The 108,877-nt window shown below is 71.6% G+C and carries 96 protein-coding genes (1 of these 96 cut by a window edge); 45 read left to right on the top strand and 51 right to left on the bottom strand.

The features are described from left to right. The 3 genes from C4V41_RS49415 to C4V41_RS49405 form a co-directional block, all read left to right on the top strand. The coding region (locus tag C4V41_RS49415; RefSeq protein ID WP_146104086.1) for an ABC transporter permease subunit at window positions 1-205 on the top strand (205 nt) is incomplete at its 5' end. Beyond that, window positions 202-1,227: an ABC transporter ATP-binding protein gene (locus C4V41_RS49410; RefSeq protein ID WP_103963011.1), complete on the top strand. Its 1,026-nt coding sequence runs from the start codon at window positions 202-204 to the stop codon at window positions 1,225-1,227. The genes C4V41_RS49415 and C4V41_RS49410, both read left to right, overlap by 4 nt. Beyond that, window positions 1,224-2,243: an ABC transporter ATP-binding protein gene (locus tag C4V41_RS49405; protein WP_146104085.1), complete on the top strand. Its 1,020-nt coding sequence runs from the start codon at window positions 1,224-1,226 to the stop codon at window positions 2,241-2,243. Before C4V41_RS49410 ends, C4V41_RS49405 begins: the two co-directional genes overlap by 4 nt. A gap of 170 nt (window positions 2,244-2,413) precedes the next feature. Here the strand turns inward: C4V41_RS49405 and C4V41_RS49400 are convergent, their stop codons facing one another. From C4V41_RS49400 to C4V41_RS49390, 3 genes are all read right to left on the bottom strand, one after another. Further along, on the bottom strand, window positions 2,414-3,097 hold the full coding sequence (locus C4V41_RS49400; RefSeq protein ID WP_103963009.1) for a response regulator: 684 nt from the start codon (window positions 3,095-3,097) through the stop codon (window positions 2,414-2,416). Next, on the bottom strand, window positions 3,094-4,269 hold the full coding sequence (locus tag C4V41_RS49395; protein ID WP_103963008.1) for a sensor histidine kinase: 1,176 nt from the start codon (window positions 4,267-4,269) through the stop codon (window positions 3,094-3,096). Before C4V41_RS49395 ends, C4V41_RS49400 begins: the two co-directional genes overlap by 4 nt. A 70-nt stretch (window positions 4,270-4,339) precedes the next feature. After that, window positions 4,340-5,254, bottom strand: a complete 915-nt coding sequence (locus C4V41_RS49390) for a RecB family exonuclease (RefSeq protein WP_103963007.1) — start codon at window positions 5,252-5,254, stop codon at window positions 4,340-4,342. Between the two features lie 115 nt (window positions 5,255-5,369). Between C4V41_RS49390 and C4V41_RS49385 the strand changes: the two genes are divergently transcribed. After that, the gene (locus tag C4V41_RS49385; RefSeq protein ID WP_103963006.1) at window positions 5,370-6,506 is read left to right on the top strand and encodes a site-2 protease family protein; all 1,137 of its coding nucleotides are present in this window, start codon (window positions 5,370-5,372) and stop codon (window positions 6,504-6,506) included. Window positions 6,507-6,849: 343 nt separating this feature from the next. Next, entirely contained in the window at window positions 6,850-8,406 is a 1,557-nt protein-coding gene (locus tag C4V41_RS49380) for an FHA domain-containing protein (RefSeq protein WP_103963005.1), read from the top strand. 120 nt (window positions 8,407-8,526) lie between these two features. Here C4V41_RS49380 and C4V41_RS49375 read toward each other — a convergent pair whose 3' ends face one another. The 3 genes from C4V41_RS49375 to C4V41_RS49365 all read right to left on the bottom strand — a co-directional run bounded on the left by C4V41_RS49375 (window position 8,527) and on the right by C4V41_RS49365 (window position 11,802). Continuing rightward, a complete protein-coding gene (locus tag C4V41_RS49375) occupies window positions 8,527-9,441 on the bottom strand; it encodes an SDR family oxidoreductase (protein WP_103963004.1) in 915 nt (304 codons plus the stop codon). A 471-nt stretch (window positions 9,442-9,912) separates the two neighbouring features. Further along, window positions 9,913-10,383: a hypothetical protein gene (locus C4V41_RS49370; protein WP_146104084.1), complete on the bottom strand. Its 471-nt coding sequence runs from the start codon at window positions 10,381-10,383 to the stop codon at window positions 9,913-9,915. 327 nt (window positions 10,384-10,710) lie between these two features. Then, entirely contained in the window at window positions 10,711-11,802 is a 1,092-nt protein-coding gene (locus C4V41_RS49365) for a GNAT family N-acetyltransferase (protein ID WP_235030869.1), read from the bottom strand. Window positions 11,803-11,857: 55 nt separating this feature from the next. Between C4V41_RS49365 and C4V41_RS49360 the strand changes: the two genes are divergently transcribed. From C4V41_RS49360 to dop, 6 genes are all read left to right on the top strand, one after another. Then, window positions 11,858-12,709 (top strand): tRNA (adenine-N1)-methyltransferase, encoded by an 852-nt coding sequence (locus C4V41_RS49360; RefSeq protein ID WP_103963002.1) that lies wholly within the window; start codon window positions 11,858-11,860, stop codon window positions 12,707-12,709. A gap of 204 nt (window positions 12,710-12,913) precedes the next feature. Beyond that, window positions 12,914-14,677, top strand: a complete 1,764-nt coding sequence (gene arc, locus C4V41_RS49355; RefSeq protein WP_103963001.1) for a proteasome ATPase — start codon at window positions 12,914-12,916, stop codon at window positions 14,675-14,677. A gap of 126 nt (window positions 14,678-14,803) precedes the next feature. Next, window positions 14,804-17,110 carry a carbamoyltransferase HypF gene (hypF, locus tag C4V41_RS49350; protein WP_103963000.1) on the top strand — a complete coding sequence of 769 codons (2,307 nt, stop codon included), beginning with the start codon at window positions 14,804-14,806 and terminating at the stop codon, window positions 17,108-17,110. A gap of 22 nt (window positions 17,111-17,132) precedes the next feature. Then, the gene (locus tag C4V41_RS49345) at window positions 17,133-18,152 is read left to right on the top strand and encodes a pyridoxal-phosphate dependent enzyme (protein ID WP_103963025.1); all 1,020 of its coding nucleotides are present in this window, start codon (window positions 17,133-17,135) and stop codon (window positions 18,150-18,152) included. A 66-nt stretch (window positions 18,153-18,218) separates the two neighbouring features. Beyond that, a complete protein-coding gene (locus tag C4V41_RS49340; RefSeq protein WP_235030868.1) occupies window positions 18,219-19,316 on the top strand; it encodes an acyltransferase family protein in 1,098 nt (365 codons plus the stop codon). Window positions 19,317-19,402: 86 nt separating this feature from the next. Then, window positions 19,403-20,917: a depupylase/deamidase Dop gene (gene dop, locus C4V41_RS49335; protein WP_103962998.1), complete on the top strand. Its 1,515-nt coding sequence runs from the start codon at window positions 19,403-19,405 to the stop codon at window positions 20,915-20,917. A 3-nt stretch (window positions 20,918-20,920) separates the two neighbouring features. Here dop and C4V41_RS49330 read toward each other — a convergent pair whose 3' ends face one another. Continuing rightward, window positions 20,921-21,325, bottom strand: coding sequence for a hypothetical protein (locus tag C4V41_RS49330; protein ID WP_103962997.1), 405 nt, complete (start codon window positions 21,323-21,325; stop codon window positions 20,921-20,923). 147 nt (window positions 21,326-21,472) lie between these two features. Between C4V41_RS49330 and C4V41_RS49325 the strand changes: the two genes are divergently transcribed. Then, window positions 21,473-21,682 carry a ubiquitin-like protein Pup gene (locus C4V41_RS49325; RefSeq protein ID WP_103962996.1) on the top strand — a complete coding sequence of 70 codons (210 nt, stop codon included), beginning with the start codon at window positions 21,473-21,475 and terminating at the stop codon, window positions 21,680-21,682. A gap of 349 nt (window positions 21,683-22,031) precedes the next feature. Next, complete coding sequence (locus C4V41_RS49320) at window positions 22,032-22,373, top strand: endonuclease VII domain-containing protein (RefSeq protein WP_146104083.1); 342 nt, start codon at window positions 22,032-22,034, stop codon at window positions 22,371-22,373. Window positions 22,374-22,459: 86 nt separating this feature from the next. Here C4V41_RS49320 and C4V41_RS49315 read toward each other — a convergent pair whose 3' ends face one another. From C4V41_RS49315 to C4V41_RS49295, 5 genes are read right to left on the bottom strand one after another with little or no spacing between them, the layout of a single operon-like run. After that, a complete protein-coding gene (locus C4V41_RS49315) occupies window positions 22,460-23,494 on the bottom strand; it encodes a DNA polymerase IV (RefSeq protein WP_103962994.1) in 1,035 nt (344 codons plus the stop codon). A gap of 20 nt (window positions 23,495-23,514) precedes the next feature. After that, window positions 23,515-24,570, bottom strand: a complete 1,056-nt coding sequence (locus C4V41_RS49310; protein WP_103962993.1) for an ABC transporter ATP-binding protein — start codon at window positions 24,568-24,570, stop codon at window positions 23,515-23,517. Then, window positions 24,567-25,385, bottom strand: coding sequence for a carbohydrate ABC transporter permease (locus tag C4V41_RS49305; RefSeq protein WP_103962992.1), 819 nt, complete (start codon window positions 25,383-25,385; stop codon window positions 24,567-24,569). The genes C4V41_RS49310 and C4V41_RS49305 overlap by 4 nt, the downstream gene beginning before the upstream one ends. Continuing rightward, a complete protein-coding gene (locus tag C4V41_RS49300) occupies window positions 25,382-26,302 on the bottom strand; it encodes a carbohydrate ABC transporter permease (protein ID WP_103962991.1) in 921 nt (306 codons plus the stop codon). The genes C4V41_RS49305 and C4V41_RS49300 overlap by 4 nt, the downstream gene beginning before the upstream one ends. After that, window positions 26,277-27,644 (bottom strand): extracellular solute-binding protein, encoded by a 1,368-nt coding sequence (locus C4V41_RS49295; RefSeq protein WP_103962990.1) that lies wholly within the window; start codon window positions 27,642-27,644, stop codon window positions 26,277-26,279. Before C4V41_RS49295 ends, C4V41_RS49300 begins: the two co-directional genes overlap by 26 nt. 287 nt (window positions 27,645-27,931) lie before the next feature. Here C4V41_RS49295 and prcB point away from each other — a divergent pair, with 287 nt between their 5' ends. The 9 genes from prcB (at window position 27,932) to C4V41_RS49250 (ending at window position 35,461) form a co-directional block, all read left to right on the top strand. Then, entirely contained in the window at window positions 27,932-28,708 is a 777-nt protein-coding gene (gene prcB, locus C4V41_RS49290) for a proteasome subunit beta (protein WP_235030867.1), read from the top strand. A gap of 21 nt (window positions 28,709-28,729) precedes the next feature. Continuing rightward, window positions 28,730-29,554 (top strand): proteasome subunit alpha, encoded by an 825-nt coding sequence (prcA, locus tag C4V41_RS49285; protein ID WP_103963024.1) that lies wholly within the window; start codon window positions 28,730-28,732, stop codon window positions 29,552-29,554. A gap of 336 nt (window positions 29,555-29,890) precedes the next feature. Beyond that, window positions 29,891-30,415 carry a hypothetical protein gene (locus C4V41_RS49280; protein WP_235030866.1) on the top strand — a complete coding sequence of 175 codons (525 nt, stop codon included), beginning with the start codon at window positions 29,891-29,893 and terminating at the stop codon, window positions 30,413-30,415. A gap of 140 nt (window positions 30,416-30,555) precedes the next feature. Continuing rightward, on the top strand, window positions 30,556-31,914 hold the full coding sequence (gene pafA / locus C4V41_RS49275) for a Pup--protein ligase (RefSeq protein ID WP_103962987.1): 1,359 nt from the start codon (window positions 30,556-30,558) through the stop codon (window positions 31,912-31,914). A gap of 97 nt (window positions 31,915-32,011) precedes the next feature. Further along, window positions 32,012-32,956, top strand: coding sequence for an FKBP-type peptidyl-prolyl cis-trans isomerase (locus C4V41_RS49270; protein ID WP_200824768.1), 945 nt, complete (start codon window positions 32,012-32,014; stop codon window positions 32,954-32,956). A gap of 78 nt (window positions 32,957-33,034) precedes the next feature. Beyond that, window positions 33,035-33,928, top strand: a complete 894-nt coding sequence (locus C4V41_RS49265) for an FKBP-type peptidyl-prolyl cis-trans isomerase (RefSeq protein ID WP_103962986.1) — start codon at window positions 33,035-33,037, stop codon at window positions 33,926-33,928. Between the two features lie 20 nt (window positions 33,929-33,948). Continuing rightward, window positions 33,949-34,299, top strand: a complete 351-nt coding sequence (locus C4V41_RS49260; protein ID WP_103962985.1) for a hypothetical protein — start codon at window positions 33,949-33,951, stop codon at window positions 34,297-34,299. A gap of 9 nt (window positions 34,300-34,308) precedes the next feature. After that, on the top strand, window positions 34,309-34,965 hold the full coding sequence (locus C4V41_RS49255) for a helix-turn-helix transcriptional regulator (protein ID WP_103962984.1): 657 nt from the start codon (window positions 34,309-34,311) through the stop codon (window positions 34,963-34,965). 16 nt (window positions 34,966-34,981) lie between these two features. Further along, entirely contained in the window at window positions 34,982-35,461 is a 480-nt protein-coding gene (locus C4V41_RS49250) for a DUF3291 domain-containing protein (RefSeq protein WP_200824767.1), read from the top strand. On the opposite strand, the gene C4V41_RS49245 is transcribed toward C4V41_RS49250, so the two are convergent. After that, entirely contained in the window at window positions 35,407-36,474 is a 1,068-nt protein-coding gene (locus C4V41_RS49245) for a DUF3866 family protein (RefSeq protein WP_103962982.1), read from the bottom strand. The two genes, C4V41_RS49250 and C4V41_RS49245, sit on opposite strands and share 55 nt — an antisense overlap. Window positions 36,475-36,512: 38 nt before the next feature. Between C4V41_RS49245 and C4V41_RS64860 the strand changes: the two genes are divergently transcribed. The 7 genes from C4V41_RS64860 to C4V41_RS49215 all read left to right on the top strand — a co-directional run bounded on the left by C4V41_RS64860 (window position 36,513) and on the right by C4V41_RS49215 (window position 43,709). Next, entirely contained in the window at window positions 36,513-37,463 is a 951-nt protein-coding gene (locus C4V41_RS64860; protein WP_103962981.1) for a helix-turn-helix transcriptional regulator, read from the top strand. Window positions 37,464-37,535: 72 nt separating this feature from the next. Then, window positions 37,536-38,501: a helix-turn-helix transcriptional regulator gene (locus C4V41_RS64855; protein ID WP_103962980.1), complete on the top strand. Its 966-nt coding sequence runs from the start codon at window positions 37,536-37,538 to the stop codon at window positions 38,499-38,501. Continuing rightward, a complete protein-coding gene (locus C4V41_RS62435; protein WP_160150667.1) occupies window positions 38,498-38,653 on the top strand; it encodes a hypothetical protein in 156 nt (51 codons plus the stop codon). The genes C4V41_RS64855 and C4V41_RS62435 overlap by 4 nt, the downstream gene beginning before the upstream one ends. Window positions 38,654-38,723: 70 nt before the next feature. Beyond that, entirely contained in the window at window positions 38,724-39,050 is a 327-nt protein-coding gene (gene tatA / locus C4V41_RS49230) for a Sec-independent protein translocase subunit TatA (RefSeq protein ID WP_103962979.1), read from the top strand. 41 nt (window positions 39,051-39,091) lie between these two features. Then, window positions 39,092-39,991 (top strand): twin-arginine translocase subunit TatC, encoded by a 900-nt coding sequence (gene tatC / locus C4V41_RS49225; RefSeq protein ID WP_235030865.1) that lies wholly within the window; start codon window positions 39,092-39,094, stop codon window positions 39,989-39,991. 16 nt (window positions 39,992-40,007) lie between these two features. After that, window positions 40,008-40,904: a diacylglycerol/lipid kinase family protein gene (locus C4V41_RS49220; RefSeq protein ID WP_103962978.1), complete on the top strand. Its 897-nt coding sequence runs from the start codon at window positions 40,008-40,010 to the stop codon at window positions 40,902-40,904. Window positions 40,905-40,979: 75 nt separating this feature from the next. After that, window positions 40,980-43,709 carry a DEAD/DEAH box helicase gene (locus C4V41_RS49215; protein ID WP_103962977.1) on the top strand — a complete coding sequence of 910 codons (2,730 nt, stop codon included), beginning with the start codon at window positions 40,980-40,982 and terminating at the stop codon, window positions 43,707-43,709. Here C4V41_RS49215 and C4V41_RS49210 read toward each other — a convergent pair. Then, window positions 43,702-44,946: an erythromycin esterase family protein gene (locus C4V41_RS49210; protein WP_160150666.1), complete on the bottom strand. Its 1,245-nt coding sequence runs from the start codon at window positions 44,944-44,946 to the stop codon at window positions 43,702-43,704. The two genes, C4V41_RS49215 and C4V41_RS49210, sit on opposite strands and share 8 nt — an antisense overlap. A 501-nt stretch (window positions 44,947-45,447) precedes the next feature. On the opposite strand from C4V41_RS49210, the gene C4V41_RS49205 reads away from it, so the two are divergent. Further along, window positions 45,448-47,127: an ABC transporter ATP-binding protein gene (locus C4V41_RS49205; protein WP_235030864.1), complete on the top strand. Its 1,680-nt coding sequence runs from the start codon at window positions 45,448-45,450 to the stop codon at window positions 47,125-47,127. A gap of 464 nt (window positions 47,128-47,591) precedes the next feature. After that, window positions 47,592-48,155 carry a TetR/AcrR family transcriptional regulator gene (locus C4V41_RS49200; protein ID WP_103962974.1) on the top strand — a complete coding sequence of 188 codons (564 nt, stop codon included), beginning with the start codon at window positions 47,592-47,594 and terminating at the stop codon, window positions 48,153-48,155. A gap of 179 nt (window positions 48,156-48,334) precedes the next feature. Here C4V41_RS49200 and C4V41_RS49195 read toward each other — a convergent pair whose 3' ends face one another. The 3 genes from C4V41_RS49195 to C4V41_RS49185 form a co-directional block, all read right to left on the bottom strand. Further along, on the bottom strand, window positions 48,335-49,747 hold the full coding sequence (locus C4V41_RS49195) for an RNB domain-containing ribonuclease (RefSeq protein ID WP_103962973.1): 1,413 nt from the start codon (window positions 49,745-49,747) through the stop codon (window positions 48,335-48,337). A gap of 10 nt (window positions 49,748-49,757) precedes the next feature. Then, window positions 49,758-50,090, bottom strand: coding sequence for an STAS domain-containing protein (locus tag C4V41_RS49190; protein WP_160150665.1), 333 nt, complete (start codon window positions 50,088-50,090; stop codon window positions 49,758-49,760). 228 nt (window positions 50,091-50,318) lie between these two features. Then, on the bottom strand, window positions 50,319-50,903 hold the full coding sequence (locus C4V41_RS49185; RefSeq protein ID WP_103962971.1) for a TetR family transcriptional regulator: 585 nt from the start codon (window positions 50,901-50,903) through the stop codon (window positions 50,319-50,321). Between the two features lie 192 nt (window positions 50,904-51,095). On the opposite strand from C4V41_RS49185, the gene C4V41_RS49180 reads away from it, so the two are divergent. Next, complete coding sequence (locus C4V41_RS49180; RefSeq protein ID WP_146104081.1) at window positions 51,096-51,836, top strand: hypothetical protein; 741 nt, start codon at window positions 51,096-51,098, stop codon at window positions 51,834-51,836. 8 nt (window positions 51,837-51,844) lie between these two features. Here the strand turns inward: C4V41_RS49180 and C4V41_RS49175 are convergent, their stop codons facing one another. Then, window positions 51,845-52,741, bottom strand: a complete 897-nt coding sequence (locus tag C4V41_RS49175) for a siderophore-interacting protein (protein ID WP_103962969.1) — start codon at window positions 52,739-52,741, stop codon at window positions 51,845-51,847. Window positions 52,742-52,919: 178 nt separating this feature from the next. Between C4V41_RS49175 and C4V41_RS49170 the strand changes: the two genes are divergently transcribed. Next, entirely contained in the window at window positions 52,920-54,983 is a 2,064-nt protein-coding gene (locus C4V41_RS49170; protein WP_407670164.1) for an alpha-galactosidase, read from the top strand. Here the strand turns inward: C4V41_RS49170 and C4V41_RS49165 are convergent. From C4V41_RS49165 to C4V41_RS49145, 5 genes are all read right to left on the bottom strand, one after another. Then, window positions 54,980-55,594 (bottom strand): hypothetical protein, encoded by a 615-nt coding sequence (locus C4V41_RS49165; protein WP_103962967.1) that lies wholly within the window; start codon window positions 55,592-55,594, stop codon window positions 54,980-54,982. The genes C4V41_RS49170 and C4V41_RS49165 overlap by 4 nt on opposite strands. After that, entirely contained in the window at window positions 55,581-57,113 is a 1,533-nt protein-coding gene (locus C4V41_RS49160; protein ID WP_103962966.1) for a vWA domain-containing protein, read from the bottom strand. The genes C4V41_RS49165 and C4V41_RS49160 overlap by 14 nt, the downstream gene beginning before the upstream one ends. Continuing rightward, complete coding sequence (locus C4V41_RS49155) at window positions 57,110-58,240, bottom strand: toxic anion resistance protein (protein WP_103962965.1); 1,131 nt, start codon at window positions 58,238-58,240, stop codon at window positions 57,110-57,112. The genes C4V41_RS49160 and C4V41_RS49155 overlap by 4 nt, the downstream gene beginning before the upstream one ends. Window positions 58,241-58,256: 16 nt before the next feature. Beyond that, window positions 58,257-59,312 (bottom strand): hypothetical protein, encoded by a 1,056-nt coding sequence (locus tag C4V41_RS49150; RefSeq protein ID WP_103962964.1) that lies wholly within the window; start codon window positions 59,310-59,312, stop codon window positions 58,257-58,259. Between the two features lie 327 nt (window positions 59,313-59,639). Continuing rightward, entirely contained in the window at window positions 59,640-59,864 is a 225-nt protein-coding gene (locus tag C4V41_RS49145; protein ID WP_103962963.1) for a hypothetical protein, read from the bottom strand. A gap of 397 nt (window positions 59,865-60,261) precedes the next feature. Between C4V41_RS49145 and C4V41_RS49135 the strand changes: the two genes are divergently transcribed. Then, window positions 60,262-61,089, top strand: a complete 828-nt coding sequence (locus tag C4V41_RS49135; RefSeq protein ID WP_160150664.1) for an ACT domain-containing protein — start codon at window positions 60,262-60,264, stop codon at window positions 61,087-61,089. Here C4V41_RS49135 and C4V41_RS49130 read toward each other — a convergent pair. The 9 genes from C4V41_RS49130 to C4V41_RS49090 are packed head-to-tail and all read right to left on the bottom strand — an operon-like array spanning window position 61,046 to window position 71,720. Further along, the gene (locus tag C4V41_RS49130) at window positions 61,046-61,948 is read right to left on the bottom strand and encodes a dihydrodipicolinate synthase family protein (RefSeq protein WP_103962961.1); all 903 of its coding nucleotides are present in this window, start codon (window positions 61,946-61,948) and stop codon (window positions 61,046-61,048) included. The two genes, C4V41_RS49135 and C4V41_RS49130, sit on opposite strands and share 44 nt — an antisense overlap. Beyond that, entirely contained in the window at window positions 61,945-63,264 is a 1,320-nt protein-coding gene (locus tag C4V41_RS49125; RefSeq protein ID WP_103962960.1) for an aminopeptidase P family protein, read from the bottom strand. Before C4V41_RS49125 ends, C4V41_RS49130 begins: the two co-directional genes overlap by 4 nt. Then, window positions 63,257-64,531: an alpha/beta fold hydrolase gene (locus C4V41_RS49120; RefSeq protein WP_103962959.1), complete on the bottom strand. Its 1,275-nt coding sequence runs from the start codon at window positions 64,529-64,531 to the stop codon at window positions 63,257-63,259. The genes C4V41_RS49125 and C4V41_RS49120 overlap by 8 nt, the downstream gene beginning before the upstream one ends. Beyond that, window positions 64,528-65,340: an ATP-binding cassette domain-containing protein gene (locus tag C4V41_RS64850; RefSeq protein WP_103962958.1), complete on the bottom strand. Its 813-nt coding sequence runs from the start codon at window positions 65,338-65,340 to the stop codon at window positions 64,528-64,530. The genes C4V41_RS49120 and C4V41_RS64850 overlap by 4 nt, the downstream gene beginning before the upstream one ends. Then, entirely contained in the window at window positions 65,337-66,173 is an 837-nt protein-coding gene (locus C4V41_RS64845; protein ID WP_103962957.1) for an ABC transporter ATP-binding protein, read from the bottom strand. Before C4V41_RS64845 ends, C4V41_RS64850 begins: the two co-directional genes overlap by 4 nt. Continuing rightward, a complete protein-coding gene (locus C4V41_RS49105) occupies window positions 66,170-67,165 on the bottom strand; it encodes an ABC transporter permease (protein WP_103962956.1) in 996 nt (331 codons plus the stop codon). The genes C4V41_RS64845 and C4V41_RS49105 overlap by 4 nt, the downstream gene beginning before the upstream one ends. Beyond that, window positions 67,165-68,097 (bottom strand): ABC transporter permease, encoded by a 933-nt coding sequence (locus C4V41_RS49100; protein WP_103962955.1) that lies wholly within the window; start codon window positions 68,095-68,097, stop codon window positions 67,165-67,167. The genes C4V41_RS49105 and C4V41_RS49100 overlap by 1 nt, the downstream gene beginning before the upstream one ends. Then, window positions 68,098-69,795, bottom strand: a complete 1,698-nt coding sequence (locus C4V41_RS49095; RefSeq protein ID WP_103962954.1) for an ABC transporter substrate-binding protein — start codon at window positions 69,793-69,795, stop codon at window positions 68,098-68,100. Continuing rightward, entirely contained in the window at window positions 69,792-71,720 is a 1,929-nt protein-coding gene (locus C4V41_RS49090) for a glycoside hydrolase family 127 protein (RefSeq protein WP_103962953.1), read from the bottom strand. The genes C4V41_RS49095 and C4V41_RS49090 overlap by 4 nt, the downstream gene beginning before the upstream one ends. A 373-nt stretch (window positions 71,721-72,093) precedes the next feature. On the opposite strand from C4V41_RS49090, the gene C4V41_RS49085 reads away from it, so the two are divergent. After that, window positions 72,094-72,741, top strand: a complete 648-nt coding sequence (locus C4V41_RS49085; protein ID WP_103962952.1) for a DedA family protein — start codon at window positions 72,094-72,096, stop codon at window positions 72,739-72,741. On the opposite strand, the gene C4V41_RS49080 is transcribed toward C4V41_RS49085, so the two are convergent. After that, window positions 72,685-73,425, bottom strand: coding sequence for a GntR family transcriptional regulator (locus C4V41_RS49080; RefSeq protein ID WP_103962951.1), 741 nt, complete (start codon window positions 73,423-73,425; stop codon window positions 72,685-72,687). The two genes, C4V41_RS49085 and C4V41_RS49080, sit on opposite strands and share 57 nt — an antisense overlap. Before the next feature lie 96 nt (window positions 73,426-73,521). Here C4V41_RS49080 and C4V41_RS49075 point away from each other — a divergent pair, with 96 nt between their 5' ends. Next, window positions 73,522-74,295 (top strand): inositol monophosphatase family protein, encoded by a 774-nt coding sequence (locus C4V41_RS49075; RefSeq protein WP_103962950.1) that lies wholly within the window; start codon window positions 73,522-73,524, stop codon window positions 74,293-74,295. 39 nt (window positions 74,296-74,334) lie between these two features. On the opposite strand, the gene C4V41_RS49070 is transcribed toward C4V41_RS49075, so the two are convergent. Together C4V41_RS49070 and C4V41_RS49065 are read right to left on the bottom strand one after the other, a co-directional pair. Beyond that, complete coding sequence (locus C4V41_RS49070) at window positions 74,335-75,039, bottom strand: HAD family hydrolase (RefSeq protein ID WP_103962949.1); 705 nt, start codon at window positions 75,037-75,039, stop codon at window positions 74,335-74,337. Next, the gene (locus C4V41_RS49065) at window positions 75,036-75,761 is read right to left on the bottom strand and encodes a hypothetical protein (protein ID WP_146104079.1); all 726 of its coding nucleotides are present in this window, start codon (window positions 75,759-75,761) and stop codon (window positions 75,036-75,038) included. Before C4V41_RS49065 ends, C4V41_RS49070 begins: the two co-directional genes overlap by 4 nt. A gap of 134 nt (window positions 75,762-75,895) precedes the next feature. Between C4V41_RS49065 and C4V41_RS49060 the strand changes: the two genes are divergently transcribed. Beyond that, window positions 75,896-76,732 carry a helix-turn-helix domain-containing protein gene (locus tag C4V41_RS49060; RefSeq protein ID WP_103962947.1) on the top strand — a complete coding sequence of 279 codons (837 nt, stop codon included), beginning with the start codon at window positions 75,896-75,898 and terminating at the stop codon, window positions 76,730-76,732. Window positions 76,733-76,784: 52 nt separating this feature from the next. Here the strand turns inward: C4V41_RS49060 and C4V41_RS49055 are convergent, their stop codons facing one another. Then, complete coding sequence (locus C4V41_RS49055) at window positions 76,785-77,438, bottom strand: GntR family transcriptional regulator (protein ID WP_235030862.1); 654 nt, start codon at window positions 77,436-77,438, stop codon at window positions 76,785-76,787. A 68-nt stretch (window positions 77,439-77,506) separates the two neighbouring features. Between C4V41_RS49055 and C4V41_RS49050 the strand changes: the two genes are divergently transcribed. From C4V41_RS49050 to C4V41_RS49030, 5 genes are read left to right on the top strand one after another with little or no spacing between them, the layout of a single operon-like run. Further along, a complete protein-coding gene (locus C4V41_RS49050) occupies window positions 77,507-78,694 on the top strand; it encodes a CaiB/BaiF CoA transferase family protein (RefSeq protein WP_103963021.1) in 1,188 nt (395 codons plus the stop codon). After that, window positions 78,691-79,503: an HpcH/HpaI aldolase/citrate lyase family protein gene (locus C4V41_RS49045; protein ID WP_103962945.1), complete on the top strand. Its 813-nt coding sequence runs from the start codon at window positions 78,691-78,693 to the stop codon at window positions 79,501-79,503. Before C4V41_RS49050 ends, C4V41_RS49045 begins: the two co-directional genes overlap by 4 nt. A gap of 43 nt (window positions 79,504-79,546) precedes the next feature. Continuing rightward, on the top strand, window positions 79,547-80,884 hold the full coding sequence (locus tag C4V41_RS49040) for a TRAP transporter large permease subunit (protein ID WP_103962944.1): 1,338 nt from the start codon (window positions 79,547-79,549) through the stop codon (window positions 80,882-80,884). A 14-nt stretch (window positions 80,885-80,898) separates the two neighbouring features. Beyond that, on the top strand, window positions 80,899-81,126 hold the full coding sequence (locus C4V41_RS49035; protein WP_103962943.1) for a hypothetical protein: 228 nt from the start codon (window positions 80,899-80,901) through the stop codon (window positions 81,124-81,126). Window positions 81,127-81,184: 58 nt separating this feature from the next. Continuing rightward, entirely contained in the window at window positions 81,185-81,490 is a 306-nt protein-coding gene (locus C4V41_RS49030; RefSeq protein WP_103962942.1) for a hypothetical protein, read from the top strand. 10 nt (window positions 81,491-81,500) lie between these two features. Here C4V41_RS49030 and C4V41_RS49025 read toward each other — a convergent pair whose 3' ends face one another. Continuing rightward, complete coding sequence (locus C4V41_RS49025; RefSeq protein ID WP_103962941.1) at window positions 81,501-82,289, bottom strand: VOC family protein; 789 nt, start codon at window positions 82,287-82,289, stop codon at window positions 81,501-81,503. Between the two features lie 80 nt (window positions 82,290-82,369). After that, the gene (locus C4V41_RS49020) at window positions 82,370-83,008 is read right to left on the bottom strand and encodes a TetR/AcrR family transcriptional regulator (RefSeq protein ID WP_235030861.1); all 639 of its coding nucleotides are present in this window, start codon (window positions 83,006-83,008) and stop codon (window positions 82,370-82,372) included. 80 nt (window positions 83,009-83,088) lie between these two features. Between C4V41_RS49020 and C4V41_RS49015 the strand changes: the two genes are divergently transcribed. Next, a complete protein-coding gene (locus tag C4V41_RS49015) occupies window positions 83,089-83,649 on the top strand; it encodes a GNAT family N-acetyltransferase (protein WP_103962939.1) in 561 nt (186 codons plus the stop codon). Here C4V41_RS49015 and C4V41_RS49010 read toward each other — a convergent pair. After that, on the bottom strand, window positions 83,642-84,085 hold the full coding sequence (locus C4V41_RS49010) for a GNAT family N-acetyltransferase (protein WP_200824766.1): 444 nt from the start codon (window positions 84,083-84,085) through the stop codon (window positions 83,642-83,644). The genes C4V41_RS49015 and C4V41_RS49010 overlap by 8 nt on opposite strands. Window positions 84,086-84,144: 59 nt before the next feature. On the opposite strand from C4V41_RS49010, the gene C4V41_RS49005 reads away from it, so the two are divergent. Next, complete coding sequence (locus tag C4V41_RS49005; protein ID WP_103962937.1) at window positions 84,145-87,423, top strand: BTAD domain-containing putative transcriptional regulator; 3,279 nt, start codon at window positions 84,145-84,147, stop codon at window positions 87,421-87,423. Here C4V41_RS49005 and C4V41_RS49000 read toward each other — a convergent pair. After that, window positions 87,418-89,628 carry a S9 family peptidase gene (locus C4V41_RS49000; RefSeq protein ID WP_103962936.1) on the bottom strand — a complete coding sequence of 737 codons (2,211 nt, stop codon included), beginning with the start codon at window positions 89,626-89,628 and terminating at the stop codon, window positions 87,418-87,420. The genes C4V41_RS49005 and C4V41_RS49000 overlap by 6 nt on opposite strands. Before the next feature lie 171 nt (window positions 89,629-89,799). Between C4V41_RS49000 and C4V41_RS48995 the strand changes: the two genes are divergently transcribed. Then, complete coding sequence (locus C4V41_RS48995) at window positions 89,800-90,570, top strand: SDR family oxidoreductase (RefSeq protein WP_103962935.1); 771 nt, start codon at window positions 89,800-89,802, stop codon at window positions 90,568-90,570. On the opposite strand, the gene C4V41_RS48990 is transcribed toward C4V41_RS48995, so the two are convergent. The 11 genes in view from C4V41_RS48990 to C4V41_RS48940 are tightly spaced (at most 2 nt apart) and all read right to left on the bottom strand, a layout consistent with a single transcriptional unit that may run on beyond the window. After that, complete coding sequence (locus C4V41_RS48990; protein ID WP_103962934.1) at window positions 90,567-91,463, bottom strand: oxidoreductase; 897 nt, start codon at window positions 91,461-91,463, stop codon at window positions 90,567-90,569. The genes C4V41_RS48995 and C4V41_RS48990 overlap by 4 nt on opposite strands. After that, window positions 91,460-92,908, bottom strand: coding sequence for an MFS transporter (locus tag C4V41_RS48985; protein WP_160150663.1), 1,449 nt, complete (start codon window positions 92,906-92,908; stop codon window positions 91,460-91,462). The genes C4V41_RS48990 and C4V41_RS48985 overlap by 4 nt, the downstream gene beginning before the upstream one ends. 2 nt (window positions 92,909-92,910) lie before the next feature. Beyond that, the gene (locus tag C4V41_RS48980; protein ID WP_160150662.1) at window positions 92,911-93,708 is read right to left on the bottom strand and encodes a class I SAM-dependent methyltransferase; all 798 of its coding nucleotides are present in this window, start codon (window positions 93,706-93,708) and stop codon (window positions 92,911-92,913) included. Beyond that, the gene (locus C4V41_RS48975; protein WP_103962931.1) at window positions 93,705-94,352 is read right to left on the bottom strand and encodes an O-methyltransferase; all 648 of its coding nucleotides are present in this window, start codon (window positions 94,350-94,352) and stop codon (window positions 93,705-93,707) included. The genes C4V41_RS48980 and C4V41_RS48975 overlap by 4 nt, the downstream gene beginning before the upstream one ends. After that, a complete protein-coding gene (locus tag C4V41_RS48970; RefSeq protein ID WP_103962930.1) occupies window positions 94,321-99,522 on the bottom strand; it encodes a type I polyketide synthase in 5,202 nt (1,733 codons plus the stop codon). The genes C4V41_RS48975 and C4V41_RS48970 overlap by 32 nt, the downstream gene beginning before the upstream one ends. Then, window positions 99,513-101,171, bottom strand: coding sequence for a fatty acyl-AMP ligase (locus tag C4V41_RS48965; protein ID WP_146104078.1), 1,659 nt, complete (start codon window positions 101,169-101,171; stop codon window positions 99,513-99,515). The genes C4V41_RS48970 and C4V41_RS48965 overlap by 10 nt, the downstream gene beginning before the upstream one ends. Continuing rightward, entirely contained in the window at window positions 101,164-102,438 is a 1,275-nt protein-coding gene (locus C4V41_RS48960; protein ID WP_103962928.1) for an LLM class flavin-dependent oxidoreductase, read from the bottom strand. Before C4V41_RS48960 ends, C4V41_RS48965 begins: the two co-directional genes overlap by 8 nt. 1 nt (window position 102,439) lies before the next feature. Continuing rightward, window positions 102,440-105,742, bottom strand: a complete 3,303-nt coding sequence (locus C4V41_RS48955; RefSeq protein ID WP_160150661.1) for a non-ribosomal peptide synthetase — start codon at window positions 105,740-105,742, stop codon at window positions 102,440-102,442. Further along, entirely contained in the window at window positions 105,739-106,809 is a 1,071-nt protein-coding gene (gene gntD / locus C4V41_RS48950) for a guanitoxin biosynthesis L-enduracididine beta-hydroxylase GntD (protein WP_103962926.1), read from the bottom strand. Before gntD ends, C4V41_RS48955 begins: the two co-directional genes overlap by 4 nt. A 1-nt stretch (window position 106,810) precedes the next feature. Then, window positions 106,811-107,005: an MbtH family protein gene (locus C4V41_RS48945; protein WP_103962925.1), complete on the bottom strand. Its 195-nt coding sequence runs from the start codon at window positions 107,003-107,005 to the stop codon at window positions 106,811-106,813. Then, a protein-coding gene (locus C4V41_RS48940; protein ID WP_103962924.1) for a non-ribosomal peptide synthetase crosses the window boundary here: on the bottom strand, window positions 107,002-108,877 show its 3' portion. Its footprint extends 1,223 nt past the window's final position; only the last 1,876 of its 3,099 coding nucleotides appear in the window; the start codon falls outside the window, past its right edge; it ends in the stop codon at window positions 107,002-107,004. The genes C4V41_RS48945 and C4V41_RS48940 overlap by 4 nt, the downstream gene beginning before the upstream one ends.

Here is a 108,877-nt window from a genome sequence, read left to right as displayed (position 1 = left end):
CGGCCTGCTCATCGGTGGCGCCGTTCTCACCGAGACGACCTATACTCTGCCCGGGCTCGGCCAGTTCGCCATCCTGGCCATCAGGAACCAGGACCTGCCGCAGGTCATGGGCGTCGTGCTGGTCGCCGCCGCCTTCGTGGTGGTCGCGAGCCTGATCGTCGACCTCCTGTACGCCGTGGTCGACCCGAGGGTGAGGTTGTCGTGAGCTTCCTTGACGTCAAGGACCTGAAGATCCATTTCCCGACCGACGACGGCCTGGTCAAATCCGTGGACGGGCTGTCGTTCGGCGTCGAACGCGGCAAGACCCTCGGCATCGTGGGCGAGTCGGGCTCCGGCAAGAGCGTCACCAGCCTCGGCGTGCTCGGCCTGCACAAGGGCGGCCGGGCCAGGATCTCCGGCGAGATCTGGCTCGACGGTGAGGAGCTCAACGGCGCCTCCGCCGAGCACGTACGCAGGCTGCGCGGCAAGAAGATGGCGATGATCTTCCAGGATCCGCTGTCCTCGATGCACCCCTACTACACGGTCGGCCACCAGATCATCGAGGCGTACCGCATCCACCACGCCGTCTCCAAGCAGGTCGCCCGCAAGCACGCCATCGACATGCTCGGCCGCGTCGGCATCCCCGAGCCGGCCAGGCGCGTCGACAGCTACCCGCACGAGTTCTCCGGCGGCATGCGCCAGCGCGCCATGATCGCGATGGCGCTCTCGTGCGACCCCGAACTGCTCATCGCCGACGAGCCGACCACCGCGCTCGACGTGACCGTCCAGGCCCAGATCCTCGACCTCATGCGCGACCTGCAGCGCGAGTTCAACTCCGCGCTGATCATCATCACGCACGACCTGGGCGTGGTGGCCGAGTTGTCCGACGACATCCTCGTCATGTACGGCGGCAAATGCGTCGAGTACGGCTCCGCCGACGACGTCTTCTACCGGCCCGAGCACCCCTACACCTGGGGCCTGCTGGGCTCCATGCCCCGCCTCGACCGCGAGCGCACCGAACGGCTGATGCCGATCAAGGGCTCCCCGCCGTCCCTGATCAACGTGCCGCCGGGCTGTGCCTTCCACCCCCGCTGCCCGTACGCCGAGCGCACGGACGGCAAGGCGCAGACCGAGGTGCCGGCGCTCGCCGAGACCGAGGGCGGCCACCTGGTGCGCTGCCACATGGACCGGGCCGAGCGGCAGAGCCTGTGGGAGAACGAGATCAAGCCAGTCCTGGAGACTCAGTGACCGAGAACGAGCTGCTTCTTTCCGTGCAGAACCTGGAGAAGCACTTCCCCGTGACGAAGGGCCTGCTCAAAAGGCAGGTCGGCGCCGTCAAGGCGGTCGACGGGATCAGCTTCGACGTGTTCAAGGGCGAGACGCTCGGCCTGGTGGGGGAGTCGGGCTGCGGCAAGTCCACCACGGGACGGCTGGTCACCAGGCTGCTGGAGCCCACGGGCGGCAAGGTCGTGTTCGAGGGCCAGGACATCACCCACATGGGCCAGGGCAAACTCCGCCCGCTGCGCCGCGACATGCAGATGATCTTCCAGGACCCCTACTCGTCGCTGAACCCGCGGCACACGGTCGGCGCCATCGTCGGCGCCCCGTTCCGCATCCAGGGCGTGCAGACCGAGCACGGCGTCAAGAAGGCCGTCCAGGACATCCTGGAGCTCGTGGGCCTCAACCCCGAGCACTACAACCGCTACCCGCACGAGTTCTCCGGCGGGCAGCGGCAGCGCATCGGCATCGCCCGCACCCTCGCGCTCAAGCCCAAGCTGATCATCGCCGACGAGCCGGTCTCCGCGCTCGACGTCTCCATCCAGGCCCAGGTCGTCAACCTGCTGGAAGACCTGCAGAACGAACTGGACCTGACCTACGTCGTGATCGCCCACGACCTGTCGGTGGTGCGGCACATCAGTGACCGGGTCGCGGTCATGTACCTCGGCAAGATCGTCGAGGTCGCCGACCGCAAGAGTCTGTACAGCTCGCCGATGCACCCGTACACCAACGCGCTCCTGTCGGCCGTGCCCGTGCCCGACCCGAAGGTGCGCAGGGACCGCGAGCGCATCCGGCTGACCGGCGACGTGCCCAGCCCGCTCAACCCGCCGCCCGCCTGCCGCTTCCACACCCGCTGCTGGAAGGCGCAGGAGATCTGCAAGCAGGTCGAGCCGCCGCTGGAGGAGCTGGCCAGCGGCCACCAGGTCGCCTGCCACTTCCCGGAGAACGCCCCCGAGACCGCCACCACCAAGGCCAAGACGGGCTGACCGGAACACGCCCACCTGGGCCGGCTGATCGGAGAGGCCCGGCTGGGTCGGCCGATCGGCCATGCCCGGCCCGGCTGGGCGGCTCAGGCGGACAGGTCCGCCCTGCCAGGCATGGCCGGACATGCGTGCGGCCCGCCCGGGAACCCCCGGGCGGGCCGCAGCCATGTCGTTCAGGATAAGGCGCCCGGCGTGATCAGCCCCGTCTCGTAGGCCAGCACCACGGCCTGCACGCGGTCGCGCAGCCCCAGTTTGGTCAGCACGTTGCCCACGTGCGTCTTGACCGTCGTCTCGCTCACCACGAGCTTGGCCGCGATCTCCGCGTTGGACATGCCCTTGGCGATCAGCCGCAGCACCTCCAGCTCCCGCTCGGTCAGCCGGTCGAGCCGCGCCGGAGCGGCCTGCTCGTACGCCGACGGCAGCCGCGTCGCGAACCTGTCCAGCAGCCGCCGCGTCACGCTGGGCGCCACGATCGCGTCACCGGCCGCCACCACCCGGATCGCCTGCACCAGCTCGTCGGGTGGCACGTCCTTCAGCAGGAACCCCGACGCCCCCGACCGCAGCGCCTCCACGATGTACTCGTCGAGGTCGAACGTCGTCAGCACCAGCACCTTCGGCACATGAGCCGTCGGCGCCGCCTCCCGCACGATCCTGCGGGTCGCCTCGATGCCGTCGACCCCGGGCATCCGGATGTCCATCAGCACCACGTCGGGCAGCAGCGCCCTGGTCTGCTCCTGCGCCCCTTTGCCGTCGCCGGCCTGGCCCACCACCGTGATGTCGGGCTCGGCCTCGAGGATCAGGCGGAATCCGGTACGCAGCAGCGGCTGGTCGTCCACCAGCAGCACTCTGATCGTCATTGGCCGTCCTTCAACGGGAACCTGGCCCGCACTTCGAAGCCGCCCCCCGGTAGCGGACCGATGTTCAGGATTCCACCATAGAGTGCCACCCGCTCGCGAATGCCCACCAGGCCATGCCCGGTCCGTCTGGACTCCTCCGCCGCGCCCCGCCCGTCGTCCTCCACCCGTACGTCCAGCTCGCGCGAACCGTGCCGGACCGTCACCACCGCCTTCGCCCCCGCGCCCGCGTGCCGCAGGCTGTTCGTCAGCCCCTCCTGGACCAGCCGGTAGGCGGCCAGGTCGACCCCAGCGGGCAGCGGGCGTACCTCGCCCTCGACCAGCAGCCGCGTGGGCAGCCCCGCCTCCCGCATCTGCTCCACCAGGGCCGGCAGATCCGGCACCCCCGGCTGGGGCCCCAGCTCGGCGCGCGTGTCCGTGCGCAGCACGCCGACGATGCTGCGCATCTCCGTCATCGCCAGCCGGCCCGTGTGCTCGATCGCCGACAGCGCCTCGCGCGCCAGGTCGGGGTCGGAGGCCAGCACCCGCCGCGCCGCCGCGGCCTGCACCGTCATCACGCTCACGTGGTGCGCGACGACGTCGTGCAGCTCGCGGGCGATCCTGGAGCGCTCCTCGGCCCGCGCGGCCCGCGTGTCGGCGGCGTGCGCCCGCTCCATCCGGGCCGCCCGGTCCTTCAGCTCCTCCAGATATGCCCGGCGCAGCCGCAGGCTCCGCCCCGCCCCCCACACCGCCACCAGCACCACGGCCGTCACCACGTGCTCGTCCCAGCCGTCTCCCCGCAGCGGCCCCGCCAGCACGCCCAGCACATAGGCCGCCAGCGTGAACCCGAGCGCCCCCAGCGCCATCGCCAGCCCCCGGTGGAAGGCCACCGAGTAGAGCAGCACCAGCACGGCCAGGCTCGACATGCCCGTGCCGTAGCCGAACGAGCTGAGCAGCGTCTCCGGCACCAGGCCCGCGCACAGGGCCGTCAGCGGCCGGCTGCGGCGCACCGCGATCGGCGCGCAGACCAGCAGCACCAGCAGCGCGCCGAACGGGTCGGGCGCCCGCATGCCGTCCACCGGCAGCCCCTCGGCCTGCAGCCGGTCGGGCCCGTAGAGCACGAACAGCGCCATCGAGGCAGCGGCCACCATTCCGGCGAGAACCGTGTCGTGGAGCCTGGTCCGGTCGATGCGCACCGTTTCACTGTAGGACCAGGTGAGAGCCCGCAACCTCCTCCCTCGGGAGGATTAGAGGGTCTGCGCCTGGTCAGAGCTCATCGGTCGCCGAACGCCGGCCCGCCTGGCCTTGAGCGCCGTCCTGGCTCTGGGCGGCTTGGGCGTCGGCCCGGGTGCTGCGCACGGTGTCGCCCGGCTGCCGATCCGGCACCGGCGGCGGGGTGCCGCCGAACTCCGGGCACAGCGCCTGGTGATCGCACCAGTCGCACAGCCGCGTCCGGCGCGCCCGCCACTCACCCGTCTCCAGCGACCGCTCGATCGCCGCCCAGAGCGCCATCACCTTGCGCTCGGTGGCCAGCAGGTCGGCCTCGTCGGGCGCGTAGCGCAGCACTTCGCCCTTGCCGCCCAGATAGACGAGCTGCAGCAGCCGCGGCACCTGCCCGCGCAGCCGCCACAGCACCAGCGCGTAGAACTTCATCTGGAACAGCGCCTTGGCCTCGAAGTCGGGCCCCGGCGCGCTGCCCGTCTTGTAGTCGACCACCCGGACCTCGCCGGTCGGCGCCACGTCGAGCCGGTCGACGTAGCCGCGCAGCATCAGCCCGCCGTCGAGCACCGCCTCCACGTAGAGCTCGCGCTCGGCCGGCTCCAGCCGCGTCGGGTCCTCCAGCGTGAAGTAGCGCTCCAGCATGCCGCGCGCCTGCGTCAGCCACTCCGCCTGCTCCGCCTCGTCGGCGAACATCTCGCCGTATTGCGGGTCCTCGGCCAGCAGCCGCCCCCACTGCGGCTCCAGCAGCTCCAGCGCCGCCTGCACCGAGCGCCGCGGGGCGGGCAGGTCGTAGAGGCGCTCCAGGACCGCGTGCACCACCGTGCCGCGCACCGCCGCCTGCGACGGTTTCTCGGGCAACTGGTCGATCACCCGGAAGCGGTAGAGCAGGGGACATGTCATGAAGTCGCCCGCCCGGGAAGGGGAGAGAGCTCCTATGATCACCGGTTCGGTCAACGTCATGCACCGCACTCTAGGTCAAGACCCCGACAGAATAACTCCCGCGGAACGAGGATCACGTGATCCGGCGCGTAGCATCAAGGCAGCAACAGCACGTAATGGACGTTCAAGGAGTGCGGTGAGCGAGCAGAGCCCGCGGCAGGAGTTCTCCGGTCTTCGGATGGGGAAGCCGTTCGGCATTCCAGTTTACGTCTCGTGGACCTGGTTCATCGTGGCCGCGTTCATCACGCTGATGTTCGGGCCACGGGTGCGGCAGATGCTGCCCGAGCTCGACAGCACAGTGGCGTACGCGGTCGCGTTCGTCTTCGCGGTGCTGCTCTACGTCTCGGTGCTGCTGCACGAGCTGGCCCACAGCGTCCTGGCCAAGTGGTACGGCCTGCCGGTGCGCAGGATCACCCTCTACCTGCTCGGCGGCGTCTCCGAGATCGAGAAGGAGCCGCCCACGCCGGGCAAGGAGTTCATGGTCGCGGCCGCGGGGCCGGCGCTCTCCCTCGGGCTGGCCGGGCTCGGCCTGGCGCTCAACACGTACGTGATCAACGACGGCGGCATCCCCGAAGTGCTCATCTGGCAGCTGTGGGTGTCCAACCTCATCGTCGGCGTCTTCAACCTGCTGCCGGGGCTGCCGCTCGACGGCGGCAGGATGCTGCGCGCCGGCGTGTGGAAGGTGACCAGGAACCCCGGCTCCGGCACCATCGTGGCCGCCTGGGGCGGGCGGGTGCTGGCGGTGCTGCTCGTGGTGTTCCCGCTGGCCACCGCGCTGGCCGGCGGGCAGGAGTTCATGTTCACCGACCTGGTGTGGCCGCTGGTGCTGGCCTCGTTCATCTGGATGGGCGCCACCCAGTCGCTGCGCGTGGCCAAGATCCGGGCGAAGATCCCCCAGGTGAACGCGCGCGCCCTGGCCCGCAGGGCCATCCCGGTGAGCGCCGAGACGCCGCTGGCCGAGGCGCTGCGTCAGGCCGGCGAGGGCCGGGCGGGCGCCATGGTGGTGGTCGACCACGAGGGCAAGCCGGTCGCGATCGTCAACGAGTCCGCCGTCCAGGCCACCCCGGAGCACCGCCGCCCCTGGGTGAACGTCGCCTCTCTCGCCAAGACCCTCGAACCCACCATGGTCCTGGCGGCCGGCCTGACGGGCGAGCCGCTCATCGACGCGATGCGGGCGGCTCCGGGCAGCGAATACCTGCTCGTCGAGGACAACGGCGAGATCTACGGGGTGCTCGCCACGGCCGATGTGAACAGGGTTTTCAGTGGCGTCTGATTTGTCCCACTCGTTTAAGCCGCGGCCCCCGGATAGGGTCGTGTCCAGCAGTTTCGGGTGGGCCGGGCTTGATCCCGGCGATTTCTGCGATGCGACGACTGGCCGATAGTGTGCTGTTTGGCCAAACTTGCACGGGTTAAGGGGTTTTGTTGCGGTCCACCGGTTCACCGAATCGAGACGAGACGGCCGCGGCGCGGCCACTTCGTCTGGGTATGCGTATGGCTGGTGGCCAGCACGGCAGTGCGGGTGCCGTAATAACGCCGGCTTCCGGGGAGGAGAGTTGAGTGACCGAGCGCAGCGAGGGCACCGATGAGCGCAGCACGGTCGTCATGAGGGAGGACGCATGACCGCCCAAGGCTTCGGAGTGGTGCGTCCGCTTCCTGGAAACGGGCTGGTCGCCTACATGGGCGGGCTGCTGCTCGTGTGCGCCGCCGACGAGTCCGCCGCCGGCGACCTGCTCGACGCGCTGCGCGACACGGCCGCCTCCGGCGGCGACGGCAGGGCGCTGGCCCGCCGCGCCGCGCAGGTGCTGGCGGCCAACATGGCGGGCGACCCGGCCACGTGCGCGGTCGCGGGCCCCGTCGGCGGCGGCGTCGCCGTCCTGGTCAGCGGCTCGGCCGCGGCCACCATCGGCAGCCAGGGCGGCGAGACGCGGCTGGCCGGCAGCGACTCGCTCACCTGGGCCGACCGCCTCGTCACCGGCCCCGTCGAGCGCGTCGAGCTGAGCCTGCCCGGCGCCGGCAGCCCCCACCCCGCGGTCCGCTTCGAAGGCGGCGTGGTGCACGGCGGCGGCCTCATCGGCGACTTCTCCGACCAGCCCTCCGCCGCCCCGGCGCCGTCCAGGCCACTGCCCGGCGACCAGCCCGCCTCGGCGCCGGCGCCGTCGAGGCCGCTGACCAGCGAGATGCCCGCCACGGCCTTCCACATCGAGGCCGACCTGATCCAGCCGCCCGCGCCGGTGGAGCGCCCGCCCGTGGAGCGCCCGTCGGCGCCGCAGCCCGTGGAGCGCCCGCCCTACCCGCTGGCCGACCAGCCGCCGATCACCCCCGGCCCGCCCTCAGGCCCGCAGCCGGTGGAGCAGCCGTCCTACCACACCCCGTCGGACCAGCCGCCCTACCACACGCCTTCTGACCAGCCCCCCTACCTGCAGGAGCCCTCCTACCTCCAGGAGCAGCCCCCCTACCTGCCGCCGCAGGACCAGCCGCCACCCCTGCCGGAGCAGCAGCAGTTCCCGTCCTACGACGAGCCGCCGCCCTCGGCCAACGGCGCCGACCAGCAACTGCAGCAGCACATGGGCCCGCCCGACCACTACGACCAGCCCGCGCCCCCGCTGCTCGGCCCGCCCGACCATTACGACCACCCCGGCCCGCCCCAGCCCCCGCCGCAGCCTCAGCAGCAGCAGGACCAGCAGGCCGACCACGGCGACCGCCCGCTCGTCTACGGCGTCGACTGCAAGAACGACCACTTCAACGACCCCCGGGTGCCCTACTGCGCGGTCTGCGGCATCGCCCTGGTCCAGCGCACCCTCGTCCCCTACAAGGGCCCGCGCCCGTCACTGGGCGTCCTCGTCCTGGACGACGGGACGGCGCTGCCCCTGGAGAGCGACTACCTGCTGGGCCGCGACCCGGAGCGTGCCCCGGAGGTGGCCGGCGGCACCGCCAGGCCCGCCAAGGTCACCAGTCCCGACGGCTCGGTCTCCCGCCGCCACCTGCGGGTGGCCCTGGACGGCTGGGACGTCAACCTGGTCGACCTGGGCTCGGTCAACGGCACCCAGATCCAGCCGCCCGGCGACCCCAACTTCTACGACATCCCACCGAACGAGCCGGTGACGATCGCCCCGGGCACCACGGTCCGCGTCGGCGTCTCCCGCACCCTCCGCTTCGAGGCCCACCGGGGCTAGCCCCCGGCACGAACGCCCGCGTCCCGGGATGGGGACGCGGGCGTCGGCCTTTTCAGGCGTGGACGCGCCCTCGCACCGAACCGCGAATACCATCCGCCCCTGCTCGGTCGCTCTGGCCGGTCAGCCCGGGCGGGTCAGGAACTCTCGGGCGCCGCGCAGTCTGGTCCTGAGGCGTCGCCGTGTGGCCGTGCAGTCCAGGCGGACGTCGAGCGGGCCAGGGACGCCGAGGTCGGCGCGGCGGCCGGTGGGGAGGCGGGCTTCGTCGAGGCCGTCCCGGCGGGCGATGAGGACGCCAAGCTCGTGGCGGCTCACGGCGTCGGCCCCCGCCACGTGGTGAACCCCCGGGTGTTCGCCGATCGCGATCTCCAGCAGCGCCTCCGCCAGGTCGTCGACGTGCACGGGACAGCGTACGTCGTCCGTGAACAGCACCCCCGCACCGCGTCCCGTCGCCAGTGACCGCACCATGGCCTCGTGGCCCGATCTGCCGTGCCCGACGATCAGGGACGTTCTGACGATCGCGGCCCCCGGCAGGACGGCCCGTACGGCCGTCTCCGCCGCCGCCTTGGCCGCCCCGTACGGGCTGATGGGGTCGGGCGGGCACGTCTCGTCGTAGCGGACGTCCGCGCCCGAGAAGACGGCGTCGCTGGAGACGTGCACCAGACGCCCGCCCGCCCCGGCGACGGCCACGGCCACGTGCGCGCCGCCGTCCGCCGTGATCGCCCAATCGTTCTGACGGTACGCGGTGTTGATCGTCACGTCCGGCCGATGCGAGCCGAGCAGGGCGGTCACGTCGTCGCGCGACCGCACGTCCAAAGGCAGCCACGTCACCTCGGAACCGTGCGGATTCCCCCCAGGGCGGCGTTCCCCACGCTGGATCGGTTCGGCCGCCGGGTGTCCCTCGGGTGCTCCGGGCCCGGCGGGGGAGGGGCCGGGGTGGGTCAGGTAGGTGGCGGCCACCTGGTGGCCCGCCGCCGCGCAGACCCGTACGAGTTCGCCGCCCAGAAAGCCGCTCCCACCGATGATCAGCACCCTCACGGACGGTCACGTTACTCCGTCGGGGGCCGCCTCGTACGGCCGGGTCCTGCGCATATCGCACGAGATGAGGGCATATCGGGTGATGTTGCCCCACGAACGCCCGGCGGGCACGCAGGTGATCACTTATTTACGCGCCCAAGTCCCGCCAGGGGAGAAAGACGGACACAGGTACGGGGGCATGGAGTCGGATCAGTTGTCAAGATTTCGGAGGCGTGGGGCGGAGGCGAGCGGGGGCCGGGAAGGTCGGCAGGGGCGGGGGTTCGGAGCATGGGGAAGGCGCGGAGAAAGTTGTATTACGCCTACTCGCGAGATATCCGGAATTTGTGGCTTTACTCGGGAATTGGGGAAGGTTTTTCGGGAAGCGGAGGCCGGAAGAATAGGGGAGCGTGGGGGATATTTCGGGAAAAGGGATGCGGTAAGGGGGTGTCCTGTTCCCGGGGATTCGGTCTGTAGGGAAAGAGCCGGGGAAGGCTAGACCGGTCGGAAAGCCCGTACGCCCCGTAACAGGCGCACCGCCGCCTCCAGCCCGCTCGCCGCCTCCAGCGCCCGCCCCGCCGCCGTCGCGAACCGGCTCAGCAGATGCTCGTCACCCTCCCCGAACCCCCGCCCCGCCACCCACACGAACGTGTGGTCCCGCGCCGCCATCGGCACGGGAGTGGCCAGGAAACCCGGCTCGCCCACCGTGACGTCGCGCGCCAGCCGTACCGTCACCGAACTCGCCGCCAGTTCCTTCAGCACCCCCGACTCGGCCAGCCACGGCCGCACCCGCAGGGGATCCCCGGGCGGCGCGTGCACATGGACGGAGCACGCCTCCTGGCGGAGCGGATCCACCCGCACGAACCCCGCGTAGGCGGTGCCGGCGACGGCGGCCGCGGTATGCGCGAGCCGCTCGGCCAGCTCCACCGCCTGAAGGCAGGAGAACGAGGTGATGAGTTCACGCATGGCGGTATCGACACGGTTGTAAGGCATCGCGGTGATCCCTCAAGGCGGAGGGGCGAGATCGCGCGGCCCGATCGCGCGACACTCAAGTGCGGGTGCCCTGACTATCGCCCCCGACGCCGCCCTTGACTAGCCCTCAACAGGAAATCGGAATTGTGGGTCTTGGCGCCGGGAGCACGGCCGTCGCAGGTCCCCGCGCTCGTGCCGTGCCCGTGCCGCCGTACCTTCGTGTCCGCTCTGCCGTACATCCGTCACCGGGACGGCTAGGAGCGGGCGGCACGGCCAGGGCTGGGAGGGCCGTGCTGGGAGGGGCGTGCTGGGAGGGCCGTGCTAGGAGGGCCGCAGCCGCGCCCACACCACCTCGTCGGCCCGTGTGCCGTCCGGCCTCGGGAACAGCTCACGGTGCACGCCCTCCCGCCGGAACCCCGCCCGTTCCAGCACCGCCTGCGACGCCTTGTTCGCCACGTCGGTCCCCGCCACGATCCGGTGCAGGCCGGTGTGCGCGAACGCCCAGTCGGTCAGCAGGCCGACCGCCCGCGACATGTACCCCTTGCCACGGAACGCCGGCACCAGCGAATAGCCGATCATCGCCTGCCCCACCACCGGGACGACCTGCCTCAGCTGCAGATGCCCCGCGAACGCCCCCGACGCCGCGTCCCTGACCGCCAGCTCGATCCGCTGTCCCGAGGCCCACCAGTAGCCGGTGTAGCGGCAGCGCCGCTCGTCGTCGGCCAGTGTCGTGGTCTCCGCCATCGAGAACGCCGCCACGCTCGGCTCGGCCAGCATCCGGTTGAAGTGCTCCGCGTCCTCCAGAGCCAGCGGCACCAGCCGGACCACGCCGTCGGACAGCTCCCCGCCCTCGAAGAACGGCAGGTACGGCTCCACGGGCCCGGCGAGATCCCCCTTGAGCCGGCCGAACACCACGAAGTCGGCGAACCGCCCGTCACGCAGCCGCTTGGCCTCCCGCCTGCGCCCCTCCTCGTGAAAGCCCGCCTTGTACGCCACCCGCAGGCTCGCCACGTTCTCCACCTCGGCCTCCAGCTGGACCCGGCGCACCCCGTGGTCGAACAGCCAGTCGGTGATCGCCCGCGCCGCCGTCGAGGCCACGCCCCCGCCCCGTGCCCACGGCGCCACCAGGTAGCCCAGCTCGGCGACGTCCCAGTGGTCCGGCGGACGTACCGTGACCAGACCGGCGAACCGCCCCTCGCGGGTGATCGCGAACGTCGCCCCGCCGCTCTCCCACCGCTCGGCGGCACCCCGCACGTAGTCGAGCGCGTGCTCCAGCAGGAACGGCCGCGGCAGCAGCGGCATGAACCGCGCGCTCACCGGGTCGTCGCACATCCGCGCCAGCTCCCCGGCGTCCGCCTCGGCCAGAGGTCTCAGGATCAGAGCGCCGGTGGAGATCATGTCGCGCGGGAGCATCCCCCATAGATATCGCGCGTCCGGACGCGCCCGAAAGCCCTATAACCTTGCCGCCATGGGTTTCCGCAGGCATGGGCCTTTCCAGGTGGGCGATCAGGTGCAGCTCACCGACCCCAAGAACAAGCGCCACACGATCACGCTCAAAGAGGACGGCGTCTTCCACACCCACAAGGGCGCCATCCCGCACAGTGAGCTGATCGGGCAGCCGGAAGGCTCGGTCGTGCGTTCCTCCGGCAATACCCCGTATCTCGCCTTCCGTCACCTGCTGCAGGACTACACGCTCGCCATGCCGCGCGGCGCGGCCGTGATCTACCCCAAGGACGCCTCGATGATCGTCGGCATGGCCGACATCTTCCCCGGCGCCCGCGTGATCGAGGCCGGCGTCGGCTCCGGCGCGCTGACCTGCTTCCTGCTGCGCGCCGTCGGCCCCGAGGGCCACGTCACCTCCTACGAGCGCCGCCAGGAGTTCGCCGACGTGGCGAGCAAGAACGTCGAGAAGTTCTACGGCGGCCCGATGGACGACAACTGGCGCCTGGTCGTCGGCGACCTCGTGACCTCGATCGACGAGGTCGACGTCGACCGCGTCATCCTCGACATGCTGGCCCCCTGGGAGTGCGTCGACGCCGCCGCCAAGGCCCTCACGCCGGGCGGCGTGATCTGCTGTTACGTGGCCACGACCACGCAGATGTCGAAGACCGTGGAGGCCATTCGCGATCACGGGTGTTTCACCGAGCCGCATGCGTGGGAGACCCTGGTTCGCGACTGGCATGTCGAAGGGCTCGCGGTAAGACCCGATCATCGGATGATCGGCCACACCGGTTTCCTCGTCAGCGCCCGCCGCATGGCCGACGGCGTGACGCCGCCGCCGCGCCGCCGACGACCGAAGGGGACCACCGAGGAACTATGACAATTTGGCCACGAGGGTGCGTTCGTGCGTGACACGGGAACAGATCGCCGTGTTCATATGCTGGGAGTATTAAACGCACTATTGGGGATTATTCAACGAATACTGAATGTCACTCGACGAACACTGCCCGGCCAGGTTACGGAGGGGCCCGAGATAGGTAAGGTCCTTAGTAGTCGCCCTCGACTGGGAAGGAGGTGACGGGGCGTGGCAGCTCGCGATGATGCTGAGGCTCGAGCCGCGCAGCGCGAACGGGAGGTCGCTGATCTTTCAACACAGGTCTCCTTCCTCCAGGAGGAGATCACCGCGCTGAGGCGGAAGCTGGCCGAGTCACCCCGTCAGGCCAGGGTCCTCGAAGAGCGTCTCCATGAGGCACAGGCGAATCTCGCGGCCGTGACCGGCCAGAACGAGCGCCTGGTCGCCACACTCAAGGAGGCCCGGGACCAAATCGTCGCTCTCAAGGAGGAGGTCGACCGGCTGGCGCAGCCGCCATCCGGCTTCGGCACCTTCCTCGAGGCCAGAGAAGACGGCACGATCGAGGTGTTCACCGGCGGCCGCAAGCTGCGGGTGAACGTCAGCCCGGCCGTCGACGTCGACTCGCTGCGGCGTGGCCAGGAGGTCATGCTCAACGAGGCGCTCAACGTGGTCGAGGCACTCGGCTACGAAGAGGTCGGCGAGATCGTGATGCTCAAAGAACTGCTCGACGAGGGCAAGCGGGCCCTGGTCATCTCGCACGCCGACGAAGAGCGCGTCGTGCGACTGGCCGAGTCGCTGGTCGGCCAGCCCATCAGGGCCGGCGACTCGCTCCTGCTCGAACCTCGCTCCGGCTACGTCTACGAGCGCATACCCAAGTCCGAAGTCGAAGAACTCGTGCTCGAAGAGGTCCCCGACATCTCCTACGAGGAGATCGGCGGCCTCATGCGGCAGATCGAGCAGATCAGGGACGCCATCGAGCTGCCCTACCTGCACGCCGACCTGTTCCGCGAGCACAAGCTCCGTCCCCCGAAGGGCGTGCTGCTCTACGGCCCGCCCGGCTGCGGAAAGACGCTCATCGCCAAGGCCGTGGCCAACTCCCTGGCCAAGCAGGTCGCGGAGAAGACCGGCCAGTCCGGCAAGAGCTTCTTCCTCAACATCAAGGGCCCGGAGCTGCTCAACAAGTACGTCGGCGAGACCGAGCGGCACATCCGCCTGGTCTTCCAGCGGGCCCGCGAGAAGGCCTCAGAGGGCACCCCGGTGATCGTGTTCTTCGACGAGATGGACTCGATCTTCCGCACTCGAGGCTCCGGCGTGTCCTCCGACGTGGAGAACACCATCGTTCCTCAGCTGCTGTCGGAGATCGACGGCGTCGAGGGCCTGGAGAACGTCATCGTCATCGGCGCCTCCAACCGCGAGGACATGATCGACCCGGCGATCCTGCGGCCCGGCCGCCTGGACGTCAAGATCAAGATCGAGCGGCCGGACGCCGAGGCGGCCAAGGATATCTTCTCCAAGTACCTGGTCTCCGATCTCCCGCTGCACCCGGATGACCTGGCGGAGCACAGCGACTCCCGTGAGGGCACCATCCTGGGCATGATCCAGAGCGTCGTCGAGCGCATGTACACCGAGAGCGAAGAGAACCGCTTCCTCGAGGTGACCTACGCCAACGGCGACAAGGAAGTCCTCTACTTCAAGGACTTCAACTCCGGCGCGATGATCCAGAACATCGTCGACCGGGGCAAGAAGATGGCCATCAAGCAGTTCCTCGAAAGCGGCCAGAAGGGCCTGCGGGTGCAGCACCTGCTCACGGCCTGCGTGGACGAGTTCTCCGAGAACGAGGACCTGCCCAACACCACCAACCCCGACGACTGGGCCCGCATCTCCGGCAAGAAGGGCGAGCGGATCGTCTACATCCGCACGCTCGTCTCCGGCAAGCAGGGCACCGAGGCCGGCCGGTCCATCGACACGGTCGCCAACACCGGTCAATACCTGTAAACATCCCGGACGGGAGGGCCGCGCGGACGAACCCCGCGCGGCCCTCCCGCCTTTTCCCGCGCGGCGACACGTCCCGACACGGCCGATACGCATGCACGTCACCCCGATGAGGCGCACACTGGGCCTGTGACCACGCTCAAACGGGTCGACGTGCACGTCGAAGGCATCGTCCAGGGGGTGGGCTTCCGCCCCTTCGTCTACACGCTCGCCAACCGGCTGGGCCTGGCCGGGCACGTGCGCAACGACGTCAACGGCGTGCACATCCAGATCGAGGGCGCGCTCGACGGCGTCGAGGAGTTCCTGACCGCCCTCGAACGCGACGCCCCCGCCCTGTCCGAGATCGAGCGGGTCACCATCGTCAGCGCCGCGCCCGCCGGCCACAGCGGCTTCACCATCGCCGCCAGCGACCCCGCGGGGCCGCGCCGCGCCCTCGTCTCCGCCGACACCGCCACCTGCGACGACTGCCTGCGCGAGCTGTACGACCCGGCCGACCGCCGCCACCGCTACCCGTTCATCAACTGCACCAACTGCGGCCCCCGCTTCACCATCGTGCGCGGCGTCCCCTACGACCGGCTGCTCACCACCATGGCCGGCTACGGCATGTGCGCCGCCTGCGCCCGCGAATACGACGACCCCGGCGACCGCCGCTACCACGCCCAGGCCACCTGCTGCCCCGACTGCGGCCCCCGGCTGCGGTTGCGCGACGCGCGCGGCACCGAACTGTGCGGCGATCCCATCGCCTGCGCCGCCACCCTGCTGCGCGCCGGGCGCGTCCTGGCCGTCAAGGGCCTCGGTGGCTTCCACCTGGCCGTGGCCGCCTCCAACGAACGCGCCGCCGCCGCGCTGCGCGGGCGCAAGCACCGCGAGGAGAAGCCGTTCGCCGTCATGGTGGCCGACCTCGCGCAGGCCCGGCGGCTGTGCGAGGTCGACGAGCACGCCGCCGCCCTGCTCACCGGCCGCGCCCGGCCCATCGTGCTGCTGCCCCGCCTCGCGGAGAGCCCTGCCGCCGTCCCCGCTGCCGTCCCCGCTGCCGCCCCCGCCGTCGCCCCCGCCGTCGCGCCCTCCGTCGCGCCCGGCAACCGCAGCCTCGGGCTCATGCTGCCGTACACGCCGCTGCACCATCTCCTGCTGGCCGAGCTCGGCCAGCCCATGGTCCTGACCAGCGGCAACGTCTCCGACGAGCCCATCGCGTACGAGGACGCCGACGCCCTCACCCGGCTCAGCGGCGTCGCCGACGCCTTCCTCATCCACGACCGCGGCATCCACACGCGCACCGACGACTCCGTCGTGCGCACCATGGCCGGCCAGGCGACCCTCCTGCGCCGCGCCCGCGGCTACGCGCCCGAGCCGCTCGCCCTGCGCGCCCCCGCGCCCCGGCCCGTCCTCGCCTGCGGCGCCGAGCTCAAGAGCACCTTCTGCCTGGCCCACGGCCATCGCGCCTTCGTCTCCCAGCACATCGGCGACCTGGAGAACTACGAGACGCTGCGCTCGTTCGTCGAAGGCGTCGACCACTACTGCGGGCTGTTCGGCCTGAGCCCGGAGGTCGTCGCCCACGACCTGCACCCCGAATACCTGTCCACCAAGCACGCCCTCGAACTCCCCGGCGTCGAACTCGTCGGCGTCCAGCACCACCACGCCCACATCGCCTCCTGCCTCGCCGACAACGGCGACCCCGGGCCGGTGATCGGCGTCGCCTTCGACGGGCTCGGCCACGGCGCCGACGGCACCCTGTGGGGCGGCGAGTTCCTCCGCGCCGACCTCGTCTCCTTCGAACGGCTCGGCCACCTCGCCCAGATCCCCATGCCCGGCGGCACCGCCGCCATCCGGCAGCCCTGGCGCATGGCCGCCGCCTACCTGGGCGACGACCACCCCGGCCTCGAAGTCGTCAAACGCAACGCCGACCGCTGGGCCGACGTGCTCGGCCTCGCCGCCGGCGGCCTCGACTCGCCCCTCACCTCCAGCGCCGGCCGCCTCTTCGACGCCGTCTCCGCGCTCCTCGGCGTCCGCGACAAGATCACGTACGACGGGCAGGCCGCCATCGAGCTCGAACAGCACGCCGACCCCTCCGAGCCCGGCGCCTACCGCGCCACCATCACCACCCGGGGCCCGCTCGTCGTCGAGGGCGGCGACCTGGTCCGCGCCGCCGCCGACGACCTGGCCGCCGGCGTGGACGGCCGCCTGATCGCCGGGCGCTTCCACCACGGCGTCGCCGACGCCATCACCCGCTCCTGCGTCATCCTGCGGCAGTCCACCGGCCTGACCGCCGTCGCCCTGTCCGGCGGCGTCTTCCAGAACCTCCTGCTGCTCGAACGCACCGTCGGCCGGCTGCGGACGGCCGGGTTCCGGGTCCTCAGGCACCAGCGCGTGCCGCCCAACGACGGCGGCGTCAGCCTCGGCCAGGCCGCCGTCGCCGCCGCCCGCGACCGGTCCTGACCCCACGCCTAGCATGGCGATCATGGAGTACCTCAACCCCGCCCGCGCCCCGTACACCGCGCACGACCGCGCGCTCATCGGGATCGGGCACGCCCGCCGGGCCCGCGCCCACTTCGCCGGGCGCCCCGCCTACCGGCCCACGCCCGTCCACACCCTCCCCGGGCTCGGCGGGACACGGGCCGCGTACGTCAAGGATGAGAGCGGCCGGATGGGGCTGGGCAGCTTCAAGGCGCTCGGCGGCGCGTACGCCGTCCACCTGCTCGCCGGACGGGACGGCGGCGGCACCCCGTTCGTCTGCGCCAGCGCCGGCAACCACGGCCTGTCCGTCGCCTCAGGAGCCGCCGAAGCGGGCGTGGAATGCTTCGTCTACCTCAGTGACGGCGTACCCGAGGAGTTCGCGCAGCGGCTGCGCGCGCTCGGCGCCCGGGTGCGGCGCGACGGCGGCGACTACGACGCCAGCATGGCCGCCGCCCTGAGAGCCGCTCAGGAGCGCGGCTGGCGGCTCGTCGCCGACAGCTCATGGGAGGGCTACACCGACGTCCCGCTGGACGTCATGCGCGGCTACAGCGTCCTGTTCGACGAACTCACCGACACCCCCACGCACGTCTTCGTGCAGGCCGGTGTCGGGGGGCTGGCCGCGGCGGCCGCCGGATACGTACGCGACCGCTGGGGCGAACGGCCCAGGATCGTCGTCGTCGAACCGGAAGGCGCCCCCTGCCTCATCGAGAGCGCCCGCGCCGGCACCCCCGTCCGCGTCCAGGGCGCCCCCACCACACTCGGCCGGCTCGACTGCCGCGAACCCTCCCTCATCGCCCACCGCCTCCTGCACCGCCTCGCCGACCTCTACCTCACCATCACCGACGATCAGGCCGCCGCGGCCGCCGCCCTGCTCGCCGGCCGCGGCGTCGCCCTGTCCGGCTGCGGTGCCGCCGGAGCCGCCGGACTGCTCGCCCTCAGCCCCGCCGCCCGCACCGCCCTCGCCCTCGACGACACCTCTCGCGTGTTACTGGTGGGAACAGAGGGACCGGTGGAACCAAAGTGATCAGAGCTACGTCAAAGGGGCGTGCATCCACCCAACCGGCCGAAACACGCCCGGGGGGACGGCCGGTTGGCCGAACTCGACCTCCTGCGCTTCCTCGCGGCCTTGGCCGTCGTCGCCTTCCACTACCTGATCGCGTACGCGTCCGTCTGGGGTGACCGGCCCGCCGAGCTCTTCCCCGCCCTGGCGCCCATCGCGGGACTCGGCATCCTTGGCGTCGAACTGTTCTTCATCATCAGCGGATTCGTCATCCTCATGAGCGTCTGGGGGCGCGGCCTCGGCGCGTTCGCCCGCTCCCGGCTCGTCCGCCTCTACCCCGCGTACTGGCTCAGCCTCGCCGCCGTCGCCGCCCTCTACGGCCTCACCGGCGCCAAGGCGCTCGATCCAAAACTTTCACCAGGCGACTACCTGCTGAACGCCACCATGTTCCAGCGGCTGTTCAAGGTCACCGACGCCAGCGGCGTCTACTGGTCGCTCTGGGCCGAGCTGCGCTTCTACCTGCTCATGGCCATCCTGGTGATCGTCGGCGTCACGTACGGGCGCGTCCTCGTCTTCGCCGGCGTCTGGCTGGCCGCCGCCGGGGCCGTCAAACTCCTCGAACACCACGAGCTGCTCGACAGCGCGCTCGTCCACGAGACCGTCATGCCCGACTACGCCCCCTACTTCATCGCCGGCATGGCCCTCTATCTCATCCACAAACACGGGAGTTCCTGGCTGCCCTGGCTCTACGTCGCCGCCGCGTACGGCCTTTCCCTGCACTCCGCGCTCGGCCGCGTGCACCGTCGCATCGAGGGCGCCGGGTTCAAGAACATGCCCGTCACCGACCTCGGCGTGATCATCACCATCACGCTGATCTTCGCCCTCATGGCGCTCATGGCCCTCGGCGTGCTCCGGCTCAAATCCTCCAAAGTCCTCACCGCGCTCGGCGGCGTTACATACCCGCTTTACCTGTTCCATAGCGTCATCGCCGTGGCCCTCATCCCGGTGCTCACCGGGGACCTGCCCCCCTGGGCGGTCGCCACCGTGACCACATTGGCCGCCATCGCGGTGTCGTATCTCGTCTACTCCTTTGCCGAACGCCCCATCCAGCGGCTACTCAAGCCCCGCAGATCAACACAAACCCCATCAGCTCCCGCCGTACAGGTGGAAAAGGCGTCGGTGCCATAACTCTGTGGCCTCGGGGCACTGTGAAGGGCATAGGCTCGGGCATATAAACGGCGGATAGACAGACCCGGACGAACAGAGGGTGTTGCATGACGGTGCGTCGGGTGATGGGCATCGAGACCGAGTACGGCATCTCCGTACCAGGTCAGCCAGGCGCCAACGCGATGGTGACCTCCTCACAGGTGGTGAACGCCTACCTGGCCGCCTCGGCGGCCCGCGCGCGCAGAGCACGATGGGACTTCGAAGAGGAGAACCCCCTCCGCGACGCGCGAGGCTTCGACCTCGCCCGCGAGGTCGCCGACCCCAGCCAGCTCACCGACGAGGACCTTGGCCTGGCCAACGTCATTCTCACCAACGGAGCCAGGCTCTACGTCGACCACGCCCACCCCGAATACAGCTCGCCCGAATGCACCAACCCCCGGGCCGCCGTCATCTGGGACAAAGCCGGCGAAAGAGTGATGTACGACGCCGCCACCCGGGCGTCCGCCATCCCCTCCAACGCCCCCATCCAGCTCTACAAGAACAACACCGACGCCAAAGGCGCCTCCTACGGCTGCCACGAGAACTACCTCATGCGGCGCGCCACCCCCTTCGCCGACATCGTCCGCCACCTCACCCCCTTCTTCGTCTCCCGCCAGGTCGTCGTCGGCGCCGGCAAAGTCGGCATCGGCCAGGACTCCCGCGGCGAAGGCTTCCAGATCAGCCAGCGCGCCGACTTCTTCGAAGTCGAGGTGGGCCTCGAAACCACGCTCAAGCGGCCCATCATCAACACCCGCGACGAACCCCACGCCGACCCGGAGAAATACCGGCGCCTCCACGTCATCATCGGCGACGCCAACATGAGCGAGATCTCCACCTACCTCAAACTCGGCTCCACCGCCCTCGTCCTCGCCATGATCGAAGAGGGCTTCCTCACCCGCGACCTCGCCGTCGAAAACCCCGTACAAGCACTCAGGGCCGTCTCCCACGACCCCGCCTGCCGCTACGAGATCCCCATGCGCGACGGCCGCAAGCTCACCGCCGTCCAGCTCCAGATGGAATACCTCGAGCAGGCCCGCAAATACGTCGAAGAACGCGGCACCGCTCAAGACGAGATGAACAAGGACATCCTCGACCGCTGGGAATCCGTCCTCACCCGCCTCGCCGAAGACCCCATGCAGCTCTCCCGCGAACTCGACTGGGTCGCCAAACTCGAACTCCTCGAGGGCTACCGCACGCGCGACGGCCTCGCCTGGTCCCACCCCAGACTCCAGCTCGTCGACCTCCAATACTCCGACATCCGCCCCGACCGCGGCCTCTACAACCGCCTCGTCGCCCGCGGACGCATGCAACGCCTCGTCACCGAGGACGAAGTCCAGCGCGCCGTCGAAAACCCGCCCACCGACACCCGCGCCTACTTCCGCGGCCGATGCCTGCGCCAATACAGCGAAGCCGTCGCCGCCGCCTCCTGGGACTCCGTCATCTTCGACATCCCCGGCCGCGAGTCCCTCCAGCGCGTACCCACCCTCGAGCCACTCCGCGGCACCAAGGCCCACGTCGGCGAACTCTTCGACCGCTGCCGCACCGCCGCCGACCTCGTCGCCGCCCTCACCGGCGGCGAATGACCCCTAGAGCAGGCCGATCCCCAGCGTCAGCGTGCCCGCCGCCAGGCACACCCCGCCCGCCGGCACCAGCCAGATCAGCCTGCTCGGCTTCGTGTCGCCCGGGCGCACCACCGACAGGAAGAACCCCAGCGGCATCAGAATCGGCGCCGCCACCAGCAGCGTCCTCGTCAGGCCTTTGAGCGCCTCCGGCAGCGCCGCCTGATCCACGTACAGCATCGCCACCAGAGCGAACAGCACCAGCACGCCCGCGTGCGCGTGACCCGCGCGCCACAGGCCGCGGCGGACCGGATTGTCCAGGTAGCCGGGCACGTCCTTCATCAGGAACGACAGCAGCGACATGCCGCCGAAGGCGACCAGTGGGACTGTGATGAGGAGCACACCTGCCGTGCTCAGGGACGAAGGGGACATCCTGCACCTCCTGTAGGAGCGGAGGTTCATTATTGGATAGCAAAGCTATCTAGTCAAGCCGGCAAGATCGCTGGGCGTTCGGCGCGAAATGTCGCTCGGTTCGGGGAAGATATGGGCTAGAGGCAGTCCCCCAAGCGGAGGTAGGACATGGCAACCAAAGACACCGGCGGGCAGAAGCAGGCCGGTCGCCGCGAGAGCGAAGTCGAGGAGACCGAGGCCTCGGCGCAGCCGGACGTCCAGGAGCGGCAGGAGAAGCTCACGGACGACGTCGACGCGATTCTGGACGAAATCGACGAAGTTCTCGAAGAGAACGCAGAGGAATTTGTCAGGTCGTACGTCCAGAAGGGCGGACAATAGGGAATAAATCGGACATCGCTAGGAAGGGGAGGGTTGTGGAGGCGCCGGACGGGGTCGAGCGGTGTCCCGAATGCGGGGAGGAGAAAGAGGTCTCCGCGTTCGGGCGCAATAAGCGCCTGCCCGACGGGCCGGCGCGATATTGCAGAAGCCGCTTCCAGCGGCGTCACGTGGAGAGCTACCGCAAGCGTAAGGAGCGGCAGGGCAAGTCCGTGCGTGAGCGGGTTGAGGTGCCTGAGGGGCAGAAGCACCGTCCTCGGTGCTCGGAGATCAAGTGGTTGCCGACTTCGGTAAGAACAGGTCGCAGAAGGATGGCCTCACTGATTACTACAAGTCGTGTCACAACGAGGTCATGCGGGAAAACCGCGCCAAGAATCACGGCAGTACACGCAACTATCACCTGAAGCGCCGTTACGGCATCACCGAGGACGACTTCGAGCGCATGCTCGCCCGTCAGGGCGGGCTCTGCGCCATCTGCCAGGTCGTTCCCGGGGTGTTCGTCGATCACTGTCACGCCACCGGCCTGGTCCGGGGCGTGCTCTGTTTCAACTGCGACAACGGGCTCGGCCACTTCGGTGACAACACGGTGTCGCTGAAGTCGGAGGTGCTCTGGCCGGAGTTCGTGGTGCCGCCTCAGGGGCGTGTGGCGGGGCCGGTGGCGCCGACGCGGGCTTATCACCTGAGGTCGAGGTGACGGAGGCGGAACTGCTGGAGCCGGTCGCGGCGGAGGAGGGGCTTCGGGCGGAGTTCTATGCCGTGGTGGCGCGGGTGGGTTAGCGGTTATTTTTCCGGCATCGTGTATTCGATGGCGATGCCGATGAGGCGGACGGGGCGGTCGAGGGTGAATCGGCCGAGGATGGTGAGGGCCGTCCGGGTGATGGCGTCGGGGTCGGTGGTGGGGGCGGGGAGCTTGGTCTGGCGGGTGCGGGTCAGGAACGGGCTGTAGCGGACTTTGACGGTGACGCGGGTGATGTCGCGGCCGGCTTCGATGGCGTCGCGGGTGACGTGGTGGGCGAGGTCGGTGAGGTGGCGGGTGAGGTCGCCGGGGTCGGTGACGTCGTGGGGGAAGGTGGTCTCGCGGCTGTGGCCGCGGGCGATCCAGGGTGTGGTGACGACTTCGGCTTCGCCTTTGCCGAGGGCGAGGTAGCGGTACCAGGGGCCGTTGGTGGGGCCGAAGTGGCGGGCGAGGTCGGCGGGATCGGCGGCGGCCAGTTCGGCGACGGTGTGGTGGCCGAGTGCGGCGAGTTTCTTGGAGATCCTGGCGCCGATGCCCCACAGGGCGTCGGTGGGGCGGTGGTTCATCGTCTCGGCCCAGTTTTCGCTGGTGAGGCGGTGGACTCCGGCGGGTTTGGCGAAGGCTGAGGCGAGTTTGGCCTGGTGTTTGTTGTCGCCGATGCCGACGGAGCAGGTGAGGCCGGTGCGGGTGTGGACGGCGTGCTGGAGGTCGGCGGCGAGGGCTTCCGGGTCGTCGGTGGTGGTGCCGAGGAAGGCTTCGTCCCAGCCCCAGATTTCGACGAGTACGGGAAATTCGCGCAGGACGGCCATGACGCGTTCTGAGGCGGCTTCGTAGGCGGGCGGGTCGGTGGGCAGGAAGACGGCGTCGGGGCAGCGTCCGCGGGCGGTGCGGAGGGGCATGCCGGAGTGGACGCCGTGTTCGCGGGCCTCGTAGGTGGCGGTGGCGGCGACGGTGCGGGGCTGGTCGGGGTCTCCTGTGCCGCCGACGATGACGGGTTTGCCGCGGAGCTCGGGGTGGCGGAGGAGCTCGACGGCGGCGATGAACTGGTCGAGGTCGACGTGCAGGATCCAGTTCCGCATGTGTTCAGTATGGCCGGGGGTCAGAGGGTGGTGAGGAGGGTGCCGTCGCGATAGAGGAGGGCGCGGCGGGGGACGGCCCAGGCGGGGGTGCCGATGGGAGGTTCCGCGCCTTCGGGGACGACGAGCTGGATGTGGGTGGTGCCGGTGCCGGGTTCGAGGGTGACGAGGGTGTGGGTGCCGAGGTTCTCCAGGACGGAGATGGTGCCCGGGAAGGCGTCGGGGCGTGGGGTGAGGGACAGGTCCATGTATTCGGGGCGCACTCCGTAGGTGAGGGGGTCGCCCGGGGTGAGGCCGGCGGGGAGGGGGAGGGTGGCGCCGGCGACGTGGAGTGCGCCGTCGGCGGGGTGGGCGGGGAGGAGGTTCATGGGGGTGGAGCCGATGAACGAGGCGACGAACGTGGTGGCGGGGCGATGGAAGATGTCGGCGGGGGTGCCGACCTGGATCATGCGGCCCTGTGACATGACGGCGATGCGGTCGGCGAGGGCGAGGGCTTCGGCCTGGTCGTGGGTGACGAAGACGGTGGTGACGGCGAGTTCGCGCTGGAGGCGTTTGAGGAAGGTGCGGGCTTCGAGCCGGAGGCGGGCGTCGAGGTTGGAGAGGGGTTCGTCGAAGAGGAAGGCGGCGGGGTGGCAGGCGATGGCGCGGGCGAGCGCGACGCGTTGCTGCTGGCCGCCGGAGAGTTCGGCGGGGCGGCGGTGGAGGAGCGCGGTGAGGCTGAGGCGGGCGGCGACGTCGGCGGCTTTGGCGGTGCGTTCGGCGCGGGGGACCTTCTTGACGCGGAGGGGGTAGGCGATGTTGGTGGTGACGTCCATGTGGGGGAAGATCGCGTAGTCCTGGAAGACCATGGCGACGTCGCGGCGGCCCGGGGGGAGCGCGGTGACGTCGGTGGTGTTGATGTGGACGCGTCCGGTGGTGGGGGTTTCGAGGCCGGCGATGGTGCGCAGGAGGGTGGTCTTGCCGCAGCCCGAGGGGCCGAGGAGGGCGAAGAACTCGCCGTCGGCGATGGTGAGGTCGATGCCGTCGAGGGCGTGGACTCCGCCGGGGAAGACCTTGGTGAGGTCGTGCAGGGTGATCACCGTTTGATCCCTCCGTGGAAGCGGAAGCCGTAGCGGTGGGAGACGAACAGGTACATGGCGACGACGGGCAGTGAGTACAGCAGGGAGAAGGTGGAGATGAGGTCGAGCTTGGGGGCGCCGCCTTCGGTGTAGAGGGTGTAGAGGATGACGGAGCCGGGGGCCTTCTCTGGGTCGCGCAGGAGGATGAACTGGAAGAGGAAGCCGCCCCAGACGCTGGCCAGGGCCCAGACGGCGATGGTGGCCAGGCCGGGGCGGACGAGGGGGACGACGATGTGGCGCAGGATCTGCAGGGGTGAGGCGCCGAAGACGCGGGCGGATTCCTCGTACGTGGTGGGCGTCTCGTCCATGAAGTCCTTGAGGATGAAGATGGCGGCGGGCAGGAGGCCGCCGGAGACGACGAGGATGACGCCGAGGTGGGTGTCGATGAGGTCGAGCCGGGTGGCGAGTTCGAAGATGGGCACCATGGCGGCGGTGCCGGTGACGACGGACGACAGCAGCAGGAGCAGGTAGAGCAGGGCGTCGCGGCCGGGTACGCGGACGCGGGACAGGGCGTAGGCGGCCAGCGCGGCGAGGAGGACGACGATTGCGGCGGCGCCGCCGCCCTGGATGAGGCTGTTGCGGATGGAGCCGAGCGCGTAGGGGTTGTCGAGAATGGCGGCGAAGTTGCGCAGGGTGAAGTCGGGGATGGAGGTGGTGATGGCGGGGGTGTCGTCGAAGGGGGCGCTGGCGAGCCAGAGCATGGGCAGGGTGAAGAAGGCCAGGACGACGGCGATGAAGAGGGTGGCGGCGAGCCGGCCGAGGGTGTGGCGGATCATACGGGTGGTCCCGGGGCGGCGGCGTCCTGGCGGCGGCGGCCGCGGAGGAGGCGCAGGTAGGCCAGGGCGAAGATGAGGTTGATGAGCAGGATGAGGAAGGAGATGGCGGCTCCGGCGCCGAGCTGGCCGTCTCTGAGGGCGACGCGGTAGACGTACACGGGGAGGATCTCCGAGCGGCCTTCCGGGCCGCCGCCGGTGAGGACGAACGGGGTGAAGTCGTTGAACGTCCACAGGCTGATGAGCAGCAGGTTGGTCAGGATGTGGCGTCTGATGCGGGGCAGGACGACGTCGCGGAGCTGCTGGGGGACGCTCGCGCCGGCCAGGCGGGCGGTTTCGAGGTGGGAGGGCGGGACGTTCTCGAGGGCGGCGGAGTAGAGCATCATGGAGAACGCGGTGCCGCGCCACACGTTGAAGACGATGATCGACAGCAACGGGTGGTCGAGCAGCCAGGCGAAGCCGGGGGTGTTCAGGAGCGCGTTGAGGGTGCCGTCGTCGCGGTCGAGCAGGGCGAACCAGAGGAAGCCGACGACGGTGCTGGGCAGGATCCACGACAGCAGGACGACGCCTTCGACGGCGCGGCGGACGGGTCCGGTGCGGCCGCGCAGGATCCAGGCGAGGGCGAAGCCGAGGCCGGCCTGGCCGATGATGGCGGAGCCGCCGACGTACAGGACGGTGAGCCACATCGAGGTGAGGAAGCGGGGGTCGGTGAGGGCGCCGGTGTAGTTGCCGATTCCGACGATCTGGGGGTCGGCGGCGGCGAGGCCGGTGAGGCGGTAGTCGGTGAGGCCGAGGTAGATGGTCCACAGGGCGGGGAAGATGAGGAAGACGCCGATGAGGACGAGGGCGGGCAGGACGAACGCGACGGCTCCGCCTCTGCCGAGTCCGGCGGCGTCAGCCGCTGATGTTGGCCGCGCCACCGACCAGTCCCTCCAGCTTGGCCTGGTAGGCGGCGGCCGCCTCGTCGGGGCTGGTGCCGCTGACGATGGCGGCGGTGGCCTCCTGCAGCGCGGTGGACACCTGCGGATAGACGGCGAGGCCCGGCCGGTAGGCGGTGAGGGGGAGCACCTCGTCGGCGATGTACTTGAGCATGGGGTCGGCGGTGAGGACCTCGTCGTTGACGTCGGTGCGGGAGCTGATGCGGGCCTGGCCGGCGAGCTGTGACTTGGTGGCGGGCGCGGAGTGCATGAAGGCGAGCAGGTCCCAGGCGAGCCTGGGGTTCTTGGAGAACGGGTTCAGCACGCGTACGGCGCCGCCTGACATGCTGACGAAGTCCTGGCCGCGGATGCCGCCGCCGGGCTGCCTGGCGGGGATCTTGGCGTAGCCGACGGCCTGGTCGCGGTCTTTCATGGGGGCGACGCCGGCCTGGGGTTCGATGACGGAGCGCCAGAAGTAGTCGCTTTCCGCGAGGATGCCGATCTTGCCGGCGGCGAACTGGGCGAACGACTTGTCGCGGCCTTTGGCCTCCTGCTGGAGTTTGGGGTCGCCGAGGCCGCTGCCGCCGTAGATCTGCCGGTAGAGGCCGAGGGCGTCCTTCATGGCCTGGGAGGCGCCGGTCCATTTGCCGGCGGCGTAGATCTCGGATCCGGCGCCGGCGAGGAGGGGGAGGACGCCCTGCATGGTGGTGGCCTCGCCCATGGCGGTGCCGGCGTTGAGCTGGATGGGGGTGGGGACGCCGGCGGCCTTGAGCTTGGTGCCGGCGTCGATGATCTCCTGCCAGCTCGCCGGTTGCCAGGTTTCGGGGAGGCCGGCCTTGGCGAAGAGGGTCTTGTTGTAGAACAGGACGCGGCCGTCGGTGCCCTGGGGCAGGCCGTACTTCTTGCCGTCGAAGATGCCGAGGCCCTGGACGGCCTGGGGGATCTGGGCCCAGCCCTCCCATTGCTCGACGGTGGCGCCGCCGACCTCGTTGAGGGGTTTGAGGTAGCCGGCCTGGGCGAACTCGCCGACCCAGATGCCGTCGACGTCGATGACGTCGGCGCCGGTCCTGGCCTTGAGGTCGAGGGCGATCTTGGTCTTGTACTGCTCGTCGTCGACGCCGCTGGGCTGGAAGAGCACTTTGACGTTCTGGTGCGTCTTCTCGAACTCGGGGATCAACCACTGCTTGATCCATTGGGCGGATTCGGAGTTCTTGCCGCCTTCGATGGAGTTGGCGGCGATGGTGAGGGTGAGGCTGCCCCCGCCGGAGTCTGTCCCGGTACCGCACGCGGTGAGGGCGAGAACGGTGATGGCCCCGATCAGCGCAGGCCGGCTGGGGAGTCTCATGTCGGCCTCCTGTTCAGGATGTGCAGACGTAACGACGATCGCATGGGGGGTGGCGGCCGTAAAGAAACGATCTGAACACGGACCTGTCACGCCAATGCCGCCTTTCAGGATGCCTGGCGGGAGAGGGTTCGCCGTGAGCTGATCGTGGGAAGTGCAGACAGCAACCCAACATGAGTAGGGTCGCCCTAGGAACACTGACGTTTGGAGGGAGTCGCGTGGCATCGCACAGGGATCTGCCCGTCGGCTTGGTGAACCAGCTTTTCCGGAACTCCGGAAGGTCCTCGTTCATGGAGTTTGTCGGCTCATATGCGCCTGAGTTGCTGCCCCTGCGGGACGAGGTGCTGGCCACCCCGATCGGCGACCAGGTTCCGCACGCGACCACCATCGTGACCGCCACCTACAACGGTGGCGTGATCATGGCGGGCGATCGGCGGGCGACGTCGGGCAACATCATCTCGCAGCGGGACGTGGAGAAGGTGTTCCGCGCCGACGACTACTCCTGCATGGGCATCGCGGGCACGGCCAGCACGGGCATCGAGATGGCCCGGCTCTACCGGGTGGAGCTCGAGCACTACGAGAAGCTCGAGGGCCGCACGATGTCGGTGGCCGGCAAGGCCAACCGGCTGGCCACCATGATCAGGGGCAACCTGGCCATGGCGATGCAGGGGCTGGTGGTGGTGCCGCTGTTCGCCGCCTACGACCCGGACAAGGACGAGGGGCGCATCTTCAGCTACGACGTGGCGGGCGGCCCCTACGAGCGCGACCGGTTCGACGCCATCGGCTCCGGCTCGATCTTCGCGCGCGGGTCACTGAAGAAGCTCTACCGCGACGGGTCCTCGGCCGACGACATGGTGATGACGCTGATCCAGGCGCTCTACGACGCTGCCGACGACGACTCGGCGACCGGCGGGCCCGACGTGACCAGGAAGATCTGGCCGATCGTGTCGGTGATCGACGGCGACGGTTTCCGCCGCCTGAGCGACGACGAGGTCTCCGGCTACGTCAGCCAGATGCTGGAAACCCGCATGATCTCGCCCGACGGCCCCATCGCCCCGCTGCGCTAACGGAGGATCACCACTGTGTCCATGCCTTTTGGATATGCGTCCCCTGAGCAGATCATGCGGGACAAGGCCGACTACGCGCGCAAGGGCATCGCGCGGGGCCGTTCCGTCGTGGTGCTGCAGTACGTCGACGGCATCCTGTTCGTCGCCCCCAACCCGTCGCGGGCGCTGCACAAGATCAGCGAGATCTACGACCGCATCGGGTTCGCGGCCGTGGGGCGCTACAACGAGTTCGAGGAGCTGCGGCTCGGCGGCATCCGGTACGCCGACATCAACGGCTACACCTACGACCGCTCCGACGTGACCGGCCGCGGTCTGGCCAACCTCTACGCCTCCAACCTGGGCCGCATCTTCACCGAGTCGATCAAGTCGCTCGAGGTCGAGGTCGTCGTCGCGGAGGTGGGCGAGAGCTCCGACGGGGACGCGATCTACCGGCTGACCTTCGACGGGTCGGTCTTCGACGAGCACGGCTTCGCCGCCATGGGCGGGCAGGCCGAGGCGGTGTCGACGCGGCTGAAGGAGCGCTACCGGGAGTCGATGTCGCTGGCCGACGCGCTGGAGGTGGCACTGACGGCGCTGACCGAGCCGGGAGGGGAGCGGCCGCCGGTCGGGCAGCTCGAGGTGGCGGTGCTCGACCGCAACCGGGAGCACCGCAAGTTCCTGCGGCTGACCGGGGGGCGCCTGGAGCGCCTGCTCGCCCAGACCTCCACCCCGCCGGCCACCACGACCCCTGCCCCCGCGCCCGCCGAGAACGGCACTTCCACCGCCACCTCCTCCGACGACGCCCCCACCGGCCCGCCTCCCACGGGCCCTGAGGGCGACGTGGACGACGGGTCGTCGCCGCTGTAGGCCACGCACCGAAAACCCCGACGGGGGCCGCCACGGCGGCCCCCGTCGCCGTTCCGGGGTACGGGACCGCCTTGGATGGCGTGCCCGGTGCGGCACGATGGCGACCGCTGCCGGAGACGCGGCACGATCCGGGTACGGCGGTGCGGTGGCCGGGGGCGCGGGTGGCGCGCATGTGCCTGAGATGCGGTAGCGGTGATGCGGCGGTGCCGGTGCGGTGCGGCGGTGCAGTGCGGCGGTGCGGTGTGGTGGTGCGGTTGTCGGGGTGTGGGGTTTGGTGTGATCTGTTTCACTGTGGTCGGGATGAACCCCGCCGGGTGATCGAGGATCTCAGATTGCGTGAACACTCCCTTGCGTGGCCTTCTCGCGGCCGGTGCCGCCGCTGCCGTGATGCTCACTTCCGCCGTCGCCGCACAAGCGACGACCGCGTTCCCGGCGTACAAGGCGCCGAAGATCTTCGGCACCACCTTCCAGGCCGACCCGAAGCATGACTTCACCAAGCGCATCAGCCCTCGTCACGACGGCATCCTGCGCGGGTGGATCACCGACGTGCGCGGCGGTGTGGCCGAGTACGAGCCGATCAAGTGGAAGAAGGGCACCCAGACCGAGGGCTACTTCGTGGGGCCGGCCGAGGGCCAGGTCATGGCCTACTCCTCGCCCATCGCCTCCGGCGTGGTGTTCCTGTCGGCGTTCGGGTGCAAGCCGTCCATGGGCGACCTCACCGTCAGCACCAAGACGGGGCTCGGTGCCAAGCGCTGCTCCAGGGCGGTGCTGATCAAGCGGCACGGCGCCCAGGAGCGGCCCGCTCTCATCACCGTCCACAAGGGAAAGATCGTCCAGGTTCAGGAGATCTACACCCCCTGACGCGCGTCGCGCCACCCGCGCCCCGTGGGGGCGGGCGCGGGGGGATGAAGCAGGGCATACGGGCAGGCGTACGGGCCGGGGCGGGAAAACACCTGGGAAGATCTCTCCCGCTTCCCGATCCGTGGGCATAGTGTGAGGTGATGGATCGTCGCATCTTCGGGCTGGAGAACGAGTACGGCGTGACCTGCACGTTCAGGGGACAGCGCAGGCTGTCACCGGACGAGGTCGCGCGTTACCTGTTCCGGCGAGTCGTGTCCTGGGGCCGATCGAGCAACGTCTTCCTCCGCAATGGCGCCCGTCTCTATCTCGACGTGGGCAGCCATCCTGAATACGCAACACCCGAGTGTGACAACGTCATCGAGCTCGTCACCCACGACAAGGCGGGCGAGCGCATCCTCGAGGGCCTGCTGGTCGACGCCGAGAAGCGGCTGCGCGAAGAGGGCATCGCGGGTGACATCTACCTGTTCAAGAACAACACCGACTCGGCCGGCAACTCCTACGGCTGCCACGAGAACTACCTGGTCGGCCGGCACGGGGAGTTCGGCCGGCTGGCCGACGTGCTGATCCCGTTCCTGGTGACGCGGCAGATCGTGTGCGGGGCCGGCAAGGTGCTGCAGACGCCGCGCGGCGCCGTCTACTGCGTGTCGCAGCGGGCCGAGCACATCTGGGAGGGCGTCTCCAGCGCCACCACCCGGTCGCGGCCGATCATCAACACGCGCGACGAGCCGCACGCCGACGCCGAGCGGTTCCGCCGCCTGCACGTCATCGTGGGCGACTCCAACATGAGCGAGACCACCATGCTGCTCAAGGTCGGCGCCACCGACCTGGTGCTGCGCATGATCGAGTCGGGCACGGTGATGCGCGACCTGAGCCTGGAGAACCCGATCCGGGCCATCCGCGAGGTCTCGCACGACATGACGGGCCGGCGCAGGGTGCGGCTGGCCAACGGGCGCGAGGCGTCGAGCCTGGAGATCCAGCAGGAATACCTGTCCAAGGCCAAGGACTTCGTCGACCGGCGCGGCGGCGACGCCATCGCCCACCGGGTGCTGGAGCTGTGGGAGCGCACACTGCACGCGGTCGACACCGGCAACCTCGACCTCGTCTCGCGCGAGATCGACTGGGTGACGAAATACCAGCTCATCGAGCGCTACCGGAAGAAGTACGACCTGCCGCTGTCCTCGCCGCGAGTGGCCCAGCTCGACCTCGCCTACCACGACGTGCACCGCAAGCGCGGCCTGTTCTACCTGCTGCAGAAGCGCGGCTCGGTGGAGCGGGTGGCGTCCGACCTGAAGATCTTCGAGGCCAAGTCGGTGCCGCCGCAGACGACCCGGGCGCGGCTGCGCGGCGAGTTCATCCGCAAGGCGCAGGAGAAGCGCCGCGACTTCACCGTCGACTGGGTGCATCTCAAGCTGAACGACCAGGCCCAGCGCACGGTGCTGTGCAAGGACCCGTTCCGCAGTGTCGACGAGCGCGTGGACAAGCTCATCGCCGGCATGTGAGCCAGAGGTGGCGGCGAACGTGGCGCTTCGTTTACCTCGGCCCTACCGGTGAGTCGGGTAGGGTGACGCGAATCTGACGTCTTTCCGAGGGAATCCGATGCGCCGCGCTCTGGCCGTACTGGCCGCCGTGCCTTTGCTCTTGTTCGCCGCCGCGTGCGGTTCCGACGACGGGGCGAGCACCGGCGCCTCCGCCTCTGCCTCAGCGGGCGCGTCGGCCAAATTCAAGGTCACCGGGACCGTGGGTGCCAAGCCCACGGTGGCCTTCCCGTCCGGCACGCCCGCCACCAAGTCGTCCTACGAGGTGATCCAGCCGGGCGCCGGCACCGGTGTGAAGGCCGGCGACCGGGTGATCGTCAACCTCACGGTCTGGAACTGGGACGGCAAGGGCAACGCCGTCCAGGGTTCCTCCTACGACACCAAGGCCCCGGAGACGATCGCCGTCAACGAGCAGCTTCCGCAGGTGCTGCAGGAGGGCTTCACCAAGGTCAAGCACGGCGGCCGGCTGCTGGCCGTGCTGGCCAACGACTCCGTGGCCCCGCAGCAGACGACGCAGCCGGCCGAGCCGACCAAGGTGTTCGTGATCGACGTGGTCGGCACCCAGCCGCCGGCGCTGAAGGCGGCCACCGGCAAGGAGACCGGCGACAGCATCAAGGGCGTCAAGGTCGACAACCCCGGCGGGGAGAAGGCGCCGACGCTGACCACGAAGACGGACGAGAAGGCGCCCAAGGACCTCGTCGTCAAGACGGTGATCAAGGGCACCGGCGCCAAGGTGCAGGCCAACCAGACGCTCAGCGTGCACTACACGGGCAAGATCTGGGGCACCGACAAGCAGTTCGACTCGAGCTGGGAGCGGGGCCAGCCGGCCGAGTTCGCGCTCGGTCAGGTGATCCAGGGCTGGCAGAAGGGCCTGGCCGGGCTGCCGGTCGGCAGCCGGGTCGTGATGAGCATCCCGCCGGCCCTCGGCTACGGCGACCAGGCGCAGCAGGCCATCCCGGCCAAGAGCACGCTGGTGTTCGTGGTGGACATCCTGGGAGCGTACTGACGGCTGATCTGAAGGCGCGGTAGCATCGCGAGGCCCGGTGGCGCGACGCCGCCGGGCCGCTCCGCGCTGGGAGGACCGATGCGCCGCCGTGCCGCCGCGCCACTGCTGCTGTTGTTTCTGGCAGGCTGTACGAATACGGGTGCGGGCGAGCTGGACCTGCGGGTGGGCGGGCCGTTCGGCGGCCGGCCGACGATCGACTTCCCCGACGGCAAGCCGGTGGCCGGGCTGCAGGTGGACGAGCTGGCGGCCGGGAAGGGCGACCGGCTGGAGCGCGACGACGTGGCGATCGTCCAATACACCGCGCACGTGTGGGACGGGCGGGGCAACCGCCTGGTCGACTCCAGTTTCAACCGGGGCACACCGGCCGCGTTCCCGGTGGGAGAGCTGCTGCCGGGCCTGGAGCAGGCGCTGCGCGGCCGCCGGGTGGGCAGCAGGGTCATCGCGGCCATCCCGCCCGGCGACGGGTTCGGGCCGAATCCGCCGCGCGGGATCGGCGCCGGCGAGGAGCTGTTCTACGTGGTCGACATCCTGGGCGCCCACCACAAGGGCGCCGCGGTCCGCGCGGGCGGCGGATCGCTGGCGGGCGTGAAGGTCGGCGGCGGCGCGCGGCCGGTGCTGTCGGTGCCGCGGACGGCGCCGCCCGCCCGGTTCGCCTCCAAGGTGCTGGCCAGGGGCGAGGGGCGGCCGGCGAAGGCCGGGCAACTCGTGGTCACCCAGTACGCGGGCGCGGTGTGGAGCCACGGCCGCGTCTTCGACGCCACCTGGTCCACCGGCCGGCCGAAGGCGTTCAAGCTCGGCGACGGCAGCGTGATCAAGGGCTGGGACAGCGCGCTGGCGGGCGTGCCCGCCGGCAGCCGCGTCCTGATGATCGTCCCGCCCGCCTCCGGGTACGGCCCCTCCGGCCATCCCGCGTACGGCATCAAGGGCTCCGACACACTCGTCTTCGTCGTGGACCTGATCGCCACCTACTGACCTGCGGCAGGATGAGTCCCATGATGCGCACGTTCCTTGTCACCGCTTCCGCGTTAACGCTCCTGCTCGGCCTCGCGCCCGCCGCACAAGCCGCCAATCCGCCGTTCTGCAAGGGCGTCAAACCCTGCTTCCTCGGCGGCGACGTCGGGGTGACCTGGGTCAACGCCGCCGCCTCGTCGTCCGCGCAGGGCCGCAAGGTGGCCGCCAGGCTGCTGCGCAACGCCAAGGCCGTGCACCGGAAATACGGGGCGCCGGAGTGGATCGACATCAACGTGCTGAAGAAGGGCGCGTGCTGGCGCAAATACGGCGGCATCACCCGCAAGCCCTCCCGCGCCTGCCTGTACGAGCACGTGGAGCGCAAGCTTTCATAGACTCCCGCTGTGAGTAGCGACGACCTCGAGGCGCTGGCCCTGTTGCACGACCCCGTCCGCCGCAGCCTCTACGACGTCGTCGCCTCCCACGGCGGCGACGTGGGCCGCGGGGAGGCCGCCGAGGCGGCGGGCGTGTCCAGGACGCTGGCCGGGCACCACCTCGACAAACTGGTCGAGGCCGGGCTGCTGGAGAGCGGCTTCCGGCCCCAGGAGAAGAAGGGCCCGGGCAGCGGCCGGCCCGCCAAGATCTACCGCAGGGCCAGGGGCGAGCGGTCGGTCAGCCTGCCGCCGCGCGACTACGTCGCCCTCGCCTCGGTCCTGGCCGGCGTGGTGGACCTGCTCGGCGCCGAGGAGCAGGCCGAGGAGGCGGCGCGCGGCGCGGGCGCCCGGCTGGCGAGGAAGCATCCCGGCGAGCGGGCCGAGGACGTGCTGAGCGAGCGCGGCTACGAGCCCTACGAGGAGGACGGCGCGCTGCGGCTGCGCAACTGCCCCTTCCACGTGCTGGCCACGGAGCAGCCGCTGCTGGTGTGTTCCATGAACCTGGCCCTGTGCCAGGGGCTGCTGGAGGGGCTCGGCGACGATCCGGCCAGGGCGCGGCTGGATCCGCGGCCGGGGGAGTGCTGCGTCTCTCTAAAGCAAACAAACATTGACATAGAAGGCGAGTGATGGTGTGCTGAACCCCATGCACCTCGCCGAGCTCAACGTCGCCCACCTGCGCGCGCCCATCGACAGCCCCGAGATCGCCGAGTTCGTCGCCTTGCTGGGGCCCATCAACGCCGTCGCCGATGAGGCCCCCGGGTTCGTGTGGCGGCTGAAGGAGAGCGAGACCGACCCGACCGCCACCGTGATCCACGACTACGGCGACCACCTGCTGATCAACTTCTCCGTCTGGGAGTCGCTCGACGCGCTGTGGAACTACACCTACCGCAGTGACCACCTGGAGGTGCTGCGCCGGCGCAGGGAGTGGTTCCTGCGCCTCGCGGAGCCGTACATGGTGATGTGGTGGGTCCCCGAGGGACACATCCCGTCGCTGGCCGAGGGCATGCGGCGGCTGGAGCTCCTGCGGGCGGAAGGGCCGAGCCCGCGGGCGTTCACCTTCAAGGACAGCTACTCCAGCAGCGAGGCCGTCAGCCTGCCCGCCGCCGCCGAGGCCAGGAAATAGGCCAGGTCCTCCTCCAGCCCCCTGCCCATCGTGGACAGCCTGACCGGCGACTCCCGCAGCGCCTCGTGCAGGCCGTCCACCGGGACCGAGACCAGGCGGTGCCGTACGGCCAGCAGCTCGGCCTGGTCCCTGACCCGCTCCCCGAACTCGCCCGGCAGCTCCGGCACCGGCACGTCGGCCGGGGTCAGCGCGACCCGGCCATAGGCGGTCAGCGAGTGGTGCGAGACGCCGTAATGGCGCTCCCGCAGGTCGCCCTCGCTGACCCGCAGCGCCGCCACCGGCCGCCCCAGCAGGACGCCCGCCGCGTTGACCGCCTCGCCCGCCGAGACGCCTGAGAAGCCCCATTTGGTGCCCGTGCCCAGGTTGCCGGGCCCCTGGGTGACGATCGCCACGTCGGCCTCCAGCACGTGCCTGGCCGCCAGCAGGCCCGTGTGGGCGGTGACCGCCTCCAGGTCGCCGCCGAAGGACTGGCCGACCGTGACCACGCCCGCCAGCCAGCCGATCTCGCGCAGCCGGGCCGCCGCCATCGAGAACCAGGCGGGCAGCGCGCCGCCGTCCAGCATCACGTACGCGACCCGCAGACCAGGGCGATCGGCGTAGAGCCCGCACAGGATCGGCGGCAGCGCCGAGTGCAGATCGGCCACGATCACCGGCATCCCGTCGAGGGAGTCGGCCTCGCGCAGGCGCTCGTGATAAGGGGTATCCTGCTCGTCGGCACCCTGCACCGTGGCCTGCAGCGGTGTATACCGGGCCTTCACCAGGTGCCCCGGACCCGCCGGATCTTGCGGCAAACGGTTCGGGACGGCCACCACCATGGCGTAACCTCCCGTACCGAGACCCATTGCGAGCGCGGTCGTGTTGAGCAGCACCTCGTCACCGGGTTCCGGGCGTCCGACCAACGGCGGATAGGCCAGCGCCCGGCACTCCCCCTCGGGGACGGCGACGTCCAGTTCCACCGCTCCCGGCCACTCGCGCCGGATCCGTACGACCTCGCCCTTGCGCCATCTGATCACGGGGGCAGGGTAGCGTCGATGAAGGAGGAGTGAGGCAGATGTCGCGCCGGAAGACGGAACGGTTGCTCAATCTGGTGATCTGCCTGCTCGCCACGCGGCGCCCGCTGTCGGCGGAGCAGATCCGCCAGGCCGTGCCCGGATACGACCGTGATGGCGACGAGGCGTTCCAGCGGATGTTCGAGCGGGACAAGAACGAGCTGCGCGAGATCGGCATCCCCATCGACGTGGTCCGCGACCCGTGGGAGGACGAGCCGGGCTACCGGATCGAGCGGGAGTCGTACGAGCTGCCCGAGATCACCCTCGAACCCGACGAGGCCGCCGTGCTGGGCCTGGCCGCGCAGGTGTGGCAGCGCGCCAGCCTCGCCGAGGCCGCCTCCGGGGCGCTGCTGAAGCTGCGCGCCGGCGGCGTGGCCACCGACCAGCCCGTCGGCACCGGGGCGCTGGAGCTGCGCGTCGACACCCGCGACCCCGCCTTCCCCGCGCTGTGGGATGCCGTGCGCGACCGGCGCGTGGTGCGCTTCGACTACCGGGCCTCGGGCAGCGAGAACGTACGCGCCCGCACAGTGGAGCCGTGGGGCGTGGTGAGCCGGCGCGGCCGCTGGTACCTCGCGGCCTACGACCGCGACAGGAACGCGCCGCGGGCGTTCCGGCTCAGCCGCATCAGCGGGCAGGTCACCGCGGTGGGCCGGCCGGGCGCGGTCGAGGTGCCCGAGGGCCTCGACCTGCGGGCCATGGTGGGCTTCCCCGACGAGCCGCTGGAGGCCAGGGTCGCGGTCGTCCGCGTACGCCAGGGGGCGTGCGAGGGGCTGCGGCAACTGTCCAGCGCCGTGCGTACGGGCACCGACGGGTGGGACGAGGCCGAGCTGCCCTTCTCCGACCCCGAGCGGCTGGCCGGCTGGATGGCCAGCCTCGGCGCCGACGTCGAGGTCGTCGAGCCGCCGGACGCCCGCGAGGCCGTCATCCGCAGACTGAAGGGGGCCATGGCGTGAGGGAGCGAACCATCAGACGCGAACCATCAGACACGGCGGTGGTCCGCTCATGCGGCCGGCGAAGGAGGGCGCATGAGCGGGTCCGCTGACCGGTTGCCGCGGTTGCTGGCGCTGGTGCCGTACCTGATGTCCCATCCCGGGGCGCAGGTGGACGAGGTCGCGGCCGTGTTCGGGCTGAGCGAGAAGCAGCTCATCGACGACCTGCAGCTCGTGTGGATGTGCGGGCTGCCCGGCCACACCCCCGGCGACCTCATCGACGTCTCCTGGGACGGCGGCGAGATCATCATCGACAACGCCGACACCATCGGCAGGCCGCTGCGGCTCGGCATCGACGAGGCCAGCGCGCTGCTGGTCGCGCTGCGGATGCTGGCCGCCACCCCCGAGCTGGCCGAGGTGCCCGGCGACGCGCTGCCGCGCGTGATGGCCAAGCTGGAGCGGGCCGCGGGCGAGGGCGCCGCCACCGTCAGCAGCCAGGTCGCCGTCGACGTGGACGCCGCCCCCGACGCCCTGCCGCGCGTGCGCGAGGGCCTCACCAGGGGCCGCCGGCTGTCGCTGCGCTACTACGTGCCCGGCCGCGACGAGGTGACGCCGCGCGAGGTCGACCCCATGCGGCTCGTGGTCGTCGACGGCCGCGCCTACCTGGAGGGCTGGTGCTACCGGGCCGAGGCGATGCGGCTGTTCCGGCTCGACCGGGTGCTCGGCGTCGACGTGCTCGACGTGCCCGCCGACCCGCCCGCCGAGGCCGAGCCCATCGACGTCACCCGGGGCGTCTTCCGGCCCTCCCCGACCGACGAGCTGGTCGAGCTGGAGCTCAGCGCGGCCGGGCGGTGGGTGGCCGAGTACTACCCGTGCGAGCAGGTCACCGAGCTGGGCGAAGGGCGGCTGCGGGTGGCGCTGCGGGCCCGCGACGAGGACTGGATACTCAAGCTGGCGCTGCGCCTGGGCGACACCGGCCGGGTCGTCTCGCCGCCGGAGATGGCCGAGACCGTGCGGGGCGAGGCCGAGCGGGCCCTGGGCCTGTACGCTCATCGGTCATGATGTGGATCCTGGCGGCGGCCGGGTTGTGCCTGGCCGGGCTGGTCGTGCTCGGGGTCGCGGGGGCCCGCGTGGTCGTGGCGGCGCGTGGCCTGAACAGGGAAATCGCTCGTGTTCACCAGCAATTTAGGAGCAAAGCGGACCTGAGGGGATGAGGCAGCGGCCCTGGCAGCGTACGATCGTCACGAAGGACAGCAACTCGCTCAGCATGAAGAAGGACGTCACATGAACTTGGGAGCTCCGGAGATCATCCTGATCCTGGTGGCCTTGGTCCTCCTTTTCGGCGCCAAGAAGCTGCCGGACCTGGCCCGTGGCGTCGGTCGATCCCTGCGTATCTTCAAGGCCGAGACCAGCAAGATGAACCACGACGACGACGATGACAAGCCGACCGTCGTGCAGGCCCAGCCGGCCCCGCCCGCGCCGCCGCAGGAGATCCACGCCGCGCCGCCCGTGACGCCGGTGGCGGAGCCGTCCGCCGAGGAGCAGGCTCGCCGGCTGGAGGAGCAGGCCGCCAGGTTGCGCGCGGGCGCCCCGTCCGACAAGCGCGCCTGACGACCGACCGCCCCGTTTCCTCCTCATCCCCTGGACTGCTGATGGCGCTGCTGAGACGGTCGAGCCCGAAGGAACGGCCGGGCCACGACCCCGAGGGCCGGATGCCCCTCATGGAGCATCTGCGCGAGCTGCGCAATCGGCTGCTCTTCGCGATCGCCGCCGTGGCGGTGGGCCTGATCGTCGGGTGGATCGTCTCCGGGCCGGTATGGGACATCCTCAAGGAGCCCTACTGCTCGACCCCCCAGGCCAAGCAGCTCACCGGTGAGTGCAGCCTGACCTACAACGGCATCTTCTCGTCGTTCTTCATCACGCTGAAGGTCTCGCTGATGGTCGGCCTGGTGGTGTCCTCGCCCGCCTGGCTCTACCAGATCTGGGCGTTCGTCACCCCGGCCCTCTACCGCGCCGAGAAGCGCTATACGGTGGCCTTCCTGGCGCTGGCCATCCCGCTGTTCGCGCTGGGCGCGGCGCTGGCCTACTTCATCATGGACACCAGCCTGGCGTTCCTGCTGAGCTTCAACCTGGACGACACGGTCGCCACGATCTCGATCGAGGACTACCTCGACTACGTCCTGATCATGGTGGTGATCTTCGGGATCTCGTTCGAGCTGCCGCTGCTGATGGTGTTCCTCAACTTCATCGGGGTGCTGTCGCACGGGACCGTCGCCAAGCACCGCCGGATGGTCATCTTCCTGATGTTCGTGTTCGGCGCCGTGGTGACGCCGGGCGGCGACCCGATCGCGATGATGGCGCTGGCCGCGCCGATGATCGTGCTGTTCTCGGCCGCCGAGCTGGTCATGTATCTGCGGGAGAAGCGCAATCCGCAGAGCGAGTTCGACAACCTCGACGACGACGAGGCCTCGCCGCTGGCCGACGACTCCACGCCGCTCGACGACGATTCCCCCGCTCCGCGATCCGAAGAGGATTCCGGTTCCGCGCGATAGGCGATAGGTTCCGGGCGTGTCCCCACAACTCGCCCTGCTGGTCAACCCCGCCGCGCGCGGCGGGCGTACACTGCGCCTGCTCGAGCCCGTGGCGCGCCGGTTGCGTGCCGGCGGGGCCGAGCTCTCCGTGATCGTCGGCGACGACGCCGCCGACGCCCTCGAACGGGCCTGCACCGCCGTGGCCGAGCGCCCCGACGCGCTCGTCGCCTTCGGCGGCGACGGCCTGGTGCACCTGGCCGTTCAGGCCGTGGCCGGCACCGACGTGCCGCTCGGCATCATCCCGGCGGGAACCGGCAACGACATCGCCGCCGCGCTCGGCCTGCCCTGCAAGGACCCCGTCGCCGCGGCCCGTACGGTGCTGCGGATGAAGTCGCGCCTGGTCGACGCCGCGCAGATCCGTACGGGGGGTGCGGAGGAGCTGTTCGCGGGGGTGGTCTGCTGCGGGTTCGACTCGCGGGTCAACGAGCGGGCCAACCGGCGCACGTGGCCGCCCGGCATGGCCAAGTACGTGGTGGCGATGGTGGAGGAGCTGCGCTCGTTCCGGCCGATCCCGTTCCGGATCACGTTCGACGACGACGAGGTCGTCGAGCGGGAGGCGATGCTGGTGGCGGTGGCCAACACGCGCTCGTACGGGGCGGGGATGCGGGTGAGCCCGGACGCGCGGCCCGACGACGGGCTGCTGGACGTGGTGGTGCTCGACGCGGTGTCGAAGGCGGAGTTCCTGCGGGTGTTCCCGAGCGTCTACCGGGGCACCCACGTGGGGCACCGGGCGGTGTCGATACGGCGGGTGCGCAGCGTGCGGCTGGAGGCCGACGATTCGGTCGACACCGTGGCCTACGCCGATGGCGAACGAATCGGCGCGGTGCCGGCGTACTGCGAGGTGCGGCCTGAGGCGCTGCGCGTCATCGTTTGAAATCTACATTGTAAAGGCGCGGGGGCCGTAACCGGCGGGACGGACCGGAATGGCGATTTCGGTAGGCTGGACGGCATGACAACGCCAGCGGAACGCTACGCGGCCTTCCGTAAGGGGCTCGGGGACGACGGGGCCGCTCTCACATCGTTCCGAAGTCTCTACGACTTCGCGCTGGACGACTTCCAGCTTGACGCCTGCCGGGCGCTGGAGGCCGGTGACGGTGTCCTGGTGGCGGCCCCCACGGGTTCGGGCAAGACGGTGGTCGGCGAGTTCGCCGTCCATCTCGCCCTGGAGCAGGGTCGCAAGTGCTTCTACACCACCCCGATCAAGGCGCTGTCCAACCAGAAGTACAACGACCTGGTCAAGCGCTACGGCACCGCCAAGGTCGGCCTGCTGACGGGCGACAACAGCGTCAACGGCGAGGCGCCCATCGTGGTCATGACCACGGAGGTGCTGCGCAACATGCTCTACGCCGGCTCGGCCACGCTGGCCGGGCTGGGGTTCGCCGTGATGGACGAGGTCCACTACCTGGCCGACCGCTTCCGCGGCGCGGTGTGGGAAGAGGTCATCATCCACCTGCCGGAGTCGGTGCGGCTGGTGGCGCTGTCGGCGACGGTCAGCAACGCCGAGGAGTTCGGCGAGTGGCTAGGTGAGGTGCGCGGCGACACCACGGTGATCGTCGACGAGCACCGGCCGGTGCCGCTGTGGCAGCACATGATGATCGGCAACCGCGTCTACGACCTGTTCGTCAACGACGAGGGTGACTCGGCCGCGCGCATCAACCCCACGCTGATGCGGGTGACGCGCGACGCCGAGCGGCTGACCTCGGGGCGGGGCCGGCGCGGCTATGGCAGGCCGCAGCGCTCGCGGCCGCCGGACCGGGCGCAGGTGATCGAGAAGCTCGACTCCGAGGGCCTGCTGCCGGCGATCACGTTCATCTTCTCGCGCGCCGGTTGCCAGGCGGCGGTGCAGCAGTGCCTGTACGCGGGCATCCGGCTGACCACCGACCGCGAGCAGCACGAGATCAGGCAGCTCGTCGACGAGCGCACCGCGCACCTGCCCGACGAGGACCTGGCGGTGCTGGGTTACCTGGAGTGGCGTGACTGCCTGGAGCGGGGGCTGGCGGCCCACCACGCGGGCATGTTGCCGGCCTTCAAGGAGGTCGTGGAGGAGCTGTTCACGCGCGGCCTGGTCAAGGCCGTGTTCGCGACCGAGACGCTGGCGCTGGGCATCAACATGCCGGCGCGCAGCGTGGTGATCGAGAAGCTCGACAAGTGGAACGGTGAGACCCACGCGGATCTGACGCCGGGGGAATATACCCAGCTCACCGGGCGGGCGGGGCGGCGTGGCATCGACATCGAGGGTCACGCGGTGGTGTTGTGGCAGCCGGGCATGGATCCGCTGTCGGTGGCGGGGCTGGCGGGCACGCGTACCTATCCGCTGCGGTCCAGTTTTCAGCCCTCGTACAACATGGCGGTCAACCTGGTGGGCCAGTTCGGGCGCGAGCGCGCCAGGACGCTGCTGGAGGAGTCGTTCGCGCAGTTCCAGGCCGATCGGGCGGTCGTGGGGCTGGCCAAGCAGTTGCGCAAGCATGAGGAGGCCCTGGAGGGCTACCAGGAGGCCATGACGTGCCACCTGGGCGACTTTCCCGAATATGCGGCGTTGCGGCGCCGGCTGTCCGATCGGGAGGCGGAGCTGTCGCGTCAGCGTGGCGCCGCCCGCCGGGCCGCCGCGGTGCGGTCGCTGGAGGCGCTGCAGCCGGGTGACGTCATCCGGGTGCCGGGCGGGCGGCGGGCGGGGCTGGCGATCGTGCTCGACCCGGGGCGCAACCCCCGGGGGCACGGGCCGAGCCCGCTGGTGCTGACGATCGGCAAGCAGGTCAAGAAGCTCGACCCGGCCGACTTCCCCGTGCCGGTGGAGCCGCTGGAGAAGCTGCGCATCCCGAAGAACTTCAACGCGCGCGCCCCCAAGGAGCGCGCCAACCTCGTCTCGACCCTGCTGGCCAAGCTGGGCGACCGTGATCTCGGCAAGCCCACCAGGGCGCGCGATCACGCGATGGAGGACGAGGAGATCAACGAGCTGCGGCGGCGCATCCGCCAGCATCCCGCGCACGGGTGCGACGAGCGTGAGGATCACGCTCGCTGGGCCGAGCGTTACTACAAGCTGCAGCGTGAGACCGAGGGGCTGCGGCGCCGCGTGGAGGGGCGTTCGCACGTCATCTCGCGGACGTTCGACCGCATCTGCTCGGTGCTGGAGCAGCTCGGCTACCTCGACGGCGAGACCGTCACCGACGAGGGCCGCCGTCTGGGCCGTCTCTACACCGAGCTCGATCTGCTCACCGCCGAGAGCCTGCGCAAGGGGTTGTGGGAGGACCTCGACCCGGCCGAGCTGGCGGCGTGCGTGTCGGCGCTGGTGTTCGAGTCGCGGGCGGCCGACGACGCGCGGCGTCCCAAGATCCCGGCCGGGCGGGCGCAGGACGCGCTGTCGGCGATGATGCGGCTGTGGGGTGAGCTGGAGGGCATCGAGTCCGACCACGGGCTGTCCACGATCAGGGAGCCGGATCTGGGGTTCGCGTGGGCGGCGTTCCGGTGGACCAAGGGGCACAGCCTGGACGCGGTCCTCATGGAAGGGGTCAACGGCAACGAGCTGGCGGCCGGTGACTTCGTGCGGTGGATCAAGCAGCTCATGGACCTGCTGGGGCAGCTCGGCATGGCGGCGCCGAAGAACAGCAAGATCAAGCAGACGGCCGGCAAGGCGATGGACGCCATGCGGCGCGGGGTGGTGGCCTACTCGTCGCTCACCTGAGAGGTGTGGAGCAGGTGCTCGTGGCCACGTAGGCCAGGCCGTCGTACTCGTCGGCGAGGGTCGTGGGCATGAACGCCAGCTTGTAGGTGTATCTGCCCACGGCGGCGCCGTAGGCGCGCAGGTGGTTCTGGGCGGTCAGCCAGGCCGTGACGTCGCCTGGGTGCTCGTCGTCCGGGTGTCGCCGGAGGTCGACGAGGTGGTCGCCGGGGCAGGCGGCGGCCAGGCGGGTCTCTACGGCGTTCGGGGCGCCGGAGAAGGGCACGCGGTGCGTGACGGGCCGCTCGCCGGTACGCGGCCTTCTGAGGCGCGGCCACTTCAGGAGGGGGCGTAGTCGTTTTGCGCGGAATTCGCCCTGGCCGAACAGGAGACCGAGGGCGTAGTACGCGGGTCCGTGGCGGTGGCGCAGGTGCAGGCCCATGGCCGGGACCGCGCCGCCGCTGTGGTGGCCGGTCATGACGTGGCCGTTGTGCGCCCACACCGCCACCTTGGCCGCCGGATCGGCCAGCAGCAGGTCCACGTTGTCGGCGAGGAAGCGGTCCCGCAGCGTCGCCGCGTCCTGCGTGTCCTTGTGGGGGTTCAGGAGGGGGCGGGTGAGCAGGGCGGCGGCCTGGGTGAGGGTTCTGGCGTGGGCGCGGATGCCGGGGGAGGCGTCCGTCTCGGCGAGGTAGGTCTCCAGGTTGGCGGCGGCCTGTTCCACGTCCGGGTCCAGCGGGTGGCCGGAGCCCAGGCGGGTGGTGGTGAGTGCGGTCAGGGGGTCGAGGAGGGCGTCGGCCCTGGCCGGGGCGGTGGCGTGGAGGTGGGTGGCCAAGCGGCGCAGTGAGGCACCCGGAAGTTGCGGGTCGATGCCGGCGAAGCGGACCTTCCGGCCGGGTGGCGCCGTGGCGTTGTGGGCGCGCAGCCACTCGACGAGGCCGAGCATCTCGGCCGTGTCCCAGGTCCAGAAGCCCAGGTTGCGCAGGGCCTCGGCGGGGTCGCCGGTGCCGTGGGCGATGTGCTCGTTGACGGCCTCGGCGGCCGAAACGCTGGCCTCCATGGCGAGGACCGTGAAGCCCATCTCCGTGACGAGGAACTCCAGCAGCCGGTGCTTGAGCAGGAAGAACTCCCTGGTGCCGTGGGTGGCCTCGCCCATTCCCAGCACTCGTACGCCGTCCAGGACCGGGCGCAGCGGCGCGAGATCGCCGTTTTCCAGGGGGATCGCGCGGGAGGCCAGCCAGGCGGTCACGGCGGAGACGTCCATGCCCCGATGATCCCGGACGGCCGGAGGCCCGCGCATCGATCCAAAGTAGCGGCTGAGAGCCACTTCTCAGAAGCATCTTTGGTGTTTGCCTGACCACGGCTATTGCTTTTACTCGTTTACGGGGGATTTAACGACGTCGCGGCACCGCCTTTCGTGTCGGGATTCACCGGTCAAAACTTATTGAAATACACGAATAACTGGTGCTTTATCGCAATTCGGGTGCTAGCGTCCGATTTGTGCAGTTCAGCCAATCGGGGGAGGAAAGATGGCTAGCACCACGTTCGCACAAGTCGGTCACCAGCAGGGATGGGGCTGTCGCAGGCGTCGCCGCTGGCGTCGCTGGGGCGGCTGCTCTCGTCGCAGGTGGTGGGGGTGCTAGATAACCCCCCTGAGAGCCGGCGGCTTAGCCGCCGGCTCTCATTGAGCGCTTCCGGCCGTGAACTCGCGCCGGCGATTTCTCTTCGCCGGACCTTTCGCGAGTTCTGGCCGGACACTCGCGGATTGCGGCGGCTGTTCGTGGCCGGAGTGGTGTTCGCCATCCTGGCGGCGCTGTGCGAGGTCGCCGCGATCCGCCTGTTCGGGCACATCACCGACGAGGTGCTGACGACCAAGAACCTGGGGGCGTTCTGGACACCGGCGTTCGCCTGGCTCGGGCTCGCCGCGCTCGCCGGGGTGACGTCCTTCGCGGGAGCGTACGCCACCGCGCTGGGCGCCGAACGGTTCCTGCTGGCCCTGCGCGACCGCGTGTACGCCCACCTCCAGACGCTCGCGCCCGACTACTCCGAGAAGCGGCGGTTGGGTGACCTGATGGCCCGGCTGACCGACGACGTCGAGGCCATCGAGGAGCTCGTCGGCTCCGGGCTGGTCAAGGCGGTCACGACGGTCGCCAGTGCGGTGTTCTTCGCGACGGCGGCCTTCTTCGTCCGCTGGGAGCTCGCGCTCGTCACCCTGGCCCTGATTCCGCTGTTCCTGGTGGTCTCGAAGGTGTTCGCGGCCGGGTTCAGGACGGCGGCGGCGCGGGAGCGGGCCAGCAACGGGGCCATGAACAGCGTCCTGGAGGAGGGGCTGGCCAACCAGCCGCTCGTCCAGGCGTACAACGGACAAGGCGCCGAGTCGCGGCGCCTGCACCGGGAGGGCCGGGGCTGGTTGCGCGCCAACATGGCGCAGGCGTGGCTGTCCGGTCTGTACGGTCCCGCCGTCCAGCTCATCGAGACCGTCTGCCTGATCGTCGTCCTCGGCTTCGGCGCGTGGGAGATCGCGGCGGGCCGGCTGACGCTCGGCGGCCTGCTGTCCTTCGCGGCCTACCTGGCCCTGCTGTACCCGGCCGTTCAGGGGCTGGGCGAGCTGGCCATGACCGTCTCCGAGGCGGCCGCCGGGTCCGACCGGGTGATCGAGGTCCTGCGGGCCAATCCGGTCGCCACCGACGACGCGGGGGCCGTTGCGGCGGGTCGTAGCGCCGGGCGGGTCGCGTTCGAGAGGGTCGGCTTCGCCTATCCGGGGCGGGGGCGGCCGGTGCTGCGGGACCTGTCGCTCACCGCCGGGCCCGGCGAGGTCGTCGCCATCACCGGGGCCAGCGGCGTGGGCAAGTCCACGCTGGCCAAGCTGCTGCTGCGCTTCTACGACCCGGACGAGGGGCGCGTCCTGCTGGACGGCGCCGACCTGCGGGGGCTGACGCGGGAGTCGCTGCGCGACAACATCACCATCCTGCACCAGGAGACGCTGCTGTTCTCGGGGTCGGTACGCGACAACATCGCCTACGGCCGGCCCGGGGCCTCGCTCGACGAGGTGATCAGGGCGGCGGAGGCGGCGGGCGTGCACGACTTCGTCAAGCTGCTGCCCCAGGGGTACGACACGCCGGTGGGGCAGCGGGGGCGGCTCCTGTCCGGGGGGCAGCGGCAGCGGATCGGGATCGCCAGGGCCATCCTGCGGGACGCGCCGGTGCTGGTTCTCGACGAGCCCATGAACGGGCTGGACGAGGCCACGGCCGCGCAGGTGATGAAACCGCTGCGGCGGCTCATGGCCGGGCGGACGACGCTGCTGATCACGCATGATCTGCGGCACGTTCCGGAGGGGGCGCGGGTGGTGGAACTCGAACCGGTGCCCAGGGAGGAACGCATCCGCCTCAAGCGCGTCGGCCTCCCGGCTCGCGGCACCCGCTCGACCACGTCCCCTAACGGGTGAGCCGTCCGGGACCGGTCGATCGCCCGGCCGCGCCCCTGTCGACGGGCCCAGATGTCCGCCGGTCCCCGTGGGTCGGGCGGAGGTGCCTGGTCGGGCGTTGCCGGTCGGGCTGAGGCGCCTGCCCGGCTGTCGTGATCCAGGGTGGGGTGCCTGCTCGGTCGCGAAGCGGGCTGAGAGGGCTCGTTCGGGTGCCGGAGTTCGGGCGGAGGGGGAGGGTTGGTGTCCCGAGGGGGCTGGGGCCGATCGGGTGCTCGGTGGCGGGCTGAGGGCTGATGGGGGTGGCCGGAGGTGGGATGGCGGCTGATCGGTTGGCCGGAGGCGGGATCGGGGTGGTGGCGGTTGCGGGGGTGGGTGTGTGGGGTCTGGGGTTGTGGGGTTGGTGTCGGGTGTTGGGGTGTATGTCCTGACATTTCCTCGCTAGAATCGGAGAACTCTCTCCGCTTGTCCTGAGGCAGGTTCATGTCATGGGCGACGACCACAGCGCCGCCAGGCCGCTGCGCGCCGACGCCCGGCGCAACCGCGAGCGGGTCCTGCAGATCGCGCACGAGGCCCTGGCCGGTGACGGCCTGAGCATCTCCTTCGACGAGATCGCGCGCCGGGCCGGGTTCGGGGTTGGCACCGTCTACCGGCACTTCCCGACCGAGGCGGCGCTGGTCGAGGCGGTGCTGCTGGGGCGGATCGAGCGGTTCGTGGCCGACGGGCGAGCGCTGGCCACCGCCGAGGACGCGGGCAGGGCGTTCTTCGGGTGGTTCGCGCGGGTGGCCGAGCAGGCGGCGGTCAGTCAGGCGCTCTGCGACATGCTGGTCGGCGGCTCGGGGACGACGCTGGACGACGCGTTCGCGGCCGTGCTGGGGCGGCTGCTGGCCAGGGCGCAGCAGGCCGGGGCGGTACGCGGTGATCTGGGGGCGCAGGACGTACAGGATCTGCTGCGGGGGTGTCTGGTCGCCGAGCGGCGGGCACGGGCGCGCGGGTCGGCGGTCAGGATGGCCGACGTGGTCTGCGACGGCATGCGCGCCAGGGCGCACTGACCCCCACGGTCAGGATGGCCGACGTGGTGTGCGACGGCATGCGCGCCAGGACGCACTGACTCGCCGACCTGGCCGTCTCCGGCCTCCTCACCGTCGGCACGCTCGGCACCGCCGGCCTGCTCTGCCTGGCGCTGCACCTGACGGGCGTGGGCGCCGGTTGGAGCCCGCTCAAGAAGTGATCAGGTCGCCAGGCCGAAGCGGACCTCCCGGGTGGCCGGATCGGCCTGCGACAGCCGCACGGTGACCTGCTCGCCGAGGGGGAGCGTCCCGTCGCAGCGGGCGATCACGGCAGGGTCCAGCAGCTGCACCTGGCCGCCCCCGCGCCGTTCGTCGACGTCGATCACGACCGCCTCGAACGCCTGCCCGATCCTGTCGCGCAACAGGAACGCCTCCACCAGGTCCACGCACGCCCGCTCGACCGCATTCGTGCGGCGCCCGGAGGTGGACATGAGGTCGGGCAGGGCCGTCAGCGCCGCCCGCACGTCGGAGGGGACCGGCTCGCCAGCCGCGATCGCCAGGCACGCCTCCGTCGCGTAGCGGTCGACCAGGCGCCGCAGCGGAGCGGTGACGTGCGCGTAGGGTGCCGCCACCGCCGCGTGCTCGGCCAGCCGGGGCGGCGCGCCGTCGAAGGCGACGTAACCGGCCCCGCGCAGCAGCACCCTCGACTCGTGCAGGAACGCCGCCTGCTGCGCCTTCTTCGGATCCAGGTCGTGCACCACGTCGCCGTAGCCGGCGCCCTCGGGCCACGGCACGTCGAGCGCGCGGGCCACCCGGCGGACCTTGGCCAGGTCGTCGGGCTTCGGCGGGGGCAGCACGCGCAGGATGCCGATCTCCGCGTCGAGCATCATGGCGGCCGCGGCCATGCCGGTCAGCAGCGAGATCTGCGCGTTCCACGCCTCGGCGGGCAGCGGCAGCCGGAACTCCAGCCGGTAGCCGCCGTCGGCGGCGACCACCTCCTGGTCGGGCGTGGGCAGGGTGACGCCGCCGCGCTCGCGCTCCAGGGCCAGGCGCAGGCGGCCGATCTCGGCCAGCAGCTCCAGGACGCCGTCGGCGGTGCCGGTGTCGATGACCGCCTGCACGTAGGCGTAGTCGTAGCGCTCGCGGCTGCGTACGAGGGCGCGCTGCACGTCGGCGCCCACCGTGCGGCCGTCGCCGTCGAGGTCGATCCGCCACACCACGGCCGGTCGCAGCGCGCCGGGCAGCAGGCTGGCGGCGTCTTCCGAGAGCACCTTGGGATGCAGCGGCACCTTGCCCGCCGGCATGTAGACGGTCTCGCCTCGGACGCGGGCCTCGGTGTCGATCACGCCGCCGGGGCGGACGAAGGCGCCGACGTCGGCGATGGCGTACCAGACGCGGTAGCCGGCGCGCAGCCGCTCCAGATGGAGGGCCTGGTCGAGGTCCATCGAGCCGGGCGGGTCGATGGTCACGAAGGGCACGTCGGTCATGTCCTTGGCGTCGAGCCGGGGCACCCGCGCCACCCACGCGGCCTCGTCGAGCACGGCCCGCGGGAAGTCGCCGGGCAGCGCGAACTCCCGCCGGATCCGGTCGAACCCGTCTTCGAGCTTCAGAGGTATCTCATCGGGAACCTGCACGCCTGACAACCTACAGGGGCGGCGTGAGGTGAGTGTCGAGGCCGGTGATGCGCAACAGCCGCAGCATGGCGGGCGGGACGTTCGCGATGCGCAGCGGGGTGCACTGGCTGAGCGCCTGGTTCTGGACGGAGACGAGGATGCCGAGCCCGGCCGCGTCGATGAAGGACAGGCGGCTCATCTCGATGATCAGCGACATGTCGGCGCGGTGGGCGTGCCCGGCCTCCTGCAGCAGCGCGAGCAGGTGGCCGCGCAGCAGCTCGGTGGTGGCGATGTCGAGCTCTCCGGACACGCTCACGGTGAGGGCGCCGTCGCGGCGGCTGGTGGTCAGATGCAGTGGGTCCATAGGCCGGCTCCGCGCTCTCCGAGGGCCGGGATCATCTGTCGGTAGCGCGGACCCGCCCTTTGCCATTGGCACGATGTCTTGCTCGCGTCACATAGAGCGACTGTGTGCTTCCGGAATGGAGTGTACATGCCTGTCCGCGCACGTCGAGAGGGCAGAACCGATTCGGGTGAACAAGAGAAATCCTCAAGAAAGCAATTTCGATTACCGGATAGAAGAAAACCTCACCCGTCAGCGTGGTTTCAGGCCGAGCAGGATGAGATCGCACAGAGCGGTGAAATCATCATCGATCCCCGGTCGGCCCCAGCCGGCGGCGTGCACGGGATTGTGGAAGGTGGACGTGGCCTGAAGGACGGCGCGGGCCGCGACGGCCGGGTCGGGGGCCACCAGCTCTCCGCGCGCCACGCCGGCGGCGATGATCTGCTCGATCTGCGCGATCAGGCCGGCGACGTGCCGGTCGATGACCGTGCTGGCCTCCTGCACCAGGACCGAGTACGTGGCGAAGAGCTCGGGATCGTCGAGGGCCTTCTTGCGCTTGGCGGCGGCCAGCGCCGACAGCCAGTCGCGCAGCCGTACGTCGGCCGGGGTGTCCATGGCCATGACGGCGGCCAGCCCGGCGTGCGACTCGTCCAGCCAGCGCTGGGTGACGGCCTCGCGCAGGGCCGTCTTGCTGGGGAAATGCCGGTAGACGCTGCCGTGGCTGACGCCTAGCGCCCGCGCGACGTCGACGACCGTGGCCTTGGCCGGGCCGTAGCGGCGCAGGACCTCTTGCGCCGCCGCGAGGATCTGGTCGGCCGTCAGGATGCCATCTGTCACCTTTCCAATTCTGTCAGCCCTTTGGGGATGCGTGTCGACGCGGATACGGGTGGGCGTATTTTGGGGAAATTAGCGGGTTTGCCAGGGCCGATCACACTACGCTGCTAGCCCTGTCAGTACGAGGGGAAAGTCAACGACATCGTGTGGATCGCAGTCGCAGTCGCAGCGCTGGCCGCCGCCGTAATCGGCGGGATGGCCTGGTGGCTCCGCCGGGATTCGGCGGGCGGTGAGGCCGACGACAGGGTCGAGGCCGAACGTCAATGGGGCTGGGAGTTCATGCTCTCGGCCGAGGCGCAGGCCGCGTTCATGGAGGGGCTGCGGGCCTGCCACGACTCCGGGGGCGCTTTCCGGGTGGACGGGGAGCGGGGGGTGCTCACGACGTACGAGCCGCCCCGGCTGCTCTCCCTCTACCTGCTCGCCGACGCGTTCGCGGCCCGGGGGGACGCCGCGATGCACGACCCGCAGGCGACGGTGGCGCGGCTGCTGGAGCAGGCCGAGCGGCCCGGGGTGCTGCACCTGCGGGCTGGGTGGCTGGACGGGGAGGTGGACGGCATGGACGCCGCCCGCTTCGCCGCCCTGGCGGAGGAGATCACCGGCGGGACGGGCGATGCCGCCATTGGAGCGTTGCAGGTGCCCGTGCCCGGCGCCAAGGTGTCGCACGTCAACGGGACGCCGCTCAAGACGGTGAGCGTGGGCGGCGGGCCCGAGCCGCGTACGGGCGAGGCCAACACGATGATGCTGGACCTGGCCCGGCTGCTTGACCTCTACGCGGAGGAACGCGGCAAACGGCCGGAGGCGGGCGCCGAGGAGTTGCTGCGGGAGGTCGTGCCCCGGCTGATCGGCTCCGGCGGGCCGGGCCTGACGTGGGTGCGTCCGCCCACGGACGAGGATCTGCGGGCGGTGCTGGGCGACAACGCACCGGAACTGCGCTAGAAGGCCGGTTACTCGTTGTTCTCGGGGCGGCCGTCGCGCCAGTAGCCCATGAAGGCCACCGAGCGGCGGTCCAGGCCGCGCTCGGCGACCAGGTGGCGGCGCAGGGTCTTGATGACGGCCGCCTCGCCGGCCAGCCACGCGTACAGCGGGCCGTAGTCCGGCGTCTCCTCCTGCGGGACCTCCCACAGCTCGTCGGTGTCGACGTCCAGGTCGTCGAAGCTCTCCGGCTTCGGGAGGGCGGGCAGCAGGCGGCCGGCGGCGGCCTTGACGGCGGGGATGAGGGCGCCGCCGCGCTCGCCGCCGTTCCTGGCCAGCCAGGTGACCTTGACCGAGGCGGACGTCTCCACCGGCAGGAAGTCCTCCTCGCAGGGCACCTCCATGAGCACCTCGCCGGCCAGGGGGGTGGGCAGCCGTTCGAGGACGGAGCAGATGGCGGGCACCGCCGTCTCGTCGCCGGCGATCAGGACGCAGCCGGTGCCCTCGGGCGGCCGGAACTCCAGGCCGCCGTGCCGGCCCTCGTGGCGTGAGTCGGGGCCGTAGAGGCAGGCGATGTCGCCGACGCCCACACCTTCGGCCCAGCGGGCGGCCGGGCCGCCGTCCGGGTGCATGACCACGTCCACGTCGACCTCGGCCGCGTCGGGGCGGACCAGGCGGGCGGTGTAGGTGCGCATCGGGTTGCGCTTGTCGTTGTCGAGCGCGCGCCAGCGCGTGTACCAGTCCGCGCCGGACGGCAGGTGGGTCATGCCGTGCTCGGCGAGCGGGAGGATGAGTTTGATCCGCTGGTCGAAGCCGTTGTCCGCGAACAGGTGCAGGTCGTCGCCGGTGAAGGTGACGCGGAGGAACGACGGGCTCAGCCGCTTGAGGCGGTCCACCCGTACGTCGAACATGCGAAACGGCTCGGTCATCCCCGAAATCTCCCATCCAGTTTAGGTGAGCCTAACCTAATCGATCAGGGGATGGATGGCCAGCCGGAGGTGGGACCTCCCCGTGCGCCGCCAAGATCGGCGAGGTAGCGTCATACCGCTGATGCCGAGACGCAGGTCCCGCGCCTGCCCCCTCCATAAGGAGCCCGACTTGTCTCCCGTGATCCTCAGCGCGGCCGGCGCCGCGCTCGTGCTCGACGATTCCGGCCCCGGCCTGCCCCGGGTGCGGCATTTCGGCGCCGGGCTGGGCGCCGTCGACGGGGCCGAGCTGGTGCCCGTGCTGGCCTCCCTGGCCGCCGCGCCGCCGTTGCTGCCCGCCCAGGGCGACTCCTGGTACGGACGTCCCGGCCTGACGGGCGGCAGGGACGGCGAGCACTGGCCGGTGCGCTGGACCGTGGAGGGCTGCGACGCGGACGTCACCCCCGGTGCGGGCGGCACGGTGACCGTCACGGCCACCGACGCCAGGGCCGGGCTGGAGCTGGTGAGCGAGCTGGCCATGGACGCCGGCGGCCTGGTGACGATGCGGCACACGGTGCGCAACACCGCCGCGACGCCGTACCGCGTGGAGGGGCTGACCTGCGCGCTGCCGGTGCCCGGGCGAGCCGGGGAACTGCTGGACTTCACCGGGCGGTGGGCGCTGGAGAAGGTGCCGCAGCGCAGGGCGTTCGGGCACGGGGTGTGGTCGAGGGAGAACCGCAGGGGCCGCACCGGGCACGACGGCACCGGGCTGCTGGTGGCCGGGACCGAGGGATTCGGGTTCCGCGGCGGCGAGGTGTGGGCGGTGCACACCGGGTGGAGCGGCAACCACGCGCACTACGCCGAGCGCCTGCAGGAGGGCGCCGCGCTGCTGGCCGGCGGCGAGCTGCTGGAGCCGGGCGAGGTCGTGCTGGGTGAAGGGGAGAGCTACCGGACGCCGTGGGTGTACTTCACCTGGTCGGGCGCCGGGCTGGACGAGGCGAGCACCCGGCTGCACGATCACCTGCGCGCCGCCCGCCCCCTCCCGGAACGGCCCGTCACGCTCAACAACTGGGAGGCCACCTACTTCGACCACGGCCTCGACCGGCTGCTGGAGCTGGCCGGCAAGGCCGCCGCGGCCGGGATCGAGCGGTTCGTGCTCGACGACGGCTGGTTCCGGCACCGCCGCCACGACCGGGCCGGGCTCGGCGACTGGTACGTCGACGAGGGCGTCTGGCCGGACGGGCTGCACCCGCTGGCCGAGCACGTACGCAAGCTCGGCATGCAGTTCGGCCTCTGGTTCGAGCCCGAGATGATCAACCCCGACTCCGACCTGGCCCGCGAGCACCCCGACTGGATCCTCGGGCGGGCCGAGCGCATGCCGCCGCCGCAGCGCCACCAGCAGGTGCTCGACCTGGCCCGGCCGGAGGCGTACGCGTACCTGCTCGAAAGGATCAGCACCCTCGTCACCGAGTACGCGCTCGACTACATCAAGTGGGACCACAACCGCGACATCGCCGAGCCCGTGCACGACGGCGCGCCCGGCGTGCACGCGCAGACCCTGGCCACCTACCGGCTGCTCGACGAGCTGCGCGCCCGCCACCCCGGGCTGGAGATCGAGTCGTGCTCGTCCGGCGGCGCGCGCGTCGACCTGGGCATCCTGGCCCGCACCGACCGGGTGTGGACCTCCGACAGCAACGACGCCCTCGACAGGCAGGCCATCCAGCGCTGGACCGGGCTGCTCGTGCCGCCCGAGCGGCTCGGCTCCCACGTCGGCGCGCCGGACGACCACATCACCGGCCGTTCGCTGCCGCTGGCCTTCCGCGGGGCGACCGCGCTGTTCGGCCACATGGGCGTGGAGTGGGACCTGACGTCGGCGAGCGAGGCCGAGCTGGAGGAGCTGGCCACGTGGATCGCGCTGCACAAGCGGCTGCGGCCGCTGCTGCACGCGGGCCGGGTGGTCCGCGCCGACCACGCCGACCCGTCGGCGCTGCTGCACGGCGTGGTGCTGCCCGAGCGGGCGATCTACGCCTTCGTCCAGCTCACCTCGCGGGTCGACACGGGGCCCGGCCCGCTGCGGCTGCCGGGGCTCGACCCCGAGGCCCGCTACGAGGTGCGCGTCGCGGGACCCGTGCCCCCGAGGACGGGTCTGCCGGAGTGGGCCGCCGGCCCGGTGCGGGTGCCCGGCGCGGTGCTCGCCGAGGTGGGCCTGCCCGCTCCGGCGCTGCGCCCCACGTCGGTGCTGCTGATCGAGGTGGAGAAGGTCTAACCCAGGTCCAGGTCCGAGCCGCCGAACCGGTCGCGCAGGAAGCGGCCCTGGTCGCGCAGCGCCTGCTCGTCGCCCCGGTGGATCGCCTCGGCGACCTTGCCCATCTGGGCGTCGAGCAGCGCGAGCTGGGCCAGCAGCTCCTCGTGCGCGCTGCGCTCCCGCCCGGCCCGCCGGGTGAGGGCGTAGCGGCGCGGCAGGTTCGCGTACGCCTCCAGGCTGGCCGGCAGGTAGCGGCGGATCGTCTGCGACACCACGTGCAACTGGTCGGGGGAGGCGGCGAGCTGCTCGGCCCTGGCCAGCACGCCGCCGATGACGTCGGCCAGGGCGTGCACGGCGGCCCGCACGTCGTCGGGGAAGTGCCCGTCGATGCGGCGCAGCAGGCCGTCCAGGTCGGCGCGCAACCCCTGGGTCTCGACCTCGGAGATCGTCAGCCGGACCCGCTCCGGCGGGGCGAGCAGCGCGCCGACACCATAGAGGGCGGCCACGACCAGCGGCCACAACGCGCCCGCCAGCCCCAGGAAGTGGGCCAGCAGGCCGAGTAGGGCCAGGACCGAGCCGGCGATGTTCCTCGTCGAGCCCAGGTAGCGCAGGACCCGCTCACTGATAGCCACGGATCTCCTTGAACGCGCTGGTCAGCGACGTCTCCCGGGCGTCGAACACGGCGCCGCCGGTCAGCGTGGCCACCCGGCGCATCTCGTCGGCGTCGCTCTCGCCGAACAGCACCACGAACGTCGGCGGCCGGCGCCGGTCCTCCGGCAGGGACCGGTAGCGGGCCTCGAAGGCGTCGTAGTCGGCGCCGTGGGTGTTCTCGCCGTCGGTCATGAGCACGATCGAGGTGTAGTGGCCGGGCGCGGCCGGGCGGTCGTAGGCGGCGGCGAGGCTGTCGTAGATCGCGGTGCCGCCCGCCGCGCCGAGACCTTCGGCGAACTGCTTGATCTGGGCGAGGACGGGGCCGGGGTCGCGTTCGGGGACGGTGAACGGCACCGACTGCCCGGTCCTGTCGCTGAACGGGATCATCGTGACGGCCTCGCGGTTGCTGAAGCGCGAGAAGGCGCCGGAGGCGGAGGTGTCCGCGCCGGTCAGCGCGATCAGCGCCTGCCGCAGCGCGGCGATCCTGTCGCCGTCCATCGAGCCGGAGGTGTCCAGCACGAACCTGGTCTCCGCCGGGACCCGCACCTGGTTGAGGTAGGTGGCGATCAGCTCGTCGGCGGTGCCGCGCCGGTTCGGGAAGGGCAGCTCGATGAGCGGCGCCGAGCCGAAACGCGGGCCCAGGGGTACGCCGTTCACGATCGGGCGGCGGTGGGTGCCGGTCATGATGTCGCGCTGCACGGCCGGGGTGCGCAGCCACGTGGTGAGCTTGCCGTACAGGGCCTTCTTGGCCTCCGGGGCCGAGGCCAGCAGCGTGAGCGGGTAGTCGGCGCTGACCACGCCGTCGCCCGGGTAGACGATGGTGAGCGGCTCCCGCGCGGCGAGCAGCACCGACTCGTAGTTCACCATGCCGTCCACGCCCGGCGCGCGGGCGTAGGCGTCGGCCAGCCAGCCCGACGAGCCGGCCGTCAGCCGCTGCGCGGAGAAGAACTCCTTCAGCTTCGGCGTCACCGCCGTGACCTGCTCCGCGCTCAGCGCGCCGTCCGCGTCCGACAGGGCCGCGGCCACCCCGACCAGGGCGGAGAAACCGGAGTTGGACGAGGCCGGGTTCGTCATGCCGAAGCTGAACCGGCCGTCCCTGGCCGCCGCCGCGATGTCGGCCCACGAGACCGCGCCCTTGTCCCAGCCGAGCTCGCTCGCCTTGGCCGGCTTCAGGCCCAGGACGACGGGCGAGACCATGACCTTCGTCTGCGTGGACAGCCTGGCCTGGGCGCCGTCGATCAGGGACAGGTAGCGGTTGGAGGAGAACCAGGTGGCGTCCAGGTTGCCGTCGGCGCGGCCGGTCGCGACCTGCTCGGCGCCGTCGAGGGTGCCGGTGTAGGTGAGCTTCACCCGCACGCCGGCCTCCTGTTCGGCGCGCTGGAGCAGGGGTTCGAGGTCCTTGATCTCGCTGCCGGCCAGGACGCGCAGGACGTTCGCGGGTTCGGCCGCGGGCGCGCAGGCGGCCACCAGCAGCAGGAGCAGCGCCGCCGCCCACCTCATGAGGAACGCTCCAGGTACGTCTTCGTGTGCTCCAGCTCCGACGACAGGCTGTCCACGGTGGCCGCCATGCTGTCGACGGCCTTGGCGCGGAAGGCGTCGATGGCGTCCATCGTGGCGTACACGTTGTCGAACGCCTGCCGCAGCGTGTCCAGGTCCACGGTGGCCGCGGCCGCCTGGTTCTGGATCGCGCCCGCCTGCGTGCGCAGCATCTCGCTGGTGGCCAGGATCAGGTCGCCGGTCGTGGCGTTGAGCGCGGTGATCTGGTCGAGCACCAGCTTCTGGTTCGCCAGCGCCTGCGCGACCGTCACGGCCGTGCGCAGCGCCGCGACCGTCGTCGTGGTGGCCCGGTCCACGCCCTTGCTCAGCTCCAGGTTGTTCTTGCGCACCAGGTCCAGGGCCAGGTAGCCCTGCGCCGAGACGGCGAGCTGGGTGAGCAGGTCCTGGTGCTTCTGGCGGACGGTGAACAGGGCGTCGGAGCGCAGCGCGGTGGCCCGCTCCTCGTCGGCCACGGCGATCTGCTCCTCCAGGGCCGCGTCCATCGCCTGGGCCATGACCGCGTACTCCTGCAGCCGGGTCATGGCCTCCCACAGGTTCGCCTTCTCGCCCTCGATGGCGGCGTTGTCGCGCAGCAGCTCGTCCTGGCCGGACTTGAGCGCGCGGACGATGTCGTCGAGGTGCTTCTGCGCGGAGTGGTACTTGGCGAAGTAGTCGCGCAGCCGGTCGCCGAACGGGATCAGCCCCAGGAGGCGGCGCGGGCCGCTCGCGGCCTGCTTCGGGTCCAGGTCGACGATCGTGCGGCGCAGCGCCACCAGCTCGTTCGCGACCCGGCCCTGGGCGTCGGCGCCCTCGCCCCTGGCCGCCGACAGGGCGGCGACGGGCCGCTTGAGCATGCGGTTGGCCGCCTGGGAGGCGGACCTGATCTCGGTGTCGCCCATCGAGGCGACGTCGTGCACCTTGCGCGAGAAGTCGGGTGAGCGCGGGTCGAGCCCGCTCAGCTCGCCGGCGAACTCGCGGGCCTTGGCGGTCAGCTCGGCCGCGCGTTCGCCGGCCATCGGGAGCATGGTGGCCGCCGTCTCGGCCGGGACCGGAGTCACCGGCTCGGGCGGCGTGAGCACCAGATCGGACACGTAAGGGATCTCCTTGCTAGGGCCGGGTGGTTTCGATGGTGGAGATGAGCCGGTCCAGGCGCTCGTACGCGGGCGGCTCGACGACGTCGACGAGGTCGGGCGGCGTACCGGTCTTGGCGGCCAGGGTGGCGAACGCCTTCGGGTCGGTGGTGCGGAAGCCGTACGCGGCGGCCAGGGCCTGCAGCTCGGGATCCTTGGTGAGCAGCTCGCCGATCCGGGTGCCCGCCCCTGACAGGGGGACCAGTGTGTGCTTGCTGAGCACGGTCGGCGACGGGTAGACCAGCCGCATGTCCGGCTTGATCGCGCCGTCGCCGGCGAAGACGTGCGCCAGATACTGCGCCTCGTAGACGACCAGCATCGGCGTCTTGCCCGCGCCCAGAGCCAGGTAGTCGTCGAACGACGCCTCGCTGGTGGACTCGGCGAAGCCCTGGTCGAGTACGGCGGGAGCGAGGACGGGCGCGAGTTTGGCGATCTGCTCGTCGGAGCTGATCACGTCCTCGGAGTTGGCCACGTAACCGATCACCGACAGGTACATGGCGGCGGAGTTCGAGGTACGGATGTCGGTCGTGGTGAGCAACACCCTTTTGCGTGCCGGATAAGCCGAATTATCGGGAATTTGGTCCCAGCGGGTGCCTTTTGCGACTAAATCGAGATATTTCGCAATATCGAAAGTCGTCCCGCGCAGCACCCCCGCCTTCGCCAGCAGCGCCGCGATCGGTTCGAACGTGGCCACCGCCATCGGTGAGTAGAACGGCGAGTACGTGGTCGTGGCCTTCCTGTCGCGCTTGATCCGCTCGGCGGCCGGCACGCTGGACGGGAAGGCGAAGGCGTAGCGGCTCAGGTCCACGCCGGTGACGATCTGCCGCGAACCCGCGGTGTCCACCTCGACCCGCAGCCCGTGCCGGGCGAAGACCGCCTGCACCTTCGGGTCGTCGAAGAACGGTTTCTTCTCCGAGCCGATCACACCCCGGACGACCTCGGGCCCCTCTTCGGTCCGGTTCCCCATGACGATCGCGGCCACCGCGACCCCGGCGAGGGCCACCGCCAGAATGACGCCGATCCACCGCTTCATCGTGAAATAACCCCCATGTCTGGGATTATGGAAGTGCGGTCGCGGGCGTCGCGCGGGTGTGAAGCGGACCGTACGGCAGAATTCATGCGCCGTTCACGATGGCCGGGCGATTTCTCCCTATATGCGGAATGTGGCTAAGATCATCCGCATCGTCATGAGAACTTGGGCAGCCGTCCGCCGACACCGTTTCGGGCGCGTGGCGGCCCTACCGGATGCGCGTGTACGCCCGCTACGACGAGGGAGCCACGGGCGATGCGGTCGCGGAGGAGCACCTGATCGTGGTGTATCCCGGCCGTTCGGCCAGGAAGGTCGTGCGCCGGTGAGCGGTCAGGGGATGACGTCGGCCACGACCGTGGTGCCGTCCTTGCGGCAGGAGCTCAGCCGGCCGGTCCGCATGCTCTCGGCGGCCGAGTTGCTCGCGCACTCCCAGCCCGCGACGGTGGCGACCCCGGCGGAGCCCTGCTTGGGCGTCCGCGGGCGATAGTAGGTCCGGAAGACGCGCAGAGCCTCCGCGCAGTCCGCGCGTCCCTTGTGCACCGCGACGGCGGCCATCGGCCCGTTTGCGGGCTGGACCTCCCCGCAGACCGTCCTGGGCCCGGCCTTCACCGGCCGGCGGGAGACCCGCTCCGTCGGCTCCGGCGCGGGACTGCTGGTGGCCGCCTGGGAAGACGCCTGGGAAGGCGAAGGGGAAGACGCAGGGGAAGATGCCGGAGAAGTCGTCGGGGCGGGCGCAGGGGAAGGCGCGGGGGCCGGAGCGGGGCCGCAGGCGGCGAGGAGGAGCAGGAGCGGGGCGCAGAGGGTGACGCTGACGCGCATAGGGCGGGAGACTCCACATTTCGACTTCTTGACCGAGGGAGTCTCTCACGAGGTCGCGTGGTGAGACCGGTTTAATGCCCCCGCAACCCGACCGCCCATGATCAGGAAACACGCCACAGGCATACTCGCCGTCATGAGAGATGAACGCAAAGTGACGTGGCGGCGGGAGATCGCCGAGCTGGCCGCGCTGTTCCTGGCGGTCGGGCTGGCACACCTGCTGGCGACCCTGCTCGGGCACACGGACCCAGGACCCGTCGTGCTGGTCGGGCTCGGCGTGGCGTTGATCGCCGGGGCGGCGATCCACAAGCGGCTGGGCAGGGGACGCCGAAGAGCCCCGCTGCCGGTCGGCCAGGGCGCCGGGCCGCCGATGACGTTGTGGCGCATCCGGATGCGCGTGGTGGAGCGGCCGGGCCGGCTCGCCGCCGTGGCGGGGGCGTTCGGCGGGCTGGGGTGCAACATCCTGGCGCTGCACATCGCCCCGACCGGCGGCAGCGCGATCACCCCGGCCGGGTGCGACGCGCTCGACGAGTTCGTCATCGAGGCGCCGCGCGGCCTGGCCACCGGCGCGCTCGCCAAGGCACTGACCGGGGCCGGCGGGCACGACGTGGTGATCGTGCCCGCGCGGGTCAAGGACCTCACCGACCCCGGCGTGCATGCGCTGGTGCTGGCGCAGCGCGTCGGCGCCGACCCGGGCCGGCTGCCCGAGGCCCTGGCCGAGCTGCTGCGCGGCGCGCGGGTCGAGTGGCGGCTGCCCGGCGACACCGTACAGGAGGGAGCCGGGCTCAACACCACCATGGTGATCTCCGTCGACCCCGGCAGGGCGCTGCTGGCCAGGCGGCCGGAGCTGCCGTTCACGCCGACCGAGGCGGCCAGGGCGGCGGCGCTGACCGCCGCCGCCACTCACGGCCGCTACATCGTCAGCGGTAGCCCTTCGCCAGCACCGCCTGCGTCTCACGGGTGATCTGCGCCGCCTGCTCGGGCGCCAGCGCGGTGCGCGGCGGACGGCAGGCGCCGCCCTTGCGTCCCGCCAGGTCCATCGACAGCTTGATGGACTGCACGAACTCGGTCTTGGAGTCCCACCGCAGCAGCGGGTGCAGGTCGCGGTAGAGCGGCAGCGCCTTGGCCACGTCGCCGGAGACGGCCAGGTGGTAGAGCTCGACCGTGGCGCGGGGGATCATGTTCGGGTAGCCGGCGATCCAGCCGACCGCGCCGGCGATGCCCAGCTCCAGCAGCACGTCGTCCGAGCCGACCAGCAGGTCGAGGCCGGGGGCGAGCTCGGCGATCTCGTACGCCCTGCGCACGTCCCCGGTGAACTCCTTCACCCCCACGATCAGCCCCTCCTGATGCAGCTCGGCGAGCAGCGCCGGCGTCAGGTCCACCTTCGTGTCGATCGGGTTGTTGTAGGCCACCACCGGCAGCCCGGCCTTGGCGACCTCCCGGTAGTGGCCGACGACGGCCGCCCGGTCGGCGCGGTAGGTGTTCGGCGGCAGCAGCAGCACCGACGAGGCGCCCGCCTCGGCCGCCTGCTCGGCCCACCGCCGCGACTCGGCCGCGCCATAGGCGGCCACGCCCGGCATCACGTGGAAACCCTCGGGGGCGGCCTCGACCGCGGTGCGCACCACGCGGGCGCGCTCCTCGTCGGTCAGCGTCTGGTACTCGCCCAGCGAACCGTTGGGGCACACACCGTCGCAGCCGCCCTCGGCCAGGAACCTCACGTGCTCGGCGTAGCCGTCGTAGTCGACGGACAGATCGTCGTTGAAGGGCAGCGCGGTCGCGACATGCACGCCGTGCCACACGTGGCCGCTCTCTGGGGCGGTCATTTGTTCTCCTTGTTCCAGTTTTCCAGCCCGCTGGCGTCGATCGGCAGGGCGTCGGACAGGATGTCCGCGCCGTCGGCCGTCACGAGCAGGTCGTCCTCGATCCGCACGCCGATCCCGCGCAGCTCCGGGGGAACCGTGCGATCGTGGGCGTGGAAGTACAGTCCGGGCTCGACGGTCAGCACCATGCCCGGCTCCATCCGGGCGCCGTGGTAGGCCTCCGGGCGGGACCGCGCGCAGTCGTGCACGTCCAAGCCCAGGTGGTGGCCGATGCCGCAGATCAGGTAGCGGCGGTGGTGCTGGCCGGCGTCCGACAGGGCCTCGTCCACCGACACCGGCAGCAGGCCCCAGTCGTGCAGGCCGCGCGCGATGACCTCCATGGCCGCGTGGTGGAAGGCGGTGAACGGCCGGCCCGGCGTCACCTGCGCCATCCCGGCCCGGTGCGCCCGCTCCACCAGGTCGTGCACCTGCCGCTGGGCGGGGGAGAAGGTGCCCGAGACGGGGAAGGTGCGGGTGACGTCGGCGGTGTAGTGGCCGCGGGTCTCGACGCCCATGTCGAGCAGCAGCACCTCGCCCTCCTCGACGGGGCCGTCGCAGCGGACCCAGTGCAGGGTGGGGGCGTGCGGGCCGCTGCCCACGATGGAGGCGTAGCCGGGGCCGTTGCCGTACGCCCTGGCGTACCGGTCGAAGGTGCCCTGCAGCCAGCGCTCGCCCGGCCCCGCGACCGCGGCAGGGACCTCGGCCAGGACCGCGGCGAAGCCTTCGACGGTGCGGTCCACGGCCTCGCGGAGCTGGCCGATCTCCCACTCGTCCTTGATCATGCGCAGCTCGGCCAGGACGCGCCGCACGTCGGCGGGCACGTCGGCGGCGGGCGCCTCGTCCAGCGGCAGCACCGTGACGCCCAGCGCCGCCGACCACTCGGCCGGCGACGGGGACGGCCCCACCCACAGCTCGCCGTAGGCCGCGTCGGCGAAGAAGCCGACGTCGCCGGGGCGGGCGGGCGGCGGCAGGTAGAGCGTGGCGTCGCCGTCCCTGACCACGGCCACCGCGTTCTCCGTCGCGCAGCCGGTCAGCCAGTAGAAGTCGCTGTCCACCCGGAAGTCGTAGGAGGTGTCGTTGCTGCGCACCGGGGCGCGGCCGGCCGCGATGACCACGGTACGGCCGGGCAGCGCCGCGGCCAGCCGGGCCCGGTGGGCGGCGGCGGCCTCGGCGGCGCCGGGCACCAGGTCGGGGGTGCGGGCGGGGGAGTCCCAGCCCTGGGCGATGTAGTCGTTGAACGCGGGGATTTCCGCCAGTCTGGGCAGGCGGCCGTCACTCATCGGAGATTCCTCCTCCTTGGTCGCGGACGAGCTTGGTCAGCCGGGCGAAGACGCGCTCCTCGCCGATGCCGTCGTGCTCGTACTCGTTGGTGACCCATGCCTGGGTGTTGCCCACCCGGGCGGCGGTGTCGAGTTGCAGGGCCGAGTCGACGTACATGTCGTCGAAGTAGACGGCGGCGGCCACCGGCACGTCGTTGGCGGCCAGCCGTCGCGGGTCGTACAGCGGCGGCCAGTCCGCGCGGGCGGCGAGCAGATCGACGGCGGCGCGGAACGGGCGCAGCACGCGGATCTCCTCGAACATCCACGGATAGATCATCTCACCGGTGAACAGCAGCGGCCTGGCGTCCTCGGCGAAGGCGGGACGCAGGGCGCGCTCGCGCTCGGCCGCCCACGCGGTCGCGCCGGGGCCCGAGCCGTAGATGCTCTCCTGCAGCGCCGCGAACAGCGGCCCGTCGGCGTAGGACGAACGCGCCAGCACCTGGTGCAGGAACGTGTCCGGCAGGCCGTCCGACTCGTCCAGCAGCCAGTGCATACGCTCGTAGCCCGGCTTCATGCCGAAGTCGATGCCGAGCGACTGCAGCCGCCGCACGGTGAGGGTGTCGCCGTCGGGCAGCAGCACGTCGCCCTCGGCCAGCCGGTCGGCCAGCCGCGCCGTCGTCTCCGCGTGGTGCGGGTAGCGGCGGTAGAACTCGGCGTTCTTGGCCGCCACCCGCGGATACGTACGCCGGTAGACCTCGGCGGCGTCGGGGTCGAGCGAGGGCAGGCCGCCCGCCACGTAGCAGGCGCTCAATCCCTCGGGCGCCGCCGACAGGTACGTCAGCGTGAGGAACCCGCCGTAGCTCTGCCCCAGCGTCGACCAGCGCCGCCCGCCGAACACCGTCTTCCGCAGGTGCTCGGCGTCGGCCACGATCGAGTCGGCGCGGAAGCGCGCCAGGTAGTCGGCGCCCTCCTCCGCGCCGAGCGCCGACATCACCCGGCCGTCGATCCGCGAGCTGCGCCCCGTGCCGCGCTGGTCGAGCAGGATCACCCGGTAGCGCTCCAGCGCCTGCCCCAGCCAGCCGGACGTGCCGGCCGGGCGCGGCCCCTTGCCGCCGGGGCCGCCCTGCAGGAACAGCAGGCACGGCAGGTCCTCGCCGTCGCGGGCCGGATCGACCAGCTCGCGGGCGAACACCGTGATCGTCGCCTCCGGGTCGGCCCAGTCGAGCGGCACCCGCTCGACGTGGTCGCGCACCCGCATGCCGGGAATCGTGTACGTCGCGGTGATCAAGTCGCCTCCCTTCGGCGGCGGTCCCACTCCGGGTCGATGCGCGGGATGGCCGCCAGCAGCGTGCGCGTGTACTCGTCCTGGGGGTCGCCGAACACCTGCGCGGTGGTGCCCAGCTCGACGATCTTCCCCTTGCTCATGACCGCGACCCGCTGCGCGATCTGCCGTACGACGGCCAGGTCGTGGGCGATGAACACGTAGCTGAAGCCGCTCTCGCGCTGCAGCCGCCGCAGCAGCTCGATCACCTGCGCCTGCACCGACACGTCGAGCGCCGAGACGGCCTCGTCGCAGATCACCAGCTTCGGGTTGACGGCCAGCGCCCTGGCGATGCCGATGCGCTGCGCCTGCCCGCCGGAGAACTGCGCCGGGTAGCGCAGCGAGTGGTCGGGGTTCAGGCCGACCCGCTCCATCAGCTCCTTGGCGTGCGAGCGGCGGTCGCCCTTGGGCGCGATGCCCTGGTAGACCAGCGGCGCCATGAGGATGCGCTCCACCGTGTGCCGCGGGTTGAGCGAGGAGAACGGGTCCTGGAAGACGACCTGGACGTTGGCGCGGAAGCGGGCCAGCGCGTCCTTCTTCGCGGCGGTGACGTCCTCGCCCTCGAACTCCAGGACGCCCTCGGTCGGGTCCATCAGCTTGGCGATCATGCGGGCGGTGGTCGACTTGCCGCTGCCCGACTCGCCCACCACGGCCAGCGTCTCGCCCAGCCGCACCTCGAAGCTCACCTTGTCGACGGCCGTGAACTCGGCCCTGGAGCCCAGCGGGCCCCGCAGGACGAAGCGCTTGGTCAAATCCTTGGCGCGCAACAACGTCATGATCTCACCCCATCGTCCACCGCGCCGTCCACCGCGTCATCCACCGGGTCGTCGATGCGCGGGATGCTCTCCAGCAGCATCCGGGTGTACTCGTGGCGGGGCTCGGCGAAGACCTGCTCGGCGGTGCCGTACTCGACCTGTTCGCCGCGCCGCATCACCAGCACCCGGGTCGCGATCGAGCTGATCACCGCCAGGTCGTGCGTGATGAACATCATCCCGGTGCCGCTCTCACGCCGCAGTTCGGCCAGCAGCCGCAGGATCTGCGCCTGCACGGTCACGTCCAGCGCCGTGGTCGGCTCGTCGGCGATCAGCAGCTCGGGGTCGCACACCAGCGCCATCGCGATCATGATGCGCTGCCGCTGCCCGCCGGAGAACTGGTGCGGATAGTGGTCCACCCGCCGCTCCGGCTCCGGCAGGCCCACCTGCGCCAGCGCCGCGATGGCGACCTCGCGGGCCGCCTTGCGCGAGGTGCCGCGGTGCGCGCGGTACATCTCCTCGATCTGCAACCCCACCGTGTAGTACGGGTTCAGCGACGACAGCGGATCCTGGAAGATCATCGACATCCGCTCCCCGCGCAGCCGCCGCAGCTCCCGGTCGGACCGGCCGAGCAACTCGGTCCCGTCCAGCCGGATGCTGCCACGGGTCCGCGCGCCCTTGGGCAGCAGCCCCATGACCGCCAGGCTGGTCATCGACTTGCCGGAGCCCGACTCGCCGACGATCCCGACCGTCTCGTCCCTGCCGACCGTGAAGGACACGTCCTTGACCACGTCCACCGGGCCGCGCGCGGTCGGGAAGGTGACGGTGAGATTCTCGACGACAAGCAATTCGCTCATTTGGCCGTGATCCTCACTCTCGGGTCCAGCCTCGTATAGATGAGGTCCACCACCACGTTGCCGACCACCACGAAGAACGCCGCCAGCAGCGTCACCGCCATGATGACCGGCTGGTCGTTCTTCTCGATCGAGTCGGCGGCCATCTTGCCCACGCCGTTCAGCCCGAACACCTTCTCGGTGATCAGCGCGCCGCCCAGCAGCCCGGCGAAGTCCATGCCGAAGATCGTCGCGATCGGTGTCAGCGCCGGCCGCAGCGCGTGCCTGCGCAGCGTCAGTGCCGGGCTCAGGCCCTTGGACCTGGCCGTGCGCATGAAGTTCTCGGCCAGGGTGTCGATCACGTTGGCGCGGGTGAGCCGGGCGTACAGGCAGGCGTAGCCGGTGGCCAGCACGATCCACGGCATCAGGTACGACTGGAACCACACCACCGGATCATCGCCGAACGACACGGCCTGCGGGAACGGCAGGATCTCGAACTCGACCACGAGCACGTACTGCAGGGCCAGCGCCAGCACGTAGTTGGGCACGCTGGAGCCGCCCAGGGCCACGCCCATCGCCGACCGGTCCCACCAGGTGCTCTCCTTGACCGCGCTGAGCAGCCCCGCGAGGATCCCGAAGAACAGCCACAGCACCGCCGCGCCGATCGCCAGCGTCGCGCTCACCGGCAGCCGCTCGATCACCATGTCCATCACGGACTGGTTGGTCTGGAAGCTGTAGCCCAGGCACGGCGCCGCGCAGTGCACCAGGTTGGCGCCCTCGCCGTAGTCGCGCCCGGCGAAGATCCCGCCGAGGAAGCCGAAGAACTGCGACAGGAACGGCTGGTTGAGCCCCAGCACGGCACGGATCTGGTCGATGCGCTCCGGCGTGCACGTCTTCCCGCAGATCATCACGGCCGGATCCGGCTGCAGCGTGAAGAAGAGCAGGAAGGTGAACAGGCACACCAGGAAGAGGATCAGCGCCACGCCGGCGAGCCGGCCGGCCACGTAACGCGCCATCAGGACGCCTCCCCCGCGTCGAAGGCGGCCCGCAGCCGGTCGCCGAGCACCGTCATCGACAGCACCGTGAGGAACAGGAACATGCCGGGGATCAGGAAGTACATCGGGTTGACGGCGTACCAGCCGACCGAACTGGCGATCATCTGACCCCATGACGGGGTCGGCGGAGTGACGCCGACGCCCAGGAACGACAGGCCCGCCTCGGTCCCGACGTAGCCGGGCACCGCGAGGGTGACCATGACGATCAGCGAGCTGCGCAGGTTCGGCAGGATCTCCTTGAACACCAGCGCCGCCGTGGAGGCGCCGGAGGCCCGCGCGGCCTCCACGAACTCCCGGTTCACCAGCGTCATCGTCTGCCCGCGCACCACCCGGGCCAGGTACGGCCAGCCGAACACGCTGATCACCAGGACCAGCAGCACCGGCCGGTTGCCCTGCGGCAGCGCGGACAGCACCGCGATCATGAAGATGAGCGCGGGGAAGGCCATCAGGAAGTCCATGACCCGGCAGATCACCTGGTCGGCCCAGCCCTGGTAGAACCCGGCCAGCATGCCCAGCACCACGCCGAGCAGCGTGGTGAGCGCCGTGGCCGAGGCCGCGATGAGCAGCGAGACGCGGGCGCCGTAGGCGATGCGGGCCAGGATGTCGCGGCCGTTCTGCGGTTCGACGCCGAGCAGGTGATCGGCGCTGATCCCGCCCAGCGACCCGTACGGAATTCCGCCCAGGTCGGTGTTGACGGCGGCGGTGTCGAAGTCGTTCGGGCCGTGGCCGGTGATCGCGCTGATCAGCGGCGCGCAGATCGCCATCAGCACGATCAGGCCGAGATACGCGCCGCTGACGACCGCCGCCGGGTCACGCAGCAGCACGCGCGTGACACGGCGGCCCGAGGTGGCGGGCACGCCCGCCACCTGCTCTGGATGGGCTGCGACGGTCATTTACTTCGTCGGCTTCGCCAGTCCGACGGTGATCAGGTCGACGCCGCCGGAGTAGGAGTTGGTCTGGTAGGCGCCCGCGATGTTGGCGCCGTTGACCAGGATCAGCTTCTCGTAGGCCAGCGGCACGACCGGCGCCAGCTCCATGATCTGCTTGTCCAGCTCACCGTAGGCCGCGTTGGCCTGCTCGACGTCGGTCATCGCGGCGATCTCGTCGATCTTCTCGTTGATGCCCTTGTCGTTGATCTGGGCGAGGTTGGAGTTGCCCTTGGAGGTGATGTTGCGGCCGTCGAACAGCGGCGGCAGGAACGTCGCGCCGGAGGCCCAGTCCGGGCACCAGCCGGTCACGGCCATGTCCTTCTGCTTGGCCGGCGTGCCGATGACCTCGTAGTAGGTGGAGGCGTCGATGTTGTTGATCTTGACTTCGACGCCCACCTGCTTGAGCGACTCCTGGATGGCCACCGAGACGGCCGCCATCTTCGGCTGCGCCCGGGTGTCCAGGGTCAGCGTGAGCCCGCTCGACTGGCCCGCCTCGGCCAGCAGCTTCTTGGCCTGCTCGACGTTGTACGGGTACGGGTCGTACTCCACCCGGCCCACGACCGTGGGCGGCTGGATCGAGGTGCCCTTGGCCGCCAGCGTCGAGCCGCCCATCGCCGCCACGACGGTGTCCTTGTTGATCGCGTGGGCGATCGCCTGCCGCACGCGCACGTCGTTCAGGGGCTTCTTGGTGGTGTTCATGCCCATGTACGTCGTGCAGCCGTTGAGCCCGGACAGCGTGCGCGCCTTGATCTGCGGCGTCTGCACCCGCGCCACGGTCGCCGCCTGGATGCTCTGGCCGAGCGCGTTGGCGTCGGTGCCCTGCCCGGCCAGCATGCGCTCGTCGATCGTGGCCGCGTCCAGGCCGAACGTCCACTGGAACGCGTCCGGCTTGGCCGTGCGCACCGGGTCGGTCTCGGCCTTCCAGTGCGGGTTGCGGACGAGCTTCAGCGACGCGTCGCGCTGGTAGCTCTCCACCTTGTACGGCCCGCTCGCGATCGGCTTGGTGTCGAACGCCGCGGCCGCCCCCGTGCCCTTGGGGAACGGGGTGAAGTTGGCCAGCGCCAGCGCGCTCGGGAAGTCCGCGAACGGCTTCTTGAGGTGGATGACGACCGTCTTGTCGTCCGGCGTCTCGATCGTGTCGAGATCACCCGACAGGTACGGGCCCTTGTAGTCCTTGGGCGCGTCGAGCAGCAGCTTGCCGTACGGCGAGCCGATGCCCGCCTCCGGGTCGAAGGTCCGCGAGAAGCCGAACTTGACGGCCTCGCTGGTGATCGGCGTGCCGTCCTCGAAGAAGATGTTGTCCTTGAGGGTGAACGTCCACGTCTTGGCGTCGTTGGACGGCTTGCCCGTGTCGGTCGCCAGGTCGGCCACGATCTTCGTGCCCTCGGCGCCCGGCCCCGCCCCGAAGGTCGTCAGCCCCCGGTAGATGAGCCGGTAGAAGTTGTTCACGCCGCCGTCCCAGCCGCGTACCGGGTCCAGGTGGGAGAAGGCCGCGTTGGCCAGGATCTGCACCGTGCCACCCGTCGCGGGGGCCGTCGCCGAGCCGGTTCCGCCCTGGGCGCCGGAGGGGGCGCCGCCTTTGGCGCCTCCGCCCCCGCCGCACGCCGTGAGCGCCAGCACGGCGGTCATGGTGACGCTCGCGAACGCCGCCGATCTCCTCATGTCGCCTTCTTTCCGTTGGTTCCGTTCGGGGTCCTGACCCAGACCCGCATGGCTTCGGGGCCGCGGTTGCCCCACAGGAAGTAGGGGACGAAGGTCGCCATGACCGTCGTCTCCGGGGGTGTCTCCGGGATGGGCAGTTCGGGATAGGGCTCCGCCGAGGCCGGGGGAGCGGTGTGCGCCGCCACGCGCAGCACGACGGAATCGTCCTTCCGCTCGGCCGCCGCGGCGAGGATCTCCGGGACGCCGACCACCAGGTCGTCGACCGCCGAACCCGAGCTGTCCTGCTGCTCGACGCAGTAGACGAGCGGGCCGCGCGCCAGGCTGACCGCGCCCCTGGTGGCGTCGAGGTACGGGTGCGAGCCGTGCGCCCTGACCGGCATCGGCAGGGTCAGCCTTACCTCGTCGCCCGCCGACCAGCGGCGTTCGAGCGTGACCCAGCCGCCGGACCCGGCGTCCTGGGGCTCGCCGTTGACGGTGACCGTCGCGCCGCGGGCCCAGCCGGGGATCCGGAGGGTCAGCCCGTACGGGCCGCCGGGCGCGCGCTCGACCGTGAGACGCACGTCGCCGTCCCACGGGTAGGCCGTCTCCATCGCCAGGCCGAGCTCCGCGGTCTCGATCCTGGCCGTGGTGTACGTGGTGATCAGTACGGCGCCGTCGCGCTCTGCCGCCACATAGTCGGCGAGCTGCGCCATCCAGCGCACGATGTTCGGCGGGCAGCATGGGCAGCCGAACCAGGCGCGGCGAAGGGGCTCGCCGTCCGGCTCCGCGCCGCTGCGCTGCTCGTGGTCGGGGCGGCGCTGCAGCGGGTTGTCGTAGAAGAACGCCCGGCCGTCCGCCGACAGACCGACGGCGTAGGCGTTGTAGAGCACCCGCTCGAACACGTCGAGGTATTTGGCTCCGCCGGTGGCCCCGGTGGTCAGGAACATCCGCCACGCCCACTGCATGACGGCGATCGCCGCGCAGGTCTCGGTGTAGGCGCGTTCGGAGGGCAGCTCGTAGCGGTCGCCGATGGCCTCGTCGGAGTGCCGGCTGCCCAGGCCGCCCGTGATGTACAACTTGGCCGCCACCATGTCGTCCCACAGCCGGTCCAGCGCCTCGAACAGGGAGGCGTCGCCGGTCTCCAGGTGCACGTCGGCCGCGCCGGCCGCCAGATACGCCATCCGCACCGCGTGCCCGGTCACCGACGGTAGCTCACGGAACGGGACGTGGTCCTGGAAGTAGTCGCCGGCGAAGATGCTGTGCTTGAGCTCGCCCCGGCCGCGGCGATCCACGAACGCCGCCGCCAGGTCGAGGTAGCGGCGCTCGCCGGTCTCCCTGAACAGCTCGACCAGCGCCATCTCGACCTCGGGGTGGCCGCAGACGCCGCTCTCGGCGAACCGCTCCGCCGCCAGGTCGGCGAACCTGGACGCCACGCGCAGCAGCCGGTCGTCGCCCATCCGGCGGTTCGCCGCGACGGCGGCCTGAATGAGGTGGCCCAGGTTGTACAGCTCGTGGCCCCAGGCCAGGTCCTCCCAGGGCTTCTTGGTGGCGGCCGGGTCCTGGAAGTAGGAGTTGAGGTAGCCGTCGGGGGCCTGGACCCGTTCCAGGAGGGTGACGACCTCCTCGTAGAACTCCCGTACCGGCTCTTCTGCGAGGCCGTCGCCCAGCTCGTACGCCAGCCCTTCGAGGGTCTTGTACAGGTCGGTGTCCAGGAAGGGGTAGCGGCCGCGGTACGGCGCGGGGTCCTGCTCCAGCAGGCGGCTCAGGTTGGCGACGTTGCCCGCCTCGCGGAGCCGGTCGATCGTGTGCGGGATTGTGGCCCGGCCGTTACGGAGCTGCCAGTCGTGCAGCAGACCTCCGGTGATGCGCACTCCCGGCACGGGTCGAACGGCCCCGCTGGCGGTACGTACGGCCCCGGCCAGCGCCTTGACCTGCTTAGACGTCATGAACCTTCCCAGTAATGTGTGGCATTGCACTGAACCATAGGTGTCTGGGAGGTGTGTTGCCAAGGGTTAAGGACCGACGTAAACAGAACGTAACGGCAAACGCCCGCCACTCGGGCGGGCGTCGATCAGGTCGTTATGGGGTTTGGCCAGGCGTTCGTTGGGGAAACGGTCGGACGCTCGATGCGGACCGGCCGGACGCTCGATGGCGAGCGATCAGAGGCTCGGTGCCCGAGCGGTCAGAGGTTCGGTGGCAGCCGGTACGCGGAGGCGCAGATGGCCCTCCTCGACAGCGAACGCTGACCCCGATCGACCGCGCCCGCAGGGCGGGGCGAATCGGGTTCGGCACGCTTGGGGCGGCGCTAGGGTTGCGCGGGTGCACATCGACGAATGGCTGCAGGCGGTCCCCGCCGGGTGGATCTATGTGACGGTCGCCCTCGTGATCGGGTTCGAGAGCCTGGGCATTCCGCTGCCTGGCGAGATCGTCCTGGTCAGCTCCGCCATTCTGTCCGCCAAAGGCGTCGTGGACCCGGTCTGGGTGGGGGTGTGCGCGAGCACCGGAGCGATCGTCGGCGACTCCGCCGGGTACGCCATCGGCCGCAAGGGCGGCGCGGCGCTGTTCGAGCGGCTCGGCCGCCGCTTCCCCGAGCACTTCGGGCCCCGGCACGTGGGCAAGGCGGAGTCGTACTTCCAGCGGTTCGGCGTGTGGGCGGTCTTCGTGGGGCGGTTCATCGCGCTGCTGCGCATCCTGGCCGGCCCGCTGGCGGGGGCGTTGCGCATGCCGTACTGGAAGTTCGCGGTGGCCAACGTGCTCGGCGGGATCGTGTGGGCGGGCGGCACCACCGCGGTGATCTTCTACCTCGGGCTGGTCGCCGAGAAGTGGCTGAAGGGGTTCTCCTGGGTGGGGCTCGTGGTGGCCGTGCTGTTCGGGATCGGCACCACGCTCTATCTCAAGCGCCGCGCGGCCTCAGCGCTCGATGAGGGTGACCTCCAGGGAGTAGTGCGAGGCCCGGTAGACGTGTGAGCCGTGCTCGACGGCCCGGCCCTGGTCGTCGTACGTGGTGCGGACCATCGTCAGCAGCGGCGCGCCCCGCCGCTCCGCCAGCAGCTTGGCCTCCGCCTGGGTGGCGGCGCGCGCGCCGATGCGCTGATTGGCCACCCGCATCCGCACGCCCGCGCCGCGCAGCAGCTCGTACAGGCCGCGGCCCTCGAGGTCGGCGGCCGTGAGCGGGGCCAGGCCCAGCGGGAGCCAGTTGTGCAGCACCGCCAGTGGCTCGCCCGCCGCGAAGCGCAGCCGCTCCAGGTAGAGGATCTGCGAGCCCGGCTCCACACCCAGGATGGCGGCGATCTCCTCCTCGACGGGGCGCGGCTCCAGCGCCAGCACCTGCGTCGCCGGGTCCTGGCCCGACCTGCGCAGGTCGTCATAGAGGCTGGTCAGCTCCACCGAGCGCTTGACCTGGCCGTGCACCACCTGCGTGCCCACACCGCGCTTGCGGACCAGCAGGCCCTTGTCCACCAGATATTGGATGGCCTGCCGGATCGTGGGCCGCGACAGGCCCAGCTTGTCGGCCAGCAGGATCTCGTTGTCCAGCCGCGAGCCCGGGGTCAGATCACCGCGCCTGATCGCCTCGGCGATCTGCTCGGCCACCTGGAAGTAGAGCGGCACGGGGCTGGATCGGTCCAGGTCGATGGCCAGGTTGGCGGTCATGCTGATCAGCTTAACCGAGGTCAGAATGTCCAGACAAATGAGTCATGAAGGGTCAAGGGCGTGTGCGGAGGACGCGCGGGAGGTAGAGGAGTAGGCATGGACGAGACCCAGTTGATCGACATCGCCACCGAGGCCGCCAGGGCCGTCGGCCCCCGGCTCCGCAAGGCCTTCAGGTCCCGCCCGGAAGTGGCCACCAAGCGCGACTTCCACGATCCCGTCACCGAGCACGACCGGGCCGCCGAGGAGACCATCCGCGCCGTCATCGACGCCCGCGCCCCGCACAGCGCCATCGTGGGGGAGGAGGGCGGCGCGACCGGCTCGGGCGACCTCGTCTGGTACGTCGACCCCATCGACGGCACCGCCAACTTCGCCGCCGGCCTGCCGTTCTTCTGCGTCTCCATTGGCGTCGCGATGCGCGGGGAGCTGGTGGCGGGCGTGGTGTACGACCCCGTACGCGACGATGAGTTCACCGCCACCACCGAGGGCGCCTGGTGCAACGGCACGCCGCTGCGCAGCGCCGGGGCCACGCGCGACCGGGAGGCCGTGCTGCTGACCAGCTACCCGACACCCGAGGACCTGGACGCGGGCGGCGACGAGGCGCTGCGGCGCTACGGGCGGCTGATCACCTCGTTCTCCACCGTGCGCAGGCCGGGCAGCGCCGCGCTCAACCTCGCCCACGTCGCCGCGGGCTGGTCGGACGCCACCTACGGCACCCGGTCCAACCCCTGGGACGTGGCCGCCGGCGCGCTGCTGGTCACGGCGGCGGGCGGCGTCTACCTGGGAGATCCGCTGGTCAAGGGCGACTATCTGGCGCACGTGGGCGGATTCGACCTGGCGGGCTCGACCCTGGGCGAGCTGGCGCAGGGGTGACCGGGCCCTGAGGACATCGGCGGGCCGGTCCTGGAGCGGTCAGGCTTGGACGAGCCGGGGCAGTTCGGTCAGTGAGGTGATGCGGGGGTGGCCGGCGGGCGCGGGTTCGATGCCGAGCCGGTCGAGCCAGATCGAGCGCATGCCGGTCACCGCCGGTCCCGTCACGTCCCTGTCCACGTCGTCGCCGACCAGCACCACCTCGCCCGGCGCCAGCCCGAGCGCGGCCGCCGCCGAGGTGTAGCAGGCCGGCGCCGGTTTGAAGCAGCCGTCCAGGACCTCGCCCGTCAGCACCGGCCCGACCAGCCCGTCGAGCCCGATCGCGCGCACCTTGTCCTCCTGCACCCGCTGGGCGCCGTTCGTCAGCACCCCGAGCGCGAACCCGCCCAGCCCCGCCACCGTCTCCGCCACGTCGGGGTAGGCGGTCCAGTTGCGCCGGTAGCGGGCGGCGAATTCCGCGTAGGCGGCGTCCAGGTCGGCGGGGGCGGGCACGTCCAGCTCCCGGGACAGCGCGGTCAGGCGCAGCCGCCGCTGCTCCTCGACCGTGCACCGCCCCGCCTGCCACATCGCCAGGTACGGCACCTCCAGCGCCGCCCACAGCGCGGCCACCTCCGCCAGGCGCGGATGGCCGGGGTGGCGGGCCGTGACCCACTCGGTGATCGCCGGATCGGCGGCGCCGCGATGGTCGAACAGGGTGCCGTCGAGGTCGAACAGGATCCCTTTGACGCCGGTCAGAGGGACGATCATGCGGCGGCTCCGGCGGCGATGCGGGCGGCCGTCTCCCGGGGCGGGTAGCCGAGCGTGAGGCCGCGTACCGAAAGAGGCGCCTGGGTGAAGAGGACTTCGGCGTTCTCGCTGAGGATGTAGTCGAGCGCGGGCGACTGCGAGCGGTGCGCGTCGAGCGCCGCCATCTCCGGCTCGGCCAGCTCGGGCGGCAGCGCCTCGCGGTAGTCGGCGATCAGCGCGTCGAGGTCGAACAGCCGCCCGTAGCTGTCGGCCGTGCCCGCCACCACCCGCACCAGGTCGCCGGCCGACTGCGCGTGGTAGACCAGCCCGGTGCCGCCGCTCTTGTCGAACCAGCTCAGCGCCTCGCCGGCGGGCAGCGTGAACGCCCCGTACGGCTTGCGCCCGTACAGCAGCGCCTCGGCGATCCACCGGTCGCACCACAACTCGTCGTGGTAGGGGGCCGGCGAGCTCGGATCGACGGTCAGGCCCTGGGCCAGCACCGGGTTCCAGGCCGAGACCAGCGGGCTGCTGAAGCGGGGCATGCGCGGGCCGCGCCAGTGGCTGAGCACGTAGCCGAACCAGACGGTGACGACCTCGACCCGGCGCCCGGTGAGATGGCGCTCGTAGGCGCCGTTCATGATCTGGCCGCCGTCAGGGTGCCGCCATGGCCCTGGGGTGACGGCGACGTCTGTGGGGACCGGAGGAGTCCGGTAGTCGGGATGCAGTATCCACGCGTCCGCCACAGTCCTGCCCTTTCCGATTGGCATATGCATTAGGTGTTGGACCACTAGAGTGGCCATCGTGCATCACCCGTCACACCGTTGCAACAGACCAGGTGTAAACGCTGATTTTTGTCATCGATCGCTGTGACGTACGTATGCAGTTGAGCGTGGTGGCCGCCCGGCTCTCGTCGTTGCGCACCGGGTGCGGGCTGTCGATGAAGGCCGCGGCGCAGACCGCCGGGCTCAACACCTCCACCATCTTCCGCATCGAGCACGGTCTCGTCGCGCCGCGCGAGTCGACGGTGCGGATCCTGCTCGACCTCTATGGGGAGGGCGAGCACGCGGGCCGGCTGCTGTCGCTGCTGCGGGAGGAGCGGGTGCCCGGCTGGTACGACGCGCCGGGCGTGCCGCTGGGGCTGTCGGCGTACCTGGAGCTGGAGGGGCGGGCGCAGGTGATCTACACCTACTGCCCGCGCCACGTACCGCCGCTGCTGCAGACCCCCGCCTACGCCACCAGTGCCGTACGTGCCGCGCTTCCTCCCGGCACGCCGCCCGAGCAGGTCGCCGGGCACGCCGGGCTGGTCGCGGTGCGGCAGGAGGCGCTCGACCGGCAGCAAGGGCCCCACCTGTGGGCGCTGCTCGACCGGCAGGCGCTGCTCGACCCGCCGCTCGACCGGCCCGAGGAGCGGCTCGGCCAGCTCGACGCGATCGTGCTGGCCGCCAAGCAGCCGCACATCGCCGTCCAGGTGCTCCGGCCCGCCGCCGGCACCGGCTACCTCTACCAGGGGCCGCCGTTCACGATCCTGCGCTTCCCGGAGCCGGACTGGCCGGACGTGGTGGCGCTGCACCTGCTGCACGCCCCGGTCGTGGTCGAGGACCGGCGGCGGGTGGAGGAGCACCGGCAGGCGTTCGCCCGGCTCTCGATCGCGTCATTCCCGGTCGCCGCCACCCCCGACATCCTGGACGAGATACGCGCCACCCTCCCCGGCTGACGCGCGCCGTCCCGTCGCGCCCGCTCTCTTCCTCCCTCAAAGGGAGCGGAGGCTAGTGGTCGCGGCGGAAGGTGCCGGCGCGTTGGACGTGGTCGATCATGATGCGTTCCGCCGCCTCCGCGTCGCCGGACTCCAGGGCCGCCAGGATGCCCTCGTGCGCTTCGAGCTGGGCCTTGACCTGGGTGTCGTCCAGCCACAGGGACGCCTCCGCCGGCACCGGGAAGCTGTTGCGCACCGACCTGGCGTGCGCGCCCAGGAAGGCGGGCCCGCCGATGTCCACGATGCGCAGGTGGAAACGCCGGCTCTGCTCCCCGAGCAGCTCGTGACGCCCGTGCGCGGCGTCCTCGGCCATCGCGGCGTGCAGCTCGCGCAGCCCCGCCAGGTCCTCGGCGGTGATCCGGGACGCCGCCAGCCGCGCCCCGAGGCCCTCGACGACCGCCCGCAGCCCGTAGTATTCGGCCACCGCCTCGTCGCCCAGGTCGACCACGGTCGCCCCGTGGTGCGCCTCGTAACTGATCAGCCGGTCCTTCTCCAGCCGCCGCAGCGCCTCGCGCACCGGCGTGACCGACACCCCGAGCCGCTTGGCCACCTCTCCGGCCCGCAGCGCCGTGCCCCCCGGTATCCGCGCCGAGCGGATCTCGTCGAGGAGCACGCTGTAGACGTACTCGGCCTTGCTCATCGGCGGCCGTGGCTCGGTGGGTGACATGTCGTCAAGTGTCTCGCAGATCGATTGCAGGCTTGACCTATGACATATTTCTTATAAGTTACATGTTCATGACGAGCCTCGCCGACCTGCGGGTCATCGACGCGGCGACGCTGTTCGCCGGTCCCTCCGCCGCGATGATGCTGGGCGACTTCGGCGCCGACGTGATCAAGATCGAGCACCCCCGCCGTGGCGACCCCTCGCGCGGGCACGGCGCCTCCGTGGACGGCGTGGGCCTGTGGTGGAAGACGCTGTCGCGCAACAAGCGCAACGCCGCCGTGGACCTGTCGCGCCCCGAGGGGCAGGAGATCCTGCGCCGCCTGGCCGAACGGTCCGACGTGCTGATCGAGAACTTCCGCCCCGGCACCCTCGAACGCTGGAACCTGGCCCCCGAGGACCTCCTGGAGCTCAACCCGCGGCTGATCGTGGCGCGGATGACCGGGTTCGGGCAGTTCGGGCCGATGTCCAAGCGGCCGGGGTTCGGCACGCTGGCCGAGGCCATGAGCGGGTTCGCCGCCATGACCGGGGAGCCCGGCGGGCCGCCGACGCTGCCGCCACTGGCCCTGGCCGACGGGATCGCCGGGCTGGCGATGTCGTACGCGATCATGGTGGCCCTGCGCGCCCGCGAGGAGACCGGGCGCGGGCAGGTCATCGACCTGGCGATCATCGAGCCGATCCTGGGGCTGCTGGGGCCGCAGATGAGCGCGTACAAGGCGCTCGGAATCGTGCCGCGGCGCACCGGCAACCGCTCCACCAGCAACGCGCCCCGCAACACCTACCGCACCCGCGACGGTCGCTGGCTGGCGATCTCCACCAGCGCCCAGCCCATCGCCGAGCGCGTGGTCACCCTGGTGGGCCGGCCCGACCTGGTCGAGCAGCCGTGGTTCGCCAGCGGGCACGGCCGGGTGCAGCACGTGGACGAGCTCGACGAGGCCGTCGCCTCCTGGATCGGCGCGCGTGACGCCGACGAGGTCATCGCCAGGTTCGAGGAGGTCCAGGCCGCGGTCGCGCCCATCTACGACGTCACCGACCTGGCCGAGGATCCGCAGTACGCGGCGCTGGAGACGTTCGTGGAGGTGCCGGACGAGGAGCTCGGCTCGGTCACCATGCAGAACGTGCTGTTCCGCCTGTCGGACACCCCCGGCGAGATCCGCTGGCCGGGACGGGCCATCGGCCGGGACACCGACGAGGTGCTCGGCGAACTGGACTATCCGGGCGAGCGCATCGCCGCGCTGCGCGAGGACGGGGTGATCGCGTGAACGTGACCTGGCTGTACGTCCCCGGCGACCGCCCCGAGCGCTTCGCCAAGGCCGTGGCGTCGGGCGCCGACGTGGTCATCATCGACCTGGAGGACGCGGTCGCGCCGCCCAAGAAGGACGAGGCCAGGGAGCACGCGGTCGCGTACCTGCGCGGCCGGCGCGACACAGAGGTGCACGTGCGGGTCAACGACCCGGCCACCGAGCGCGGGCGCGACGACCTGGCCGCCGTGGGGCGGCTCGCCGACGGTGTACGGCTGCCGAAGGTCGAGTCCGTGGCCGTGCTCGAAGGGCTTGCCGGGACGCCCGCGTACGCGCTGCTGGAGTCCGCGGCCGGCATCGTCGCGGCCCGCGAGATCGCCGCCCACCCCGCCGTGGCCGGTGTGGCGCTCGGCGAGCAGGACCTGGCCGCCGAGCTGGCCATCACCGACGAGCAGGCCATGAACCACCTCAGGCTCCAGGTCGTCCTCGCCGCCGCCGCGGCCGGGCTGCCGCCGGTGCCCATGTCCGTCTACCCGAACGTCAAGGACGAGGAGGGGCTGCTCGCCTCCAGCCTGGCGGGCCGCGCCCTCGGGCTGTTCGGCAGGACCGCGATCCACCCCCGCCAGATCCCCGTGATCAGGCGCGCCTTCCGCCCGGGCGCGGACGAGGCCGCCAGGGCCGCCGAGATCGTGGCGGCCGCGGAAGAGGCCGAACGGGCCGGCGTCGGCGCGGTCGCGCTGCCCGACGGCCGGTTCGTGGACGCCCCCATCGTCGCCAGGGCCCGCCGCACCGTGGACCTCGCCCGGCGGCTCGCGGACCCGCCCGCCTAGCCCCCTCACCCCCAGCACTACCCCCCATTGGAGGACATTCGCCATGGGCATTGCCGTATGGGCGCTCATCGCCTACATCGCCATCATCGTCGTCTGGAACGGCGTACTGAAACGCAACATCGGTGAGGCGATGCTCATCGGGTTCGCCGGCGTGTGCCTCTTCGGTGGCACCGGCTTCTTCCAGCTCGCCTGGGCGGGCATCGCCGACGCGCTGGCCGAGGAGGTCGTCTTCGCCGCCCTGGCCTTCGTGTTCATGGGCTACCTGCTCACCAAGCTGGGCCTCATCCAGGAGCAGGTCGCCGTACTGAACTCCGTCTTCGGGCGGCTGCGCGGCGGCGCCGGCTACGTCTCGACCTCCGCCGCCGCGCTGCTCGGCGGCCCGTCCGGGTCCGGGTCCGGGATCTCCGCGTCCGTGGGGTCGGTGACCATCCCGTGGATGATCCGCTCGAACTGGCGGCCCGACCTGGCCGCCTCGCTGGTGGCGGGCAACGCCGGGCTGGGCATCTCGATCCCGCCCAGCTCGTCGATGTTCCTGCTGCTCGGCTCCGCCGCCGTCGCGCCCGTACTGACCGCCGACCAGCTCTTCGTGCCCGCGCTGATCGGCGGGCTGTGGACGGTGGCGTACCGGTTCGTGGTGGTGTTCGTGTGGGTGCGGCGGCACAAGATCGCGGCCACCGACGCCGCCGACATCCTCCCGCTGCGCGCGGCGCTGCGGGCCGGGTGGACGTCGCTGCTGGTGTACGCGGGCATCCTGATCCCCGTGCTGATGACGCTCGACTTCGGCAAGGCGTTCATGGAGTCGCGGATCGGCGAGGCGGCCGGCGACATCAGCATCGTCGTGTGGATCCCGGTGCTGACCGTGCTGGCCACGTTCGCGGTCGCCTGGAAGCGGCTGCCGCGCACCGGCCGCGCCTGGAACGAACTGCTCGGCGAGATGGCCCCCCGGTACGCCATCATCGGCGCCACCCTGTTCTTCGCCTTCGCGGCCGCCGCCAGCCTGGGCGAGCTGGGCCTGGTCGACCAGCTCACCGCCATCATGCAGGCCCTCGACGCGCCCGCGGTCGTCATCGCCACCCTCGTCGGCCTGCTACTCGTCGTCATCGCCGCGCCGCTGACCGGCACCGCCACCATCGCCGCGGTCGGCGGGGTCGCCTTCAGCGCGCTGACCGCGGCCGGGGTCGCCCCCGCCGCCGCGGCCACCGCGATCATGATCTTCGCCTCGACCGAGGGCGCCTCCCCGCCGGGAGCGGCCCCGATCTACATCGCCAGCGGCATCGCCCAGGTGGACCCGGCCAGGACGTTCGGCCGGCTGATCGTCTGGTTCGTCATCCCCACCCTGGTCATCGGCGTGCTGGTGGCGACCGGCCTGCTGCCGATCTGAGAGGAAGCCCCGACATGAAAAATCTCATCATGGTCCTGTTCAAGATCGGCGTCGTGCTGTTCCTCGCGCTGGGCGTCATCGTCGTGCTGGTGCAGGCCGCCGGGCTCGTCGCGGGCAGCCCCGGCCTGGTCTCCGGCGCCGTGTCCGCGCTCGGCATGGCGATGACCGTGGCGGCCGGGGTGACCGGGCTGCTCGGGTTCGTGATGTCGTACCTGTTCCACTGGCAGACCGGCGAGGACTAAGCCCTTGGATCATGCGGGCCGCAGCCGCCGTGCAAGCGGCCCCTGATCGACTACCGGCATGGCATCGATCGTTTTCGGGACGGCCGCCGCGCTGCGGACGTTCACTCCGGAGGAGCGGGCGGCGGCGGTGCCGTGCGAGGCGGCCGTTCTGGGGGCCGAGGAGACGTCCAACAAGCTCAACGGCCGCTACATCTGGCAGGTGCGGCTCCGGGTGACCCCCAAGCCCGGCGATCCGTACGAGATCGAGCGCACGGCCCGGCTCACCTCGGCCATGGGGGAGCGCCTGGAGCGGGGTGAGGTCGTGCTGCCCTGCCTGATGGACTCGGCCGACCGGACCCGGATCGAGATCGCGGCCCTGGCCTGAGCCGGGTGGCTCAGTGGGTCACCTCCCACAGGAAGTCGTCCGGGTCGGTGAACCGGCCGGAATAGCCGCCTTCGGCCGTTTCCGCGGCCGGGACCGTGATCCGGCCGCCGGCGGCGGACGCGGCCGTCAGGAGGGCGTCGACCTCCTCGCGGGACTCGGCCCTGCAGGTGAAGACGATCGATCGGAAGCCGTCGCCCTCCTTGGTGGTGCCCGCGTCCCTCGCCAGGACACCGCGTTCCATCAGGCAGAGCCTGGTCGCCGCCTTGGCCGGGTGGAAGTCGACGTACTTGTTGCCGTAGTCGCGGTCGACCGTCATGCCGAGGGCCTCGTAGAAGACCTTGGCCGTCTTCGGGGCGGGAACGCCGAGGATGACGGTGGTCTCGGTCGGATGCGGGGTCTCCGCCGGGGTGCCGGTGTCCTTGCTGGTGGCCGCCGCCAGCTTCCAGATGGCGCCGTCCGGCGCCCGGAACACTCCGGAGAACGAGCCGAAGAGGGCCTTCTTCGCGGGCTTGAGAACCTCCGCCCCGCCACGCGCGGCGGCCTCCATCACGGTCCTGACCTCGGTGGGCTGGTTGACGACGTAGCTCAGTACGTAGCCGCGGAATCCCGGGCCCGCCGGCTGCTCGGTCGCGGACAGCTCGAACCGCCCGGTTCCGTGCATGTCGAGGCTCACCGGGTCTCCGGTTCCGCTTCCGGTTCCGGTTCCGGCGACGATGGGGGAGAGCGCGGCGGCGTAGAAGGCGCGCGCGGCGGGCACCTCGGGTGCCCCGAGGGTGATGACGTCGAGCTTGAGGGCCATGGTCCGACTCCTTGGCACTAGGGCTTGTGCTGCCAAGCTACGTGCGGCCCTGACCTCGGGGCTTCTCCAAATCTGACCGTCTAGGCCGACGGGCTCCAGCGGGCCGAGAGCTCCGCGTCCCCGGGCGGGGGGCCGGGCAGCTCGCGGTGGGCCGTGGGGGCGCGCAGCGCGTCCATCATCAGGGCCAGGTAGCGGTGGCGGAGCTGCGTCGTGCGCTCCTCGCCGCCCAGCTTGATCGAGGCGAGCTGCTCGAACAGCAGCGCGATGTCGGCCACCGTCACGTCCGGCCGCAGCACGCCCGCCGCCACCGCCCGGCGGTGCACCTCGGTGGCGACGACCGCGGACCTGGCCGCGTCCCCGTACAACTCCTCCGTGGGCTGGAACGTGCCCGCCAGTTTGATGGTCAGCGAGTTCGTGTCGGCGTCCACGATGCCGCGCATGTATCCGGCGAACGCCTCCCACGGATCGCCGTCGTCGGCCAGGGCCCGCTCGGTGACCTCGATGTAGAGCCTGAGCCCGTCGCCGCACAGCTTCTGCAGCAGGGCCTCCTTGCTGGGATAGCGGCGGTAGAGTGCGCTGATCCCGACGCCCGCCTTCTCGGCCACGGCCGCGATCGGAGCGCCGGGGTCGGCGGTGAAGACCGCCCGGGCGGCCTGGAGAATCAACTCGTCGTTACGCGCGGCCTGTGCCTTGCGGCCGCTCATCGGTGCGCTGGTCATACTTCGAGTGTACGGGGAACGTAAGGTTCCGTTCTACTATGTGCGCGATCGCTCGCGTGTTGATCATATGGAAGGTGACGATGTTCGCGATAACGCTGGGAGAGGACGGCGCCGAGCTGCGCCCGCTGGAGCCGCGGCACGCCGGGGAGCTTCTGGCCCACATCGACCGTGGGCGGGAGTTCATCGGGCGCTATGTCGGGCTGCCCGATGTCGTGACGGACCTCGAGTCGAGCCGGGCCTGGTTGCGGTCGTACGCGGACAAGGCGGCCACCGACACCGGCCGCCTCTACGGCATCTGGACGGATGGCGAGCTGGTCGGCGGGGTGCTCTTCCGGACCATGGACGTCGAGCACGGCAGTGCCGAGGCGGGCTGCTGGCTGGAGCCGTCGGCGGTCGGCAAGGGCCTGGTGACCCGGGCCATCCGCGTGATCATCGACTGGGCCATTCGCGACCGCGGCATCCACCGCGTCGAGTGGCACGCCGCGGCGGCGAACGAGGCCAGCGTCGCCGTCGCGCGGCGGCTCGGGATGACCCGGGACGGCGTGCTCAGGGAGAGCTACCTGCACAAGGGGACGCGGCTCGACATGGAGATCTGGTCGGTGCTCGCGCCGGAGTGGCAGGCTCTCCAGGGGGTCAGGTAGCCGGTGGGCTGACGTAGTGGTGCACCAGGGCGGGCTCGCCGGCCGCGTTCAGCCAGGTGGCGCGGGAACTGCCGGTCCTGCGCCAGCCGGTCCGCTCGTAGAAGCGGATGGCGGACTCGCCTTCGGCGGAGACCTCCAGCCTGAGCGGGCCCGGTACGGCGGCGAGCACGGTGCCGAGCAGCTCGGCGGCCAGGCCGCTGCCCCGGGCGGCCCGGGTGACGAACAGGCGGGTGATCTCCATGTCGCCGGTGAGGGCGACGTGGCCGAGCACGGAATCGTTCTCGATCGCTATCCAGGCTCCCGCCAGGCCGTCCGGGGTCAGCCAGCGGGCGGGGTCGTCCGGCCAGTGGACGGGGTAGCGGTCGGCGGCCTGCACCTCGGCCAGGGCCTGGACGCAGGCGTCCAGGTCATCGGGGGTTCTGGGGCGGATTCTCACTCGGAAGAGCTTATGGGGGGTATGTGCGGTCTGTTGCCGGGGGCGGGCAGAATCGGGGCATGCGGATCGGGCTACTGGGGCCACTCGAGATGCGGGCCGAGGACGGCACCTCGGTCGTGGTGCGCGGCGCCCGGCTGCGCGCGCTGCTGATCGCCCTGGCCCTCGACCCGGGCGGGCTGGTGCCCGCGGGGCGGCTGATCGACGCGGTGTGGGGCGAACGACCTCCGGCGGGGGCGGGCAACGCCCTGCAGGCACTGGTGTCACGGCTGCGCCGGGTGCTGCCGGTGGAGTCCCATCCGGCCGGATACCGGCTGAGCGTCCGGCCGGAGACGGTCGACGCTATCCGCTTCGAACGCCAGGTCGCGGCGGCACGTTCCATCCGGGACGCGGACCGGGCGGCACGGATGTTTCGTGAGGCTTTGGAGTCGTGGCGCGGGCCCGCGCTGGCGGACGTGGCGGAGGAGGCGTTCTTCGCCCCTGCCGTGGCCCGGCTGGCGGAGCTGCGGCTGGTGGCCATGGAGGAGCGGGCGGAGGCGGCGCTGGCGGGGAGCGGCGATGAGGAACTCGTCGTTGAGCTGACCTCGCTGGTGGCGGCCCATCCGCTGCGGGAACGGCTGGCGGGGGCGCTGATGCGGGCCCTGGCGGTGGCCGGGCGGCCGGCCGAGGCGCTGGGGGTGTACGAGCGGACACGGACCGTGCTCGCCGGCACGCTCGGCACCGACCCGTCACCGGAGCTGTCCGCACTGCACGTCGCGGTGTTGCGGGGCGAGCTGGGAGAGGTACCACGAGGTGAGCGGGCGAGGGCGGTTCCGGACGGCGTGGCGCGCGGCCGGCGGGGTGTGGCGCGGACGAATCTGCGGGCTGGGCTGACGAGTTTCGTGGGGCGGGAGGCCGAGGTCGCTCGGATTCGTGAGCTGGTGGGGGCGTACCGGCTGATCACGTTGACCGGGCCCGGGGGGTCGGGCAAGACGCGGCTGGCCGTCGAGGCGGGGCGGGAGCTGGTCGCGGGGATGCCGGACGGCGTGTGGCTGGTGGAGCTGGCCCCGGCCGGTACGGAGGCCGACGTGGCGCAGGCCGTGGCGGCGGCGTTGGGGCTGCGGGAGGGGCAGGCGGGCGAGGGTGTGGAGCCGGTCGATCGGCTTGTGGCGGCCCTGAGCGAGCGCGGCGCCTTGGTGGTGCTGGACAACTGCGAACACCTGATCGACGGCGTCGCGGTCCTGGCCGGCCGGTTGCTCGCCGCCTGCCCCCGGTTGCGGATCCTGGCCACCAGCAGGGAGCCGCTGGGGATCACCGGCGAGGCGCTGTGGCCCGTTGAGCCGCTCAGGGTCCCGCCCCGTGTTCCGCCCGGCGTCCCCTCCGGTGCCGGGTTCGGTGGTCCGGCCGGTGGGTCGTCAGGTGTCGCGTGCGGTGATGAGGACATGACGGAGGTGCTGTCGTACCCGGCGGTCAGGTTGCTGGAGGAGCGGGCGCGGGCGGTTCGGCCCGGGTTTGAGCTGCGGGGCGCGACGGCGGTTGCGGCGGTGCGGATCTGTCAGGCATTGGACGGGATCCCGCTGGCCATCGAGTTGGCCGCCGCGCGGCTGCGTACCATGACGGCCGAGCAGTTGGCCGGCCGCCTCGACGATCGGTTTCGGTTGCTGACCAGCGGAGACCGCACTGCTCTGCCCAGGCATCAGACGCTTCGTGCGGTGATCGACTGGAGCTGGAACCTGCTCACCGAGGCTGAGCGGGTGTTGCTGCGGCGGCTGGCCGTCTTCGCCCGGGGCGCGACGGTGGAGGCGGCGGAGCGGGTGTGCGGCGGCTCGGGAGAGACGCTCGCGGTGCTCGGCTCGCTCACCGACAAGTCGTTGCTCGTCGCCGCCGTGGACGGGGAGACGCCTCGGTACGGGATGCTGGAGACGATCAAGGAGTACTGCCTGGAACGGCTCGACGAGGCCGGTGAGCGGGAGCGCATCCGGCGGGCTCACGCGGCCTACTTCGCCGAGTTGGCCGAGACCGCCGATCCGTACCTGCGCGGGAGGGAGCAGGTGGTCTGGCTCGATCGGCTCGCCGACGGTCACGACGAGATCGAGGCGGCGTTGCGGGGTGCGATCCAGGCGGGTGACACCGGGACGGCCGTTCGGCTGGTGGCGGGGGCCGGCTGGTACTGGCTGCTCGACTGGTGGTTGCGCGGGCGCAAGGCGGAGGGCGTCACGCTGGCCGAGACCGCGCTCGCGATGCCCGGCGAGGCCGGTGACGAGGAGCGGGCCACGGCCTGTGCGGTCATCGCGATGTTCAACCAGTCCGGGCTCGGAGACGAGAGCAAGGCCGTGACGTGGTTCGCGACCGCCCGCGACCTCGCCGCCCGCACCGAGCGCCGCCATCCGATCCTGCGGCTGATCGAGCCGCTCGACCGGATGATCTGGGCCAAAGGGGACGGACAGCCGACGGCGGGTCCGGCGGCGGATGAGCATCCATGGGTTCGGGCGATGGCGTTGTTGTCGCGGGGGATCGCTCTGGTCGGTGCGGGGCGGCCGGGGGAGGGTGAGGGTGATCTGGAGGAGGCGCTTGCCGGGTTTCGGGTGATCGGGGAGCGGTGGGGGGTATCACATTCCCTGACCAACCTGGCCGATCTGTTCGCCTGCCGTGGTGAGCTCGCTGTCGCGGTCGCGCGGTACGAGGAGGCCGTCGCCGTCGCCGGTGAGGTGGTGGGGATGGAGGATCTGTGGAAGCCGCGGCTCCGGCTGGCCGCGCTGCGCTGGCAAATCGGTGACCTGGACGGTGCCGGTGCGGAGGTGGCCGCCGTTGAGCGGGACGCTGAGCGGATCGGGCTGCCCGAGGCGCTCGTCACCGTGGCCTACGCGAAGGCCGAGTTGGCTCGATGGGCCGGTGATCGGCGGGCGGCTCGGGCGTACCTGGGGCGTGTGGAGCAGTTGTCCCGGCGTATGCCGCTCAACTGGCCGTTCCGGGCGATGCTGCTCGACGCGCACGGCCATCTCGACGCGCGGGACGGCGAGGTCGCCTCGGCTCGGGGGCGTCGGGCCGAGGCGCTGGAGTGGGGCCTGCGGTCGCGCAGCGCGCCGATCGTGAGCCAGATCCTGGTGGGTGTGGCCGATCAGGCGTTGTGCCAGGGGACGCCCCGGGAGGCGGCCCGGCTGCTGGTGGCGGCCGATGCCGTGCGCGGGACCCCGGACCTGTCCCTGCCGGACGCCGCCCGGGTCGAGGCGGCCGCGCGGGCCGCTCTCGGTGAACGGGATTTCACCGAGGAGGCGCGGCGCGGCCGTGACGCGACCATGGAGACGGTGCGGGGGCTCGCCGCGGGTGTCTTCGCGGCTCAGCCGCAGACCTCAGGGTCATGAGCGAGCCGGCTCGGCCGTTCCGGCCTCAGGGCCGTCGTCGATGAGGTGGCGGAGGAGGAAGGTCCATTTGCGGCGGTTCACGTAGTGCTCGTAGCCGGTGAACACGTGGTCGGCGCCCGGCACGATCAGCAGGTCGGCGTCCTTGTTCGCGGCGATCAGGCGCTCCATCAGCCGCAGCGTCAGGTCCGGCGGCACCTGGTCGTCCAGGCCGCCGTGGATCAGCAGCAGCTTGCCCGCCAGCCGGTCCGCGTGGTCCACGTTCGACGCCCGCGCGTACGACTCCTCGTCGTACGGCCCCCCGTACGCCTCCCCCGACCACAGATCCCCGTACCGGAAGTCGTGCACCCCCGACTCGGCCACGCCCACCTTGAAGACGGCGGGGAAGTCGAGCATCGCCCGTACGGTGGCGAACCCGCCCGCCGAGATGCCGCAGACGCCCACCCGGCCGAGGTCCATCCACGGCCGGGACGCCGCCAGTTGTTCCAGCGCCGCGACGTGGTCGGCCAGGCCGTACCCGTCCTCCAGACGGCCGTGGGAGTGGAACTTCTTGTCCCGGCCCGGCGTGCCGCGCCCGTCCATGGCGATCACCACGAAGCCGAGCGCGGCCAGCGCCTCCGCGTCGTAGCCGTGCCAGCCGGGGTCGAAGGACGGGCTCACCCGGGTCATGGCCCCGAAGGGATAGACGTGGTCGACGACCGGGTAGCGCCGCCCGGGGTCGAAGCCGTGCGGCCGGTACAGCACGCCGTACACGTCGGTCTCGCCGTCGGCGGCCTTGGCGCGGAAGCGTTCCGGCGGCGTCCAGCCCGTCGCGGTGAGCGCGGTGGTGTCCGAAGGCTCCAGTTCGACGAGCACCCGGCCGTCCCAGTCGCGCACGGTGGTGACCGGCGGGGTGTCCACGGTCGAGGCCGAGTCGAGGAAGCATCCGCCGCCGGGTGACGGGGTGACCACGTGGTCCAGGTCGTCGTCGGTCAGCCGGGTGAAGCCCGAGCCGTCCAGGCCCACCCGGCACACCGAGCGGCGGTACGGGTCGTCCGCCACCAGGCCGGCGGCCAGGAAGTGGACGACGCCCTGCTCCTCGTCCACGCGCAGGATCCGCCGCACCGCCCACGGCCCCGAGGTGACCTGGTCGAGCCGCTCCCCGGTGCGGCCGTCGTAGCGGTAGAGGTGGCCCCAGCCGTCGCGCTGGGAGTACCAGAGCACGTCGCCGCCGGACAGCACGTGGACGATCGGACCGTCCACCGGCTCCTGCGTGGGCTCCACGCGGGTGGGGCCGGTCTCGGTGATCAGGGTGCGCACCTCGCCGGTGACGGGGTCGAGCCGGTTCAGGCGGAGGGTGCGCATGTCGCGCGGCCAGCTCAGGAAGTACACGGCGGAGCCGGCCCACCAGGCCCAGCGGATGAAGATCGGCGACATCATGAACGGCATCCCGACCGGGTCCGCCTCAGCCCGTACCACCGTGCCCGTGGTGACGTCGAGGACCGTCAGCTCGGCGAGCGGGATGTGCTCGTCCCCGGGGCGGGGGGAGCGCTTGGTGCGCAGGCGGGGCTCGCCGCCGTCGGGGGGCATCGACTCGATCAGGTGTGTACGGCGTACGCCGTGCTGGAGGGTGCGGTGGGTCAGCACCTGCGTGGAGTCCGGCGACCACGCCACGGCGGGTGGGGCGTGGGGCAGGCCGGCGCGCTGGAACATGCTCGCGTACATGAAGAAGTCGAGGCTGGCGCCGTAGTCGTGGTCCGCGTCGCCGTCCGAGGTGAGCGCTCGTTCCCGGCCGTCGTCGAGGGAGCGTACCCACAGGTCGTGGCCCTTGCGGAACACGACGAGCCGGCCGTCCGGTGAGGGGATCTCGATCGGGCTGCCCGGCGGGGTGATCTTGGCCCGCTCGCACGTGTACGTGTCCAGGGCGCAGCGCCAGTGTTCGCCGAAGGCGTCGAACTCGACCGCTCGCGCGGTCCAGGTGATGGCGCCGAACGGGAGCGCCGCCGGGTCGGCAACGTGCCCGGAGGCGGCGGACAGGGCGGCGGCGAGTCTGGCGTGGTCGAAGGCCGGCTCATGGGTGCCGGTCGCCGGGTCCACGCGGACGAAGGTGCCGCCGGTGGCGTACCAGAAGGTCGTGCCGTCGATCCACTGCGGGGTGATCGCAGGGAGCAGGGCGGGGCGGTTCTGCCGGGACAGCCGCTCGGCTGACCGGTAGGGGTCGATGTTCATGAGCCGAGGGTCGCGGGCGGGCTTGAGGGACGGCTGACAGATCGCTGATACGGCCCGGCGGGGATGTCAAGGGTGGGGGTGGCATGAGTGAGTTCCCGGTGAATGTGGGGGAAAGCGACGTTGACACCCCGAACAGCGCCTTGTCAGGGTAAGACAAAAAGGGAGTTCCCGATGGAAGGCACCGTCGCCGTCGTGACCGGAGCCGCGCGTGGAGTCGGGCGCGGCGTCGCCCTCGTCCTCGGCGAAGCCGGGGCGACCGTCTACGTCACCGACCGCGAGAGCCGCGACCACCGCCACTCCGACCTGCCCGGCACCGTCGAGGACACCGCCGAGCAGGTGGACGAGCGGGGCGGCCACGGCGTCCCGGTCCGCGTCGACGCCACCGACGACGGCGCGGTCGAAGCGCTCTTCCAGCGGGTACGCGACGAGCACGGCGGACTCGACCTCCTCGTCGCGAACGCCTGCAACGGCAACGCCCTGCCCTTCGAGGGCGGCCCGTTCTGGACCCTTCCGCTCGACCACTGGCACAACATGATCGACGTCGGGGTCCGCAGCCACCTCGTCTCGGCCTGGTACGCCGCCCCGCTGCTCATCGAACGGCGCGGCCTGGCCGTCCTCACCGGATACACCGACCCGGGCGCCGACGTGATCGCCGGGCACGCCTTCTACGACCTCGCCATGACCGGCGTCAGCCGCCTCGCCCACACCCTCGCCCACGACCTGCGCCCCCACGGCGTGACCGCGCTCGCCCTCTCGCCCGGGTTCACCCGGACGGAGGCGATCATCGCGGCGCTCGGTGAGGACGTGCCGGGCGGCGACTCCGTGGAGTTCCCCGGGCGGGCCGTGCGTGCCCTGCTGGAGGATCCGGACGTGGCCCGGCACGCGGGGCGTACGCTTCCGGTCGCGGACCTGGCCAAGGAATACGGGTTCACGGACGTCTAGGACGGGTCCGGCGTGATGCCGGTGAGGCGGGCGGTCTCCTTCCACAGGAGCGCGGCCGTGTGCCCGTCCCTGGCGGCGGGCGCGCATTCGGCCAGGACCGGCCGCCCGCGCATCTCCGCGAACCCGCCGGGCCCGAAATACTGCCCGCCCTGAACGCCCGGCATCGTCGCGGCGTACACCTGCGGAAGCGCGCCCTTGGCGGCCGGCTGGCACACCACCCGCGTGACGACCGCCGCGAAGGCCACGAGGGCCCGCCCGCCCTGCGCCCTGGCCGAACCGGTGAACAGGCCGGTACGCGCCATGCCCGGATGCGCGGCCGCGCTGACGAGGTCGAGCCCGGCCGCCCGCGCCCGCCGGTCCAGCTCGAACGCGAACAGCAGGTTGGCCAGCTTCGACTGGTTGTAGGCCGCCCACTTGTCGTAGGGACGGCGTTCGAAGTCAAGGTCAGCCACGTCCAGCCCGGGGCCGCGGTGCGCCCCCGAGGAGACGGTGACGACCCGCGCCCCCGGGCCCGCCCGCAGCGCCGGCATCAGCAGCCAGGTGAGCGCGGCGTGGCCCAGGTGGTTGGTGGCGAGCTGGAGCTCGTGGCCGTCCGCGCTCACGCGGTGCGGGACCGCCATGATGCCCGCGTTGTTGACCAGCAGGTGCAGCACGCCGCCGGTGCGATCCATGACCTCCGCCGCCGCGGCCCGTACCGACCCGAGGTCCGCCAGATCCAGCCGGACGGACTCCGCGCCCGTGATCCCCTCCGCCACCGCCGCGGCCTTACCGAGGTCGCGGCAGGCCAGCAGCACCCGCGCGCCCCCGGCCGCCAGCGCCATCGCGGTCTGGCGGCCGAGGCCGCTGTTGGCACCGGTCACCAGCGCGATCCGGCCCTCCTGAGAAGGGATCATGGGGCGGGCTCCTGGTAGGCGGGCCGGTGCGGCAGGAGCGCGACCAGGCCCGCGACGACCAGGAAGATCACCGCCTGGATCGCGAGCGTCCACTGGATCGCGCCCGTGAACGTCTCCGCCGTCGCCCGCGCTCCGACCAGGCTGAAGAACACCACGCCGATCACCGCCACGCCCGTGGCCGCGCCGATCTGCTGGAACGCGTTCAGCACGCCGGACGCCGAGCCCGCGTGCTCGCCCGGCACCTCGGACAGCACGAAGTCGAACAGCGGCGTCACCACCATGCCCATGCCGACGCCGCCCAGGAGCAGCGCGGGCGCCAGGTGCCAGAAGCCGACGTCCGGCCCGGCCGCGCTCACCGCCAGGATCAGGCCGCCCATGGCCAGCGCCACCAGGATCGCGCCGGCCCGGATCACGTTCCGGCCGAGCTTGGCGATGAGGCCGGGCGCGATCCCGGCGCCGACCGGGGTGCCGATGGCGAACGGCAGGATCGTCAGGCCCGCGGCCAGCACCGTGAACCCCAGACCCACCTGCAGGTGCACCATCAGCACGAAGTAGAAGGCGATGATCCCGGCCATGAAGATGAGGTAGATCAGGATGCCGCCGACGAACGACCGGACCTGGAACAGGCTCATCTCCACCAGCGCGGAGCCGGTCCTGCGCCGCTCGTACAGGACGAAGCCGATCAGCGCCGGCACGGCGGCGGCCAGCGCCGCGAACGTCCAGGCGGGCCAGCCCAGCTCGCGGCCCTGTACGAGGGGGAAGAGCAGCAGGAACACCGCGACCGTGGCGATGATCATGCCGATCCAGTCCAGGCCGAGACGCTGGGACGAGCGCGACTCGCGGACGCAGGCGACCGCGCCCGCGATCGCCACGAGCCCCAGCGGCAGGTTGACCAGGAAGATGGCCCGCCAGCCGAGGCCCAGCACGTCGGCCTCGGTGAGGAACGCGCCGAGCGGCGGCCCGCCGACCGTGGCCAGCGTCGCCATCCCGGCGAACAGCGCGAACGCCTTGCCGCGCTCCTCGGGCCCGAACGTCACCGTCATGATGGCCAGGATCTGGGGCACCATGGCCCCGGCCATGATCCCCTGCAGCAGGCGGGCGGCGATCAGCGCCTCCGGGGCCGGGGCCAGGCCGCACAGCAGCGAGGCCACGACGAACCCGGCCGCCCCGATGAGGAACAGGCGCCGCCGTCCGGCGATGTCGCCCAGCCGGCCCCCGATCACGAGGGTGAGGGCGAACGCCAGCGCGTAGCCGGAGGAGATCCACTGCATGTCGGCGTACGACGCGCTCAGGTCCTGGCGGACCACGGGCAGGGCGATGTTCACCACGGTGGCGTCGACCAGGTCCATCACCCCGGCCAGCAGCAGGAAGAACAGGCCGAGCCAGCGGCGGTCCCTGAGCGGGGGTTCCTGGACCGTACGGTCCTTCGCGCTCTGCTGTGCCATGATCATCCTTTCCTCAGGTCGTTGGTCGCGACGAGATACCGGAAGACGTTGCGCAGGCGGTAGCCCCCGTCCACTACCCGGAACGGGGCGATCGTGTCGGCGACGACCTCCGCGGCCCGGTCCCAGCCGATCTCCCGCAGGGCGCGGGTCGAGGAGGGGCCCCCGGCCAGCAGGCCGCGCTGCGCCTCGGCCAGGTCGGCGTACCGCCAGACACAGGTGACGTCGCGGACCTCCTCCGGTGTCCATCCCGCGTTCTCGGCCAGGGCGGCGAGCCCGCCGGACAACGCGAACGGGCCCCCGCCGCCGCCGTCGGGGAGCGGGGGGAGGAGCCGGGACAGAGCGGTCAGGTACGCGGACGCCTCGCACGTCTCGGGCGGGCCCCAGGTCGCCACGACGAGCCGCCCGCCGGGAACGGTCACGCGGCGGGCCTCGCGCAGCGCCCGCCGGTGGTCGTCGGCGTAATGGAACGAGTTCATGCCGGTGACCAGGTCGAACACGGTGCCGGGGTACGGCAGGCGCTCCATGTCACCGAGGGCGAACGAGGCTTCCGGGACCCGTTCGCGGGCCAGGTCGAGAAGCGGTGCCGCGGCGTCCAGCCCCCAGACCTGGGCTCCCTTGTCGGCGGCCAGCCGGCAGAACAGCCCGGAGCCGCACCCGACGTCGAGCACCCGCAGCCCGGCGGGCGCGCCGATCCTGGCCAGCACGTCGTCGTACAGCTCCCGGACCTGGCCCTCCTGGATGGCCGCCCAGTCGCGCACGCCCACGCCCCACCAGAAGCCCTGCGCGGTTCCCGAGGTCATCGGGCGGCCCTCCTGATCAGCGTGACGCCGTCGCGCAGCGTGACGAGCACGCATTCGAGCCGGGGATCGGCCACCACGGCGTCGTTGAAGGCCCGCAACGCCACCACGTCGGCGTCCTCGTCGTCCTCGTACAGGACCTCGCCGTTCCACAGGGTGTTGTCCGCGGCGATCATGGCGTGCTCCGACAGCTTCGGCAGGACGGCTTCGAGGCAGGCGAGATACTCCTGCTTGGCGGCGTCCATGAACACGAAGTCGAACGGGCCGGGCAGCCGGTCGAGGGTCTCCAGCGCGGGGCCGGTCTCGACGGTCACCCGTCCGGCGTACGGGCTGCGCGCGATGTGGTCGCGCGCCATCGCGGCGTGCCGGTCGTTGATCTCGCAGGTCAGTACGTGCCCGCCGGGCGGCAGGGCGGCGGCCATGGCCAGCGCCGAGTAGCCGCTGAACGTGCCGATCTCCAGGACCTGGCGGGGGCGCAGCGCGTACACGAGGAACTGCAGGAACCTGGCCTGCGACGGGCCCGAGATCATCTGCGGGTCGGTCAGCGACCGCCACGTGTTCTCGCTGATCTGCCGCATGAAGGCGGGGTCGGGGGTGGTGTGGGCTTCGGCGTACTCATCGATGCCCGGTAGCGTGATCGGCTTCATCGAGTCCTCCTTGGTCCTGGGCCAGCAACCGGGCCGCTTCCTCGTCCGTCATGCTCTCCAGCCGGTCGCGCATCGCCGCCGCGGCCAGTTCGGCGAGGTGGGCGACGGTGAAGTCGGCGAACGCGCTCGCCGGGTCGATGCGGGTGTCCAGCGTGCGGTTGATCTCGCCCAGGATCCGGTGGCCGAAGACGGAGTCGCCGCCCAGCTCGAAGAAGCCGTCCTCCACACCGATGGGGTCGATCGCCAGCGCCTTCTGCCAGATGGCCGCGATCCGCCGCTCCAGGCCGTTGCGCGGGGCCACGTACGGCGCCGCCATGTCGGGGCGGGCCGACTCCTGGACGCCGATGGACTTCAGCGAACGGTCCTCGCGCGTGGCCACCTCGTCGAAGAACGCCGCCCCGACCTGGGCCGGGTAGAACTGCAGCAGGTTACGCAGGTCGAACGGGAGCGCCAGCGTCTGCGGCCGGTCCTCGGACATCAGGTGTTCCAGCAGGTCCAGGGCGTCGCCGGGCTCGAAGGCGCTGCTGGCCGTACGCAGCCGTACGGCGCCGGCCGCCATCCCGGCCTCCGCCCACGGGCCCCAGTCGATGGCGGTGGCGGGCAGCCCTCGCCCGCGGCGGTGGTGGGCCAGGGCGTCGAGGCAGGCGTTCGCGGCCGAGTAGTTCGCCTGGCCGGGGGAGCCCAGGACGCCGGCGGCGCTGGCGTACAGGACGAACCACTCGATCGGGTCGGGCAGGGTCAGCTCGTGCAGGTTCCACGCGCCGCGCAGCTTCGGCTCCAGCACCTCGCGCAGCGCCTCGTCCGGGAGGTCCAGCAGGGCGCCGTCCCTGAGGACACCGGCCGCGTGCAGCACGCCGCGGATCGGGGGGCCGCTCGCGCGGATGTCGTTCAGGGCGCTCGCGAGCGCGTCGCGGTCGGCGACGTCGGTCCTGGCCGGCCGCACCTCGGCGCCCGCCGCGCGCAGGCGGGTCAGTGCCGCCTCGTTCGGGGTGCGGCTGAGCAGCGCGAGGTGCCGGGCGCCCCGTTGTGCCAGCCGTTCGGCGGCCAGCAGGCCGAGGGTGCCGGTGCCACCTGTGATCACGTACGTGGCGTCGGGGCGCATGGCTGCCGGGGCGCGGTGAGGTACCGGGCGCAGCTCGCTGAGCCGGGCCACCAGGCGCCGTCCGGCACGATAGGCGACCTCGGTCTCGCCCGCGTCGTCGGCCAGCTCGTCGCAGAGCGCGGACACGGGGGCCTGGGGGTCGAGGTTCACGCAGCGGACGCGCAGGACGGGGTTCTCGATGGCCGCCGTCTTCAGCAGACCCCAAGGGGCGGCGGCACGCGGGTCCGTGACCTTCTCGCCCCGGGCTCCGCGGGTGACGACGATCAGTCTGCGGGCGGTGCCGGGGCCGGCGTAGGACAGGGCGCGGACGAGCCGGGCCACGTCCGTGACGGCGTTCTCGTATCCGGCGTCGGGTGAGGGCAGGTAGACGACTCCGGCGACGCCTTCGACGTGCGGGGCGTCCGCGTCCGGGCGGATGTCGGCGGTGGCGCCTCGCCGGACCAGTTCGGCGGCCAGCGCCTCGGCCGTGCCGCCGGAGCCTTGGGGGACCAGCAGCCACCGTCCCTCCGGTGCCGAGCCGTCGGTGGTCGATTCCCGCCAGACCGTCTCGTACAGGTGGATCTCCGCTCGCTCCTTGGCGGCCGGAGCGTGTCGCATGCGCAGCCCGGCCAGCTCGACGCAGCGGCGGGACGAAGCATCGTAGATCGTCACGTCCGCCCGGATCTCTCCCTCGGCGATCTCGGTCACGCGGGCGTGACAGCGGGCCTCCCGCCCGGGATCGGCCCACCAGCGGACCGTCTCCACTCCGACGGGTACGGCCGCGCCGCCCTTGCGTACGTCGGCCGGGACCGCCGCGAGCACCGGGTGCAGAGCCGCGTCCAGCAGCGGGACCGGAGCGCCGCCGATCTCCGCCACCGCCTCGCCGTCGCCCCGCCACACCCGCCGCACCCCGCGGAACCGGGGGCCGTAGGACAGTCCGGCGTCGTCGAGCAGGGAGTACAGCAGCTCCACGGGCACCGGCTCACCACACCGGCCTTCGGCATGGTCCTCCTGGCCAGGGGAGCCGGTGGCGGGGAGCAGGCGGGCGGTGGAGTGAATCCGGTCCTTGCCGGTCGAGACCTTGAACGCGAGGCCGCCGGTCCCGGGCGTCAGGGTGACGAGCGCGTACGGCCGGTCGTCGTCCGTGACGGTGAGCGGAGTCAGCAGTTCCAGGTGTTCCAGCGCGATCGGCTCGGTCAGGCCGTGCGCGCGGGCGGCCGACACCGCCAGCCGGATGTGGCCGGCCGCCGGGAACACGGGCATGCCGTGCACCCGATGCCCGGAAAGGTCCGCCGGGTCGAGCGGCACCTCACGCTCGAACACCCGCCGGGGCTCGGGCCGGTCCAGCCAGTACGTGCGACGCTCCCACGGGTAGCCGGGCGTGGACACGACCCGGCCGCCGCCCGGATGCAGGCGTTCCCAGCGGGGCGCGCAGCCGAGCGTGTAGAGGAAGCCGAGGGCTCCCAGCAGGCCGTTCGTTCCCAGGGTGGCGGTCACCGGCACGTCGGCGGTCCTGCGGAGCGCCCCCTGCAGCAGCGGCCCGGTCCCGACCTCGACGAGCGCGTCGGACTCGGGCAGCAGAGCCTGGACCGCGCCCGCGAAATCGACGGGTTCGCGGACGTTGCGGGCCCAGTAGGCCCCGTCCACTTCGCCGTCGTCCGCGCGCCTGCCCAGGACGGACGAGTAGAACGGGATCGCCGCCTTCCCCGGTACGAGGCCGGCGTAGAGCTCGGCCAGCGCGCGGGCCGCGGGGTCCATGGCGGGGCCGTGGAAGGCGTACTCGATCGGCAGCCACTGGGCGAACGTCCCCTCGCCGTCCAGCTCCCGCCGCACCTCCTCCAGCGCGGCGAAAGTGCCGGAAAGGACGGTCAGGCCGGGCGCGTTGATCGCCGCCACGTCCGTACCCGCCCAGCGCTCGGCCGCCTCCCGGGGAAGGCCGACGGCCAGCATGCGCCCGCCTCTGGCCGGGCCCATCAGGCGGCCCCGGTCGGCGGCGAGCCGCAGGCCGGTGCCGGCATCGAGCAGGCCCGCCGTCACTGCGGCGCTGATCTCGCCGACGCTGTGCCCCACGACGACGGCCGGCTCGATGCCGAGTGCGCGCCAGACACGGGTCAGCGCGAGCTGTACGGCGACGATCAGGGGCTGGGCGATCGCGGTGTCCTGGAGGTCGGCTTCGGTCTCGCCGCCGAGCACGGCTTCGACGGACCAGCCGAGGACGCCGTCGAGACGCTCGTCGCAGCGCCGGATCGACGATCGGAACAAGGGGTCGGAGTCCAGCAGGTCCCGGACCGCGTCCAGCGACCCGGCTTCGCCGAAGGCGCCCTGCCCCGAGAAGACGAAGGTGACGCGCGGGTCTCCAGCGGGGACGGCGGCAGGACGTACGGCACGAAGGCGGGCGGCCAGCTCGGCCGCGTCGGCACCGATGACGGCGGCGCGGTAGGGCTGGTGGTGGGTACGGCGGGTGGCGGCGGTGAACACCAGGTCCGTGGTCGCGTCGGCCAGGTCGGTGAGGCGATCCGCCCAGGCTGACGCGGCCCGGACGAGACCGTCCTCGGTCCTGGCGCTGATCGGCAGGAGCAGCGACCGGCGCCCGGCCACGGGCTGGGCGGACGGAGGAGGCGGGGACAGGATGACGTGGGCGTTGGTGCCGCTGAAGCCGAAGCCGCTCAGGCCCGCCACACCGCCGTCGGGCCAGGGCTCGGGGCGGGTCACCACGCGGAGACCGAGGTCGGTGAAGGGGATGTGCGGGTTGGGGGTGGCGAAGTGCAGGCTGGGCGGAATGCGGCCGTGGTGCAGCGACAGGGCCACCTTGATGAGCCCGGCGATGCCGGCCGCCGCCTCCAGATGGCCGATGTTGGTCTTCACCGAGCCGATCAATACGTCGTGGTCGCTCCGCAGAGCCGTGGCGAGGGCCTGCGCTTCGATGGGATCGCCCAGGGCCGTGCCGGTGCCGTGGCATTCGACATAGCGGACCGAGGCCGGGTCCGTCGCCGCGTCGCGCAGGGCCGCCGCGACCACCTCGCGCTGGGCCGCCGGGTTGGGGGCGGTCAGGCCGTTGGTGGCGCCGTCCTGGTTGGTCGCCGAGCCGAGGATCACCGCGTAGACGCGATCGCCGTCGGCCAGCGCCCTGGAGAGCGGTTTGAGTACGGCCACGCCGCAGCCCTCGCCCCGGACGTAGCCGTCGGCGCTCGCGTCGAACGCCTTGCAGCGGCCGTCCGGGGACAGCATGCCCGCCAGCTCCAAACCGGTCGACGGGGCGGGGTCGAGGAGCAGGTTGACCCCGGCGACGACGGCCGCGTCGCACTCGTCCGACCGGATCGCCCGGCAGGCGAGATGCACGGCCACCAGGGACGATGAGCACGCCGTGTCGACGGCGAGCGCGGGACCGCGCAGGCCGAACACGTACGAAAGGCGCCCGGCCGCGACGGAGAGGGCGTTGCCCGAAGGCGTGTGGCGGTCGATGGAGTCGAGCTGGCGGTAGGCGTAGTCGTTGCCGGAAATGCCCAGGTAAACCCCGGTACGGGAGCCGCGCAGCCGTGCCGGGACCTCGCCGGCGTCCTCCAGGGCGTCCCAGGTGGTTTCGAGGAGAATGCGCTGCTGGGGATCCATGCGCAATGCCTCGTCACCGTGGATGCGGAAGAACGGGGCGTCGAAGCCGGACACGTCCGAAAGGAGTCCGGCCCGGCCCCGGGGGGATTCCCAGCGCTCGGGCGGGATGTCGCCGATCGCGTCGGTGCCGGAGTCGAGCAGTCGCCAGAAGGCGGCAAGGCCGTCGGCTCCCGGCAGCCGGCAGGCCAGCCCCGTGACCGCGATCGGTTCCGCATCGGCCCCGGCCGTGACGTGCTGCGATGTGGTGGTGGGGTGGGCCAGGTGATCGGTGAGGGCGGAGATCGTCGGGAACTCGAAGACCAGCGTCGGGCTCACCGGGCGGCCGAGGAAGCGCTGCAGGTCGCCCGCCATCGCGGTGAGCCGCGGCGAGTCGAGGCCGAAGGCGGCGAACGGCGCGTCAGAGTCCACGTCCGCCGGCGCCAGACCCGCCTCCTTCGCGACCCGGTGGACGAGCCAGTCCCGGATCCTGTCTACGTCCATCGCCCCTCCCGGCTCTCGAAGCGCACGGGGACCGTCCCGGCGAGCACGGCGGCCCGGGCCGCGCCGCGGCGGACCTTGCCGCTCGACGTCTTCGGGACCGTCCCCTTGGGCACCAGATAGATGGCGTCGAGGCGCACCCCCAGGTCACGCAGCACGGCGGTACGGATCTCGCCCGCCAGCGGCCCCAGCGCCCCATCGTCGGCGGTCGTCTCCTGCACCAGCGCCACCCCCTCGGCCAGCGCGAACGCCACCCCCGCCCCCCGCCTGACCTGCCCCCCGGCCACACAGGCGGCGTCCTCCACGTCGTGCGGATGGATGCTGCGTCCCCTGACGATCAGGAGGTCCTTGATGCGGCCGGTCACATACAGGCGGCCCTCCCAGAGCAGCCCGAGGTCGCCCGTGCGCAGGTACGGGCCCTCGCCGCCGGACAGGAAGGCGCGGAAGTCGTCGTCCGGGCGCTTCCAGTAGCCGGCCGCCACGCTGGGGCCGCGTACCCAGATCTCGCCGACCTGGCCGTCCGGACAGGGGACGAGCGCCGACGGGTCGACGATCAGCAGGTCGTGGTCGGGTGCGACGCGGCCCGAGGGCACCAGCTCGGTCGTCTCCCGGCCGGCGGCCGGCACGAGACGGCCCTGTTCCAGGGCGGCGCGGTCGGCGGTCAGGACCGTGCGGTCGTCCGGCCCGGCTCCCGTCACCAGCAATGTGGCCTCCGCCAGGCCGTAGCAGCCGACCAGGGCCTCCGGCCTGAGCCCGCACGGGGCGAAACGGTCGGTGAAGCGACGGAAAGTGGCGGCGCGGATCGGTTCCGCGCCGCTGAAGGCGACCTGCCAGGTGGACAGGTCCAGCGCGGCCAGCTCCTCGTCCGTGACGCGGCGGGCGCACAGGTCGTAGGCGAAGTTGGGGCCGCCGCTGACCGACACGCCGTAGGCCGAGATCAGTTCCAGCCACCGAGCCGGCCGCTGCAGGAAGTGCAAAGGGGACATCAGGTAGCAGGGGGCGCCGTGGTAGAGCGGGTACAGGATCGTGCCGATCAGCCCCATGTCGTGATACATGGGCAGCCAGCTCGCCACCACCGCGTCCCCGGGCACGTGCAGCGCCCGGCCGATGGCCCGCTGGTTGGCGAGGAGGTTGGCGTGGGTGAGCACCACGCCACGCGGGGCGGCGGTGGAACCGGAGGTGTACTGGATGAACGCGACGGTGTCCGGGTCGACTCCCGGATCGCGCCAGGCGGAGCCGTCGCGGGCCGGCCCGTCCGTGACGATGAGGGGCAGCGCCCCGGCGACCGTCTCCCGCAGGAACTCGCTGGTCAGTACGGCCTCGGCCCCGCAGTCGGCGGCCACCGCGGCCACCCGCTCCCGCCCGGCCGGCTGGAGCGGCGGATAGGCGGGCACCGCGACCACCCCCGCGTACAGACAGCCGAAGAACGCGGTCACGAAGGCCAGGCCGGGCTCGTACAGCAGGATCACCCGCCCGCCCTCGGCCACGCGATCGGCCAGGGCGCAGGCCACCCGGCGCGCCCCCGCGTCCAGCTCCGCGCGGGTGAGGACGCGCAGGTCCGCCTCCCCGTCCGCGAGAAAGCCGAACGCGAGCTCGCCGGGCGCCTCGGCGGCGCGGCGGCCGAGCAGCTCGACGAGCGTGCGATCAACCACCGCCGTGCCCCCCGACGTGCATGCGCCACAGCGAGGTCGCGTCGAGCGCCCGCTGCGTGCCCATCTGGTCGTCGGTGACGCCGCCGCCCTCCCACAGGCGCGGATACGACTCCACCGCCTCCAGCGGCGGCTCGGCGATCTCCGGCACGTGCGCCATGGCCTGTTCCACGTACGGTTCGAGGTCGCGCGCCTTGCGCCGCGTCCGCTCCGCGTCCCGCTCCTCGAACTCGGGCAGCACCGCCTTGCCGAGCAGCTCCAGCGACTCGCACACGTGCTCGTGCGGATAGTCCCCGCCCTGCTGCAGCAGGATGAGCTGATCGACCCCGGCCTCCTCCAGCTCGCGGAAGTGGGCCGCCACCTGCTCCGGCGGCCCCACGCCGCCCAGCCCGGCCATCGGCTCCGGCTCCGCCCGCTGGAACTCCTCCCACAGGTTCGTCCGCCCGGGCACGTGCGAGCCGAACCGGTAGTAGTGGGCCAGCGCCCACTTGAAGAACTGCTGGCCCCGCAGCCCCCGGTCCGCCGCCGTCGCGGCGTCGGGGTGGCAGAGCACGCCCGCCAGCATCGCCACGTTCGGGTTCACGGCCTGGCCGAGGGGCCGGCACTCCTTGCGGAACGTCTCGTAGTACTCGTTCACCCAGAACCGCGCCTCGTGAGCGTCCATGAAGGAGAACGTCAGCGCCCCGAGCCCGAGCCGCGCCGCCAGTTTGAGCGTGTCGCGGTTCGTGCACGCCACCCAGAGCGGCGGGTGCGGCCGCTGGACGGGCTTGGGGATCACGTTGCGGGACGGCATCGAGAAATGGCGGCCCGTATGCCCCGGGTACGGCTCCGAGCACATCATCTTCGCGGCCTCGCGCACGGACTCCGCCCACATGGCCCGCTTGTCGATGTAGTCGACCCCGAACGCCTCCAGCTCCAGCCGGGAGCTCGACTCGCCGGTGCCCCACTCCACCCGCCCGCCGCTCACCAGGTCGAGCATGGAGATCCGCTCCGCGACCCGGGCCGGATGGTTGTACGGGGCCGGCATCAGCGTGATCCCGTGCCCCACCCGCATGCGCGAGGTCCGCTGGCTGACGGCCGCGAGGAACACCTCGGGGGCCGTCGAGTGCGAGTACTCCTCCAGGAAGTGGTGCTCCTGGGCCCACCCGTAGCCGATGCCGATCCGGTCGCCGATCTCCGCCCACTCCAGGGCGTTGCCGATCAGCCGCCGCTCGTCGCCGTCGGCCCACGGGCGGGGCAACTGGAGCTCGAAGAACATGCCGAACCGCATGTCAGCCTCCTTCCGCCAGCAACTGCGCGAGCAGGGCGTCGACCGTCTGGTCGGGCATCTCGCCGACCCTGCGGCCCATCCGTTCCGTCGCGCTGTCGAGCTGGCGCTTGCGGCGCACCTGGTCGTCGACGATGAGGGCGAGCTGCTCGACGTTCGGCTCCCGCGAGAACAGGTCCTGCAGCAGCAGCTCGATTCCGTACCGCTGCCGCAGCCGGTCCACGAGCTGCGCCACGAGCAGCGAGTGCCCGCCGAGGTCGAAGAAGTCGTCGTGCACGCCGAGCTCCGGTACGCCCAGCAGCTCGCACGCGACCTGCGCGATCTCCTCCTCCAGCGGCGTGCGCGGCTCGACCCGCGGCGTGGCGGGCAGCCGGGCCGAGTCGGGGGCGGGCAGCCGCCGCCGGTCCAGCTTGCCGCTGGCGTTCACGGGGAACCGGTCGAGCACCACGTACGCGGCCGGCACCATGGCCTCGGGCAGCCGCTCGCGCAGGTGCCGGACCAGCAGGGCCGGGTCCCGGACCTCGGCGGAGGTGGACAGCCCGCTCCTGGTCACGTACGCCACCAGGCGCGACCCCGCCTGACCGCGCTCGTCCAGCACCACCACGGCCTCCTCCACGGTCGGATGGGCGCGCAGCGCCGCCTCGACCTCGCCGGGCTCGATCCGCTGGCCGCGCAGTTTCACCTGGTCGTCGGCGCGCCCGAGATACTCCAGCGAGCCGTCGCGCCGATACCGGGCCAGGTCGCCGGTCCGGTACAACCGCGCGCCGGACGCGTACGGATCGGGCACGAAACGCTCGGCGGTCAGCGCCGGGCGGTCGTGGTAGCCGCGGGCCAGCCCAGGACCGCCGACGCAGATCTCGCCGGGCACGCCCACGGGCGTCTCCCGCAGGTCGGGGTCCAGCAGCCGGATCACGCTTCCCGCGACCGGCGACCCCAGCGACACGGGCCGGCCCGCAACCAGGGGGTCGGCCGTGGTCCACACCGTCGTCTCGGTCGGGCCGTAGAGGTTCCAGGCCCGGTCGTGGGTCGAGGCCAGCACGTCGGCCAGGTCGCCCGGCAGCGCCTCGGCACCGGACAGCGCCTTGACCTTCCGCTGGCCGAGCCCGCCGGCGGCGACGATCGTGCGCCACATGGTGGGCGTCGCGAGCAGCGCGGACACCCGGTGCGTGAGGATCAGCCGGCGCAGGCGGGTGGCGTCCAGGATCTCCTCCATGGTGGCGATCACCACGGCGCCCCCGGCGGTCAGCACGGGGTAGATCTCGGCCACGGAGGCGTCGAAGGCCAGGCTCGACACCGTGGCCATGATGTCGTCGCGGCCGAGGTCCTGCCCGTGCCGGACGTGGGCGACCAGGCTCGACAGCGCGCGGTGGCCGATGGCGACGCCCTTCGGCGTGCCGGTGGAGCCGGAGGTGTACACGATGTACGCCAGGCCGTCGGCGGGCACGGCGACGCCGGGGTCCTCGCTGGAGCGGCCCGCGATCGCGGGGCCGTCCCGGTCCACGCACACCGTCTCGGGGAAGGCGGCGGCCAGGGACTCCTCGGTGACGACGAGCGCGGCCCCGGCGTCGGCGGCCAGGGCGGCCAGCCGCTCCGGGGGATGGCGCGGGTCGAGGGGGACGTACGCGGCGCCGGTCTTGAGCACGCCGAGCATGGCGACGATCATCTCGGGAGACCTGCCGAGGCAGATCGCGACCCGCTTCTCGGGCCCCGCGCCGAGCTCGATCAGGTGGCGGGCGAGCTGGGCGGCCCGCCCGTCGAGCGTCCCGTAGTCCAGCCGCAGCGACCCGCACACCACCGCGATCCGCTGCGGGTCCCGCAGCGCCTGACGGCGGATGAGCTCGTGCGCCGGCTCGGCAGGGACGGCGAGTTCAGGACCGCGTCCCCACGATCTGACCAGGTCCCGCTCGCCGGGCGAGAGCGGCGACAGCTCCGACAGCCGCTGCTCGGGGTCGCGCACGGCCTGTTCGAGGAGTGCGGCGAACCGGGCGGTGATCCGTTCCGCGGTGGCGGCGTCGAACAGGTCGGAGCTGAACGCCACATGTCCTTCCAGCGCCCGGCCGTCCCGCAGGTGCAGCTCCAGGTCGGCTCGCGCGCTCCGCGCGGTGACCGGGACGGCCTCGAACGAGGCGCCCGCGAAGTCCGCCTGCCCGAGCGGCGGCTGCATGATGAACAGCGACCGCACGCTCGGCTGGACCTCGCGCACCATGCGCTCGAACGGCAGCGACTGGTGCGCGAACGCCCCGGCGCAGGTCGCCTTCACCCGATCCAGGGCCTCGGTGAACGTGGGGTCGCCGCGCAGCTCGGTCCGCAGGGCCAGCATGTTGACGAAGTTGCCGATGAGCCCGTAGATCTCGGGGCGGGTCCGTCCCGCGACGTTGGTGCCGACCGTGATGTCGCGCAGGCCAGTCAGCTTGGCGAGCAGCGCCTGCCAGGCGGCGAGCACGACCATGAACGGCGTGGCGCCGGCCCGGCGGGCGAGCCCGCGTACCGACTCCGACAGCTCCTCCGTCAGGGACAGCGCACACCACCCACCGGCCGCGCTGACCAGCGGCGGGCGCGGCCGGTCCGCCGGGAGCTCCAGCGGTGGCGCGTCGGCCAGCCGGTCCCGCCAGTAGTCCAGGTCGCGCTTCCACTCCGGCTCCTCCGGCGCCCCCGCCTGCCAGGCGGCGAAGTCGCCGTACTGGACGGGCAGCGCGGGCGGCTCGAAAGGCACGCCAGAAGCGCGCGCCGCGTAGGACGCCGACAGCTCGCCCATCGCCACGCCGAGCGACCAGCCGTCGGCGAACAGGTGGTGGACGACGACGCCGAGCACGTCATGTCCGCGCACCCGGCAGAGCAGGATCCGCGCCACCGGGCCTTTCTCCAGGTCGAAGGGCTGATCCGCGGCGGCCTGGACGCGTCCGACCGCCGCCGTGAGCCCTTCCGCGGGCGGCAGCGCGCGCAGGTCGGCCACGTCGAGCACCGGCCGCGCGCCGCCGTCCACGACGGCGCGGGCCGTTCCCTCGTCCTTCCGCACGACCGTGCGCAGCGTCTCGTGCCGGTCCACGAGCGCGTCCACGCAGGCGGCCAGCACCGACGGCTCCAGCTCCGCGTCCACGCGGGCACAGAACGACAGGTTGTACGCGGTCCCGCCCGGCTGCAACTGCTCGATGAACCACAGCCGCTGCTGGGCCAGGGAGAGCGGCACCGGCCCGGCCCGCTCGCGGCGCGGGATCCTCTCCGCGGGCCGTTCCGGCGGCGTCTCGCCGCCCAGCCAGCGCTGGAGCAGCTCCTCCTTCACGCCGGACAGCCTGGTGTCCTCGCTCACGGTCTCGCTCCCGTCATCTCCGCTTCGAGCTCCAGCCGGGCCACCTCGGCCGGATGCAGCACCCGGCCGTCCACGCCGTCGCGGACACGGCGCGACTTGCGCAGGTCCCTGGTGACGGTGACCTTCTTCAGCCAGCGATCCCGGCCGTCGTAGCGCGGCGGGAACGCCCGCCGCCCGTGCACCGCCCGGTAGTTGTCGACGAACGCCAGGTCGCCGGGGGCGAGCACCAGGTCGCGCAGGCCCGCTTCGAGCCGGCCGGTCAGCGCCTTGAGCCCGCTCGCGGCCTCCTCGTTGCCGGGCATCGGGGTCATGTAGTAGGGGTCGATGCGCAGGTAGGGCCGGCGCGGGTCGCCGAACAGCACCGCGCTCGGGGCCGCGTCGGACCACTGGTCGGGGCCGGGCGGCGGGCGGCGGGGGTAGCCGTGCTCGCGGGTCTCCTGCTGCAGATGCTCGTTGTCCGGATAAATCAGGAAATACGGCTCGCGCAGGATCGCGGCCTCCTCCGGCGACAGCCGTACCTCGTCGATCGCGGACACGGTCGTCGGGATCAGCCCGTCGTTGCGCATCGCCATCAGCCCCAGGTAGTCGCACCGGAACGGATGGAACCCGTCCTCGGTGTGCCACGCCAGGTCGGCCAGGCTGCCGTGCCCGCTCTGCTCCCGCTCCTGGTCACGGATGGGCAGCACGTTGTGCACCAGGTGGCCGTGCTGGAGCGTCGACCAGCCGAACACGTCGCCGAGCAGGCAGCCGAGCAGCGTCAGGAACAGCTCCTCGCGCGCGGTGCTCGCCGGATCCGCCTGCCGCCCCCAGTGGGGCGGGGTGGGCCCGATGCGCTCGTCGTCCACGCCGAGCCCGCGCACCACGACCCAGGGCGAGCTCTCCCGGTGGTGGAAGGCCAGCAGGAAGTCCAGCAGCCCCTGCGGCAGATGGCGGTAGGCCTCCCCTCTGGCCGCCCAGAGGAAGCGGGGGTCCTCCGCCGTCGCGTAGGTGTGGCGGAGCCGGCCGAGCAGCCGGTCGACGCGGTCCCGCTCCGCCGGTGTCAAGGTGTACGTCACGGTCGTGTCCACGTCAGCCGTCCATCTGCCGCCGCAGGCTCGCGGGCCGCATGTCGGTCCAGACCGAGGCGATGTGCGCGAGGCAGTCGTCCTTCGAGCCCGCGAACCCGCCCGCCTGCCATCCTTCGGGGAGCGGCCGGCCAGGACGCCAGATCGAATACTGCTCCTCGTCATTGACCACGACGGTGTACTCGTCCTGCGTGTTCACTTTCTCGCTCCTTTCATGAGGCTGTTCAGTAGGGCGTCCACCTCGTCGTCCCCCATGCCGGCGACGGCCTGGCCTGGACCGGTGGGCGGGTGTTCCCGCCGGGCCGGGCCGTTGTCCAGGACCGTGTCCGGTGAGGGGAGGGCTTGGCGGTCGACTTTGCCGTGGGGGGTGAGGGGGAGCTTGTCGAGGAAGACGTAGGTGGCGGGGAGCATGTAGTGCGGCAGGCTCGCCAGCAGGTGGGTGTTGAGCTCCTCACGGCCGACGTCCCCGGCGATGACGTACGCGGTCAGCCGCGGATCGCCGGTGGCCGCGTCGTGCCGGGTCGTGACGACCGCGTTCGTGACGGCGGGGTGGTTCTGGAGGGTGGTTTCGATTTCGCCGAGTTCGATGCGGTAGCCGCGGATTTTGGTCTGGGTGTCGGTGCGGCCGAGGAATTCGATGGTGCCGTCGGGGAGCCAGCGGGCTCGGTCGCCGGTGTGGTAGAGGCGTTGGCCTGGGTGGTGGGGGTCGGGGGTGTAGTGCTGGGCGGTGAGGGCGGGGCGGTTGAGGTAGCCGCGGGTGATGCCGGTGCCGCCGATGTGCAGGTGTCCGGGGATGCCCTGGGGGAGCGGGTTGAGGTCCTCGTCCAGGATCAGGACGCGGGCGCCGGGGACGGGCCTGCCGATGGGCACCGTGTCGCCGTCGAAGTCCGGCGGGCACCTGAAGAAGGTGCTCCAGACGGTGGCCTCGGTGGGGCCGTACTCGTTGTGCAGCGGCGCCTCCGGCAGCGTCTCGTAGTGCTGCCGCACCAGCGCCGCGGGCAGCGCCTCACCGGCCAGCACGCAGAAGCGCAGCGTCTTCAGCGCCTGCGGCTGCACGTCCAGCATGACCGCGTACTGCGACGGAACCCCGTCCAGGTGCGTCACCTGGTGCTGCTCGATGAGCCGCCCCAGCAGCCGCGGGTCCTGGACCTCCACCGGATCGGGCAGCACCAGCCGGCCGCCGTGGCCGAGCGTCCAGTACAGCCCGGCCGCCGAGGCGTCGAACGTGAACGGCGCCAGCATCAGGTACGCCGCCCCCGCCACGCCCGACGACTCGCCGAACACCTCCTGCCGCGCGGCCGTGGCGTGGGCGACGTTCGCGCACGACACCAGGACGCCCTTGGGCGTGCCGGTCGAGCCGGAGGTGTAGATGATGTACGCCAGGCCGTCGGGGTCGATCGGCGCGTCCAGGTCCGTGTCGTCCGCGCCGCTGCCGAAGTTGTCCAGCGTGATCGTGGTGACGGTCTCCGGCCAGGTCCGCTGGTGATGACTGTGGGCGAGCAGCACCTCGACGCCCGCGTCGGCGAGGATGAAGCGCTGCCGCTCGACGGGCGTGTCCGGGTCCAGCGGCACGTAGGCCGCGCCCGCCTTGAGCACCGCCAGCAGCGCGGTGACCGTGTGCGTCGTGCGTTCGGCGATCACGCCCACGCGCTTCTCCGGGCCCGCGCCCAGCTTGCGCAGGTGGCGGGCGAGCCGGTTGGCCTGGGCGTTGAGCTCGCCGTACGTCAGCCGCTCCGGTCCGGCCGCGACCGCCACCGCCTCCGGGTTCCTGGTGGCCTGCTCCTCGACGAGCCGGTGCACCAGGCGGGGCTCGGAGGTGTGCGCGGGGCCGTCGGCCCATTCGCGGGTGAGGCGGGCGTACTCGTCGGGGGGCAGCATGGGCAGCGCGGACAGCACCTGGCCGGGCTGCTCGGTGGCGGCCTCGGCGAGGGTGCGCAGGTGGAGGAGCATGCTCGCGGCGGTGCCCGCGTCGAACAGCTCGGTCGCGTAGTCCAGCCGGACGGCCAGGGTCCCGTCGTCGGCCGTGGTCAGGCGGAGCGTGAGGTCGAAGGGCGCCAGCGGGGCGTCGGTC

Origin of the sequence: Nonomuraea solani, from assembly GCF_900108335.1 — a bacterium.
Lineage (GTDB): Bacteria > Actinomycetota > Actinomycetes > Streptosporangiales > Streptosporangiaceae > Nonomuraea > Nonomuraea solani.
This window is presented reverse-complemented; position numbering and strand designations above follow the sequence as displayed.

Coding starts and splice junctions, on each gene's coding strand:
- pafA (WP_103962987.1), top strand. CDS start 30,556: ATGGATCGTCGCATCTTCGGGCTGGAGAACGAGTACGGCGTGACCTGC.
- C4V41_RS49150 (WP_103962964.1), bottom strand. CDS start 59,312: ATGAAGCGGTGGATCGGCGTCATTCTGGCGGTGGCCCTCGCCGGGGTC.
- C4V41_RS49320 (WP_146104083.1), top strand. CDS start 22,032: ATGCGGGAAAACCGCGCCAAGAATCACGGCAGTACACGCAACTATCAC.
- C4V41_RS48985 (WP_160150663.1), bottom strand. CDS start 92,908: ATGGCACAGCAGAGCGCGAAGGACCGTACGGTCCAGGAACCCCCGCTC.
- C4V41_RS49050 (WP_103963021.1), top strand. CDS start 77,507: ATGACGAGCCTCGCCGACCTGCGGGTCATCGACGCGGCGACGCTGTTC.
- C4V41_RS48970 (WP_103962930.1), bottom strand. CDS start 99,522: ATGGACGTAGACAGGATCCGGGACTGGCTCGTCCACCGGGTCGCGAAG.
- C4V41_RS48960 (WP_103962928.1), bottom strand. CDS start 102,438: ATGCGGTTCGGCATGTTCTTCGAGCTCCAGTTGCCCCGCCCGTGGGCC.
- C4V41_RS49190 (WP_160150665.1), bottom strand. CDS start 50,090: ATGGACCCACTGCATCTGACCACCAGCCGCCGCGACGGCGCCCTCACC.
- C4V41_RS49200 (WP_103962974.1), top strand. CDS start 47,592: ATGGGCGACGACCACAGCGCCGCCAGGCCGCTGCGCGCCGACGCCCGG.
- C4V41_RS49095 (WP_103962954.1), bottom strand. CDS start 69,795: ATGAGGAGATCGGCGGCGTTCGCGAGCGTCACCATGACCGCCGTGCTG.
- C4V41_RS49145 (WP_103962963.1), bottom strand. CDS start 59,864: ATGGCCGCCGTCGCGGTGCACAAGGGACGCGCGGACTGCGCGGAGGCT.
- C4V41_RS49130 (WP_103962961.1), bottom strand. CDS start 61,948: ATGACCGCCCCAGAGAGCGGCCACGTGTGGCACGGCGTGCATGTCGCG.
- C4V41_RS49325 (WP_103962996.1), top strand. CDS start 21,473: ATGGCAACCAAAGACACCGGCGGGCAGAAGCAGGCCGGTCGCCGCGAG.
- C4V41_RS49000 (WP_103962936.1), bottom strand. CDS start 89,628: ATGAACATCGACCCCTACCGGTCAGCCGAGCGGCTGTCCCGGCAGAAC.
- C4V41_RS49070 (WP_103962949.1), bottom strand. CDS start 75,039: ATGATCGTCCCTCTGACCGGCGTCAAAGGGATCCTGTTCGACCTCGAC.
- C4V41_RS64850 (WP_103962958.1), bottom strand. CDS start 65,340: ATGACGTTGTTGCGCGCCAAGGATTTGACCAAGCGCTTCGTCCTGCGG.
- C4V41_RS49025 (WP_103962941.1), bottom strand. CDS start 82,289: ATGGCCCTCAAGCTCGACGTCATCACCCTCGGGGCACCCGAGGTGCCC.
- C4V41_RS49035 (WP_103962943.1), top strand. CDS start 80,899: ATGAAAAATCTCATCATGGTCCTGTTCAAGATCGGCGTCGTGCTGTTC.
- C4V41_RS49400 (WP_103963009.1), bottom strand. CDS start 3,097: ATGACGATCAGAGTGCTGCTGGTGGACGACCAGCCGCTGCTGCGTACC.
- C4V41_RS49360 (WP_103963002.1), top strand. CDS start 11,858: ATGGGTTTCCGCAGGCATGGGCCTTTCCAGGTGGGCGATCAGGTGCAG.
- C4V41_RS49100 (WP_103962955.1), bottom strand. CDS start 68,097: ATGACCGTCGCAGCCCATCCAGAGCAGGTGGCGGGCGTGCCCGCCACC.
- C4V41_RS49160 (WP_103962966.1), bottom strand. CDS start 57,113: ATGAGGTGGGCGGCGGCGCTGCTCCTGCTGCTGGTGGCCGCCTGCGCG.
- C4V41_RS48980 (WP_160150662.1), bottom strand. CDS start 93,708: ATGACCTCGGGAACCGCGCAGGGCTTCTGGTGGGGCGTGGGCGTGCGC.
- C4V41_RS48975 (WP_103962931.1), bottom strand. CDS start 94,352: ATGAAGCCGATCACGCTACCGGGCATCGATGAGTACGCCGAAGCCCAC.
- tatA (WP_103962979.1), top strand. CDS start 38,724: ATGAACTTGGGAGCTCCGGAGATCATCCTGATCCTGGTGGCCTTGGTC.
- C4V41_RS49260 (WP_103962985.1), top strand. CDS start 33,949: ATGATGCGCACGTTCCTTGTCACCGCTTCCGCGTTAACGCTCCTGCTC.
- prcA (WP_103963024.1), top strand. CDS start 28,730: ATGCCTTTTGGATATGCGTCCCCTGAGCAGATCATGCGGGACAAGGCC.
- C4V41_RS64860 (WP_103962981.1), top strand. CDS start 36,513: ATGTCGCGCCGGAAGACGGAACGGTTGCTCAATCTGGTGATCTGCCTG.
- C4V41_RS49075 (WP_103962950.1), top strand. CDS start 73,522: ATGGACGAGACCCAGTTGATCGACATCGCCACCGAGGCCGCCAGGGCC.
- C4V41_RS49040 (WP_103962944.1), top strand. CDS start 79,547: ATGGGCATTGCCGTATGGGCGCTCATCGCCTACATCGCCATCATCGTC.
- C4V41_RS48995 (WP_103962935.1), top strand. CDS start 89,800: ATGGAAGGCACCGTCGCCGTCGTGACCGGAGCCGCGCGTGGAGTCGGG.
- prcB (WP_235030867.1), top strand. CDS start 27,932: ATGGAGTTTGTCGGCTCATATGCGCCTGAGTTGCTGCCCCTGCGGGAC.
- C4V41_RS49030 (WP_103962942.1), top strand. CDS start 81,185: ATGGCATCGATCGTTTTCGGGACGGCCGCCGCGCTGCGGACGTTCACT.
- C4V41_RS62435 (WP_160150667.1), top strand. CDS start 38,498: ATGATGTGGATCCTGGCGGCGGCCGGGTTGTGCCTGGCCGGGCTGGTC.
- C4V41_RS48990 (WP_103962934.1), bottom strand. CDS start 91,463: ATGATCCCTTCTCAGGAGGGCCGGATCGCGCTGGTGACCGGTGCCAAC.
- C4V41_RS64845 (WP_103962957.1), bottom strand. CDS start 66,173: ATGAGCGAATTGCTTGTCGTCGAGAATCTCACCGTCACCTTCCCGACC.
- C4V41_RS49315 (WP_103962994.1), bottom strand. CDS start 23,494: ATGCGGAACTGGATCCTGCACGTCGACCTCGACCAGTTCATCGCCGCC.
- C4V41_RS49390 (WP_103963007.1), bottom strand. CDS start 5,254: ATGACGTTGACCGAACCGGTGATCATAGGAGCTCTCTCCCCTTCCCGG.
- C4V41_RS49090 (WP_103962953.1), bottom strand. CDS start 71,720: ATGACGTCTAAGCAGGTCAAGGCGCTGGCCGGGGCCGTACGTACCGCC.
- C4V41_RS49015 (WP_103962939.1), top strand. CDS start 83,089: ATGTTCGCGATAACGCTGGGAGAGGACGGCGCCGAGCTGCGCCCGCTG.
- C4V41_RS49345 (WP_103963025.1), top strand. CDS start 17,133: ATGGAGTACCTCAACCCCGCCCGCGCCCCGTACACCGCGCACGACCGC.
- C4V41_RS49265 (WP_103962986.1), top strand. CDS start 33,035: ATGCGCCGCCGTGCCGCCGCGCCACTGCTGCTGTTGTTTCTGGCAGGC.
- C4V41_RS49210 (WP_160150666.1), bottom strand. CDS start 44,946: ATGGACGTCTCCGCCGTGACCGCCTGGCTGGCCTCCCGCGCGATCCCC.
- C4V41_RS49380 (WP_103963005.1), top strand. CDS start 6,850: ATGACCGCCCAAGGCTTCGGAGTGGTGCGTCCGCTTCCTGGAAACGGG.
- C4V41_RS49370 (WP_146104084.1), bottom strand. CDS start 10,383: ATGCGTGAACTCATCACCTCGTTCTCCTGCCTTCAGGCGGTGGAGCTG.
- C4V41_RS49295 (WP_103962990.1), bottom strand. CDS start 27,644: ATGAGACTCCCCAGCCGGCCTGCGCTGATCGGGGCCATCACCGTTCTC.
- C4V41_RS49105 (WP_103962956.1), bottom strand. CDS start 67,165: ATGGCGCGTTACGTGGCCGGCCGGCTCGCCGGCGTGGCGCTGATCCTC.
- C4V41_RS49330 (WP_103962997.1), bottom strand. CDS start 21,325: ATGTCCCCTTCGTCCCTGAGCACGGCAGGTGTGCTCCTCATCACAGTC.
- C4V41_RS49135 (WP_160150664.1), top strand. CDS start 60,262: ATGAGAGATGAACGCAAAGTGACGTGGCGGCGGGAGATCGCCGAGCTG.
- tatC (WP_235030865.1), top strand. CDS start 39,092: ATGGCGCTGCTGAGACGGTCGAGCCCGAAGGAACGGCCGGGCCACGAC.
- C4V41_RS49180 (WP_146104081.1), top strand. CDS start 51,096: ATGGCCTGGTGGCTCCGCCGGGATTCGGCGGGCGGTGAGGCCGACGAC.
- C4V41_RS49055 (WP_235030862.1), bottom strand. CDS start 77,438: ATGTCACCCACCGAGCCACGGCCGCCGATGAGCAAGGCCGAGTACGTC.
- C4V41_RS49020 (WP_235030861.1), bottom strand. CDS start 83,008: ATGACCAGCGCACCGATGAGCGGCCGCAAGGCACAGGCCGCGCGTAAC.
- dop (WP_103962998.1), top strand. CDS start 19,403: ATGACGGTGCGTCGGGTGATGGGCATCGAGACCGAGTACGGCATCTCC.
- C4V41_RS49060 (WP_103962947.1), top strand. CDS start 75,896: ATGCAGTTGAGCGTGGTGGCCGCCCGGCTCTCGTCGTTGCGCACCGGG.
- C4V41_RS49175 (WP_103962969.1), bottom strand. CDS start 52,741: ATGACCGAGCCGTTTCGCATGTTCGACGTACGGGTGGACCGCCTCAAG.
- C4V41_RS49080 (WP_103962951.1), bottom strand. CDS start 73,425: ATGACCGCCAACCTGGCCATCGACCTGGACCGATCCAGCCCCGTGCCG.
- C4V41_RS49215 (WP_103962977.1), top strand. CDS start 40,980: ATGACAACGCCAGCGGAACGCTACGCGGCCTTCCGTAAGGGGCTCGGG.
- C4V41_RS64855 (WP_103962980.1), top strand. CDS start 37,536: ATGAGCGGGTCCGCTGACCGGTTGCCGCGGTTGCTGGCGCTGGTGCCG.
- C4V41_RS49270 (WP_200824768.1), top strand. CDS start 32,012: ATGCGCCGCGCTCTGGCCGTACTGGCCGCCGTGCCTTTGCTCTTGTTC.
- C4V41_RS49365 (WP_235030869.1), bottom strand. CDS start 11,802: ATGCTCCCGCGCGACATGATCTCCACCGGCGCTCTGATCCTGAGACCT.
- C4V41_RS49305 (WP_103962992.1), bottom strand. CDS start 25,385: ATGATCCGCCACACCCTCGGCCGGCTCGCCGCCACCCTCTTCATCGCC.
- C4V41_RS49125 (WP_103962960.1), bottom strand. CDS start 63,264: ATGAGTGACGGCCGCCTGCCCAGACTGGCGGAAATCCCCGCGTTCAAC.
- C4V41_RS49005 (WP_103962937.1), top strand. CDS start 84,145: ATGCGGATCGGGCTACTGGGGCCACTCGAGATGCGGGCCGAGGACGGC.
- C4V41_RS49250 (WP_200824767.1), top strand. CDS start 34,982: ATGCACCTCGCCGAGCTCAACGTCGCCCACCTGCGCGCGCCCATCGAC.